The organism is Pseudomonas citronellolis (assembly GCF_900112375.1).
Taxonomy (GTDB): domain Bacteria; phylum Pseudomonadota; class Gammaproteobacteria; order Pseudomonadales; family Pseudomonadaceae; genus Pseudomonas; species Pseudomonas citronellolis.
This window is the reverse complement of record NZ_FOLS01000024.1, coordinates 1-111,451: the sequence shown is the minus strand read 5'-3', so window position 1 is coordinate 111,451 and position 111,451 is coordinate 1. Positions and strand designations below refer to the sequence as shown.

At 68.7% G+C, this 111,451-nt stretch carries 107 protein-coding genes, 1 tRNA gene and 1 pseudogene (1 of these 109 cut by a window edge); 61 read left to right on the top strand and 48 right to left on the bottom strand.

Annotated features, from left to right (window positions below):
• From BM060_RS21805 to BM060_RS21785, 5 genes are all read left to right on the top strand, one after another.
• Positions 1-891, top strand: the 3' portion of a protein-coding gene (locus BM060_RS21805) for a FecR domain-containing protein (RefSeq protein ID WP_074982901.1). The gene continues 78 nt to the left of window position 1, outside the view; only the last 891 of its 969 coding nucleotides appear in the window; its start codon lies beyond the left edge, outside the window; the stop codon is at positions 889-891.
• 101 nt (positions 892-992) lie between these two features.
• On the top strand, positions 993-3,404 hold the full coding sequence (locus tag BM060_RS21800; protein WP_074982899.1) for a TonB-dependent receptor: 2,412 nt from the start codon (positions 993-995) through the stop codon (positions 3,402-3,404).
• Between the two features lie 7 nt (positions 3,405-3,411).
• Complete coding sequence (locus BM060_RS21795; protein WP_074982897.1) at positions 3,412-4,560, top strand: PepSY-associated TM helix domain-containing protein; 1,149 nt, start codon at positions 3,412-3,414, stop codon at positions 4,558-4,560.
• Positions 4,557-4,739, top strand: coding sequence for a hypothetical protein (locus BM060_RS21790; RefSeq protein ID WP_074982895.1), 183 nt, complete (start codon positions 4,557-4,559; stop codon positions 4,737-4,739). The genes BM060_RS21795 and BM060_RS21790 overlap by 4 nt, the downstream gene beginning before the upstream one ends.
• Positions 4,736-5,461, top strand: coding sequence for a DUF6796 family protein (locus tag BM060_RS21785; protein WP_074982893.1), 726 nt, complete (start codon positions 4,736-4,738; stop codon positions 5,459-5,461). Before BM060_RS21790 ends, BM060_RS21785 begins: the two co-directional genes overlap by 4 nt.
• Here BM060_RS21785 and BM060_RS21780 read toward each other — a convergent pair.
• The 17 genes from BM060_RS21780 to BM060_RS21705 all read right to left on the bottom strand — a co-directional run bounded on the left by BM060_RS21780 (position 5,449) and on the right by BM060_RS21705 (position 22,512).
• The gene (locus BM060_RS21780; protein ID WP_058073004.1) at positions 5,449-5,814 is read right to left on the bottom strand and encodes a type II toxin-antitoxin system VapC family toxin; all 366 of its coding nucleotides are present in this window, start codon (positions 5,812-5,814) and stop codon (positions 5,449-5,451) included. The two genes, BM060_RS21785 and BM060_RS21780, sit on opposite strands and share 13 nt — an antisense overlap.
• Positions 5,808-6,023: a ribbon-helix-helix domain-containing protein gene (locus BM060_RS21775; protein WP_009613188.1), complete on the bottom strand. Its 216-nt coding sequence runs from the start codon at positions 6,021-6,023 to the stop codon at positions 5,808-5,810. The genes BM060_RS21780 and BM060_RS21775 overlap by 7 nt, the downstream gene beginning before the upstream one ends.
• A gap of 68 nt (positions 6,024-6,091) precedes the next feature.
• Positions 6,092-8,116: an OPT family oligopeptide transporter gene (locus tag BM060_RS21770; RefSeq protein ID WP_074982892.1), complete on the bottom strand. Its 2,025-nt coding sequence runs from the start codon at positions 8,114-8,116 to the stop codon at positions 6,092-6,094.
• Between the two features lie 170 nt (positions 8,117-8,286).
• The gene (locus BM060_RS33015; RefSeq protein WP_167858391.1) at positions 8,287-8,448 is read right to left on the bottom strand and encodes a hypothetical protein; all 162 of its coding nucleotides are present in this window, start codon (positions 8,446-8,448) and stop codon (positions 8,287-8,289) included.
• Between the two features lie 37 nt (positions 8,449-8,485).
• Positions 8,486-9,322 carry a taurine dioxygenase gene (gene tauD, locus BM060_RS21765; protein ID WP_074982890.1) on the bottom strand — a complete coding sequence of 279 codons (837 nt, stop codon included), beginning with the start codon at positions 9,320-9,322 and terminating at the stop codon, positions 8,486-8,488.
• 185 nt (positions 9,323-9,507) lie between these two features.
• The gene (locus tag BM060_RS21760) at positions 9,508-10,326 is read right to left on the bottom strand and encodes an ABC transporter permease subunit (protein ID WP_061562851.1); all 819 of its coding nucleotides are present in this window, start codon (positions 10,324-10,326) and stop codon (positions 9,508-9,510) included.
• A complete protein-coding gene (locus BM060_RS21755; RefSeq protein ID WP_074982888.1) occupies positions 10,316-11,122 on the bottom strand; it encodes a taurine ABC transporter ATP-binding protein in 807 nt (268 codons plus the stop codon). Before BM060_RS21755 ends, BM060_RS21760 begins: the two co-directional genes overlap by 11 nt.
• A 289-nt stretch (positions 11,123-11,411) precedes the next feature.
• Positions 11,412-12,422 carry a taurine ABC transporter substrate-binding protein gene (gene tauA, locus BM060_RS21750; RefSeq protein ID WP_074982886.1) on the bottom strand — a complete coding sequence of 337 codons (1,011 nt, stop codon included), beginning with the start codon at positions 12,420-12,422 and terminating at the stop codon, positions 11,412-11,414.
• A gap of 80 nt (positions 12,423-12,502) precedes the next feature.
• The gene (locus tag BM060_RS21745; protein ID WP_074982883.1) at positions 12,503-13,474 is read right to left on the bottom strand and encodes an aliphatic sulfonate ABC transporter substrate-binding protein; all 972 of its coding nucleotides are present in this window, start codon (positions 13,472-13,474) and stop codon (positions 12,503-12,505) included.
• 176 nt (positions 13,475-13,650) lie between these two features.
• Positions 13,651-14,553 (bottom strand): acyl-CoA dehydrogenase family protein, encoded by a 903-nt coding sequence (locus tag BM060_RS21740; RefSeq protein WP_058488304.1) that lies wholly within the window; start codon positions 14,551-14,553, stop codon positions 13,651-13,653.
• A 177-nt stretch (positions 14,554-14,730) separates the two neighbouring features.
• Positions 14,731-15,693 (bottom strand): ABC transporter substrate-binding protein, encoded by a 963-nt coding sequence (locus tag BM060_RS21735; protein ID WP_074982882.1) that lies wholly within the window; start codon positions 15,691-15,693, stop codon positions 14,731-14,733.
• Between the two features lie 11 nt (positions 15,694-15,704).
• Entirely contained in the window at positions 15,705-16,691 is a 987-nt protein-coding gene (locus BM060_RS21730; RefSeq protein ID WP_058071685.1) for an aliphatic sulfonate ABC transporter substrate-binding protein, read from the bottom strand.
• Positions 16,692-16,803: 112 nt separating this feature from the next.
• Positions 16,804-17,955, bottom strand: coding sequence for an acyl-CoA dehydrogenase family protein (locus BM060_RS21725; protein ID WP_074982880.1), 1,152 nt, complete (start codon positions 17,953-17,955; stop codon positions 16,804-16,806).
• A 4-nt stretch (positions 17,956-17,959) separates the two neighbouring features.
• A complete protein-coding gene (locus BM060_RS21720; RefSeq protein WP_074982878.1) occupies positions 17,960-19,042 on the bottom strand; it encodes an LLM class flavin-dependent oxidoreductase in 1,083 nt (360 codons plus the stop codon).
• A 17-nt stretch (positions 19,043-19,059) separates the two neighbouring features.
• Entirely contained in the window at positions 19,060-20,004 is a 945-nt protein-coding gene (locus BM060_RS21715; protein WP_074982876.1) for an ABC transporter substrate-binding protein, read from the bottom strand.
• A gap of 12 nt (positions 20,005-20,016) precedes the next feature.
• Positions 20,017-21,105, bottom strand: coding sequence for an LLM class flavin-dependent oxidoreductase (locus BM060_RS21710; protein ID WP_074982874.1), 1,089 nt, complete (start codon positions 21,103-21,105; stop codon positions 20,017-20,019).
• Between the two features lie 510 nt (positions 21,106-21,615).
• Positions 21,616-22,512, bottom strand: a complete 897-nt coding sequence (locus tag BM060_RS21705) for a LysR family transcriptional regulator (RefSeq protein ID WP_074982872.1) — start codon at positions 22,510-22,512, stop codon at positions 21,616-21,618.
• Positions 22,513-22,625: 113 nt separating this feature from the next.
• Between BM060_RS21705 and BM060_RS21700 the strand changes: the two genes are divergently transcribed.
• The 3 genes from BM060_RS21700 (at position 22,626) to BM060_RS21690 (ending at position 25,183) form a co-directional block, all read left to right on the top strand.
• A complete protein-coding gene (locus BM060_RS21700) occupies positions 22,626-23,231 on the top strand; it encodes a 3-mercaptopropionate dioxygenase (protein ID WP_043268807.1) in 606 nt (201 codons plus the stop codon).
• Positions 23,228-24,811 (top strand): rhodanese homology domain-containing protein, encoded by a 1,584-nt coding sequence (locus BM060_RS21695; protein WP_074982870.1) that lies wholly within the window; start codon positions 23,228-23,230, stop codon positions 24,809-24,811. The genes BM060_RS21700 and BM060_RS21695 overlap by 4 nt, the downstream gene beginning before the upstream one ends.
• 120 nt (positions 24,812-24,931) lie before the next feature.
• Positions 24,932-25,183, top strand: coding sequence for a hypothetical protein (locus tag BM060_RS21690; protein WP_074982868.1), 252 nt, complete (start codon positions 24,932-24,934; stop codon positions 25,181-25,183).
• 6 nt (positions 25,184-25,189) lie between these two features.
• Here the strand turns inward: BM060_RS21690 and yedA are convergent, their stop codons facing one another.
• Positions 25,190-26,077 (bottom strand): drug/metabolite exporter YedA, encoded by an 888-nt coding sequence (yedA, locus tag BM060_RS21685; protein WP_074982932.1) that lies wholly within the window; start codon positions 26,075-26,077, stop codon positions 25,190-25,192.
• A 167-nt stretch (positions 26,078-26,244) separates the two neighbouring features.
• Between yedA and BM060_RS21680 the strand changes: the two genes are divergently transcribed.
• Positions 26,245-26,691, top strand: coding sequence for an Lrp/AsnC family transcriptional regulator (locus BM060_RS21680; RefSeq protein WP_009613218.1), 447 nt, complete (start codon positions 26,245-26,247; stop codon positions 26,689-26,691).
• A 438-nt stretch (positions 26,692-27,129) separates the two neighbouring features.
• On the opposite strand, the gene BM060_RS21675 is transcribed toward BM060_RS21680, so the two are convergent.
• Complete coding sequence (locus BM060_RS21675; protein ID WP_074982866.1) at positions 27,130-28,410, bottom strand: acetyl-CoA C-acetyltransferase; 1,281 nt, start codon at positions 28,408-28,410, stop codon at positions 27,130-27,132.
• 167 nt (positions 28,411-28,577) lie between these two features.
• Here BM060_RS21675 and BM060_RS21670 point away from each other — a divergent pair, with 167 nt between their 5' ends.
• A complete protein-coding gene (locus BM060_RS21670) occupies positions 28,578-29,933 on the top strand; it encodes a 3-oxoacyl-ACP reductase (RefSeq protein WP_074982864.1) in 1,356 nt (451 codons plus the stop codon).
• A gap of 443 nt (positions 29,934-30,376) precedes the next feature.
• On the opposite strand, the gene BM060_RS21665 is transcribed toward BM060_RS21670, so the two are convergent.
• A complete protein-coding gene (locus tag BM060_RS21665) occupies positions 30,377-31,369 on the bottom strand; it encodes an AraC family transcriptional regulator (RefSeq protein ID WP_043268798.1) in 993 nt (330 codons plus the stop codon).
• Positions 31,370-31,581: 212 nt separating this feature from the next.
• Between BM060_RS21665 and BM060_RS21660 the strand changes: the two genes are divergently transcribed.
• The 9 genes from BM060_RS21660 (at position 31,582) to BM060_RS21620 (ending at position 36,457) form a co-directional block, all read left to right on the top strand.
• Entirely contained in the window at positions 31,582-32,439 is an 858-nt protein-coding gene (locus tag BM060_RS21660) for a MaoC family dehydratase (RefSeq protein WP_074982862.1), read from the top strand.
• A 48-nt stretch (positions 32,440-32,487) separates the two neighbouring features.
• The gene (locus BM060_RS21655; protein ID WP_043318744.1) at positions 32,488-32,796 is read left to right on the top strand and encodes a MazG-like family protein; all 309 of its coding nucleotides are present in this window, start codon (positions 32,488-32,490) and stop codon (positions 32,794-32,796) included.
• A complete protein-coding gene (locus tag BM060_RS21650) occupies positions 32,789-33,541 on the top strand; it encodes a methyltransferase domain-containing protein (RefSeq protein ID WP_074982859.1) in 753 nt (250 codons plus the stop codon). The genes BM060_RS21655 and BM060_RS21650 overlap by 8 nt, the downstream gene beginning before the upstream one ends.
• A 58-nt stretch (positions 33,542-33,599) precedes the next feature.
• Complete coding sequence (locus tag BM060_RS21645; protein ID WP_074982857.1) at positions 33,600-34,190, top strand: DUF4136 domain-containing protein; 591 nt, start codon at positions 33,600-33,602, stop codon at positions 34,188-34,190.
• Between the two features lie 120 nt (positions 34,191-34,310).
• Positions 34,311-34,874, top strand: a complete 564-nt coding sequence (locus BM060_RS21640) for a DUF4136 domain-containing protein (RefSeq protein ID WP_074982930.1) — start codon at positions 34,311-34,313, stop codon at positions 34,872-34,874.
• Positions 34,871-35,356, top strand: a complete 486-nt coding sequence (locus tag BM060_RS21635) for a GNAT family N-acetyltransferase (protein ID WP_074982854.1) — start codon at positions 34,871-34,873, stop codon at positions 35,354-35,356. The genes BM060_RS21640 and BM060_RS21635 overlap by 4 nt, the downstream gene beginning before the upstream one ends.
• A complete protein-coding gene (locus BM060_RS21630) occupies positions 35,343-35,717 on the top strand; it encodes a DsrE family protein (protein WP_043318751.1) in 375 nt (124 codons plus the stop codon). The genes BM060_RS21635 and BM060_RS21630 overlap by 14 nt, the downstream gene beginning before the upstream one ends.
• The gene (locus BM060_RS21625) at positions 35,714-36,178 is read left to right on the top strand and encodes a glycine cleavage system protein H (RefSeq protein ID WP_074982852.1); all 465 of its coding nucleotides are present in this window, start codon (positions 35,714-35,716) and stop codon (positions 36,176-36,178) included. The genes BM060_RS21630 and BM060_RS21625 overlap by 4 nt, the downstream gene beginning before the upstream one ends.
• 72 nt (positions 36,179-36,250) lie before the next feature.
• Positions 36,251-36,457, top strand: coding sequence for a hypothetical protein (locus BM060_RS21620; protein ID WP_009613244.1), 207 nt, complete (start codon positions 36,251-36,253; stop codon positions 36,455-36,457).
• Positions 36,458-36,464: 7 nt separating this feature from the next.
• On the opposite strand, the gene BM060_RS21615 is transcribed toward BM060_RS21620, so the two are convergent.
• Positions 36,465-38,090 carry a methyl-accepting chemotaxis protein gene (locus tag BM060_RS21615; RefSeq protein ID WP_074982850.1) on the bottom strand — a complete coding sequence of 542 codons (1,626 nt, stop codon included), beginning with the start codon at positions 38,088-38,090 and terminating at the stop codon, positions 36,465-36,467.
• 190 nt (positions 38,091-38,280) lie between these two features.
• Here BM060_RS21615 and BM060_RS21610 point away from each other — a divergent pair, with 190 nt between their 5' ends.
• Entirely contained in the window at positions 38,281-38,955 is a 675-nt protein-coding gene (locus BM060_RS21610; RefSeq protein ID WP_083426807.1) for a M15 family metallopeptidase, read from the top strand.
• Between the two features lie 544 nt (positions 38,956-39,499).
• Here BM060_RS21610 and BM060_RS33595 read toward each other — a convergent pair.
• The 3 genes and pseudogenes from BM060_RS33595 to BM060_RS21590 all read right to left on the bottom strand — a co-directional run.
• Positions 39,500-39,586 (bottom strand): annotated as a pseudogene (locus tag BM060_RS33595) (LysR family transcriptional regulator); the annotation flags it as partial.
• 8 nt (positions 39,587-39,594) lie between these two features.
• A complete protein-coding gene (locus BM060_RS21595; RefSeq protein ID WP_174672448.1) occupies positions 39,595-41,880 on the bottom strand; it encodes an ATP-binding cassette domain-containing protein in 2,286 nt (761 codons plus the stop codon).
• Entirely contained in the window at positions 41,877-42,341 is a 465-nt protein-coding gene (locus BM060_RS21590; protein ID WP_074982848.1) for a MarR family winged helix-turn-helix transcriptional regulator, read from the bottom strand. The genes BM060_RS21595 and BM060_RS21590 overlap by 4 nt, the downstream gene beginning before the upstream one ends.
• Positions 42,342-42,814: 473 nt before the next feature.
• Between BM060_RS21590 and BM060_RS21585 the strand changes: the two genes are divergently transcribed.
• Both BM060_RS21585 and BM060_RS21580 read left to right on the top strand, forming a co-directional pair.
• The gene (locus BM060_RS21585) at positions 42,815-43,411 is read left to right on the top strand and encodes a GrpB family protein (RefSeq protein WP_074982846.1); all 597 of its coding nucleotides are present in this window, start codon (positions 42,815-42,817) and stop codon (positions 43,409-43,411) included.
• A 133-nt stretch (positions 43,412-43,544) separates the two neighbouring features.
• Positions 43,545-43,874, top strand: coding sequence for an excalibur calcium-binding domain-containing protein (locus BM060_RS21580; protein ID WP_043268778.1), 330 nt, complete (start codon positions 43,545-43,547; stop codon positions 43,872-43,874).
• 125 nt (positions 43,875-43,999) lie between these two features.
• On the opposite strand, the gene BM060_RS21575 is transcribed toward BM060_RS21580, so the two are convergent.
• Positions 44,000-44,296, bottom strand: a complete 297-nt coding sequence (locus BM060_RS21575) for a helix-turn-helix domain-containing protein (protein WP_043318763.1) — start codon at positions 44,294-44,296, stop codon at positions 44,000-44,002.
• A gap of 180 nt (positions 44,297-44,476) precedes the next feature.
• Between BM060_RS21575 and BM060_RS21570 the strand changes: the two genes are divergently transcribed.
• Entirely contained in the window at positions 44,477-44,734 is a 258-nt protein-coding gene (locus BM060_RS21570) for a hypothetical protein (protein ID WP_074982844.1), read from the top strand.
• A gap of 37 nt (positions 44,735-44,771) precedes the next feature.
• Here the strand turns inward: BM060_RS21570 and BM060_RS21565 are convergent.
• The 9 genes from BM060_RS21565 to BM060_RS21520 all read right to left on the bottom strand — a co-directional run bounded on the left by BM060_RS21565 (position 44,772) and on the right by BM060_RS21520 (position 55,371).
• Positions 44,772-44,867, bottom strand: a tRNA-Sec gene (locus BM060_RS21565).
• 139 nt (positions 44,868-45,006) lie between these two features.
• On the bottom strand, positions 45,007-45,405 hold the full coding sequence (locus tag BM060_RS21560; RefSeq protein WP_135499953.1) for a type II toxin-antitoxin system YafO family toxin: 399 nt from the start codon (positions 45,403-45,405) through the stop codon (positions 45,007-45,009).
• Between the two features lie 336 nt (positions 45,406-45,741).
• On the bottom strand, positions 45,742-47,673 hold the full coding sequence (selB, locus tag BM060_RS21555) for a selenocysteine-specific translation elongation factor (protein WP_074982841.1): 1,932 nt from the start codon (positions 47,671-47,673) through the stop codon (positions 45,742-45,744).
• Positions 47,670-49,076: an L-seryl-tRNA(Sec) selenium transferase gene (gene selA, locus BM060_RS21550; protein WP_074982839.1), complete on the bottom strand. Its 1,407-nt coding sequence runs from the start codon at positions 49,074-49,076 to the stop codon at positions 47,670-47,672. Before selA ends, selB begins: the two co-directional genes overlap by 4 nt.
• A gap of 95 nt (positions 49,077-49,171) precedes the next feature.
• Positions 49,172-50,104 (bottom strand): formate dehydrogenase accessory protein FdhE, encoded by a 933-nt coding sequence (gene fdhE, locus BM060_RS21545; protein ID WP_074982837.1) that lies wholly within the window; start codon positions 50,102-50,104, stop codon positions 49,172-49,174.
• Between the two features lie 170 nt (positions 50,105-50,274).
• Positions 50,275-50,901 (bottom strand): formate dehydrogenase subunit gamma, encoded by a 627-nt coding sequence (locus tag BM060_RS21540; protein ID WP_074982835.1) that lies wholly within the window; start codon positions 50,899-50,901, stop codon positions 50,275-50,277.
• Positions 50,902-50,982: 81 nt separating this feature from the next.
• On the bottom strand, positions 50,983-51,915 hold the full coding sequence (gene fdxH, locus BM060_RS21535; RefSeq protein WP_074982833.1) for a formate dehydrogenase subunit beta: 933 nt from the start codon (positions 51,913-51,915) through the stop codon (positions 50,983-50,985).
• Positions 51,912-55,007, bottom strand: a complete 3,096-nt coding sequence (fdnG, locus tag BM060_RS21530) for a formate dehydrogenase-N subunit alpha (protein WP_143096600.1) — start codon at positions 55,005-55,007, stop codon at positions 51,912-51,914. Before fdnG ends, fdxH begins: the two co-directional genes overlap by 4 nt.
• Before the next feature lie 169 nt (positions 55,008-55,176).
• Positions 55,177-55,371 (bottom strand): hypothetical protein, encoded by a 195-nt coding sequence (locus tag BM060_RS21520; protein ID WP_074982828.1) that lies wholly within the window; start codon positions 55,369-55,371, stop codon positions 55,177-55,179.
• 198 nt (positions 55,372-55,569) lie between these two features.
• Here BM060_RS21520 and BM060_RS21515 point away from each other — a divergent pair, with 198 nt between their 5' ends.
• The 3 genes from BM060_RS21515 to BM060_RS21505 all read left to right on the top strand — a co-directional run bounded on the left by BM060_RS21515 (position 55,570) and on the right by BM060_RS21505 (position 58,512).
• Complete coding sequence (locus BM060_RS21515) at positions 55,570-57,597, top strand: NADPH-dependent 2,4-dienoyl-CoA reductase (RefSeq protein WP_074982826.1); 2,028 nt, start codon at positions 55,570-55,572, stop codon at positions 57,595-57,597.
• Between the two features lie 334 nt (positions 57,598-57,931).
• Complete coding sequence (locus tag BM060_RS21510; RefSeq protein WP_074982824.1) at positions 57,932-58,210, top strand: type II toxin-antitoxin system RelE/ParE family toxin; 279 nt, start codon at positions 57,932-57,934, stop codon at positions 58,208-58,210.
• A gap of 14 nt (positions 58,211-58,224) precedes the next feature.
• The gene (locus BM060_RS21505; RefSeq protein WP_043318788.1) at positions 58,225-58,512 is read left to right on the top strand and encodes a HigA family addiction module antitoxin; all 288 of its coding nucleotides are present in this window, start codon (positions 58,225-58,227) and stop codon (positions 58,510-58,512) included.
• 253 nt (positions 58,513-58,765) lie between these two features.
• Here BM060_RS21505 and BM060_RS21500 read toward each other — a convergent pair whose 3' ends face one another.
• A complete protein-coding gene (locus BM060_RS21500; protein ID WP_074982822.1) occupies positions 58,766-59,200 on the bottom strand; it encodes an SRPBCC family protein in 435 nt (144 codons plus the stop codon).
• A gap of 89 nt (positions 59,201-59,289) precedes the next feature.
• Between BM060_RS21500 and BM060_RS21495 the strand changes: the two genes are divergently transcribed.
• The 5 genes from BM060_RS21495 (at position 59,290) to BM060_RS21475 (ending at position 63,597) form a co-directional block, all read left to right on the top strand.
• On the top strand, positions 59,290-59,739 hold the full coding sequence (locus BM060_RS21495) for a DMT family transporter (protein ID WP_074982820.1): 450 nt from the start codon (positions 59,290-59,292) through the stop codon (positions 59,737-59,739).
• A 155-nt stretch (positions 59,740-59,894) separates the two neighbouring features.
• Positions 59,895-61,139, top strand: coding sequence for a DUF1835 domain-containing protein (locus BM060_RS21490; RefSeq protein WP_074982818.1), 1,245 nt, complete (start codon positions 59,895-59,897; stop codon positions 61,137-61,139).
• A 47-nt stretch (positions 61,140-61,186) separates the two neighbouring features.
• A complete protein-coding gene (locus BM060_RS21485; RefSeq protein ID WP_074982816.1) occupies positions 61,187-61,624 on the top strand; it encodes a YkgJ family cysteine cluster protein in 438 nt (145 codons plus the stop codon).
• A gap of 52 nt (positions 61,625-61,676) precedes the next feature.
• Entirely contained in the window at positions 61,677-63,026 is a 1,350-nt protein-coding gene (locus tag BM060_RS21480; RefSeq protein ID WP_074982814.1) for an MATE family efflux transporter, read from the top strand.
• A 112-nt stretch (positions 63,027-63,138) separates the two neighbouring features.
• Positions 63,139-63,597 (top strand): DUF2214 family protein, encoded by a 459-nt coding sequence (locus tag BM060_RS21475; RefSeq protein ID WP_074982812.1) that lies wholly within the window; start codon positions 63,139-63,141, stop codon positions 63,595-63,597.
• Here BM060_RS21475 and BM060_RS21470 read toward each other — a convergent pair.
• Positions 63,594-64,427, bottom strand: a complete 834-nt coding sequence (locus BM060_RS21470) for an arylamine N-acetyltransferase family protein (protein ID WP_074982810.1) — start codon at positions 64,425-64,427, stop codon at positions 63,594-63,596. The two genes, BM060_RS21475 and BM060_RS21470, sit on opposite strands and share 4 nt — an antisense overlap.
• Complete coding sequence (locus tag BM060_RS21465; RefSeq protein ID WP_074982808.1) at positions 64,424-64,636, bottom strand: hypothetical protein; 213 nt, start codon at positions 64,634-64,636, stop codon at positions 64,424-64,426. The genes BM060_RS21470 and BM060_RS21465 overlap by 4 nt, the downstream gene beginning before the upstream one ends.
• A 184-nt stretch (positions 64,637-64,820) precedes the next feature.
• Between BM060_RS21465 and BM060_RS21460 the strand changes: the two genes are divergently transcribed.
• On the top strand, positions 64,821-65,381 hold the full coding sequence (locus BM060_RS21460; RefSeq protein ID WP_074982806.1) for an NADPH-dependent FMN reductase: 561 nt from the start codon (positions 64,821-64,823) through the stop codon (positions 65,379-65,381).
• Positions 65,382-65,773: 392 nt separating this feature from the next.
• Here BM060_RS21460 and BM060_RS21455 read toward each other — a convergent pair whose 3' ends face one another.
• Together BM060_RS21455 and cbpA are read right to left on the bottom strand one after the other, a co-directional pair.
• On the bottom strand, positions 65,774-66,076 hold the full coding sequence (locus tag BM060_RS21455) for a chaperone modulator CbpM (RefSeq protein ID WP_074982804.1): 303 nt from the start codon (positions 66,074-66,076) through the stop codon (positions 65,774-65,776).
• Positions 66,073-67,023, bottom strand: a complete 951-nt coding sequence (gene cbpA, locus BM060_RS21450; protein ID WP_074982802.1) for a curved DNA-binding protein — start codon at positions 67,021-67,023, stop codon at positions 66,073-66,075. The genes BM060_RS21455 and cbpA overlap by 4 nt, the downstream gene beginning before the upstream one ends.
• Before the next feature lie 125 nt (positions 67,024-67,148).
• On the opposite strand from cbpA, the gene pdxR reads away from it, so the two are divergent.
• A complete protein-coding gene (gene pdxR, locus BM060_RS21445; protein ID WP_074982800.1) occupies positions 67,149-68,567 on the top strand; it encodes a MocR-like pyridoxine biosynthesis transcription factor PdxR in 1,419 nt (472 codons plus the stop codon).
• Between the two features lie 285 nt (positions 68,568-68,852).
• Here the strand turns inward: pdxR and speA are convergent, their stop codons facing one another.
• From speA to BM060_RS21425, 4 genes are all read right to left on the bottom strand, one after another.
• Entirely contained in the window at positions 68,853-70,766 is a 1,914-nt protein-coding gene (speA, locus tag BM060_RS21440) for an arginine decarboxylase (protein ID WP_074982797.1), read from the bottom strand.
• A gap of 232 nt (positions 70,767-70,998) precedes the next feature.
• On the bottom strand, positions 70,999-71,370 hold the full coding sequence (locus BM060_RS21435) for a translation initiation factor Sui1 (protein WP_043268734.1): 372 nt from the start codon (positions 71,368-71,370) through the stop codon (positions 70,999-71,001).
• Between the two features lie 390 nt (positions 71,371-71,760).
• On the bottom strand, positions 71,761-72,300 hold the full coding sequence (locus tag BM060_RS21430) for an NUDIX hydrolase (RefSeq protein WP_074982795.1): 540 nt from the start codon (positions 72,298-72,300) through the stop codon (positions 71,761-71,763).
• Positions 72,300-73,367, bottom strand: a complete 1,068-nt coding sequence (locus BM060_RS21425) for a DUF2333 family protein (protein ID WP_074982793.1) — start codon at positions 73,365-73,367, stop codon at positions 72,300-72,302. Before BM060_RS21425 ends, BM060_RS21430 begins: the two co-directional genes overlap by 1 nt.
• 249 nt (positions 73,368-73,616) lie before the next feature.
• Between BM060_RS21425 and BM060_RS21420 the strand changes: the two genes are divergently transcribed.
• A complete protein-coding gene (locus BM060_RS21420; RefSeq protein ID WP_074982790.1) occupies positions 73,617-75,230 on the top strand; it encodes a GGDEF domain-containing response regulator in 1,614 nt (537 codons plus the stop codon).
• Between the two features lie 349 nt (positions 75,231-75,579).
• Here the strand turns inward: BM060_RS21420 and speB are convergent, their stop codons facing one another.
• Together speB and BM060_RS21410 are read right to left on the bottom strand one after the other, a co-directional pair.
• On the bottom strand, positions 75,580-76,542 hold the full coding sequence (speB, locus tag BM060_RS21415; protein WP_074982788.1) for an agmatinase: 963 nt from the start codon (positions 76,540-76,542) through the stop codon (positions 75,580-75,582).
• A gap of 67 nt (positions 76,543-76,609) precedes the next feature.
• On the bottom strand, positions 76,610-77,707 hold the full coding sequence (locus BM060_RS21410) for a polyamine ABC transporter substrate-binding protein (protein ID WP_082656980.1): 1,098 nt from the start codon (positions 77,705-77,707) through the stop codon (positions 76,610-76,612).
• Between the two features lie 109 nt (positions 77,708-77,816).
• Between BM060_RS21410 and BM060_RS21405 the strand changes: the two genes are divergently transcribed.
• The 24 genes from BM060_RS21405 to BM060_RS21290 all read left to right on the top strand — a co-directional run bounded on the left by BM060_RS21405 (position 77,817) and on the right by BM060_RS21290 (position 106,755).
• Complete coding sequence (locus tag BM060_RS21405) at positions 77,817-78,725, top strand: LysR family transcriptional regulator (RefSeq protein WP_074982786.1); 909 nt, start codon at positions 77,817-77,819, stop codon at positions 78,723-78,725.
• 133 nt (positions 78,726-78,858) lie between these two features.
• Positions 78,859-80,715, top strand: coding sequence for a protein-disulfide reductase DsbD (gene dsbD, locus BM060_RS21400; protein ID WP_074982784.1), 1,857 nt, complete (start codon positions 78,859-78,861; stop codon positions 80,713-80,715).
• A 141-nt stretch (positions 80,716-80,856) separates the two neighbouring features.
• Positions 80,857-81,300, top strand: coding sequence for a type II 3-dehydroquinate dehydratase (aroQ, locus tag BM060_RS21395; protein WP_009613296.1), 444 nt, complete (start codon positions 80,857-80,859; stop codon positions 81,298-81,300).
• Between the two features lie 25 nt (positions 81,301-81,325).
• Complete coding sequence (gene accB, locus BM060_RS21390; protein ID WP_043268722.1) at positions 81,326-81,793, top strand: acetyl-CoA carboxylase biotin carboxyl carrier protein; 468 nt, start codon at positions 81,326-81,328, stop codon at positions 81,791-81,793.
• 17 nt (positions 81,794-81,810) lie between these two features.
• Positions 81,811-83,157, top strand: a complete 1,347-nt coding sequence (gene accC / locus BM060_RS21385) for an acetyl-CoA carboxylase biotin carboxylase subunit (RefSeq protein ID WP_074982782.1) — start codon at positions 81,811-81,813, stop codon at positions 83,155-83,157.
• Between the two features lie 108 nt (positions 83,158-83,265).
• Positions 83,266-84,144 carry a 50S ribosomal protein L11 methyltransferase gene (gene prmA / locus BM060_RS21380; RefSeq protein ID WP_074982781.1) on the top strand — a complete coding sequence of 293 codons (879 nt, stop codon included), beginning with the start codon at positions 83,266-83,268 and terminating at the stop codon, positions 84,142-84,144.
• Between the two features lie 75 nt (positions 84,145-84,219).
• Entirely contained in the window at positions 84,220-85,728 is a 1,509-nt protein-coding gene (locus BM060_RS21375) for a DUF3426 domain-containing protein (RefSeq protein ID WP_074982779.1), read from the top strand.
• Positions 85,729-85,955: 227 nt separating this feature from the next.
• The gene (gene dusB, locus BM060_RS21370; RefSeq protein ID WP_009613304.1) at positions 85,956-86,954 is read left to right on the top strand and encodes a tRNA dihydrouridine synthase DusB; all 999 of its coding nucleotides are present in this window, start codon (positions 85,956-85,958) and stop codon (positions 86,952-86,954) included.
• Positions 86,951-87,271, top strand: a complete 321-nt coding sequence (fis, locus tag BM060_RS21365) for a DNA-binding transcriptional regulator Fis (RefSeq protein WP_009613305.1) — start codon at positions 86,951-86,953, stop codon at positions 87,269-87,271. The genes dusB and fis overlap by 4 nt, the downstream gene beginning before the upstream one ends.
• A 97-nt stretch (positions 87,272-87,368) precedes the next feature.
• Positions 87,369-88,976 carry a bifunctional phosphoribosylaminoimidazolecarboxamide formyltransferase/IMP cyclohydrolase gene (gene purH, locus BM060_RS21360; RefSeq protein ID WP_074982777.1) on the top strand — a complete coding sequence of 536 codons (1,608 nt, stop codon included), beginning with the start codon at positions 87,369-87,371 and terminating at the stop codon, positions 88,974-88,976.
• A gap of 220 nt (positions 88,977-89,196) precedes the next feature.
• Positions 89,197-90,486, top strand: a complete 1,290-nt coding sequence (gene purD / locus BM060_RS21355; RefSeq protein ID WP_074982774.1) for a phosphoribosylamine--glycine ligase — start codon at positions 89,197-89,199, stop codon at positions 90,484-90,486.
• Between the two features lie 137 nt (positions 90,487-90,623).
• Positions 90,624-93,428, top strand: a complete 2,805-nt coding sequence (locus BM060_RS21350; protein WP_074982772.1) for a hybrid sensor histidine kinase/response regulator — start codon at positions 90,624-90,626, stop codon at positions 93,426-93,428.
• Positions 93,429-93,898: 470 nt separating this feature from the next.
• Positions 93,899-94,495, top strand: coding sequence for a MarC family protein (gene tspR, locus BM060_RS21345; RefSeq protein ID WP_074982771.1), 597 nt, complete (start codon positions 93,899-93,901; stop codon positions 94,493-94,495).
• A gap of 273 nt (positions 94,496-94,768) precedes the next feature.
• The gene (urtA, locus tag BM060_RS21340) at positions 94,769-96,037 is read left to right on the top strand and encodes an urea ABC transporter substrate-binding protein (RefSeq protein ID WP_074982769.1); all 1,269 of its coding nucleotides are present in this window, start codon (positions 94,769-94,771) and stop codon (positions 96,035-96,037) included.
• Positions 96,038-96,176: 139 nt separating this feature from the next.
• Entirely contained in the window at positions 96,177-97,766 is a 1,590-nt protein-coding gene (gene urtB, locus BM060_RS21335) for an urea ABC transporter permease subunit UrtB (RefSeq protein WP_074982766.1), read from the top strand.
• A 148-nt stretch (positions 97,767-97,914) separates the two neighbouring features.
• Positions 97,915-98,994, top strand: a complete 1,080-nt coding sequence (urtC, locus tag BM060_RS21330; RefSeq protein WP_074982764.1) for an urea ABC transporter permease subunit UrtC — start codon at positions 97,915-97,917, stop codon at positions 98,992-98,994.
• On the top strand, positions 98,991-99,836 hold the full coding sequence (gene urtD / locus BM060_RS21325; RefSeq protein WP_134163336.1) for an urea ABC transporter ATP-binding protein UrtD: 846 nt from the start codon (positions 98,991-98,993) through the stop codon (positions 99,834-99,836). The genes urtC and urtD overlap by 4 nt, the downstream gene beginning before the upstream one ends.
• Before the next feature lie 309 nt (positions 99,837-100,145).
• Positions 100,146-100,844, top strand: a complete 699-nt coding sequence (gene urtE / locus BM060_RS21320) for an urea ABC transporter ATP-binding subunit UrtE (RefSeq protein WP_074982761.1) — start codon at positions 100,146-100,148, stop codon at positions 100,842-100,844.
• A gap of 288 nt (positions 100,845-101,132) precedes the next feature.
• Complete coding sequence (locus BM060_RS21315) at positions 101,133-101,966, top strand: urease accessory protein UreD (RefSeq protein WP_074982759.1); 834 nt, start codon at positions 101,133-101,135, stop codon at positions 101,964-101,966.
• Between the two features lies 1 nt (position 101,967).
• Positions 101,968-102,270 carry an urease subunit gamma gene (locus BM060_RS21310; protein WP_043268703.1) on the top strand — a complete coding sequence of 101 codons (303 nt, stop codon included), beginning with the start codon at positions 101,968-101,970 and terminating at the stop codon, positions 102,268-102,270.
• Positions 102,271-102,313: 43 nt separating this feature from the next.
• Entirely contained in the window at positions 102,314-102,820 is a 507-nt protein-coding gene (locus BM060_RS21305; protein WP_074982757.1) for a GNAT family N-acetyltransferase, read from the top strand.
• A 150-nt stretch (positions 102,821-102,970) separates the two neighbouring features.
• On the top strand, positions 102,971-103,276 hold the full coding sequence (locus tag BM060_RS21300) for an urease subunit beta (protein ID WP_074982755.1): 306 nt from the start codon (positions 102,971-102,973) through the stop codon (positions 103,274-103,276).
• A 109-nt stretch (positions 103,277-103,385) separates the two neighbouring features.
• Complete coding sequence (gene ureC / locus BM060_RS21295; RefSeq protein WP_074982753.1) at positions 103,386-105,086, top strand: urease subunit alpha; 1,701 nt, start codon at positions 103,386-103,388, stop codon at positions 105,084-105,086.
• A gap of 421 nt (positions 105,087-105,507) precedes the next feature.
• Positions 105,508-106,755, top strand: coding sequence for a substrate-binding protein (locus BM060_RS21290; RefSeq protein ID WP_074982750.1), 1,248 nt, complete (start codon positions 105,508-105,510; stop codon positions 106,753-106,755).
• A gap of 6 nt (positions 106,756-106,761) precedes the next feature.
• On the opposite strand, the gene BM060_RS21285 is transcribed toward BM060_RS21290, so the two are convergent.
• Positions 106,762-107,025 (bottom strand): DksA/TraR family C4-type zinc finger protein, encoded by a 264-nt coding sequence (locus BM060_RS21285; RefSeq protein ID WP_043318848.1) that lies wholly within the window; start codon positions 107,023-107,025, stop codon positions 106,762-106,764.
• 156 nt (positions 107,026-107,181) lie between these two features.
• Here BM060_RS21285 and BM060_RS21280 point away from each other — a divergent pair, with 156 nt between their 5' ends.
• Positions 107,182-107,853 carry a hypothetical protein gene (locus BM060_RS21280; RefSeq protein WP_074982747.1) on the top strand — a complete coding sequence of 224 codons (672 nt, stop codon included), beginning with the start codon at positions 107,182-107,184 and terminating at the stop codon, positions 107,851-107,853.
• A gap of 99 nt (positions 107,854-107,952) precedes the next feature.
• On the top strand, positions 107,953-108,609 hold the full coding sequence (locus BM060_RS21275; RefSeq protein WP_074982745.1) for a hypothetical protein: 657 nt from the start codon (positions 107,953-107,955) through the stop codon (positions 108,607-108,609).
• Positions 108,610-108,615: 6 nt separating this feature from the next.
• On the opposite strand, the gene BM060_RS21270 is transcribed toward BM060_RS21275, so the two are convergent.
• The gene (locus BM060_RS21270; RefSeq protein WP_009613347.1) at positions 108,616-109,479 is read right to left on the bottom strand and encodes an isocitrate lyase/PEP mutase family protein; all 864 of its coding nucleotides are present in this window, start codon (positions 109,477-109,479) and stop codon (positions 108,616-108,618) included.
• 216 nt (positions 109,480-109,695) lie between these two features.
• Here BM060_RS21270 and BM060_RS21265 point away from each other — a divergent pair, with 216 nt between their 5' ends.
• A complete protein-coding gene (locus tag BM060_RS21265) occupies positions 109,696-110,961 on the top strand; it encodes an Hsp70 family protein (RefSeq protein WP_074982743.1) in 1,266 nt (421 codons plus the stop codon).
• 159 nt (positions 110,962-111,120) lie between these two features.
• Here BM060_RS21265 and BM060_RS21260 read toward each other — a convergent pair.
• Positions 111,121-111,451: integrase core domain-containing protein (locus tag BM060_RS21260; RefSeq protein WP_143096599.1), on the bottom strand; the 331-nt coding region annotated here is incomplete at its 5' end.

The window sequence follows — 111,451 nt, the reverse complement described above, 5'->3', positions numbered from 1 at the left end:
GGCCAGGCCAGCGATGCCGACCGCAACGCCTGGCAGCACTGGTACGCCGCCAGCGCCGAACACCAGCACGCCTGGGCCCGGGTGGAACAGGTGCGCCAGCAATTCGCCCGGGTGCCGGGGCAACTGGCCGGACCGACGCTGGGCGCCCGCGCGCTGTCGCGCCGGCAGATGCTCGGCGGCCTGGGCAGCCTCGCCCTGGGCCTGCCGCTGGCCTGGCTCGCCTGGCGCGACACGCCCTGGCAGGCCTGGCTGGCCGACTACCGCAGCGCGGTGGGCGAACGCCGCGAAGTCACCCTGGCCGACGGCTCCTCGCTGACGCTCAACACCGACAGCGCGGTGGACGTGCTCTTCGACCCCCGACAACGCCTGCTGCGCCTGTTGCGCGGGGAAATCTTCGTCAGCACCGCGCCGGACCCCAGCGGCAGCGCGCGGCCCTTCCGCGTGGAGACGCCCCAGGGGCGCATCCTCGCCCTGGGCACCCGCTTCAGCGTGCGCCTGCTCGACGGCCGCACCCGCGTCGCCGTGCTCGACAAGGCCGTGGAAGTCCGCCCCCAGGCCGCGCCGCAGCGCAGCCGCATCCTGCACGGCGGCGAGCAGCTCGACCTCGACGCGCTGGAACTCGGCCAACTGCGGCACAACGACGCCAACACCGCGGCCTGGCTGGCCGGCAGCCTGATCGCCGTGGACCGCCCGCTGGGCGAGCTGCTGGAGGAACTCTCGCGCTACCGCAACGGCGTGCTGCATTGCGACCCGCAGGTGGCCGGCCTGAAGGTCTCCGGCAACTTCCCCATCGGCGACACCGACCTGGCCCTGGCCGCCCTGGAATCCGGCTTCGACCTGCGCATCGTGCGCCATACGCGCTTCTGGATCAGCGTGCAGCCACGCGCCTGAACGCCGGGGGCGAAAAAAATCCGCCCGCCCTTGCACTTTTTTCCGCCCTCGCCCGGCCCCCTCTTATTCCGGGCCATCTGGCCCAACTTGGGGGAGCTTGCATGAACCGCTACACCACCCCGGCGCCGACCACCGGCAGCCGCTCGTTGCACAAACCGCTGGCCCTGGCCATCGCCCTGGCCCTGGGCGCCGGCGCGCTCGCCGCCACCACGACCCAGGCCGCGGAAGCCGCGCGCTACGACATCGCCGCCGGCCCGCTGGCCGAGGTGCTCGGGCGCTTCGCCAGCGCCGCCGGGGTGGCCCTGTCGTTCGACGCCGCGCAACTGCGCGGCCGCCAGTCCAGCGGCCTGCACGGCAGCTACGACGTCACCGGCGGCTTCAGCGCGCTGCTCGCCGGCAGCGGCCTGGAAGCCGAGCCCCAGGCCAACGGCAGCTACGTGCTGCGGCCGCTGCCCACCGACGGCGCCGTGGCGCTGTCGGCCAGCACCATCACCGCCAGCCTCGGCGCCGAGACGCTGCCGCCCGCCTATGCCGGCGGCCAGGTGGCCAGCGGCGCGCGCCTGGGCATGCTGGGCAACGCCGACCTCATGGACACGCCCTTCAGCGTCACCAGCTACACCGCGCAGACCATCGAGGCGCAGCAGGCGCGCAGCGTCGCCGACCTGCTGGTGGCCAACGACCCGTCGGTGCGGGTGGTCGGCGGCCGCGGCGACCTGGTGGACACCTACGTCATCCGCGGCTTCAACGTGAACAACGCCGACGTCGCCCTCAACGGCCTGTACGGCGTGCTGCCCTACTGGCGGGTGCCGATCGAGTTCGCCGAGCGCGTCGAAGTGCTCAAGGGCCCCACCGCCCTGCTCGGCGGCATGTCCCCCGGCGGCAGCGTCGGCGGCACCATCAACCTGGTGCCCAAGCGCGCCGAGGACCAGCCGCTGACCCGCGTCAGCCTGGACTGGACCGACCGCTCGCAGGTCGGCACGCACCTGGACATCGGCCGCCGCTTCGGCGAGGGCAACGCCTTCGGCGTGCGCTTCAACGGCGTGTACCGCAACGGCGACACCGCCATCGACCACCAGAGCCGCGAGTTCCCGCTGATGTCCCTGGCCCTGGACTTCCGCGGCGAGCGCCTGCGCCTGTCCAGCGACCTGCTGTACCAGAAGGAAAGCCTGGAAGGCGTGGTGCGCCCGGTGATCACCGGCACCGCCACCAGCATCCCCCACGCGCCGGACTCCAAGACGCGCTTCGGCCTGCGCGATTCCTACCTGGACCAGGAGGACTACTCCATGGTCAACCGCGGCGAGTACGACCTCAGCGACCACCTCACCGCCTTCGCCAGCATCGGCGGACGGCAGAGCAACTACGAGACCATCGCCGCCAACAGCATCCTCAACGGCAACCAGGGCGACATCATCAACGGCCTGGCGCGCCAGCGCGCCGACCGCCGCACCTACTCCGGCGAGGCCGGCCTGCGCGGCGACTTCGACACCGGCCCGGTGCGCCACGACTGGACCTTCAGCGCCAACCGCCTGCACGAGCGCGTGGGCATGGTCTACGTGTTCACCGGCATGCAGCCGGGCAGCCTCTACGAGACCTCGCCGCACACGCCGATCCCGGACTTCTCCAGCCTCGACGGCGGCATCCCCAAGACCAACGAAACCGACCTTTCCGGCGTGGCCCTGGCCGACAAGCTGTCGATCCTCGACGAGCGCGTGCAGTTCACCGCCGGCGTGCGCCGGCAGACGGTGCAGTCCAAGGACTACGACCCGTCCAGCGGGGCGCGCACCAACAAGTACGACGAGCACGCCTGGACGCCGATGTTCAGCCTGCTGGTCAAGCCGCTGGACGAGCTGTCGCTGTACGCCAACTACATCCAGGGCCTGAGCCAGGGCGACACCCCGCCCTCCACCGCGGCCAACGCCGGCCAGGCGCTGGCGCCGTACAAGGCCGAGCAGTACGAGGTCGGCGCCAAGTACGAACTGGGCAGCTTCACCACCACCCTGGCGCTGTTCGAGATCAAGAAGCCCAACGCCTTCCTCGACGCCGACAACGTGTTCCGCGCCGACGGCGAGCAACGCAACCGCGGCATCGAGCTGAGCCTGTTCGGCGAACTGACCGACGACCTGCGCGTGCTGGCCGGCGCCACCTACATCAAGGCCGAGCAGAGCAAGACCGCCAACCCCGCCAGCGAAGGCCAGGACGCCCCCGGCGTGCCGCGGCGCCAGGCCAACCTGGGGCTGAGCTGGGACACCCCGTTCGTCCAGGGACTGACCCTCGACGGCCGCTGGATCTACACCGGCGCGGCCTACCTGGACACCACCAACGACCTCAAGGTCCCGCACTGGAACCGCGTCGACGTCGGCGCCAGCTATGCCTTCCAGGTCGCCGGCAAGCCGCTGGTGGCGCGGGCCAACCTTGAGAACCTGCTGGCCAAGGACTACTGGACCGCGTCCAACGGCTACATGACCGTCAGCTCGCCGCGCACCCTGTCGCTGTCGCTGACCGCGGACTTCTGAGGCGCCCATGACCGCGAAAGCCCTGCGCACCTGGTACCTGGTGCACAAGTGGACCAGCCTGGTGTCCACGCTGTTCCTCCTGCTGCTGTGCCTGACCGGCCTGCCGCTGATCTTCCACGAGGAGATCGAGCACTACCTGGAACCGCACCCGGAGCTCAAGCCGCTGACCGCCGAGTCGCCGCGCATCGACTACGACGACGTGGTGGCCCGCGCCCTGGCCGCGCGCCCGGGCGAGGTGGTGCGCTTCGTGGTGTTCGACCCCGACGAGCCGCTGGGCGCGGTGATCACCGCGCCCAGCCTGGTGCCGCCGCCGGAGATCGGCCACGTGCAGCCGTTCGACGCGCGCACCGGCGAGTTCTTCGACCCGGAGCCGCCGCCCGGCGGCTTCATGTACCTGATGCTCAAGCTGCACACCGACCTGTTCATGGGCCTGCCCGGCTACCTGTTCCTCGGCTTCATGGGGCTGCTGCTGGTGGCCTCGCTGGTATCCGGGGTGGTGGTCTACACGCCCTTCATGCGCAAGCTCGACTTCGCCGCGGTGCGCACCAGACGTAGCCGCCGGGTGAAGTGGCTGGACCTGCACAACATGCTGGGCATCGTCACCCTGGCCTGGGTGCTGGTGGTGGGCGCCACCGGGGTGATCAACACCCTGGCGCTGCCGATCCTCATGCTCTGGCGCAGCGACCAGCTGGCCGACATGACCGCGCCCTACCGCGACGCGCCGCCCATGGCCGACAACGGCTCGCTGCACAAGGCGCTGCAGACCGCCCAGGCGGCGGCGCCGGACATGACCATGAGCTTCATCGGCTTCCCCGGCACCCAGTTCAGCAGCCAGCACCACTACGCGGTGTTCATGCACGGCGCCACGCCGCTGACCAAGCGCCTGCTCAAGCCGGCCCTGGTGGACGCGCAGACCGGCGAGCTGACCGACATCCGCGAGATGCCGCTGTACGTGAAGACGCTGTTCCTCTCGCAGCCGCTGCACTTCGGCGACTACGGCGGGCTGCCGCTGAAGATCGTCTGGACGCTGCTCGACCTGGTGGCCATCGTCGTCCTCGGCAGCGGCCTGTACCTGTGGTTCGCGCGGCGCAAGACCATGGAGAAACGCCTGGCCGACCTGCAGGCCGGGCACCTGGCCGCGGAGGGCGAGGCATGAAGCGCAACCTGTGGATGGTGTTCCGCTGGCCCCTGGCGCTGGCCGTGCTCAGCCTGGTAGGGCTGATTTCCGCGCTGGTCGGCGACGGCCCCTGGGACGCGCTGTCCTGGTTCGCCCTGGGCGTTCCCCTGGTGGTGATCCTGGCGGCGCTGGCCCGCGCCCGCAGGCCGTCGCCATGAACCCGATCTACAGCGACCGCGCCCTGCGCCTGTGCGGCTACGCCGGGCTGCTGGCCGCGGTGTTCTGGATGATCGGCGACGCCGGCCTGCTCGGCGCCCGGGCCAACCTCGCCGACTACCCGCCGCTGCAGGACTACCTGGCGCGGATCAGCTTCGAAGGCCTGGACTACATGCTGCCCAACAGCGAGCCGCGCCTGGCCTTCGGCGCCCTGGTGGCAGTGCTGGCCATGCCGCTGTACCTGCTCGGCGCCTGGCACTGGTTCCTGGTCGCCCGCGGCCGGGGCTGGATGGCCTGGACGCTGTTCGCCCTGCTGGTCTGCGGCAACGCCTACTCGCCGCTGGGGCACGCCGCCTTCTACCACCTGGGGATGGTCTACAAGACCCTCCTGCTGGTGCCGGCGGACGCCCATCCGGCGCTGCTGGCGCTGGGCGAGCAGTTCCACCGCCTGCTGATGATCGCCTGGGTGGCGGCGGTGGGCGGCCTGGTGGCCGGGCTGGCCGTGCTCACCCTGGCCATCGCCTGCGGGCGCACGCGCCTGCCGCGCAGCAGCGCGCTGCTGCTCAACCCGCTGAGCCTGGGGGTGCTGGGCCACTTCGCCCCCGCCGTGCTGGCGGAGCCGCTGGGCACCTGGCTGCGCGGCGCCGGCATCAACATCGGCTGGTTCGTCGCCTACGCCTTCTCCAGCCTGTGGTTCGCCCGGCGCGGGGCTCAGAGCCGGTAGGGCAGGCGCACGCCGGCGTCGTCGACGGGGAAGTCCCTGGTGTTGCGGGTGACCAGCAGGCGCCCCTGCACCTCGGCGCTGGCCTTGATGATGGCGTCCGGCAGCTTCACCCGCAGCGCCTGGCGCACCGCCACGGCGCGCTCGGCGACGGACGCGTCGAGCGGCACCAGGGCGAAGCTGTCGAGGAAGGCGCGGGTGGCCGCGGCGGTGGCGGGCGTGGCGCCGATCATCACCTCCATCCAGGTGACGATGCTGATGGCGGGGTCATCGTAGCGGCGCAACTCGTCGCGGGCCTGTTCGTGGCCGTTTAGGTAGTCGATGAGGATGTTGGTGTCGAACAGCGCCTTCACCATTCCTCGCGCACCTTCTCCTGGTAGGCCAGGCCGTCGCCGGCGCTGCCGTTCCACAGGCCGAAGGCGGCCTCGGCATCCTGCCGGCGGTGCCGGACCAGGTACTCGGCGACCGCCTCGCGGATCAGCGCGGCGCGCGATTGCTGCTGTTGCTCGCCCAGGGCATTGAGCGCTTCGAGGTGTTCGGCAGGGATGTCGACCAGGGTACGCATGGCGTCCTCCATATGTGATATCGATAACATATATCACACATCCCTGATCGACCAAGCCTGCGTTTGTATCAGCGTTTGCCCAGCACCTGGCGGTGGAACAGCACGCAGACCACCACGAACACCAGCAGCCCCAGCCACTGCGCGGTGTCCTCGAAGCCGGCGCCGACCAGCGCCAGGGGCGCGTCCTTGCCGCTGGTGCCGATCAGCGCGGCGAGCAGGATGCCCATCAGGCTCTCGCCGACGATCAGCCCCGAAGCCAGCAGCACGCCGCGGCGGCGCGGCAGGTCGGCGTACTTGTCCTCGTTCACCCCGGCGGCCTGGGCGCGCTTCTTCAGCGTGCTTTCCAGCAGCCAGGCGAGCACCGCGCCCACCACCAGGGTCATGCCGATGGTCGGCGGCAGGTAGATGCCCAGGCCCACGGCCAGCACCGGCAGGCTGGCCTTGCCGGTGCGGCGCAGGAGCACGTCGACGAGGATCAGGGCGATGCCCAGGGCCACGCCGATGAGGATCATGTTCCAGTTCAGCGCGTTATGGAAAATCCCGCTGGCGATGGCGGTCATCAACGTCGCCTGGGGCGCGGCCAGGGCCGCGCCGGGGTCCATGCCCTCGCGCGGCAGGGCACCGGTGAAGCCATAGGCGTTGTACAGCAGCTCCAGCACCGGCGGGATCACCAGCGCGCCCACCAGGCAGCCGACGATCAGCGCCACCTGCTGGCGCCAGGGCGTGGCGCCGACCAGGTAGCCGGTCTTGAGGTCCTGCAGGTTGTCGTTGGAGATGGCGGCGATGGCCAGCACCACGGCGGTGGTGAACAGCGCCAGGGCGATCGCCAGCTTGCCGCCCTCGCGGGCCAGGAAGCCGGTCTCCAGCGAGCCGACGCCGAGGATCAGCAGCGACACCAGGATCACCGCGATGATGCCGATGCCGGAGATCGGGCTGCTGGAGGAACCCACCAGGCCGGCCATGTAGCCGCAGGCGGCGGCGATCAGGAAGCCGAAGAAGAAGGCGAACACCACGCAGGTGGCCACCAGGCCCCAGAAGGCGAAGCCGGCGAGGTCCGGCGCGGCCTGGCCGAGGAAGTAGGCGAAGACCACGAACAGCGCCACCAGCAGCACGGCGGCGATGGCCAGGATCCAGGCCGCCGGCATGTCGCGCTCGGTGCGCAGGTCGCTGGTCTCGGCGCGCCCGCTGATGGCGCTGAGCGAGGCCCAGACGCCCTGCACCATGGGCTTGAACAGGGTGGCCAGGGTCCAGAGCGCGGCCACGCCGATGGTGCCGGCGCCGAGGAAGCGCACCTGGCTGCTCCACAGCTTGCTGGCCAGCTCCGGCAGGCTCTGCCCGGCAGCCAGGGTGCTGTTCACGGTGAGCAGCGGCACCGCCACGCCCCAGGCAATCACCACGCCGATGAGGATGGCGATGCCGGCGGTGATGCCCATCAGGTAGCCGGCGCCGACCAGCGCCAGGGAGAAGCCGGTGGACAGACGGAACGCCGCCTGGCCGGCGGTGAGCCAGAAACTGAAGCCCTCGGCCAGCAGCTTGAAGCCGCTGCTGAACAGGCTGAACAGCGCCGCCACCAGGCCGCCGGCGAGGATGTCGCGCAGGCCCGGCTTGCTGCCGTCGCCGGTCTGCGGGTGTTCCTCGTCATGGCTGCCGACGCGCAGGATCTCCGCCGCCGCCACGCCCTCGGGGTACGGCAGGCTGCTCTGCACCACCATCACCCGGCGCAGCGGGATGGTGTAGAGCACCCCGAGGATGCCGCCGATGGAGCAGATGGCCGCGGTCTGCCAGAACGGGAAGCCGGCCCAGTAGCCGATCATCAGCAGCCCCGGGAGGATGAAGATGATCGACGACAGGGTGCCGGCGGCCGAGGCCTGGGTCTGCACCATGTTGTTCTCCAGGATGTTCGAGCCGGAGAAGTAGCGCAGCACCGCCATGGAGATCACCGCGGCGGGGATCGAGGAGGCGAACGTCAGCCCGACCTTCAGGCCCAGGTAGACGTTGGAGGCGGTGAAGACGACGGTGATGAGGGCGCCGAGAATGAGCCCGCGCAGGGTCAGTTCGGCCAGGTTCGATTCGTCCGGAATCCGTTCGAGCATGGAAGGAAGTCTCTGAAAGGCAACCTGCCAAGCTTAGGCCAGAGCGGCGCGCGCGCCCACGACGCCGAATATCGCCCAGGCGACGCCCCCCGCTTTTCGTAGGAGCGAGCTTGCTCGCGAACAGCTTCGGCACGAGGCGGTTCACACCCACCACGCCGAATGCCACCCACTCAACGCCCCCCGCTTTTCGTAGGAGCGAGCTTGCTCGCGAACAGCTTCGGCACGAAGCGGTTCACACCCACCACGCCGAATGCCACCCACTCAACGCCCCCGCTTTTCGTAGGAGCGAGCTTGCTCGCGAACAGCTTCGGCACGAGGCGGTTCGCGAGCAAGCTCGCTCCTACAAGGGCAAGGGTTGGCGTGCGGGGATCAGAACGGTTTGTCGCCGAGGATGGTCGCGCGGTGCATCACCCGGCGCTGCGGGCGGTAGTCGTCCACCGCGTAGTGCTGGGTCACGCGGTTGTCCCAGAAGGCCACGTCGTTCTCGCGCCAGCGCCAGCGCACGGTGAACTCCGGGCGGGCGACGTGGGCGAACAGCAGGTCGAGGATGGCCCGGCTCTCGGCCGCCGAGAGCTCGTTGATGCGGGTGGTGAAGCCATCGCTGACAAACAGCGCCTTGCGCCCGGTGACCGGGTGGGTGCGGATCACCGGATGGGAGCGCGGCGGGTTCTTCTTGCGCGCTTCTTCCAGGCGCGCCAGGTCGGCGTCGGTGGCGCCGAAGCGTTCCTGGGGGAAGGACTTGCTGATGTCGTGGGTGGCGGTCAGGCCGTCGAGCAGTCGCTGCAAGGGTTTGGACAGCGCCTCGAAAGCGGCGATGCCGCTGGCCCAGAGGGTGTCGCCACCGTAGGGCGGCAACTGCTTGGCGGCCAGCACCGCGCCCAGGGCCGGGGTTTCCAGGAAGGTCACGTCGGTGTGCCAGATGGCGTTGTCGCGTACGTCGGTGACGGCAGTGTCGAGCACGATCACCTCGCGCTGCTCGGGCACGCTGGGGTAGATCGGGTGGATGTGCAGGTCGCCGAAGCGCGCGGCGAAAGCGGCCTGCTGCGAAGGAGTCAGCGGCTGGTCGCGGAAGAACAGCACCTGGTGGCTGAGCAGGGCCTGCTCGATGGCCTGCTGTTGGGCGTCGTCCAGCGGCTGGCGCAGGTCGATGCCGGAGACTACGGCGCCCAGAGCGGGGCTGAGGGGGGCCAGGGTCAGGGTGGTCATTTCTTTTCTCTCTCGTGTTCTGTGCAGGGAAGAGCACCCTCTCCCCAGCCCTCTCCCGCAAGCGGGAGAGGGGGCTTTGTTCGGTGTGTCAGTCGAGCGCCGAGCTAGCCGGCGACTCCGATCAGTCCCCTCTCCCGCTTGCGGGAGAGGGTTAGGGTGAGGGGCTCTGGCTCTAGCTCTTACCCCTACTCCCAAGAAGCAAACCGCCCCTGCAACCAACGCAAGCCCACCTCGAAGCTCAACGCGATCCCAGCAATCAGCAAAATCCCCAACACCACCACATCGGTCGCCAGGAACTGCGCCGCCGACTGCACCATGAAGCCCAGCCCGCGGTTGGCGGCGATCAGCTCGGCGGCGACCAGGGTCGACCAGCCCACGCCCAGGGCGATGCGCAGGCCGGTGAGGACTTCCGGCAGGGCGCTGGGCAGCACCACGTGGCGCACCACCTGCCAACGGTTGGCGCCCAGGCAGCGCACCGCCTGGATGCGCGACTTGTCCACGCGGCGCACGCCGGCGGCGGTGGCGATCAGCAGCGGGGCGAACAGCGCCAGGTAGATCAGCAGCACCTTGGACAGCTCGCCGATGCCGAACCAGATGACGATCAGCGGCAGGTAGGCCAGCGGCGGGATCGGCCGGTAGAACTCCACCAGCGGGTCCAGCGCGGCGCCCACCAGCGGGTTGAGGCCCATGAGGATGCCCAGCGGAATCGCCGTGAGCACCGCCGCACCCAGGGCCAGCAGCACGCGCAGCAGGCTGGTGCCGATGTGCTGCCACAGCGTGGCGTCGACGTAGCCTTCGGCTAGCACCCGCTGCAGGGCTTCGTAGAGTTGCTCGGGGGCCGGCAGGAACAGGGTGTCGACCCAGCCGAAATGGGTGGCGAACCACCAGAGCGCGGCGAGGGCGGCGATGCTCCCGGCGGCGGCCCAGCGCCGCGCGTCACGCGGGCGGGCAGGCTTGGCGCGACGGCGGGCGGGCAGCTTGGCGCTGAGGGTGTCAGTGGGCATGTTCGGCCTCCGGTTCTTCGAAGCTTTCGTCTTCAAGGAATTCATCCAGCAACGCCTGGCGCAGACGGCCGAACTCGGGGTCGGCCTTGATCGAGCGCACCGGCTCGCCGGCCGCGTAGCGCCGCGCGAAGTCCGGGCGCAGGCGCTTGACGATGCGCGCCGGCGGGCCGTCCATGACCACCAGGTCGGTGGCCAGGAACAGCGCCTCGTCGACGCTGTGGGTGATCAGGAACAGGCCCTTGCCGGTCTTGCGCCACAGGTCCAGGGTGAGCACCTGCATGCGCTCGCGGGTCAGCGCGTCGAGGGCGCCGAAAGGCTCGTCCAGCAGCAGGAAGTCCGGCTCCACCGCCAGCGCGCGGGCCAGGCCCAGGCGCTGGCGCTGGCCGCCGGAAAGCTGCGAGACGCGGTAATGCGCGTGCTCCTGCAGGCCCACCAGGGCCAGCACCTCGCGGGCGCGGGCCTCGCGCTCGGCGCGGCCCAGGCCACGGATGCGCAGGCCCAGGGCGACATTGTCTAGGGCGTCCAGCCAGGGCATCAGGGCATCGTCCTGGAACACCACGCCACGCTCGCCGCCGGGGCCTTCGAGGGTTCGCCCGTCGATCTGCACGCGGCCGCGGTCGGGCTTCTGGAAGCCGGCCAGGACGTTGAGCAGCGTGGACTTGCCGCAGCCCGAAGGGCCCAGCACCACCAGGGACTCGCCCTTGGCCACGTCCAGGGTCAGCTCATGCAGCACGCGCCGGGTCTGGCCATGCTGCTGGAAAGAAAGGCTCACGGCCTCGGCCGTCAGACGGCTCATGTTTCTGCCCTCCGTAGGGTAAGAAGGAATGCTGGGGCGCTTCGCACGTTGCGCTCTTCGCTCTCAGCTCTCTGCCCTTCGCTCTTCGCTCTTCGCTCTTCGCTCTTCGTAGGAGCGAGCTTGCTCGCGAACAGCCCGGCACCTTTCTCCACCTCGTCATCCCCGCGAACGCGGGAACCCAGAGACTCTGGATCCCCGCGTTCGCGGGGATGACGGGGAAGGTGCGGTGTGAAGCGGGTTCGCGAGCAAGCTCGCTCCTACAGGGAGATCGAGCGGGGAGATCGTGCGATCAGCGCTGCCCCACCTGCACGCTCTCCGCCTGGCGCACGTACTCCGCGCTGACGTAGGGCGAGTAATCCTTGAACACCGACGGCACGCGCTTCTGCTCTTTCAGGAAGGCCGCGGTCCCGGCGATGTCCTTGGCGGTACCGCCGCCCAACAGCGCGCTGGACAGTTGTTCCTTGGTCTCGGGGAAGGCGCTGCCGGCCAGCAGCTCCGGCACGTCCTCAGGCGCCGCGCCGGTCAGCCGGGCGATCTTCTTCGCCTGCTCGGAATCGGCGGTCCACTGGGCCTTGTGCGCGTTGTAGTCGGCGAAGGAATCGAGGGTCACGCGGGCGAACTTGGCCAATACCTCCGGGTGCTTCTCGGCGAAGTCCTTGCGCGCCACCCAGACTTCGAAGGTCGGCGCGCCCCATTTGCCCACTTCCGCGGCGTCGGTCAGCACCTTGCCGCTCTTCTTGATCTCGCCCAGGGCCGGCGACCAGACGAAGGCGCCATCGATGTCGCCACGGCGCCAGGCGGCGGCGATCTCGGTGGGGTTGAGGTTGACGATCTTCACTTTGGTGGGGTCGATCTTCCAGTGCTTGAGCGCGCCCAGCAGGCTGTAGTGCGAGGTGGAGACGAAGGGCGTGGCGATGGTCTTGCCGACCAGGTCCTCGGGCTTCTCGATCCTGCTGCCGTTGCGCACCACCAGGGCCTCGGCCGCGTTGATCTGCGCGGTGACGATGAAGGCCACGATCGGCAGGCCGCGCGAGGTGGCGGCGGCCAGCGGGCTGGAGCCGAGGTTGCCCAGTTGCACGTCGCCCGAGGCGATGGCGGCGACCACTTCCGGGCCGCTGTTGAAGCGGCGCCAGTCGAGCTTCTCGCCGATGGCTTTCTCGTAGGTGCCGTCGGCCTGCGGGACCTTGGTCGGGTCCACGCCGGTCTGGTAGCCGAGGGTGATGTCGGCCTGGGCGATGCCGGCGACGCCGGCCAGGGCGAGCGCGGCCAGCAGGCGGCGCGGGGCGAAAGTGCGTTTCATGGGGTGCTCCTGGAAATGCATTCGGGGCGGCCGGCCGGGCCGTGACGGGCCGCCCCTCGCGGAGCGGCGGAAAGTTCGCTTCAGTTGCGCGCCAGGTCCGGCTGCCAGACCTGCACGGCGCGGGCGTCCACCGGCTTGGGCAGCAGGCCCTCGGCGTAGAAGGCGTCGGCGATGCGCTGCTGCTCGTCGAGGCCGTCGGCGCGCACCGGCTGCACGTCGTAGCTGCGGCGGGCGTTGGCCTGCTCCACGGTGGCGGCGTCGAGGTTGCCCCACAGCGGGCCGAGCAGCTTGGCCGCGTCGGCCGGGTGTTGCTTCACCCAGCGCCCGGTCTTCTGCAGTTCGGCGAAGACCTGCCCGAGCACTTGCGGGTGGGCCTTGGCGTAGTCACTGGAGGCCAGGTAGTAACGCTGGTAGCTGGCCAGGCCCTGGCCGTCGGCGAGCACGCGGGCGTGCTGCTGGCGCTGGGCGCTGGCGACGTAGGGGTCCCAGGTCACCCAGGCGTCCACCTTGTGGTTTTCGAAGGCAGCGCGGCCGTCGGCGGGGGTCAGGTAGGCAGGCTGGATGTCGGAGAACTTCAGGCCGGCCTTGGCCAATGCGGCGATCAGCAGGTAGTGGCTGCCAGCGGCCTTGGTCACGGCCACGCGCTTGCCTTTCAGATCGGCCAGGGATTTCAGCGGCGAATCCTCCGGCACCAGGATCGACTGCGCGGTGGGCGACGGGGTTTCGCGGGCGAAGTAGGTCAGCTGCGCACCGGCGGCCTGGGCGAACACCGGCACGGTGTCGGCGACGTCGGCGGACAGGTCGACGTTGCCGACGTTGAGCGATTCGAGCAGCGGCAGGCCGCTGGGAAACTCATGCCAGGACACCTTGATGCCCTGCTTGCCTAGCTCGCGCTCCAGGGTGCCCTGGGCCTTGACGATGGTCAGCAGGGTGGAGGACTTCTGGAAACCGATGCGCAGGGTGCCTTCGGCGTGCGCGCCCAGGGCGCCCAGCAGGGCGGCGGAGGCGGCGAGGCCAACGGCGAAACGGCGCAGGAATGGGCTGCGGGACATGGGTACGGCTCCTCGGGTACGGGGCGGCCGCCTGCAGAGCGAGGACGGACCACGGGACTGGTGTCAGGTGTTCTGGATGAGTCCGGTGGTCCGGTGAAGTGAAGATTACAGCTATAAAAAATCAGAAATAAATAATTTTTAGTTCTTAACTAATACCGCGCGGATTCATCCCGCCATCAGTGCGCAGCCCCCAGCAGCCGGGCCCTCACGCCCTCCGCGCGGAGGCTGGCCTGGGCCGCCTGGCGGGCCACCGCCAGGGCCTGGGCGGCGAGATTGGCGAAGTGGCTGGCGCGACCGAAGGCCAGCGCCGCGCCCGCCTCGATGTCCTCATCCAGCTGCCGGGCGGCCTGCTCGCTGAGCACCAGGCCCAGGCCGAGCAGCCGCGACAGCTCCGAGGCCTCGGGCAGGTCCAGGCTGTCCGCGGCCTGCAACGCCAGGCCCAGGGCGACGTTGGCCTGCAGCAGTTGCGCCAGGCCGTCGCCGAGCACGCGCCGCGGCGTGGCCGCCAGGCCCGGCGGCAGCAGGATGTCCTCCGGGTGCAGGCGCAGGCCCTGGCAGTGGGCGCCGGCGCGCAGAGCAAGGCCGGCCCGCGCGCTGGGCAGCGCGGCCAGCAGGAAGTCGCCGCTGGGCGCGTGCCAGGCGCGCAGCAGCAGCCAGTCGGCCGCCTCGGCGGTGAAGGCATCCCATTGCGCGCCGTTGACGCGGAAGCCGCCGCGCAGGTGTTCCTCGGCCCGCAGCAGTTGGCCATCGTCCTCGCCCAGGGCGCCCCACAGCGGCTCGCGCAGCAGGCTCAGGTGCAACAGGCGCTGCAACTGTTCGCGGCTGCCGAGCAGGCGCACGCGGGTCAGTTGCAGGTGATGCACGGCGAACAGCCGGGCCAGGCCGCCGTCGCGCTCGCAGAGGTCGCGCAGAACCTGCAGGACCTCGCGCCAGGGGCTGCCGGCGCCGCCCAGCTGGGCCGGCAGCGACAGCCGCAGCAACCCGGATTCGCGCAGGGCGCGGGCCCAGGCGGCGGGGCCGGCGACGGCGGGCTGGGGGAACGGCTCGGCGGGAGCCAGCCGGGGCGGGGCGACGCTCATGGGCACCTCGGGACGACGGGATCAGTGCCTGGGCGAATGGCGCGCGGGAAGACTGAAGCGAAGGGGTTCGGCGGCGCCCCGTTGCGCCGCGCACGAGGCGCGGCCGGGGCGGCACTTAGAACCATATCCAAGCAATGCAGCAAGGTTAAATAACCTTTTTGCCTTAGCTGAGAACCGTCAGGGCTGCCGCTGGCCAACGGCCGGCCCCTGCTCCACCGCGAAGCCCGCGGCGAAGGTCGGCTGCACGTCCAGGCGCTGCGGGATCAGCCCATGGGCCTGGTAGAAGTCCGCGGTCTCCTGCTGCTGGGCGAGGGTCTGGGCGTCCAGCGCCTGCCAGCGCAGTTGCCGGCGCTCGAACTGCAGGCGCGCGGCGTCCTCGGGGAAGCCGATGATCTTCGCCAGGCTGCGCGAATACTCGTCCAGGTGCGCGTAGGCCCAGCGCTGGGCGCCGGCCAGGCGTTGCAGGTAGTCCTGCAGGGCGGCGCGTTTCGCCGGATCGGCCAGGGCGGAATCGGTGGCGGCGAGGAAGCTGTTGCCGGCCCACAGGCCACGGCCGTTGACCAGCACCCGCGCCTTGTCGGCGGTCTCCGAGAGCGCGGTGTAGGGCTCCCAGGTCGCCCAGGCGTCCACCGAGCCGTTGGCCAGGGCCATCTTCGCGTCCACCGGGCCGAGGAAGCGCAGTTCCACGTCCTTCTCGCTCAGGCCTGCCGAAGCCAACGCCTTGAGCGCCACGAAGTGGCCGATGGAGCCGCGCCCGGTGGCGATGCGCTTGCCCTTGAGGTCGGCCGCCGAATGCAGCGGCGAGTCACCGCGGACGATCACGGCGGTGCCGTAGGGGTCGGACTTGTCCGCCGCGATGGCCTTCACCTGGGCGCCGGCGGCCAGGGCGAAGAGCAGGGGCGCATCGCCGATGATGCCGGCATCCACCGCGCCGGCGTTGAGCGCTTCGGCCAGGGGCGCGGCGGCGGGGAATTCGAACCACTGGATGTCGTAGGTCAGGCCCTTGAGCGCGCCGGCGGCGTCCAGCTGGGCACGCATGTTGCCCTTCTGGTCGGCCAGGCGCAGGGTCACGCGCTCGGCGGCGAGGGCCTGGCCGGCGGCCAGGCACAGCAGCAGGAACAGGCTGAGGATCTTGCGCATGGCGGGGCTCCTCAACGCTGGCCGACGGTAAGGTCGGCGGGCAGTTGGCGGGCCACTTCGGCGGCGCCGGCGGACAGGCTGAAATCGAACGCCGGGGCGACGTCCAGCGCCTTGGGCAGCACGCCCTCGCCGTGGAAGAAGTCGGCGGCCTTCTGCAGCGTGGCGGCGATGTTCGCATCGAACACGATGGGGCTGATGCGCGCCTCGCCCACCCAGCGGCGCGTCACTTCCCGGGGCATGTTCAGGTCCTTGGCCAGCGCCGCGGCGAAGGCGTCCGGATGCTGCAGGGCCCAGACCTGGGCGCGCGCCAGGCGCGTCAACAGGTCGCTGATGGCGGCCTTCTTGCCGGCGATGGCGGCGTCGCTGGCCAGGGCGTAGGAGTAGCCGGTCATGATGCCGTCGCCGTTGTCGATCACCCGCGCCTGGTCGAGCAGCACGGCGCTGGAGGTATAGGGCTCCCAGGGCACCCAGGCGTCCACCGAGCCGCGCACCAGGGCGGCGCGGCCGTCCACCGGGCCGAGGAAGGAGAAGGTCACGTCCTCGGGCTTGAGCCCGGCGCGGCGCAGCGCGCCCAGGGCCATGAAGTGGCCCCAGCCGCCGCGGTTGACGGCGATGCGCTTGCCCTTGAGTTCGGCCACCGAGTGGATCGGCGAATCCTTGCCCACCACCAGCGCCACGGTCGCCGGGTTGAAGTGCCAGGCGCCCACGGCCTTGAGCGGCGCGCCGGCGGCATAGACGAAGAGGAACGGGATGTCGCCGGTGAAGCCGATGTCCAGGGCGCCGGCGTTCAGCGCTTCGAGCACCGGGGCGCCGGAGGGGAAGGCGGACATTTCCAGCTTGTACGGCAGGTTGTCCAGCTCGCCGGAGGCGCGCAGCGCGGCGTAGCGGTCGCCCTTCACGTCGCCCAGGCGCAGGGTGACGGGTTCGGCGGCGCTGGCGGCGCCGGCCAGCAAGGTCGCGGCCAGCAGGCCGGCGAAAACACGCAGGGTTCGTTTCATGGGGCAATCTCCAGGCGGCTTCGCACGGAAGCCAGGGGTTGTCTTGGGGCTATCCGTTCCGCCGGTGCGGTCGCCGATATTGCCGTCGTTGTTGTCGGGTGATCGCGCGGGCTCAGGGGCTCAGCGCCGCCCTCCCCGCCGCGATCCAGACGCTGTCCTTCTGCGGGGTGTGCACGCGCCCGCAGAGCACGTCGCGGTAGTGGCGCTGCAGCGGGTTGTGCCGGCTCAGGCCGTGGTTGCCGCTCAGCTCCAGGGCCTTCTCGACCACCGTCACCGCGTTGTCGGTGACGGCGACCTTGATCAGTCCCGCCTCGCTGGCGCTCAGCCGCTCGCGGCAGGCGGCGTCGAGCAGCAGGCGGTTCTGCAGCAGCAGGCCGTCGATGGCGCCCAGCGCTTCCTGCACCCGCGGCAGGCTGGCCAGGGGCGCGCCGAGGCTGGCCGGCACGCGCTCGCGCAGCCAGCCCAGCAGCCAGTCACGGGCGGCCCCGGCGATGCCATCGTAGAGCGCGCCGAGCAGCGCCGCGCTGGCCTGGGCGAAGTCGCGCAGCACGGCTTCGTCCGGCGCCGGCGGCTGGTCGTGGGGGTAGAGGCCGACGGCGTGTTCCAGCGGCACCGGCACCTCTTCGAAGATCACCTCGTGGCTGCCGGTGGCGCGCATACCCAGGTGGTCCCAGCTTTCCACGATGCGGATGCCGGGGCTGTCGCGGCGCACCAGCCAGGCGCCCACGCGCGGCGTCGGCTCGTCGCTGCGCGCCCACACCGCCAGCCAGGTCAGCCCGGGAATGCCGGTGGTATAGAGCTTGTGCCCGGACAGCCGCCAGCACTCGCCGTCACGCCGCGCCACGGTTTGCGGCAGGCCGCCGCGCGAGGGCGAGCCCAGCTCCGGCTCCACCCGCAGGCTGTTGATCAGCGCGCCCTGCTCCAGCGCCTCGCGGGCCACGCGGCGCTTGAGCGCTTCGGGCCAGCCGGGGTTGTCCGCCAGGCGCCGCAGGTGCAGGTACTGCATGCACAGCACCAGCGCGGTGGAGGGTTCGCCACGGGCCACGGCGCCGACCACCCGGCGCAGTTCGCCGAGGCCGGCGCCGGGGCCGCCGAGTGCCTGCGGCAGGGCCAGGCCGAGCAGGCCGAAGTGCTGCAACAGGGCGAGGTTGGCATGGGGGAAGTCGCCGCTGCGATCGTAGGCCTCGGCGCTCTCGGCCAGTTGCCGGGTGAGCGCCGGCAGCAGGTCGTTGAGCGCCAGCGGCGGGGTCTGCAAATTGGTCATGGGTTCAGGCCGTGGCACGCCGGCGCTCGCGCTCGGCGACCTTGGCGCGGGTCAGCGGGATCAGCTCGCGGCCGTACTCCACGGCATCGTTGAGCGGGTCGAAGCCGCGGATGAGGATGCTGCGCACGCCCAGGTCGTAGTAGGCCAGCAGCGCATCGGCGACCTGCTCCGGGGTGCCGACCAGCGCGGTGGAGTTGTGCCCGCCGCCGACCAGCTTGGCGATGCCGGTCCACAGGCGTTCGTCGACGCGGTCGCCCTGCTCCACCGCCTTGAGCAGGCGCTGGGCGCCGACGCTCTGCGGCTTGCCCTTGGGGAAGCCGGCCTCGCCCAGGCGCTGGCTGGCGGTCGCGCGGATCGCCTCGGCCCTGGCCCAGGCCTCTTCCTCGGTGCGCCCGAGAATGGGCCGGAACGACAGGCTGAACTCCACCTCGCGGTCGTTCTGCCGAGCCTGCTCGCGCACCGCGGCGATGGTCTCGGCGGCCTGGGCCAGGGGCTCGCCCCAGAGCATGAACACGTCGGCCTGCCTGCCGGCGACCTTCAGCGCCGCCTCCGAGGAGCCGCCGAAATACACCGGGATATGCGGCTTCTGCTGCGGGCGGATAGCCGAGAAGGCCTGCTCCACGCGGTAGTGCTCGCCGTGGAAGTCGAAGGGCTCGGCGCTGGTCCAGGTGCGCTTGAGCACTTCGATGAACTCGTCGCTGCGGGCGTAGCGCTGGTCGTGGTCGAGGTAGTCGCCGTCCTTGCGCTGGTCGGCGTCGCTGCCGCCGCTGATGATGTGCACCGCCAGGCGCCCGTCGAGCAGGTGCTCGAGGGTCGCCAGCTTGCGCGCGGCCAGGGTCGGGGCGACGAAGCCGGGGCGGTGCGCCAGCAGGAAGTTGATCCTGGAAGTGGCCAGGCCGGCGGTGGCGGCCACCAGGAAGCCGTCCGGCTGATCGGACCAGTAGCCGACCAGGATGCGGTCGAAGCCGGCCTCTTCGTGGGCGCGGGCGAAGGCGGCGATGTACTGCTTGTCGAGGATCGGGCCGGCCGGGGCGAGGGTCTCGGAGGCCAGGCGGTGGCCGATCATGCCGAGGAACTGGATGCTCATGGGGTTGCGTCCTGTGTTCAGTGGAAGGCGTTGGCGAAGGAGGGGTCGATCACGCTGGCGGTGTCGAAGGCCTTGGGCAGCGCGCCGGTCTGCAGCAGGAAGTCGACGGTGCCCTGGTAGTCGGCGGCGGCCTGGGCGTCCACCGGGCCGACGCTCATGCCGGCCTGGCCGATCCAGTGGCGCGACACGGCCGGGTCGAGGTTGGCCTTCTTCGCCCAGATGTCGGCGTACTGCTCCTTGTGCGCCTCGACCCAGGCCCGGGCCTTCTGCAGGCGGCCGAGGAAGTCGGCGATCTGCGCGCGCTTGGGTTCGATGGAAGCGGCGTTGGCGGCGATGCTCGACAGCCCCGGCATCAGGTCGCGGGCGGTGAGGATCGGGCGCGCGCCGGAGAACACGATCTGCTGCGAGATGTACGGTTCCCACACCGGGAAGGCGTCGATGCTGCCGCGCGGCAGGGCGGCGGCGGCGTCGATGGGCATGAGCTTGACGAAGTCGACGTAGTCGCTGGGCAGGCCGGCCTTCTCCAGCGCGCGCAGGGTCAGTTGCTGGCTCCAGGCGCCGGGCCAGTATGCGACCTTCTTGCCCTTGAGGTCGGCGATGCTCTGCACCGGCGAGTCCTTGGGCACCAGCAGGGCGATGGTGTCGGGGTTCTGCCGCGACACGCCGATCAGCTTCACCGGCGCGCCCTTGGCGGCCAGGAAGATGAACCCGGAATCGCCGAGGAAGCCCAGGTCCAGCGCCCCGGCCTGCAGCCCCTCGGCCACGGGCGCGGCGGACTGGAAGTGCTTCCAGTCGACCGTGTAGGGCGCACCTTCGAGCACCCCGGAGGCCTCCATGGAGGCGCGCACGTTGTAGTAGTTCTGGTCGCCCACGCGCAGCGTCGGCAGGTCGGCGGCCTGGGCCAGGGGCGCGCCCAGCAGCAGCGCGGCGAAGGTGGCGCGCAGGCGTCGTTTCAGGTTCATCGGTGGGGCTCCTCAGCCGGCGCGGCGCAGTTGCGGCAGGCGGGCGATGTGGTCGTGGATGGCGGGAATCAGGCCCTGGCCGTAGCGCACGGCGTCGCCGAGCGGGTCGAAGCCACGGATCAGGAAGGTGGAAACGCCCAGGCGGTAGTACTCGCCCAGGGCGGCGGCGACCTGCTCGGGAGTGCCGACCAGGGCGGTGGAATTCCAGCGCGCGCCGGTCAGCCGGGCCACGCCGGTCCACAGTCGGGTGTCGAGCACCTCCCCCTGTTGCGCGGCGGCCAGCAGGCGCTGCGAGCCGACGTTCTGCGGCTGGTGGTCGTGCAGCGGCAAGCCCAGGCGCTCGCGGTTCTCGCGCACCTGTTCGAGCACCTCGGCGGCGCGTTTCCAGGCGGCTTCCTCGGTGTCGGCGACTATCGGCCGGAACGACACCGAGAAGCGCGGCTCTCGGCCCTGGGCCCGGGCGGCGGCGCGCACCCGGCGGATGTGGCCGTCGACGGCGGCCAGCGGCTCGCCCCAGAGCATGTAGGTGTCGGCGTGCTTCGCGGCGACCTCGATGGCGGCGTCGGAGGAGCCGCTGAAGTAGATCGGGATATGCGGCTTCTGCCGCGGGCGCACGGCCGGCGAGGCGCCCTGGAAGCGGTAGAACTCGCCGGCGAAGTCCACCGGGGCCTCGGCGGTCCAGATGCGCCGCAGGGCGTCGAGGTATTCGTCGGTGCGGGCGTAGCGGCGGTCGTGGTCGAGGTAATCGCCGTCGCGGGCCAGGTCTTCGTCGTTGCCGCCGCTGACCACGTTCAGGGCCAGGCGGCCGTCGCTGAACTGGTCGAGGGTGGCGAGCTGGCGCGCAGCCAGCGGCGGTGCGATCACTCCGGGCCGGTAGGCCAGCAGGATGCCCAGGCGCCGGGTGGCGGCGGCGACGAAGGAACTGACCACGGCGCCCTCGGCGGCATTGCTGAAGTAGCCCACCAGCACGCGGTCGAAGCCGGCGTCCTCATGGGCCTGGGCGAAGCGCCGGACGAAACCGGCGTCCACCGCCTCCCCCAGCGGCTGGTCCACCTCGGAACTCGGGGTGGCGGTGATCATACCGAGAATTTCCACGCTCACTGTGTTGCCCTCGCCTGGGCCGCTGCATAAGGGCGGCGGCTTTCGTTATAAGAAAAACGTCTTGATGGACGTTGTTCTTAGAAGCTATAGGCAAGCACTTCATGATGGAAATTCATTTTTGGCATATTCTAATATGCTAATTACGCATATTCAGAGTTGGGCAAGTTGCGCGGGGGAGGTTTTTTGCTTTTGTAGGAGCGAGCTTGCTCGCGAACAGAGTTTCCCGGTCATGCCGGTATCAGGCATGAGAGCGCCCTCTCCCTAACCCTCTCCCTGAAGGGAGAGGGGACCGTTGGGCAGGGTTTGATGTTATGGCGTCAGCCGGCAACCCCCGCGGTTTCCGGCTGAAACCACTTCCTCTCTCGGCACGGACAAGCCCCCTCTCCCTTCAGGGCGGGGCGCGCAGCCGAGGGCTGGGGAGAGGGGACGGAGTCGACCTGAGACGACAGCGCTGCCGGGAGAGTCTGTTCGCGAGCAAGCTCGCTCCTACAGGGGGCGAATGAGTAAGACTCACCCCACCCGCATATCCAACCCATCAGCCACCGCATCGCCGAACAACCGCGCCGGCGCCTCCAGGTTGCCCAGCAAGCGCGGCCGCACCAGCCAGAGCTGGATCAGCGGCTGGAAATCCTCCAGCTGCAACACCCGCAGCTGCTCCCGATAACGGCTGCGCGCAAGAGCCGGCGCCGGCACCAACCCGAGGCCACGCCCCTCGGCAACCAGACCCAACTGCAGCTCGCTACCGAAGGTCTCCAGGTTCAGCTGCAAGCCCAACCCCTGGTCGGCCAGGGCGCGCTGCAGGCCGGCGCGGAAGCCGCAGCCGTCGGGGTTGAGCACCCAGCCGTGCTGGTAGCAGTCGAGCAGACGGCGGGCCTGCACGTCGTTGTCGCGGGCGGCCACCACGCACAGCTCCACGCGGCCCAGCGGCGTGGCGCCGAGGTCGTCGGGGAACACCTTGCTCGGCGGGAACAGCACCACCGCCGCGTCCAGCTCGGCGTTCTCCAGCCGCGCCAGCAGGTGGCTGCCCCAGCCGCTGCTGACCTGGGCGCGCAGCTCCGGGTACTCGCCGGCCAGGCGCCGCAGCGCTTCCAGCAGCACCACCTCGCCGATGCTCTGCGGCACGCCCAGGCGCAGCACGCCGCTGGGCGCGGTGTCGCTGGCCACCAGTTCGCGCAGCCCGTCCACCTCGCGCAGCACCCGGCGGCACTGCTCGTAGACGCGCAGGCCGGCGGCGGTGGGCTTGAGCGGCTTGGTGTTGCGGTCCAGCAGTTCCACGCCCAGGGCTTCCTCCAGGCTCTGTACCCGGCGGGTGATGGCCGACTGCGTCAGGCCCAGGCTCTCGGCGGCCTGGCTCAGGGAGGCGTTGCGGATCACCGCGACGAAGGCGTCGATGTCGTCGATCTTCATGGGGCTGGCACCAATTGCATTTCTCGCATATTAGCTTAGATTCAAAATGCATTTCAGGAATAAAAACGCGTTTGCTACCGTACAGCCAGAACCTTCCGGAGTGAATACGCCGCATGTCCGCCCCCCTGCGTTTCGACCGCCTGCGCCAGTTCATCGGCGACCTGGCCAGCCTGCTCGACGAACATCCCGACGAAGCCACCCTGCTCGCCAGCGCCCGCCCGCTGCTGGCCGAGCTGGTGCGCCATGACGACTGGCTGCCCGAGGCCTGCGCCCAGCCCGACGCGCAGCGCTACCAGCAGTACCTGCTGCACGCCGACTCGCAGCAGCGCTTCTCGGTGGTCAGCTTCGTCTGGGGTCCGGGCCAGCGCACGCCGGTGCACGACCACCGCGTCTGGGGCCTGATCGGCATGCTGCGCGGCGCCGAATACTCGCAGCCCTTCGCCTTCGCCGCCGACGGCAGCCTGCAGCCGGCCGGCGCGGCGCTGCGCCTGGAGCCGGGCGAGGTGGAGGCGGTGTCGCCGCGCATCGGCGACATCCACCAGGTCAGCAACGCCTTCGCCGACCGGCCGTCCATCAGCATCCACGTCTACGGCGCCAACATCGGCGCGGTGCGGCGTGCCGTCTATACCGCCGAGGGTGAAGAGAAGCCCTTCATCTCCGGCTATTCCAACAGCCAGTTGCCCAATATCTGGGACCTGTCGAAAGAGAACCCCGCATGAGCCAGATCGCCCGCCGTACCTTCCATGACCTCCGCGCCGCCCTCCTCGCCCGCCGCGAGCTGGCGCTGCTCGACGTGCGCGAGGAAGACCCCTTCGCCCAGGCGCACCCGCTGTTCGCCGCCAACCTGCCGCTGTCGAAGCTGGAGCTGGAGGTCTACGCCCGCGTGCCGCGCCGCGATACGCCGGTCACCGTCTACGACGACGGCGAAGGCCTGGCCGAAGTCGCCGCGCAGCGCCTGTTGGCGCTGGGCTACAGCGACGTGGCCGTGCTCGACGGCGGCCTGGCCGGCTGGCGCGCTGCCGGCGGCGAGCTGTTCAAGGACGTCAACGTGCCGAGCAAGGCCTTCGGTGAGCTGGTGGAAGCCGAGCGCCACACCCCGTCGCTGGCCGCCGAACAAGTGCAGGCCCTGCTCGATGCCAAGGCCGACGTGGTGGTGCTGGACGCCCGCCGCTTCGACGAATACCAGACCATGAGCATCCCCGGCGGCATCAGCGTGCCCGGCGCCGAGCTGGTGCTGCGCGTCGCCGAGCTGGCGCCCAGCCCGGCCACCCGCGTCATCGTCAACTGCGCCGGGCGCACCCGCAGCATCATCGGCACCCAGTCGCTGGTGAACGCCGGCATCGCCAACCCGGTGTCGGCGCTGCGCAACGGCACCATCGGCTGGACCCTCGCCGGCCAGCAACTGGAACACGGCCAGGCGCGGCGCTTCGGCGAAGTCTCCGCCGCCACCCGCGCAGCCGCCGCCCAGCGCGCCCGCGCCGTGGCCGACCGCGCGCGGGTGGCGCGCATCGACCTGGCCGGCCTGCGCCAGTGGCAGGCCGAAGGCGCGCGCACCACATACCTGTTCGACGTGCGCACCGCGGAGGAATACGAGGCCGGCCACCTGCCCGGCTCGCGCTCCACTCCCGGCGGCCAGCTGGTGCAGGAGACCGACCACGTCGCCAGCGTGCGCGGCGCGCGCCTGGTGCTGGTGGACGACGACGGCGCGCGCGCCAACATGAGCGCTTCCTGGCTGGCGCAGATGGGCTGGGAGGTGGCGGTGCTGGACGGCCTGTCCGCCGCCGACTTCAGCGAACGGGGCGCCTGGTCCGCACCGCTGCCGCAGCAACCGCAGGCCGAGACCATCGCCCCGCAGACCCTGGCCCAGTGGCTGCGCGAGCCGGGCACCCGGGTGCTCGACTTCACCGCCAGCGCCAACTACGTGAAACGCCACATTCCCGGCGCCGCCTGGGCCCTGCGCAGCCAGTTGAAAGAAGCGCTGGCGCAGCTGGGCACGGCCGAGCGCTACGTGCTCACCTGCGGCAGCAGCCTGCTGGCGCGCTTCGCCGTGCCGGAAGTGCAGGCCCTGAGCGGCAAGCCGGTGTTCCTGCTCGAAGGCGGCACCGCCGCCTGGGTCGCCGCGGGGCTGCCCACCGAGGAAGGCGAGAGCCTGCTCGCCGCGCCGCGCATCGACCGCTACCGCCGTCCCTACGAGGGCACCGACAACCCGCGCGAGGCCATGCAGGGCTACCTGGACTGGGAATTCGGCCTGGTCGAGCAGCTCGGCCGTGATGGCACCCACGGCTTTTTCGTCATCTGAAACCCCGCCATTTCGCGACGTCTGTCGGTGAGTGGCGAAAAAATGACCACCTGTCGGCTGTCCGGGAAAGTGATGGGAATTTTGACGTTCCGGGGTGTCTTAGCCTGCAGAGGTGCCACCATGAACGTCACCCACCGCTACGCCATCCACTACCGCCTGCGCGAACAGCCGCGCCGGCTGATCCACGAGTGGTCCGAGGAACCCAACGAATTCCTCGCCCTGCTCCAGGTGCTGCTGCACCTGGCGCAGGAGACCGGCGAAGACCCCACCGGGCTGACCGACGCCCCCCTGGACCCCAACCTGATCCCCAACCTGCGGCACAGCGCCGACCGCGTCGGCGTCAGCCGCGTGCGCATCGTCCCGATCAACTGAGCCGGCTCAGGCCGCCTCGCGCCGCCGCCACTGCGGCAGGCTGATCAACACCACCGCCCCGATGATCACCGCCATCGCCAGCGCCTCCGGCCAGCCGATGTGCTCGCCGGCGAACGCCACCCCGAGCAGCACGGCCACCGCCGGGTTGACGAAGGCATAGCTGGTGGCCGCCGCCGGACGCACGTTGGCCAGCAGGTAGACGTAAGCGCTGAAGGCGATGATCGAACCGAACACCACCAGGTAGCCCAGCGCCAGCCAGCCGCGCACATCCGGCATCTGCTGCAGGTGCTCGCCGGAAAGCTGGCTGCCCAGCAGCAGCGCGGCGCCGCCCACCAGCATCTCCAAGGCGCTGGCCATGGGCCCGGCCGGCAGGTCCAGACGCCGGCTCCACACTGAACCGAAGGCCCAGGCCGCGGCGGCGAAGAGAATCAGCGCGGCGCCCGCCGGGCTGCCCTGCAGGTTGGAGCCGAGGTTGAGCAGCACGATGCCGCACAGCCCAAGGCCGATGCCGCTCCACTCCAGCAGGCTGTTGCGCTGGCCGAACAGGCGCGCGAACACCAGGGTGAACAGCGGCACCGTAGCCACAGCCAGGGCGGCCACGCCCGAAGCCACGCCCCAGTGCTCGGCCACCGTCACCCCGCCGTTGCCGCAGCTGAGCAGGAGCACGCCGATGGCCCCGGCGTTCAGCCACTGCCGCCCGCTGGGCAGCGGCGCGCCGCGGTACAGAGCCCAGGCCAGCAGCAGCGTCCCGGCGATGACGAAGCGGCAGCCGGCCATGAGCATCGGCGGCCAGCTTTCCACGCCGATGCGGATCACCAGGTAGGTCGAGCCCCAGATGAAATAGAGGGCGAAGAAGGCGGCGATCAGCGTCAGCGAAACGCGGGCTTTGGGCATGGGCATGACGGACATGGCAGAGGGCTCGACAAGTGGGTCGTAGCGCCTCATTTTATTAAGTGCTTTCAGGCCTTATAAGGCACAGAAAACGCATTATCTGGCGGAACACTTTTCTTTCGATGGATTTTCAAACGCAAAGCCATCGATTCGACAGACGAGAGAAACCGATGGACAAATACGACCGCGCACTGCTCGCCGCCCTGCTGGAAAACGGCCGCCTGTCCTTCGCCGAACTGGCCCGGCGCATCAACCTCTCGCCCCCGGCGGTGGCCGACCGCGTGGCGCGCCTGGAGGCCGACGGCGTGATCACCGGCTACCACGCCAGCGTAGACCTGACCAAGCTCGGCCGCCCGATCCAGTGCCTGATCGAACTGCGCCTGAACGACCACCGCGGCGCCCTGCAACTGCAACGCCTGACGGAAATCCCCCAGGTGCTCGACTGCTACCGGGTGACCGGCGAATCCTGCGTGATGCTGCGGGTGACGGTGACCAGCACCGCCGAGCTGGAAGAGCTGATCGACCAGTTGGCCCAGCACGGGGCGAGCAAGACTTCGCTGGTGCTGTCCACGGCGCTGGATGGGCGGGTGCATCCGGCGATGTTGCAGGGGGGATGAAAGGCTGGAGGCTGGAGGCTTTTCGTATTTCGTAGGAGCGAGCTTGCTCGCGAACAGCCTCTCCCGGCAGCGCTGTCGCCTCAGGTCGACTCCGTCCCCTCTCCCCAGCCCTCTCCCTGAAGGGAGAGGGGGCTTGTCCGTGCCGAGAGAGGAAGTGGTTTCAGCCGGAAACCGCGGGGGTTGCCGGCTGACGCCATAACATCAAACCCTGCCCAACGGTCCCCTCTCCCTTCAGGGAGAGGGTTAGGGAGAGGGCGCTCTAAAGCCCACCTCCCAAGCCCGCCGGCAAGCACCATTCGCGAGCAAGCTCGCTCCTACGAAAAGCCAAAGCCCCACCCTGCGAGCAAAAAAAGAGGCGGCACCGCTCGCACGGCACCGCCTTAAGTCACGGAGTTGCTGTTACATCGTGGGCCGGCCACAGCCGCCCGATGTATTGGATTACTTTTCCACGATCGCGGTCACACCTTGCCCGCCCGCCGCGCAAATCGAGATCAGCCCGCGCCCTTTCCCGGCCGCGTCCAGCAGCTTGGCCAGGTTGGCGACGATGCGACCGCCGGTGGCGGCGAAGGGATGGCCGGCGGCCAGGGAGCTGCCCTTGACGTTGAGCTTGCTGCGGTCGATCGAGCCCAGCGGCGCGTCCAGGCCGAGGCGGGTCTTGCAGTATTCCGCGTCCTCCCAGGCCTTGAGGGTGCACAACACCTGGGCGGCGAAGGCCTCGTGGATCTCGTAGTAGTCGAAATCCTGCAGGCTCAGGCCGTTGCGCGCCAGCAGCCGCGGCACGGCGTAGACCGGGGCCATCAGCAGGCCTTCTGCGCCCTCGCCGACGAAGTTCACCGCCGCCGCCTCGCCGTCGCGCAAATACGCCAGGATCGGCAGGCCGCGTGCCTTGGCCCAGTCCTCGCTGGCCAGTAGCACCACCGATGCACCGTCGGTCAGCGGGGTGGAGTTGGCTGCCGTCAGGGTGCCGCGCGGGCCCCTCTCGAACACCGGCTTGAGGGTGCCGAGCTTCTCCAGGTTGATGTCCGGGCGCAGGTTCTGGTCGCGGGTCAGGCCGCGGAACGGCGTCATCAGGTCGCTCTGCCAGCCCTCGGCGTAGGCCGCGGCCAGCTTGATGTGGCTTTCGTAGGCGAGCTTGTCCTGCTCGTCGCGGGGAATCTGCCAGGTCTGCGCCATCAGCTCGCAGTGCTCGCCCATGGACAGCCCGGTGCGCGGCTCGCCGTTCTTCGGGATGTGCGGCAGCAGGTGGCGCGGGCGGATCTTCAGCAGGCTCTTGAGCTTGTCGCCGTTGGACTTGCCGCGGTTGGCCTCCAGCAGGATGCGCCGCAACCCCTCGTTGACGCCGATGGGCGCGTCGGAGGTGGTGTCCACGCCGCCGGCGATGCCGCAGTCGATCTGCCCCAGGGCGATCTTGTTGGCCACCAGGATCGCCGCCTCAAGGCCGGTGCCGCAGGCCTGCTGGACGTCGTAGGCCGGGGTCTGCGGGGCCAGGCGGGTGCCCAGCACGCATTCTCGGGTGAGGTTGAAGTCCCGCGAGTGCTTGAGCACCGCGCCGGCCACCACCTCGCCCAGGCGTTCGCCGTGCAGGTTGTAGCGCTCGATCAGGCCGTCGAGGGCGCAGGTCAGCATCTCCTGGTTGCTCGCCGTGGCGTAGACGGTGTTGGAGCGGGCGAAGGGAATACGGTTGCCGCCGACGATGGCGACCCGTCGGGTCTGGGTCATGCAAGGCTCCTTGCGGGCTGAGCGGGTTCTGGCGCACAGGCTAACCTTAGCCGGTCCCGTCGCATTGGCCGCCCCGCCATGGCGCAGGTCAGCGCGGTCAATTGCGCGGAACCGGTGCCTGCGTAGAGTGGTCGGCACTTCGAGTATCCGTGCAGGAGCCCCCGTCCATGACCGATCGCTACATCGCCTTCGCCAACTCCAACGTCGGCCGCCGCCTGGTCGGCGCCTTCGGCCTGCCCGCGCCGGTACGCCTGGAACGCTGGAGCGCCGGGCGCACCCGGCCGGTGGACGGCGCCCTGTTGCTGGGCGGGGCGGGCAACCTGGGCGAGGCCGTGCTGGGCTTCAGCCAGCGCCTGACCGACGCCGTCTACGCCGCCGTGGAAGGCCAGTACGGCCTGCCGCGCTGGACCGCCGAGCACGGCCCGAAGCTCAAGGCGATGGTGTTCGACGCCAGCGGCCTGAGCGGCTTCGAGCAACTGATCGAACTGCGCGACTTCTTCCAGGCCACCCTCAAGGGCCTGGACCTGTGCCCCCACGTGGTCATCCTCGGGCGCGCCCCGGAATCGCTGAAAGACCCCGTCGCCGCCAGCGTGCAGCGCAGCCTGGAGGGCTTCAGCCGCTCCCTGGGCAAGGAGATCCGCCGCGGCGGCAACGTGCAGCTGCTGTACGTCGGCAAGGGCGCGGAAGACCAGCTCGAAGGCGCCCTGCGCTTCTTCCTCTCGCCCAAGAGCGCCTACGTGTCCGGCCAGGTGATCCGCCTTTCCGCCTACGCCGGCCAGGTGCAAGACTGGAGCCGCCCACTGGTGGGCAAGCGCGCCCTGGTCACCGGCGCGGCCCGCGGGATTGGCGCGGCCATCGCCGAAACCCTGGCCCGCGACGGCGCCGAGGTGGTGTTGCTGGATGTGCCGCCGGCCAAGGACGCCCTCGACGCCCTGGCCGCGCGCCTGGGCGGCAAAGGCGTGGCCCTGGACATCTGCGCGCCGGACGCCGGCGAGAAGCTGGTGGAAGCGCTGCCCGAAGGCGTGGACATCGTGGTGCACAACGCCGGCATCACCCGCGACAAGACCGTGGCGAAGATGAGCGAGGCGTTCTGGAACTCGGTGATCGACGTCAACCTCAAGGCCCCGCAGGTGCTCACCCAGGCCCTGCTCGACGCCGGCAAGCTGCGCGACGACGGCCGCGTGGTGCTGCTGGCCTCCATCAGCGGCATCGCCGGCAACCTCGGGCAGACCAACTACGCGGTGAGCAAGGCCGGCCTGATCGGCCTGGCCCAGGCCTGGGCCCCGGCCCTGGGCAAGAAGGGCATCAGCATCAACGCGGTGGCCCCGGGCTTCATCGAGACGCAGATGACCGCGGCCATCCCCCTGACCATCCGCGAGGCCGGCCGGCGCATGAACTCCATGGGCCAGGGCGGCCTGCCCCAGGACGTGGCCGAGGCCGTGGCCTGGTTCGCCCAGCCGGGCAGCGGGGCGGTGAGCGGGCAGGTGTTGCGGGTTTGCGGGCAGAGTTTGCTTGGGGCGTGAGGGTGGCGATGATGTGCCGGCTTTGCCGGGGGGGATCGCGGATGAATCCGCTCCTGCACCTCCAGGGAAGCACGGCTTTTCGTAGGATGGTGTTGAGCGAAGCGATACCCATCACCACGGCAGCATGGGTATCGCAAACTCAACCCATCCTACGAAGAGCACCTCGGCGCAAGACAGTTGCCCCTACGATCGTGCTTCCACACGATGACGCCAAACCCACCTGTAGGAGCGCGCCCTGCGCGCGATTCGCGGGCAGGGCCCGCTCCTACAAGGTTAATGCCGAACCTTCGCCCCACGCCGGACAGGCCCGCGGGGCGCGCAGCCGAGGGCTGGGGAGAGGGCGCTCTTCAGGACAAACACCAAAGCCACCGGCAGAACAGCGTTCGCGAGCAAGCTCGCTCCTACGAAAAGCCATGCCCTCCCGTCGCGAGGTTCTTCCCCCCTCAAACCTTCCCGCGCTTGCGGAACTCCACCGGCGTCTCCCCCACCCAGCGCTTGAAGGCGCGGTAGAAGGTACTCGGCTCTGAGAACCCGGTGCGCTCGACGATCACCTCGATACGCTCGTCGGTCTTCAGCAGCAGCTCCTTGGCCAGCCGGCAGCGGTAGTCGGTGACCAGGTCGTTGAAGCGCACCCCGGCCATGGCCAGGCGCTCGCGCAGGCGCCGGGCCGGCATGTCCAGGCGTGCCGCCACCTGCTCCAGGGTGGCGCCGCCGTCCACCAGCAGCTCGCCGATCAGCTCGCGCACCTTGCGCACCAGGTCCAGGCGTTCCACCTCGGCCAGTTGCCGGCGCGCCAGCGACTCGTGCATGCGCAGCAGTTCCGGCGCGGCGTGGCGCGAGGGCTTGTCCAGCACCGCGGCGTCGAAGACCAGCGCGTAGCGCTCTGCCCCCAGGCGCACCGGGCAGCCATAGACCTGGCGATAACGTTCGGCAGGGGCGCCCTCGCCGTGCATCAGCTCCACTTCGTGGGGCCTGAAGTCGCCCTCGGTGAGCGCGTGGAACAGGCGGATCACCGCGCCGGCGAGCATTTCCGGGAAGTGCCGGTTGGTTCCGGCGCTGTGGCCGAGCAGCAGCACGGCGCGCTCGCCCTCCACTTCCAGGCGGGCGTTGAGGGTGTCGGAGAGCAAGCGCACGTAGCGCAGGGCGTGGCGCAGGCCCTCGCCGAAGGTGGCGCTGGAGAGGAACAGGTATTCCAGCAGCAGGCCGTGGAAGGCCGGCAGGTGCCCGGCCAGGTACAGGCCGACGTGCTCCTCGCCGCATTCCTCGGCGGCGGCCTTCCAGAACAGGTTCTGCGCACTATGCGGGAAGCGCCCGGCCGGCAGGGCGCCCGGCGGCAGGCCAACCCGGGCGAGCACACGGTCGGGATCGCTGCCGCTGGCGCGCAGCGCGTCGATCACCGGGCGCATCAGCGCCACATCGTCGGTCAGATCGTGCATGGTATTTATTCTGGTTATCCATGAAGCGGGCCCATCTTAGGCAGCTTTCCTACCGCCTCTCAAGTAACACGCCATGGCAGCGGTCGAATTATCCACAAGCCCCATGCCAGAGCCGCCAATTGACCGGCCTGCCGCCACGCCGCCCCGCCCCGGCCAATGCCCGGCCGGGCCCGGCGGCTAAGCTGAAGGCAATACCGCTCAGGAGATTCCGAATGCCCAAAGACTGGCTGGACCTGTCCGCCCCACCCGCCCTGCCCGGCCTGTTCCTGCGCGCCGCCGTGCGCCGCGGCCTGCGCGGCCGCAGCCTGCCCACCCGCGGCGTGCGCGCGCCGGTGATGGTCGACGCCCGGCACCTGGAGCGCTACCGCCAGGTGTGCGGCTTCAGGAACGACCACCTGCTGCCGCCGACCTACCCGCACATCCTCGCCTTCGGCCTGCAGATGGGCCTGCTCACCGACGCCCGCTTCCCCTTCCCGCTGCTGGGCCTGGTGCACCTGGAGAACCGTATCAGCGTATTGCGCCCGCTCGGCGGCCTGGGCCCGTTCCAGGCCAGCGTGCGGGTGGCCGACCTGCAGCCCCACGACAAGGGCGTGACCTTCAGCCTGATCACCCAGCTGCACGACCAGCTCGGCCTGCTCTGGGAAGGCGACAGCCGCCTGCTGTTCCGCGGCATGCGCCTGGAAGGCACGCCGCCGGAACGCGAGGAACAGCCCGAGCTGCCGCTGGAGCAGATCGACCACTGGCAATGCCCGGCGGACATCGGCCGGCGCTACGCCCGCGTGGCCGGCGACTACAACCCCATCCACCTGTCGGCGGCCAGCGCCAGGCTGTTCGGCTTCCCCCGCGCCATCGCCCATGGCCTGTGGAACAAGGCGCGCAGCCTGGCGGCCCTGGGCGAGCGCCTGCCGGCGGCCGGCTACCAGGTGGAAGTGCGCTTCCAGAAGCCGGTGCTGCTGCCCTCCAGCGTCACCCTGCTGGCCAGCGAGGTGGCCCCGGCCGGGCAGTTCGCCCTGCGCGGCGAGGACGGCCTGCCGCACATGGCCGGCGCCTGGAAACCGCTCGACGCTTGATGCGGCGCCGCTGAAGCCGGAAGCTATGGGGCTCCCAAGGAGCCCCCGATGAACCTCGACGAACTCACCGCGCGCCTGCACGCGATCCGCGACCACAACGATTGGAAGCGCTTCCACAGCCCGAAGAACCTGGCCATGGCCGCCAGCGTGGAAATGGCCGAGCTGGTGGAAATCTTCCAGTGGCTGAGCGAGGACGAGTCGCGCCAGCTGCCCGCCGACAAGCTCGCCCACGCAGGCCAGGAGGTCGGCGACATCGTTCTCTACCTGCTGCTGCTCTGCGCCGAACTGGGCCTGGACATGGACCAGGTGGTGCGCGCCAAGCTGGCCGACAGCGAAAGGCGCTTCGTGCATGGCTGACCGGCATTTCGACGAACTGGCCACGCGCTTCGCCGAGAAGATCTACGGCGGCGCCAAAGGCGCCATCCGCCTGGCCGTGCTGCAGGCCGACCTGGCCGAAGCGCTGCCCGAGCGCCCGCTGCGCGTGCTCGACATAGGCGCCGGCCTGGGCCACATGGCGCTGTGGCTGGCCGAGCGCGGCCACCAGGTGACCCTCGCCGAACCCGCCGCGCCCATGCTCGAAGGCGCCCGCCAGCGCTTCGCCGAGGCCGGCCGCGCGGCCACCTTCATCGAGGCGCCCTGGCAGGCGCTGCTCGGCCAGCTCGACGAACCCTACGACCTGGTGCTGTGCCACGCCGTGCTGGAATGGCTGGCCGAGCCCCAGGCCATCCTCCCCGTGCTGCACCTGCTGACCGCCCGCGACGGCTGGCTGTCGCTGGCCTTCTACAACCGCGACGCGCTCATCTACCGCAACCTGCTCAAGGGCCACTTCCGCAAGCTGCGCAAGCAGCGCTTCGCCGGCGAAGGCCAGAGCCTGACGCCGCAGCAGCCGCTGGACCCGCGCGAGCTGGAAGCGGCCATGGCGGACGCCTGGAACATCGAGGCACGCAGCGGTGTGCGGGTGTTCCACGACTACATGCCGCAGGAATTCCAGCACAAGGCCGAGCCCCTGGACCTAGTGGAAATGGAACTGGCCTACCGCCGCCACCCGGCCTTCGCCGGCCTGGGGCGCTACCTGCACTGGCTGTGCCGCCCGCGCGAATAGGTGCACAATCGCCCCATCACCGTCGTCGCCCGCGCCCCGGCGCGGGCGGGAGCCCCGCATGTTGCCACGCCTGATCCTGCTGCCGCTGCTCGCCGCGCTGGCCGCCTGCCAGAGCCAGAATCCCTACACCAACCAGTCGCTGCCGCCGCCCCCGGTGCCAGCCCAGGCCAGCGCCCCGGGCTTCGATCCCGGCGCCTACCCGGCCGCGCCGCCGGACTACGGCCGCTACCGCTCGTGGAACTGGACCGGCGCGCCCAGCGGCGCCACCACCTACGGCAGCTCGCTGCAGGACGCGGTCAGCGAAGGCCTCGACCAGGTCGGCCTGCGCCCGGCGCGCCCTGGCGCCACGCCGGACCTGCGCGTGAGCGCGCGGGTCAGCAGCGAGCAGCGCACCCGCCAGGTCACCGACTACTACGGCGGCGGCTACTACGGCGGCTGGAACGATCCCTGGTACGGCGCCTCCATCCCGGTGACGCGGACCTACATAGTGCAGGTCAACGTGGTGCGCATCGAACTCTACGACGCCCGCGACAACCACGCCGTCTGGGTGGCCTCGGCCGAATACCAGCCCAGCGGCAACCAGAGCGAACAGGCCCGCGGGCTGCGCGAAGCGGTGCGCAAGGCGTTGTCGGGCTACCCGCCGCACTGAGGCGCTTGTCCGGCTTTCCTGCCAGAAAACTGCGGAATAGGGCCATTTCGAGGCATTCCGCCACTTGCCTTTGCGCACGCTCTGAGCTTCGATGAAGACTCTGTCTGGAGTATGCCGATCATGATCCGCCGTCTGTTGTTGCTGGGCCTGCTGCTGGGCCTGGCCGCCTGTGAGACCGTCAACCTCAACCGCGACTACGATTCCAGCCGCGATTTCGCCGCGTACCGCAGCTGGGCCTGGGCGCAACCGGCCTTCGAATACCGCCCGGACGACCCGCGCATCAAGAGCGACCTCACCGAGCAGCGCATCCGCTCGGCGGTGGCCGACCAGCTCGACCAGCGCGGCCTGCGCCCGACTCAGGGCAGCGCCGCGCCCGACGTGACGGTGCGCGCCTACCTGATCGTCGACCAGCGCCAGGACCAGGTCACCACCTACACCGGCGGCTACTGGAACGGTTATTGGGGCGGCTACTGGGGCGGCCCGGCGATGGCCGAGTCGCGCACCGTGACCTACAAGGTCGCCACCATCCAGGTCGACCTGCTCGACGGCAAGGACGGCAAATTGGTGTGGCGCGGCAGCGGCGAGCAGATCATGCGCAGCAGCCCGCCGACCCCGGCCGAGCGCGAAGCGGCGATCCGCGAGACCGTGCAGAAGGTCCTCGCCCAGTACCCGCCACGCGGATGAGCCTGCAGCATCGCCCCGTGGAAGCCGGCGACCTCGCCGAGGTGGCCGGCTTCGTACGTGATGCCGACGAGCTTTTCTACGCCTACCCCAAGGCCCGGTGGCCGTTCAGTGTCGAACAGCTGGCCGCCGCCGTGGCCGAGCGCCGCGCCAGTACCCTGGCCCTGCTCGACGGCCGCGCCGCCGGCTTCGCCAACTTCTACCAGAGCCTGCCCGGCGAGTACTGCGCGCTGGGCAACATGATGGTCGCGCCCTGGGCCCGCGGGCACGGCGTGGCGCGCTACCTGATCGGCGTCATGGAAGACCTCGCCCGGCGTGACTACGCTGCACCGCTGATGAAAATCTCCTGCTTCAACGACAACGCCGGCGGCCTGCTGCTCTACGCCGGCCTGGGCTATCGCCCGGTAGGCATCGTCGAGCGCCAGACGCCGGACGGCCGCCGCGTGGCCCTGGTGCAGATGGAGAAAGCCCTTGGACCAGCCTGACATCCAGCGCGTGCTGATCATCGTCAGCAGCGGCCCGAGCACCCCGGCGCGCTGCGCCGCGCCCTTCTACACCGCCACCCTGCTGGCCTGCATGGACGCCGAGGTGACGCTCTTCCTCAGCGGCGAGGGCGTGCAACTGGCGCGCCAGGACGTGGTGGACAACCTCTACGCCGCCCCTGGCGGCGAACCGCTCAGCCACTTCATCCAGCAGGCCAAGGAAGCCGGCGCGCGCCTGCTGATGTGCCGCGCCCCCGGCGTGCCCATCGACGAAAGCGCGCTGATCGGCGAAATCGACGAAATCGCCAGCGGCGGCGAACTGGCGCGGATGATCCTCGAATACGACCGGGTGCTGACCCTGTGAAACTGCATGGCCTGGAATTCCCCGACGACCTGCTCTACGCCCCGGACTACAACCTGTGGCTGCGCGAAGAAGCCGACGGCGCCGTGACCCTCGGCCTGAGCGCCTATGGCTGCGCGCTCTACGGGCAGATCTTCGCCTTCACCCCCAAGCGCGACGGCTGGCACATCGAGCACGACCGCAGCTTCGGCGTGGTGGAGTTCGCCAAGGCCGCCTCTTCGGCCCGCTGCCCGCTGGCCGGCACCCTGCTGGTAAGCAACGAGGAAGTGCAGCGCCGCCCCGGGCTGATCAACCTCGACTGCTACGGCGAAGGCTGGATGGTGCGCCTGCGCCCGGACGACTGGGCCGCCGCCAAGGCCGGCTTCGTCAGCGGCCAGGCGGCGCTGGAGGCCTTCGCCGAACGCATGCGCCTGGATGCCTTCGACCCCGAGGGCAACGACGTCCAGGCCCTGCGCCGCGACTGAGCTTAAGCCAGCCATAATCTTCGCCGGCCTAGGCTGTGCGATCCGCAAGCTCCCCCACAGAAGGAGTCCACCATGCCCCGGCTTCCCGCGCTCGTCCTCGCCCTGCTCGCCCTCTCCGGCTGTGCCGGGCAGAGCAGCTACAACCTCGGCGCCATCGAGTCGCCGGTGAAGGAATCCTTCGGCCTCGACGACGTCGAACGGCAGCCCATGATGGGCGCGCAGTTCCAGCAACAGGGCGGCTTCTCGTCCCAGCAGCAGCGCCTGCTGATGGGCCAGTAAGGGCGCCCTAGTCCACCCGGAAGCCCGCCAACTGCTGCTGTTGCTCGACCGCCAGGCGCGCCAGCTCCAGGCTCGCCGCGGCGCTCTGCTCGGCGTTCTCCACCACGCTCTGGATGCTGTCGTTGAGCTGGGTGATGTTCTGGCTGATCTCATGGGCCACCGCCGTCTGCTCCTCGGTGGCGGTGGAAATCTGCGCGTTGCCGTCGGCGATGCGGTCGATGGCATTGGCGATGTGCCGCAGCGCCTCGCCGGACTCGCGCGAATGCCGCACGCTGTCCCCGGCCCGCTCGCGGGATTCCTGCATCACGCCCACCGCCTGGCGCGCGCCGCTCTGCAGCGAATCGATCATGCCGCGGATCGACTCGGTGGCCTTCTGCGTGTTGCTCGCCAGGCTGCGCACCTCGTCGGCCACCACGGCGAACCCGCGCCCGGCCTCGCCGGCCCGCGCCGCCTCGATGGCGGCGTTGAGCGCCAGCAGGTTGGTCTGCTCGGCGATGCTCTGGATCACCCCCAGCACGCTGCCGATCTCGTCGCTCTGGCTGTGCAGGCGGTCGATCACCTCGGCGCTCTCCTGCACCGCCTGCGACAGACGCTCGATGGCGCCCAGGTTGGCCTCCACCAGCTCGGTGCCCTGATGCGCCTCGCGGCGCACGTCCTCGGCCACCCGCGCCATGTCCAGGGCGTTCTCCGCCACCTGCTGCACCGCGGCGCTCATCTCGTGCACGGCGGTGGCGACCATGGCGGTCTGGTCGCCCTGGCCGTTGGCGGCATCGCTGACCTGGGCGCTGATGGCGCTCATCTCCTCCGACGCGCTGGCCAGCTGCACCGAGGCGCCGCCCAGGTGGCGGATCAGCCGCTGGAAGTGTTCGAGCATGGTGTTGAAGGCCTGGGCGGTCTGCGCCAGCTCGTCGCGGCCCACGGCCTCGGCGCGCAGGCTCAGGTCGGAATTGCGCTGCACCGTGGCGATGGTCCGGCCCAGTTGTTCCAGCGGGCGGTTGATCGAGCGGCTGACCAGCAGGCTGAACAGCAGCATGCCGACCAGCACCACCACGGCGATGGCCACGAAGCTGGCCTTCATCGCCTGGTAACGCGCGGTGGAGGCCTGGCTCAGCCTTTCGCCCTCGCGGACCTGCAGCTGGGCCAGCTCCTCCAGCGCATCCCCCAGCGGGTCGAAGGCCGCATACAGGCGCCGGATGAAGCCGGCGTCGCTCTCGCCGCGCAGGCTGCCGTCGGTCTGCGCCTGCAGCGCGTCCACCAGCTTGTCCACCGCGGCCATGCGCGCGCGGATGCCGGCCACCATCTGCTGCTCGGCATCGGTCATCTTGCTGTCCTGCACCAGGCGCCAGGAGTCCGCGATGGTCTTGCGCGCCCCGCCGATGGCGCCGCGCAAATCGTCTACGTCGATCACCCCGGAGCGGTACTTGTGCAGCGCATCCACCATGTTCACCGCATAGGCGTTGGAGATCAGGTTGAGCCGGTTCACCGGGCGCATGCGGTCGTTGAACAGCTCGTCGAAATCATCGTTGAGCCGGTCGGCGTTGTACGCCGCCAGCGCCATCACCCCGGCCAGCACCAGCAGGGGCAGGAACGCCAGCGACAGCAGGCGGGTACGTACGCGGATCTGGTTGAGCATCGCATCTCTCCTGGGCTGCTCGAACTCGTGCGCGGACCGCACAACCGCGATCCGCTCGTCTCGGCGAATGGATCGGCCCACCCGGGAGGAACTGGACCTGAGGATTGAGTAGGAAAAATCCCGCCATTTCGAGAGATGCGTCCCAGGAAAGGGCTGCTAGGGTGAAAGAAACCCCACGCCCGGAGGCCGGATGCTCCGCCACGCCCTCGCCCTGCTCCTGCTGCTGGCCAGCCTCGGCGCCAACGCCGACCAGCCGGCGCAACCCGGCTTCGTCTACCTCGACCAGGTGCTGCAGCACGCCCATTACGAAGCGCGCTACTACAGCGGCGACAACTTCGTCGGCAGCCGCATCGACGGCTACGAAAGCCCACGGGTGATCCTCACGAAGGAAGCGGCCACGGCCCTGGCCGAGGTGGAACGCGACGTCGCCCTGAGCGGCCTGCAACTGAAACTCTTCGACGGCTACCGCCCGCAACGCGCCGTGGCCCACTTCCAGCGCTGGGCCGCAGACCTGGCCGACACCCGCACCAAGGACCGCTACTACCCGCACCTGGACAAGGCGGCACTGTTCCGCGACGGCTACATCGCCAAGAAATCCGCCCACTGCCGCGGCAGCACGGTGGACCTCACACTGGTCGATGCCAGGACCGGCCAGGAACTGGACATGGGCAGCCACTTCGACTTCTTCGGCCCCATCTCCCACCACGGCACCAACCTGATCACCGTGCAACAGACGCGCAACCGCGAAACCCTGCGCAGCGCCATGCAACGCCACGGCTTCGAACCCTACGCCAACGAGTGGTGGCACTACACGTTGAAGCAAGAGCCCTACCCCAACACCGCCTTCGACTTCCCCGTGAAATAGCTAGCGCACGCTTTTCGTAGGAGCGAGGGGGACGCCTAGTTCTTGCTCACGAACCGCCCAAACTCCGCAATCACCGGATAACACGTTCGCGAGCAAGCTCGCTCCTACAGTCAACCCCTCAACCAGGACACCCCATGACCCAGCCCCCACCTTCGACGGCCAACGCTGGAGCAACGCCGAAGCCGACCGCCACCTGATCTTCCGCAACTGGCTGCGCAGCCATCCGCATACCAGCACCTCAAGGAACGGCTCGCCGAGCAGTTCGCTACCGACCGCAAGGCCTACAAGCAAGGCAAGGACGAGCTAGTGGCACGGATACTGGGCAAGGCCCTGCACCAACGACAGGCACAGGGCAGCGACTCAGGCGGGCGGGTACAGGGAGCCAGAACGTAGGATGGGTTGAGCGCAGCGATACCCATGCGGCCGACGTTCTTGTTGATGCCGCAGAGTTGCGCAGCCCTGCGTACCGCCAGACTCTGGACCAGAGTCTCGGGATAGGCTTGCCAGAGGTGAGGTTTTCGCAGTCGCGCCATCGGTGTGCCCGTCGCTCGATATGTAAACGCTCAGCAGCCCGTGAGAAGCGTAGTTCTTCGGCCGCGACCAGGAAGCAGCGCAAGTGCCGAAGCTCCATGTCTCACCTCACCGCGTCCCGGACAAATGGCGCCGAAGAAATGGCCCCGTCACGGATTCCGGATCGCTGATCATCGCTGCGGGCAAACCCTCGAAAATGATCCGCCCGCCTTGCTTGCCTGCTCCCGGCCCCATCTCGATCAACCAGTCGGCATGAGCCATGACATCCAGGTTGTGCTCAACCACGATGACGGTGGCGCCTCGCTGCGTGAGACCGTCGAGAATGGCAAGCAGCCGATCGACATCAGACATATGCAGACCGGATGTAGGCTCGTCGAAGACGTACAGGCTGCCTTCCTCCGCCAATCTGGACGCCAGTTTCAAACGCTGGCGTTCGCCGCCGGACAGGGTGCTCAAGCGCTGTCCCAGCGTCAGATAGCCCAGCCCCACTTTGGAGAGCCGCTGCAAGGGTTCGGAAATGTCCCGGCAGGACTGGAAATGCCGCAGCGCCTGCTCCACCGATAAGGCCAGAACCTGGGCGATATTGCAGCCCTGCCAGGTGATCGCGCGTGCCGCCTCGTTGAACCCCGTGGCGCCACAGGCATCGCACGGCGTTTCCACGCTGTCCATGAAAGCAAGGTCGGTCTGGACCAGCCCCAGGCCCTTGCAGGCCGGACAAGCGCCCTGGGCATTGCTGCTGAACAGGCTGGCGGGTTGGCCGCTGGGCTTCGCAAAGCCCGCGCGAATCTCGTCGAGCACGCAGACGTAGCTTGCCACCGACGAACGCCGCGTTCCTCCCAGGCCTTTCTGATCGATCAGGATGGCCTGCGGGCAATGGCGCGGCAGCAGGCGGTTGACGAGCGTGCTTTTACCGGAGCCGGCAACGCCCGTCACTACGCTCAGCACGCCCGTGGGTATGGATACGCTGACATCGCGCAGGTTGTGCAGCGAAAGGCCATGCAAGGCGATCTGCCCCGTCGGCGCGCGCGGCTCGCGTTTCAGGGGGGTGGCCCGTCGCAGGTAACGCCCCGTCAGGGTATCGGCCTGCCGCAGACCTGCGTAGTCGCCCTGGTACACCACCTGGCCGCCATCCTTCCCGGCGCCAGGCCCCATGTCCACCACATGATCGGCAATGGCGATGACGTCCGGGTCGTGCTCCACCACCAGGACGGTGTTGCCCTTGTCGCGTAGTCCACGCAGCAAGGTGTTGAGTTGGTGGACATCGCGCGGATGCAACCCCACGCTGGGCTCGTCGAAGATGTAGGCGATGTCGGCCAGGCTGCTGCCCAGGTGGCGAACCATCTTCACGCGCTGGGATTCCCCACCCGACAAACTGGCGGTCTCCCGGCCCAGGCTGAGGTAGTCCAGGCCGATGGCGCGCATCTGTTCCAGTCTTTCGACGATGGCTGCCAGCACCGTCGCAACGGATTCGGCGCCGATCGTCCGGATGCAGGCCAACAGGTCGGCAATCTCCAGGCTGGCGCAGTCCGCGATGGACTTGCCGTTGATCTTGCAGGACAGGATGGCCGGATTGAGCCGCGCGCCCCCGCAGTCCGGGCAGCGCTGGCGTGTGATGACGCGGGCAAGCCCCTCGCGCTCGGCGGGGGTCAGGCGGCTGGGCTCATGGTCCAGATAGGCGCGCCGAAAGCGCGGAACAACACCCTGAAACCGCGCCGATGACGGCCATCCGGGCAGCGGACTGCTCACGGCAAGATCGTCGGCATACAGCAGCGTCTGCCATTCGTCCGGGCTGTAGTCGGCCAGCGGCTTGTCACAATCGAACAGGCCGGAGCAGGCATAGCGTTTCCAGCGGAACGTGCCGCGGGCAAATGTGGGGAATCGGATCGCCCCCTGGTTCAGGGACTTGCTGCAGTCGAACAGAAGGTCAAGGCCCAGCTCGTCCACCCAGCCCAGCCCCTGGCAGGTCGGGCACATCCCCTGCGGGTGATTGAACGAGAACACATTCGAGTAGCCCACGAAAGGCTGGCCCAGGCGCGAGAACAGCAGCCGCAGCAACGGCTGTATGTCGGAGGCCGTCCCTACCGTCGAGCGCGCATTGCCGCCCAGCGGTTTCTGATCGACCACGATGGATGCTGGCAGATTGCGCAAGGCGTCGGCCTGCGGCTGGCCGTAGTGCGGCAGCCGGTGCCGCACGAAGGCGCTGTGGCTTTCGTTGAGCTGGCGCTGGGACTCGGCCGCGATCGTGTCGAACACCAGTGAGGACTTCCCCGAGCCGGATACGCCGGTGAACACCGTAAGGCAGTGCTTGGGAACCTTCAGGGTGACGCTGCACAGGTTATTGTTGCGCGCGCCGATGATCTCCATGTCGCGGTACGGGGTGTGTACGGGGCTCACGGGCGCGTTTCCTGTTCGGCGTCATGCGCGGTCAATGCCGCGCTGACCTTCTCGCAAAGCTCCGTAAACATGGCCTGCTCACCGGGCGTCAGCGCGGCCATGGCGCACTGTGCCGCGTCGCGCCTGCCTGTGGCGGCGCGCACGAGGAAGTCGCGCCCTCGCCGCGTCAACGCGGTGACCTGCTCGCGACGGTCCCCGTCGCCCTGCATTTGCTCCACCAACTTGAGGTCCTTGAGCACGCGCAGGGACTTGGAGATGCCGGTACGCGCCGCGCCCAACTTGTCACCCAGCAGCGAGGGTGTCATGGGGCCTTGCAGGCGCAGCAGTTCCAGAATGTCGTACTGGGCCCAACTCACCGCCTCGGGCGTGTAGCGGGTGCGTCGCGCCACGAGGATGCACTGGAGGTGCGAGAGTGCATTCTCCAGAGCACCGGGTTCTTCGTCGGGCTGAACTGTGGTCATGGAAATACAACAAGTTGCTTTAATGCAACTTGACTCAAGTGGATTCAGGTATATTTTACACATATGATTTCCATATGGAAATCATATGTGTAATCTGTGCTGCCTCCCCAACTGCCAAGAAACCACGCCATCGCGCACTGGGGCGGCAGCTTGCCGCCCCGGTCGCTACTCGATCGCCGGCTTCCGCGGTGCCTTCCATAGCCCTTCGGCCACGCGCTCCACAGGGATCGAGCCTGGTGCGCTACAACACCGGTGTCATCGGTATCGTTCTGCTGAACAATTACTCTACTGCCGAAGATTGAGGAGACCTCATCGCTGTCGCCCGTCAGGTTGCGGAGAAGGCAGGCATCACCACTGCCGACTTCAGCACAAGCGCCACCGAATCAAGGAACAAAGGAAGAAGCCCTAACAACGACGATGAACCTGCGCACCGGCCCGAACGTCGAACGACAGCCCCTCAGCCAGGACACCCCATGATCCAGCCCCCCACCTTCGACGGCCAACGCTGGAGCAACGCCGAAGCCCACCGCATCGAACTGGCAGAAGCCAACCCGGACTGGCCCCGGCGCTTCGCCGAGGAAGCCGACGCCATCGCCAGCGCCCTGGCCCTGCCCGGCCTGAAGATCGAACACTTCGGCAGCACGGCGGTGCCCGGCCTGAAGGCCAAGCCGATCATCGACATCCTCCTGCTGCCCCCGCCCGACGCCGACTGGCAAAGCCTGGTCGCCCCACTGGAAGCCCTCGGCTACCAATACTGGCGCGACAACCCGGCGCCGCAGCGGATGTTCTTCGTCAAGGGCATGCCGCCCCAGGGCCAGGGCAGAACCCACCACGTCCACGTCATGAACCTGGCCGACGCCGACCGCCACCTGATCTTCCGCAACTGGCTGCGCAACCATCCGCAGGACGCGGCGGAATACCAAAGCCTCAAGGAACGACTGGCAGAACGCTTCCCCACCGACCGCGAGGCCTACACGCAAGGCAAGGACGAGTTGGTGGCCCGGATACTGGGCAAGGCCCTGCAAGAGGGCCGCGACTCAGGTGGATCGGCACAGGGAGCCAGGACGTAGGATGGGTTGAGCGCCAGCGATACCCATGCGGTCACGGTGATGTGTATCGCTACGCTCAACGCCATCCTACGCAGTGCAATGCCTGCGGGTTCGCCACTAGAATCCGCCCATCCCCCAGGACTCGGTGAACCTCATGAAGAAATGGATTCTGCTGATCGCCCTCGCCCTGCTCGCCTGGCAGTACATGGACAACCCGTCCTGGCAGAACCATTTCTCCCGCTCAAAGCCGGCTCCGATGAGCGTCGCGGAAGATACCGACGAACCGACCACCGACCTGATGCCGCCGGCGGCAAACACCACACCCGCCAGCCCTGCTCTCGATGTCCGCTGCGATGGCCGCAAGTACTGCTCGCAAATGACCTCCTGCGCCGAGGCCAAGGCGTTTCTGCGCAGTTGCCCGGGAATGAAGATGGATGGGGACGGCGACGGGATTCCCTGCGAGGAGCAGTGGTGTAGGATGTAGCGTGATTGGGCCGGGCAACCAACGCCAGGCCAGAACGTGAGCCCATGCCGCCAATGATGGGTATCGCTGCGCTCAACGCCATCCTACGGGTGCGGCAGCCAAACGTTCGTTCCCAGCCGGCCTCCTTACGAGTCGGATGAGCCCGCGCACGCCCCAGGAGAGGAGCTTCGATCAGCCCCCTCCTCTTCATAGCCAGGGCTCGTCTGGCCAATCTCTGGCATTACCTCCCCCGTCAAAATCCACCAGCGAAACTGAGGAAATACCTTGGCGATGGCCAGGATTTCCTCTTCCTTGATCTCCCGGTTTTTCGAAGGGTTCTTCAGGTTGCTCCAGGTGTACCGGCTAATGCCTGTCATTTCCTCAAGCTTGGGGAGACGTATGTCTGTCCACGAGAGAATGGTTATGACGCGCTCTTTGATCATAAGAAATTCATCTATATATGCTATAGCCAAAATGACTCAAGCCAAATAAGATCAATTTCGACTAGAGCTAAATTGACTCGAGTTAAATCAAAACACCACCTCGCATAGTGCAGTAAAGGCTGAGCATGTGGAAGTACTCACAGCCTGGTCGCACTAGGCATCTCACGGATGAAATTCGCGATGATCAAATTCGACGCTTCTACTGCCATGGCTATGTTGGGCAAGACCATCGATGTGGACGTTCCCCTGCATGAGGCACCCTACCGGGAAAGCTACCGCGTGCGCATCGTAGGGGTAGCACTGACGCTGGAGGATGAACGCCCCTACTTCCTGGTCCGCGATCCAAAAGACCCACGACGCTTTCCGGAAGAATTGCTATGGAGCGATATCCACAGCCTGCAAGTAATCGACGACGAGACGCCAGCCAGCGAAACCTGAAAGTTATCGCAGCGAAGACAGAATAATCGGAGGGAATTGGCGGAAGGCAGTGAGAGTCGAACTCACCCAGGAACGGCTGCCGTCCCCCACCGGGTTTGAAGCCCGGCCACGCCACCGGGCGTGATTGCCTTCCATATCGATCTACAAGGCGTTTTCGCCAGCTTCCGTTGCCGACTCCGGTGGAGTGTCGAAGAAGTGTCGAAAATCCCTGGACGCATCACTGCCCAGAACAGCGATGCCGTTTCTTCCATCAAGAGCAACGGCCATTTCAATCACGGCTCATAGTCTTCCGGCGGCTCGAAGCAATGAAGCCTGCCATCCAGCCAGGGATCGACTATATCCACTTTCAATGTGCGGATGTAGCTTTGGAAGCGCGAGTCCTTATGCGCATGAGGGCCGAATACGGACAGCATCAAATAACGGTTTTCCGGGAGGTCCTGCGCATAGAGCAGCCACAGGTCATGCTCCGACTCGCTGTCTTTCACGGTGCGTTTGAAGGGATCGCCGATTTTGCTCCAGCGCAGCAGGACCACTCGGCTATCGGTCAACTGGACATGGCCGAAAGGCACCTGCCAAAGAGAGGCATCACGCCCCCAATGGGACGGATGAATATCGCAGACCTTCAGGTTGTAGAAATCGACGTACAGGTCGTGCCAGGCGGGGAGGTTCATGAAGCTGTCGGTTACGAAGACTCGCGCAATCGACACGCAACCTCACTTAGAGTCCGGAAGCTTCCCGGTCTCGACAAAGTATTGATATTGGGCGTCCCCGGCACGCGCGGCCTGTTCCACGACCGCGAGCGGATCACGCGCGCCTTTCTTGGTCCTGGGCTTGGGCTTGCCGGTAGGTTTGGCCGCGGGCCGGCCAACAAGGTGCATCACCATAAAATCCCTCCTGAAACGGGGATTGCAATGCTCACCATGGTAAGCGCTGCTGCTTTTTTGAGCAATCAGACCTGCCTTGCCGCCATTGGCCTGCAGTCTTGGTGATCACCATGATGGCGGCACTCAGGCAGTTCGCTCTGCATTGACGCCTGCCCCGAGCGCCAACGCCGAATCCTCCCGAACCCTCCGCTCATTGCCGAACCGCCGGGTAAAGCCGATGCGGTCGAAGTATTCCAGTAGCTGGATGCTGCGCTTGCGGCCTATGCCGATGCGGTCGCGGAAGGCGGCGGCGCGGATCAGGCCTTGTTCGGCGTGGAGTTGCAGGGCTTGTTGGGCCAGTTGGCGGAGGATTTCGTCGGGGTAGAACAAGTCTTTCACCACCTGGTGCAGTTGGCCGAGGCGGGCGAGTTTTCGCAGCAGCAGGCGCATGGCGGCTTCGTCGACCTGCAGTTCACGGGCCAGGTCGCGGGTCCAGGGGGGGTCGTAGGCGCCGGCTTGCAGCAGGGGGCGGATGCGTTCGCGCAGGGCTTCGTCTTCGGCGCCCAGCTGTACGCGGTGGTCCGGCAGGTGCAGCCAGGGGCCGCTGCTTTCCACGGTCTTGCTGGCCAGGGCCTGTTCCAGCAGGGCGATGAAGATCGGGCGTTCCAGTTGCGCGAAGGCGTAGCGGCGCAGGCGGTCGCGGTCGGGGCCGAGTTCGTCGGGTTGTTCGGCGTGGAAGCGGGCCAGGGCTTGCAGCAGGTGTTCGCCCAGGGCGTACCAGCGTTCGGCGGTGAACAGGCGCGGGCCGCCGCGGGTGGGGATTTCCAGCAGTTCGGCGGGCAGTTGCCAGCTTGCCCGGGGGCGGTTGAATTGGCGGGCCAGCAGTTTGGGATCCAGGCCGTTTTCGGCGTGTTGCAGCAGCACCGGCAGGGCCTGTTCCAGGCCTTCGCCGCGCAGGGCCTGGAGTTGTGCCAGACGCTCCGGGCTGCGGCGGTTGCGGGCCGGGGCGAAGGGGTCGAGCACGCGGCCGCCGCCGAGGGTGCGTTGGGCGGATTGGTCGCGCAGCACCAGGCGGTCGCCGTGCACGGTTTGCACGGGAGCGTTCAGCACGAGCTGCGCGAAGGCTCTTTCGCCCGGCGCCAGGCGTTCGTCTTCCAGCAGGGCGACGCGGCCGGTCACGTCCTGGGCGCCCAGGTGCACGTGCAGCGGCGTCCAGTGGGCCAGGGCGCGGGGCTCGCCGGGAAGCAGTTGCAGGTCGATGTCGATGCGGGTGGTGGGCGCGTGCAGTTCCGGCGCCAGCAGCCAGTCGCCGCGTTTCACCTGGTCCGGGCCCAGGCGTTCGCCGGCGATGTTGACCGCCACCCGCTGGCCGGCGTGGGCCTGTTCGGCGACGCGGTTCTGGGCGTGCAGGCCGCGCACACGCACCGGGCGGCCGGCGTTGCCCAGCTGGAGTTCGTCACCCACCTTCACGCTGCCGGAGAAGGCCGTTCCGGTGACCACCAGGCCCGCGCCGCTGACGCTGAAAGCGCGGTCCACGGCCAGGCGGAAGCCGCCCTGGCTGGAGCGCTCATGGACCTCGCGGGCGGCCTTGGCCAGGGCCTGGCGCAAAGCATCTACGCCCTCCCCCGTGACGCTGGAAACCGGGTAGATCGGCGCGCCGGCCAGCGGCCCCGCAGCCAACAAGCTTTCCACTTCGGCGCGGGCTTCGGCCAGGCGCTGCGGGCTGACGCGGTCGGCCTTGCTCAGGGCCACCAGGGCGCGGGGGATGCCGAGCAGTTCGACGATGGCCAGGTGTTCGCGGGTCTGCGGCATCACGCCGTCGTCGGCGGCCACCACCAGCAGCACCAGGTCGATGCCGCTGGCGCCGGCCAGCATGTTGTGGACGAAGCGTTCGTGGCCGGGCACGTCGATGAAGCCGGTCAGCGCGCCGTCGCCGAGGTCGGCATAGACGTAGCCCAGGTCGATGGTGATGCCGCGTTCGCGCTCGGCCGGGCGGCGGTCGCCTTCCACGCCGGTGAGCGCGCGCAGCAGGGCGGTCTTGCCGTGGTCGATGTGCCCGGCGGTGCCGACGATCAAGCCTCGCCCTCCGCCAGCAGCGGCAGTTGCGCGAGGAAGGCGGCCTCGTCGTCGAGCTGGCGCAGGTCGAGCCACAGGGTGTCGTCGTCGATGCGCCCGAGCACCGGGATCGGCAGGCCGCGCAGGCGTTCTTCCAGTTCGCGCAGGGCGCGGCCGCGCAGGCGTTTGTTGCTTTGCGGGCGAAGGGCCAGGGCGGCGCTGGGTAGGCGTGCCACCGGCTGGGCGCCGCTGCCGATCATGCCCAGGGCGGCTTCCGCGCTTACCGTCCAGCCGGCGCCCAGTTGCGCGGCGAGCAGCGGCGCCAGGCGCACGGCCTGGGCCTGGATGTCGGCTTGCGGGCGGCTGAGCAGGCGCAGGGTGGTGAGGCGTTCGGCCAGGCGGTCGGGGTCGCGGTACAGGCCGAGCACGGCTTCCAGCGCGGCGAGGGTCAGCTTGTCCACGCGCAGGGCGCGCTTGAGCGGGTTCTTCTTGATCCGCCCGATCAGCTCCTTGCTGCCGAGAATCAGCCCGGCCTGGGGGCCGCCGAGAAGTTTGTCGCCGCTGAAGGTGACGATGTCGGCGCCGTCCTTCAGGGCCTCCTGCACGGTCGGTTCCTTGGGCAGGCCCCAGCGCGTCAGGTCCACCAGGGTGCCGCTGCCCAGGTCTTCCAGCAGCGGCAAGCCGTGGGCATGGGCGATGCCGGCGAGGTCGCGGGTGGCGACGCTGGCGGTGAAGCCCTGCACGCTGTAGTTGCTGGTGTGCACGCGCATGAGCAAACCGCTGCGCGGGCCGATGGCGGCTTCGTAGTCCTTGGCGTGGGTGCGGTTGGTGGTGCCGACCTCGACCAGTTTCACCCCGGCGCGGGCCATGATGTCGGGGATGCGGAAGGCACCGCCGATCTCGATCAGTTCGCCGCGCGAGATGATGCCTTCCTTGCGCGCGCCCAGGCTGTTGAGCGCCAGCAGCACGGCGGCGGCGTTGTTGTTGACCACGGTGACCGCCTCGGCGCCGGTCAGCTCGCGGATCAGCCCGGTGATGAGGTCGTCGCGGTCGCCACGCCTGCCGCTGGCCAGGTCGAATTCGAGGTTCAGCGGGTAGCGCGCAGCCATTGTGATGGCTTCGATGGCTTCTTCCGGCAGCAGGGCGCGGCCGAGGTTGGTGTGCAGCACGGTGCCGGTGAGGTTGAACACCCGCCGCACACGGCTGGCGTGGTGCGCGGCCAGGCGTTCGCCGGCGCGGCCGGCGAGCACCGCTTCGCTCAGTTCCACGGCGGCGAGCTGGCCGTGGCGGGCCGGCTCGCGCAGTTCGTCGAGCAGGTCGCGCAGGGTGCCGAGCAGGGCTTCGCGGCCGTAGCGCTGTTGCAGCGGGGCGCAGGCCGGGCTGCGCAGCAGGCGGTCGATGGAGGGCAGGCGGGCGGAGGTCATGCGCGGTCCTGTCTGGTGCTTCGAGGGTTGGGGAGGCGATGGGTATCGTCGCGGGCTCCTCAACCCATCCTACGGGGGTCTGGATGCAGTCTAGGTCAGTCTGCGCCGCCGGGGGACAGCAGCAGGTTGGGCGCGCTGCGCAGGTAGCCTTCCTCGGCCAGGCGGATGTCCAGGGCCAGGCTGGCGAGGTCGTCGGCCTGGGGCTCGGTGGCTTCGTCGTGCTCCAGGTAGCACTGCTTGAGGTAGGCCTGGCAGTTGGGGCAGACCTCGGCGCGCAGCGGGGCATGGATGACCTCGCGGCTGTCGCTCTGCTCCGACAGGTAGAACAGGCCCTTGCTCTGTCGGCAGTGGCTGCACTTGATGCGCACGTAGTGCCACTGGCAGGAGCACAGCGAGCAGGCCAGGTAGCGCAGGCCGTTGTACTTGCCGCGATTGTGGATGACGCCGGCCACCGGCGGCGAGCCGCAGGCCGGGCACAGGGTCTGTTCCTCGCGCTCGCTGAGCAGGCCTTCGGGCAGGCGCAGCAGCCAGTGGCTGAAGGCGACCTGCAGGGTGGCGCCGAGGAAGGGCACCAGGGCCGCCGGCAGCAGGTCGAACTGGCCGTTGAGCAGGGCCAGAGCCCAGGCCTTGCGCTGGCCGGCGTCGGCCTTGCGCAGTTGCTGCAGGGCATCGGCGATGGGGCTGGCCGGGCTGGTGGCGAAGGCCTGCAGCAGCGGGTCGAGCAGCGCCAGCCAGGCGCCTTCGCGCACCAGCACTTCGAAGCCCAGCGGCGGCATGCCGTGTTCGACGCTGCGGCGCAGGGCGGCTTCGTCGGGCATGGGCAGCGGCGGTGGGTTGTCGAGCAGGTGTTGCTGGATGTCGCACAACTCGGCCAGCAGGCTCAGGTAGTCGCCCAGGGGATGGCCTTCGGCGAGCTGGCGCAGGCGCTGACCACGCAGGGCGAAGAGCTGCGGCGAGGGCAGCTTGAGGAACGGGGGGATGTTGGCGGCGGCTTCGATCTGGCCGGGTTCGAGGATTTGGCCTGGCACGCAGGACTCCTTGGTCGGTGGTTTCAGGGATGGGGCGAATCGTCTGGATCAGCCGCCTTTCCCTCTCCCTAGCCCTCTCCCTGAAGGGAGAGGGGACTGTTCGGTGTATGGGTGGATGCCGTGCCCATGGGGTTCGCGAGCAAGCTCGCTCCTACAGGAGGGCAGATCGCTCAGTGGCCCTCACCCTTATCCACGCTCTTGAGCCAGGCGGCGTGGTGCTTGCGGGCCCAGGCGCGGCTGACCCAACCATAGAGCATCGCGCCCATGGAGCCCTTGACCCAGATGCCGGCATAGATGTGCACGATGATGCTGCTGATCAGCACGAAGGCGGCGAAGGCGTGCAGCAGCGCGGACAGGCGAATGACCTCGATGCCGAACCAGGCGCTGAAGTACTGGCGCCAAATCACCAGGCCGGTCACCAGCAGCGCCAGCATGCACAGCAGCAGGACCCAGAACAGCAGCTTCTGCCCGGCGTTGTAGCGGCCCACCGCAGGGAGGTTCTCCTCGCGGTTGCCGACCACGTCGCGCCACTGCTTCAGCCACTGCACGTCGCTGCGGTCGAGCAGGTTGTGGTGGGCGAAGCGCAGCACCAGGCCGAGGAAGAACACGAACATCGCCAGCCCCAGGAAGGGGTGCAGGATGCGCGTCCAGGGCCCGCCGCCGAACAGGCTGCTGAGCCAGAACAGCGCCGGGTGGAACAGCGCCAGCCCCGACAGGCCGGCGAGGATGAAGAAGATCGCCACCAGCCAGTGGTTGCTGCGCTCGTTGGCGGTATAGCGTTGGATGTCTTTTTTCATGCTGGGCTCCTCTGAGGGCCGACGAGCGCCCTCTCCCCAACCCTCTCCCCGACGGGAGAGGGGGCTGTTCGGTGCATGGGCTCAACGCGGGTCGCGCGGGTCATAGCGGTGCACCGAAGGGTCGACCTTGTGTACCGGCGCCTCCGGGTCCGGCCCCGGCTGCTCATCCTCTTCCGTGCGGTTGGGGCCGATGCGGGTGTAGTGGAAGAACCCGGCGAGCACCACCGCGCCCATGGCCAGCAGGCCCAGCGGCTTGGTGATGCCCTTCCACAGGCTGACCATCGGGCTGATGGCCGGCTTGTCGGGCAGGCCGGCGTACAGCGAGGGCTGGTCGTTGTGGTGCAGCACGTACATCACGTGGGTGCCGCCGACGCCTTCGGGGTCATACAGCCCGGCGTGCTCGAAGCCGCGCGACTTGAGGTCCTCGATGCGTTCGGCGGCGTGCTCCTTCATGGCGTCCTTGGTGCCGAAGACGATGGCGCCGGTGGGGCAGGTCTTCACGCAGGCCGGCTCCATGCCCACGCTCACGCGGTCGGAACACAGGGTGCACTTGTAGGCCTTGTGGTCCTTCTGCGAGATGCGCGGGATGTTGAACGGGCAGCCGGTGATGCAGTAGCCGCAGCCGATGCAGTGGTCCTGGTTGAAGTCGACGATGCCGTTGGCGTATTTCACGATCGCCCCTGGGCTCGGGCAGGCCTTCAGGCAGCCCGGCTCGGCGCAGTGCATGCAGCCGTCCTTGCGGATCAGCCATTCGAGGTTGCCGTTGGGGTTCTCGTGCTCGGTGAAGCGCATCACCGTCCAGGAGTCGGCCGTCAGGTCCAGCGGGTTGTCGTACACCCCGTGGTTGTGGCCCACCTCGTCGCGCAGCTCGTTCCATTCCGAGCAGGCCACCTGGCAGGCCTTGCAGCCGATGCACTTGGACACGTCGATGAGCTTGGCCACTTCCTGCTGGTTGCGCACCGAGGGCATCGGCGTGGTGGTGGCCGAACGGGCACTGATGTCTTGCGTGCTCATGCCTCACCTCCGCTGATTTTCTCGACGTTGACCAGGAACGACTTGAACTCCGGCGTCTGCGTGTTCCCGTCGCCGACGAAGGGCGTCAGGGTGTTGGTCAGGTAGCCGTTGCGCGCCACCCCGGCGAAGCCCCAGTGCAGCGGGATGCCGACGTGGTGCACGGTCTTGCCGTCGACCTGCAGCGGGCGGATGCGCTTGGTCACCACCGCCACGGCCTTGATGTAGCCGCGGTTGGAGGAGACCTTCACGCGGTCGCCGGCAGCGATCCCCAGTTCCTTGGCCAGTACCTCGCCGATTTCCACGAACTGCTCCGGCTGGGTGATAGCGTTCAGCCGGCAATGCTTGGTCCAGAAGTGGAAGTGCTCGGTGAGGCGGTAGGTGGTGGCCGCGTAGGGGAACTCGTCGGCCTTGCCGAAGACTTCCATATCGTTCTTGAACACCCGCGCGGCCGGGTTGCTGGTGGCCTTGGGGTTGTCCTTGTGCAGCGGGTTGATGCCGATGGGCGTCTCGAACGGCTCGTAGTGCTCGGGGAAGGGCCCCTCGGCCATCTTGTCCACGGCGAAGAAGCGCGCCACCCCCTCGGGGTTCATGATGAACGGGTTCATGCCCGCTTCCGGCGGCACGTCGGGCTTGTAGTCGGGCACGTCGGTGCCGCCCCAGGCCTTGCCGTTCCACCACACCAGGCGTTTCTTCTCGGGGTCCCACGGCTTGCCGGCAAGGTCGGCCGAGGCGCGGTTGTAGAGGATGCGCCGGTTGGCCGGCCAGGCCCAGGCCCAGCCGAGGGTCTGGCCCATGGCGTAGGGGTCGGCGTTGTCGCGGCGGGCCATCTGGTTGCCCTGCTGCGTCCAGGAACCGGCGAAGATCCAGCAGCCGCTGGTGGTGCTGCCGTCGTCGCGCAGCAACGCGAAGCCGGGCAACTGCTCGCCGGCCTTGGCCAGGACCATGCCGTTCTTCGGGTCGACCAGGTCGGCCAGGGCCTTGCCGTTGTACTCCTTGGCCAGCTCTTCGGGGCTCGGCTCGTCCGGGCGCAGGTAGGGCCAGTCGAGGCCGAGGATGGCGTCGGGGAACTTGCCGCCCTCCTTCGTGTACAGCTCGCGCAGGCGGTGGTACAGCCCGGCCATGATGGCGATGTCCGGGCGCGCCTGGCCCGGCGGCTCGCCGCCCTTCCAGTGCCACTGCAGCCAGCGCCCGGAGTTGACGATGGAGCCGTCCTCCTCGGCGAAGCAGGTGGTGGGCAGGCGGATCACCGTGGTCTGGATGGCCTGGGTGTCGACGTTGTTGAAATCGCCGGCGTTGCGCCAGAACTCCGAGGTCTCGGTGGCCAGCGGGTCCATGATCACCAGCCACTTGAGCTTGGCCAGCGCGGCGCCGACCTTGCCCTTGTTGGGGAACGAGGCGATGGGGTTGAAGCCCTGGCAGAAGTACCCGTTGACCTTGCCCTGGTACATCATGTCGAACACCCGCAGCACGTCGTAGCCGGCGCCGGGCATGTCGAGCTTGGGCAGCCAGTCGAAGCACCAGTTGTTCTCCGCCGTGGCGGCCTTGCCGAACCAGGACTTCATCAGGCTGACGTGGAACTTGCTGTAGTTCTGCCAGTAGGACAGTTGCCCCGGGCGCAGCGGCTTGGCGGTGCGCTTGGCGATGTAGGCGGCGTAGTCCTGCTCGGCGTCCATGGCCAGGGTCAGGTAGCCGGGCAACGAGTTGGACAGCAGCCCCAGGTCGGTCAGGCCCTGGATGTTGGAGTGCCCGCGCAGGGCGTTCATGCCGCCGCCGGGCATGCCGATGTTGCCCAGCAGCAGCTGCACCATGGCGCCGGTGCGGATCATCTGCGCACCCACCGAGTGCTGCGTCCAGCCCAGGGCGTACATGATGGTCATGGCCTTGCCGGGGGCCGAGGTCTCGGCGATCTCGGCCCAGACCTTGAGCATCATGTCCTTGGGCGTGCCGCAGATGTTGCTGACCACGTCCGGCGTGTAGCGGCTGTAGTGCTGGCGCAGCAGGTTGAACACGCAGCGCGGGTGCTGCAGCGTGGGGTCGACCTTGGCGAAGCCGTCCTCGCCGCGCTCGTAGTTCCACGCGGACTTGTCCGGGTAGCTGCGCTTCTCGGCGTCGTAGCCGTTGAACAGGCCGTCCTCGAAGCCGAAGCCTTCCTGCACGATGAAGGCGGCGTCGGTGTAGTGCTCGACGTATTCCTTCTGGTACTTGCCGTTCTCGATCAGGTAGCTGATCAGGCCGCCGAGGAAGGCGATGTCCGTCCCCGTGCGGATGGGCGCGTAGTAGTCGGCCACCGAGGCTGAGCGGGTGAAGCGCGGGTCCACCACCAGCAGGCGCGCCTTGTTGTGCGCCTTGGCTTCGGTCACCCATTTGAAGCCGCAGGGGTGCGCCTCGGCCGCGTTGCCGCCCATGATGAGGATCAGATCGGCATTCTTGATGTCGGTCCAGTGGTTGGTCATGGCTCCACGGCCAAACGTCGGGGCAAGACTTGCCACCGTCGGGCCGTGTCAGACACGCGCTTGGTTATCGAACCCCAGGATGCCGAGGGAACGCACCACCTTGTGGGTGATGTAGCCCGCTTCGTTGGAAGACGCCGAGGCGGCCAGGAAGCCGGTGGTCAGCCAGCGGTTCACCGTCTGGCCCTGGGCGTTCTTCTCGATGAAGTTGGCGTCGCGGTCGTCCTTCATCAGGCGGGCGATGCGGTCCAGCGCCTCGTCCCACTCGATGCGCTTCCACTCGCCGGAGCCGGGCTCGCGGATCTGCGGGTACTTCAGGCGGTTGGGGCTGTGGACGAAGTCCAGCAGGCCCGCGCCTTTCGGGCAGAGGGTGCCGCGGTTGACCGGGTGGTCGCCGTCGCCCTCGATGTGGATGATGTTCTGGGTGACGTTCTTGGCCGCGTCGCCCTGGCTGTACATGAGGATGCCGCAGCCTACCGAGCAATAGGTGCAGGTGTTGCGGGTCTCGGTGGTGCGTTCGAGCTTGAAGTGGCGGATCTGTTCGGCGAAGGCCTCCGGGGGCGCCATGCCGAGGGCCGCAAGGCTTGATCCTCCAAGGCCGACGGCGGCGACCTTGAAGAATTGCCGACGGTTCATGTCCATCGTGCGTCTCCTGATCAGGCAAAGGGCGCCCAGTACCTGGCCAGGCGCCTCTGTTTAAAAGATAGCCAACCTGGCACTTTGTGCCAGGGCAAGCCATAGGGAGCAGGCGCAGACTCTGCCTGAAAAGACCGATTCGCTTTCCTGACCCGCGTCAGCACGCGGGGCCGGGTCAGCGGAAATAAAGCAGTACCTGCAAATCGGTACGCGAGGGGTAGGAACAGATCAGCTGGCCGTCGTCGCCCAGGCAGGAGGGCTGCAGGTCCTGGTTGACGGTCTCGTGCAGCCCCAGCAGGAGCAGGCCCAGCAGCGCGGCGAGCAGGTAGTGGCGATAGTGCCGCAGGTGCTTTCTTCTTGTGCTGTTCATGACAACCTCCCGCGCAAGCCTGTCAGGGAACCGGGGGCGGCGAAAGCTGCCGCCCCACCGTTCCAGTGTGTGCCCGCTGCGCCAGCTGTCAAGCCGCGGCGGCTTGGCCCAAATGCCCGCGGCAGCCGTCAGCCGGGCCGTTCACCGGCGCCGCGCAACTTCCTATGGTGCGCTCATCGCCCTGCCGACGAAGCCAGCATGCACGCCACCGACGCCAGCCCCTACCCTCACCTGCTCGCCCCGCTGCGGATCGGCCCGCTGCAGCTGCGCAACCGCGTGGTCATGGGCTCCATGCACACCGGCCTGGAGGACCGCCTGTGGGACTTCGGCAAGCTCGCCGCCTACTACCGCGAGCGCGCCCGCGGCGGCGTGGGGCTGATCATCACCGGCGGCTTCGCGCCCAACCGCGAGGGCTGGCTGCTGCCGCTGGGCAGCGACCTGACCGGCAGCCTGCAGGTGCCGGCGCACCGCCGCCTGACCCAGGCGGTGCACGCCGAGGGCGGGCGCATCCTGCTGCAGATCCTCCACGCCGGGCGCTACGGCTACCACCCGCTGGTGGTCTCGGCCTCGCCGCTCAAGTCGCCGATCAGCTGGTTCGCCCCGCGTGAGCTGTCCGAGCGCGGCATCGCCCGCACCATCGCCGCCTTCGGCCGCTGCGCGCGCCTGGCCCGCGCCGCCGGCTACGACGGGGTGGAAATCATGGGCAGCGAGGGCTACCTGCTGAACCAGTTCCTCTGCCCGCGCGGCAACCGCCGCCAGGACCGCTGGGGCGGCAGCCTGGAGAACCGCATGCGCCTGGCGCTGGAGATCGTCCGGCGCATCCGCCGCGCGGCGGGCGAGCGCTTCGTCATCGGCTTCCGCCTGTCGCTGCTCGACCTGGTGGAAGGCGGCAATACCTGGGACGAGGTGCGCCAGGTGGCCCTGGCGCTGCAGGAGGCCGGCGTGGATGTGCTCAACAGCGGCTTCGGCTGGCACGAGTCGCGGGTGCCGACCATCGTCACCTCGGTGCCGCGCGCGGCCTTCGCCGAGGTGACCGCGCGCCTGCGCCGCGAGCTGCGCATCCCGCTCATCGCCAGCAACCGCATCAACACCCCGGAGCTGGCCGAGGCGCTGCTCGCCAGCGGCCAGGCCGACCTGGTGTCCCTGGCCCGGCCGCTGCTGGCCGACCCGCAGTTCGTGCAGAAGGCCGCCGCCGGCCAGCCCGGGCGCATCAACACCTGCATCGCCTGCAACCAGGCCTGCCTCGACCACGCCTTCGCCAACCGCCGCGCCAGCTGCCTGGTCAACCCGCGCGCCGCCCACGAGACCGAGCTGCGCTACCGCAAGGCGCGCCAGCCCAAGCGCATCGCGGTGATCGGCGCCGGCCCCGCCGGGCTCTCGGCGGCCTGCGTGGCGGCCGAGCGCGGCCACCGCGTCAGCCTGTTCGAGGCCAGCGGCGCGATCGGCGGACAGTTCAACCTGGCCCGGCGCATCCCCGGCAAGGAAGAGTTCGGCGAAACCCTGCGCTACTTCGCCGTGCGCCTGGCCGAGCTGGGCGTGGACCTGCAGCTGAACCGGCATATCGCCCGCGGTGAGCTGCAAGGGCAGTTCGACGAGGTGATAGTCGCCACCGGCATCCGCCCGCGCCGGCTGCAGTTGCCGGGCATCGAGCATCCCAGGGTGCTCGGCTACCTCGACGTGCTGAACGGCGCGCCGGTGGGCCGGAAGGTGGCGCTGATCGGCGCCGGCGGCATCGGCTTCGACGTCGCCAGCTTCCTGCTCGCCGAACGCGAAGGCCCGCAGCCGCTGGGCCAGTGGCTGGGCGAATGGGGCATCGACCTGGACAACAGCACGCCAGGCGGGCTGCGCAGGCCCACGCCGATCACGCCGAAACGCCAGCTCTGGCTGCTGCAGCGCAAACCGGGCACGCCCGGCGCCGGCCTGGGCAAGACCAGCGGCTGGGTCCACCGCGCCCACCTGAGGCACCACCAGGTGCGGATGCTGGGCGGCGTGGAATACCTGCGCATCGACGACGCCGGCCTGCACATCCGCATGGACGGCCGCGAACAGTGCCTGGCGGTGGACAACGTGGTGATCTGCGCCGGCCAGGAACCGCTGCTGGAGCTGCACCCCACCCAGGCCGCGGAGAACCTGCGCCACCACATCATCGGCGGCGCCCGCCTGGCGCGCGAGCTGGATGCCAAGCGGGCGATCAGGGAGGGGGCGGAGTTGGGGGCGCGGTTGTGAGGGGTGTTCTGTTGGGGGGTTTGGTGCGGTTCCGCAAAGCGCCCTCTCCCTAACCCTCTCCCTGAAGGGAGAGGGGACCGTTCGGCAGAAACGGGCACCAAGCAGTCAGCCGGAAACACCTCTATGTTTCCCGGCTAAAACCTTATTCCCAGCCGGCACGGACAAGCCCCCTCTCCCTTCAGGGAGAGGGCTGGGGAGAGGGAGCGGAGGTCGGCGTAATGCCAATGCATCCGGGAGACCCCATTCGCGAGCAAGCTCGCTCCTACGAGAAGCGGCGCCATCCTACAAGCATCTCGGCTCAGGAAGCTGTAATCTATTAGATTACAGTCCGCCGATGATCAGGAGCTTCCGCCACAAGGGCCTGCGTGCCCTTTACCTGCACGGGGATCATCGCGGCGTCAGGGCTGACCATGTGTCCAGGCTGCTGCGCATCCTTGCTGCCCTGGATGCCGCCAAGGCCCCCAGGGAAATGGACCTGCCCGGTTATCGCCTGCATGGGCTGAAAGGCACGCTGCGGGGCTACTGGTCCGTCAGCGTCTCCGGCAACTGGCGGGTGATCTTCCGCTTCGAAGGCACCGACGCGGAACTGCTGGACTACCTCGACTACCACTGAGCGGAGGGCTCGCCATGGCCATGCACAACCCACCCCACCCGGGCGAAATCCTGCGCGAGGATGTTTTGCCGGCCCTGTGCCTGTCGGTCACCGCGCTGGCCGCGCACCTGGGTTTCAGCCGGCCGCACCTGTCCAAGGTGCTGCATGGCCGCGCGCCCATCAGCGCCGACCTGGCCTGGCGCCTGGAACAGGCCGGCCTGTCCAGCGCCCGGCACTGGCTGGCGATGCAGGCCGCCTACGACCTCTGGCAGGTCAGCCAGCAACCCCATCCACCGATCCCCCGCCTGCAGGCAGTGGCGTAAAGCAGGAAATCCCGTAGGAACAATTATCTGCCGGCTGCACCAGGTGCATTTCGTAGGATGGGTTGAGCCTGCGAAACCCATGCGTGTGGTGGTCACGGTGATGGGTATCGCTTCGCTCAACCCATCCTACAGGCTACGAAAAGCAGCGGCGCCTACAAGTGGCGTAGGGCGTATAACCGTTCGCGGTTATACGCCGCCTGACCTTGGCCCCAAACACACTCCGTGTTCAACCTCGAAGCGCCCGCCCCGAACTTCACGGCGAAAACCCCATCGACCAAGGCAGCTCCTCCGACTCCAGCAACGCCTTGATCGCCCGCAAATCCTTCTCCACCCACTGCGCATCGCGTTCGAAGGCGACGTCGTCCATCGCCGGCTGGCGCAGCAGGGTCAGCAGCAGTTCGCAGCCGTCGCCGTTGGCGATCAGGCGCAGGGGGATGTGGATGGGCGGGGCGTCTTCGGGCAGCACGTCGTGGTCCAGCACGCCGAACGGGTTGCGCGGCGAAAAGCGCACCCGCAGCGGCCCCTGGGGCGTCTGTGCCAGCCAGTGGTCGGCGTCCAGCGGTTCGATGGCGCTGCACAGGCCCGAAGCCCAGCGCGGGAAGTTGCGCGGCTCGGCGAGGAAGTCGTAGGCCACCTGCCAGGGGCGCTCGATGCGCGCGGCCAGGGTGCGGGAAGCGGAGGTGCCCATGGTTTCTCTCCTGGGAAGCGGGAGCGCTGCTCCGGTCTGGTGCATACTAGCCGGCTGTCCTTTTCGCTTCGACTGCCAAGGAGTACCCCATGCCCACGCCGCCCTGGTGGATGTTCGTCCTGCCGCTGATCGCCGGCGCCTGCCTGCCGCTGCAGGCGGGCATCAACGGCCAGTTGGCCAAGCAGGTGTCCAGCGTGCTGGCCGCCGCGCTGATCTCCTTCGTCGTCGGCACCTTCGGCCTGCTGGTGCTGACCCTCGCCAACCGCGAGTTCCCCGCCCTCCAGGCGCTGCGCTCGCTGCACTGGTGGCACTGGTGCGGCGGCTTCCTCGGCATGTTCTTCATCTTCATCGCCGCCTTCGCCGCGCCGCGGGTCGGCGCCCTGCTGTTCATGGTGCTGGTGCTGGCCGGCCAGCTGGGCATGGCCATGACCCTCGACCACTTCGGCTGGGCCGGCTTCAGGGAGAACCCCATCAGCGCCCTGAAGCTGGCCGGCATCGCCGCCATCGGCGTGGGCATCTGGCTGATCCGCAAGGGCTGAGCGCCGGCATTGCCCGGCGCGGGCGCCGCCGCTATAGTCGGGCGGCGGCGTCCACCACGCCACCGGTCCGCGGAAAGGGTTCGCCCAGGTGCTGCATCCGCCGACTTTCCATACGACTCCGGCCCGACAGCGGACCCGGCCCGAAAGGAGCTCGTATGTCCCCGACTTCCGGCCAAGACGGCCGTATCGACCTCGACCGCCAACGCCAGCACGCCAAGGCCCTGCTGCGCGACCTGCGCGCCGGCCAGGCGCAAGCCCTGCAACGCCTCCACGCCCAGGCCCCGCAAGGCCTCGGCCACCCGCCGCGGCTGGCCGACTGCCAGTGGCTGCTGGCGCGGGAACTGGGCTTCGCCAGTTGGCCGAAGCTCAAGGCCCACGTCGAGGCCATCGCCTTCGCCGCGCGCCACCCGGACTTCGCCAGCGGCGACGAAGCCGCCTGCCTGCACCTGCGCTGCGGCAACGACATCGCCCACAGCCTGGAACTCGCCGGCTTCCGCGGCGAGTTCCGCATGTTCGCCGACCCGCTGAGCATGGGCCCCGTGCCGGTGCTGCCGGAAGAAAGCTTCCGCCAGCTGCGCGCGGCCTTCGTCAGCCAGGCTTTCGACATTCCCGCGGTCGACGCCCTGCGCCGCACCCGGGACGAATACGCCCTGCTCGACCAACTCCCCGAGCGCCTGCGGGTGGTGCTCTGGTGCGAGGCCGATGCCTACGACCAGTTGTTCCTGATCCGCGTACTCGCCGGCCTGCCGCGCTTGCCCGAGCGCCTGGAGCTGATCGAGACCGACCGGGTGCCCGGCGTGCAGCGCTTCATCGGCATCGGCCAACTGGCCCCCGACCTGCTCGCCTGGCTCTGGCCGCAGCGCCGGCCGCTGGGCGAAGAGGCCCTGCTGCTGGCCCGCGAAGCCTGGGACGCCTACCGCCAGCCCTCGCCACAGGCCTGGGCCACGCTGGCCAGCAAACCGACACCGGCGTTGCCGCTGCTGGGCAATGCCCTGCGCCGCCAGTTGCAGGAGCTGCCCGGCGCGCGCGACGGCCTGTCGCTGACCGAACGCCTGAGCCTGGGCATAGTCGCCGAGCGCGGCGAGCTGCCCCTGGGCCGGGTGTTCGCCGAGCTGATGACGCACCGCGAGCCGTTGCCCTACCTGGGCGACCTGATGTTCCACGTGCTGATGCGCCCGCTGATCGACAGCCCCACCCCGCTGTTGCTGGAAGCCGAGCCGCAGCTGCCCTGGGCCCAGCGCCCGGTGCATCTCACCGCGCTGGGCCGCCAGGTGCTGGCCGGCGAGCGCCACGGCCTGGACCAGCTGGCCGCCGAGCGCTGGGTCGGCGGCGTGCGCCTGCGCCCGGGGCAGCCGCACTGGACGCTGGACGACGACCTGCAGCCGCGCTGGCGCGACTGACGCCGCCGTTTCGTCGAAAGGGCGCGCAATCCGCCGTCGAGGCCACTATGATTGCGCGCCCCGCAACGCACCGTGCCGCCGCCATGAGAAAACCCCCGCTGATCGCCAACGCCGAACTCGACCGCCTGGAAACCTGGGCGAAGTACAGCTCGGGCCTGTGCCGCGACTGCCACGCCACCTGCTGCACCATGCCGGTGGAAGTGCGCATCGGCGACCTCATCCGCCTGGGCGTGGTGGACGAGTTCGAACGCGAGGAGCCGGCGAAGAACATCGCCAAGCGCCTGAGCAAGGAAGGCCTGGTCGAGCGCTTCAACCAGAAGAGCGGCATCTTCACCCTCACCCGCAGCAGCAACGGCGACTGCCTGTACCTGGACCGCAAGACGCGCCTGTGCACGGTCTACGCCAAGCGCCCGGACACCTGCCGCAACCACCCGCAGGTGGGCCCGCGCCCGGGCTACTGCGCCTACCGCAAGAAGCAGGCGTAAGGCCGCGGGCGCTCCGGCCCCGCTATACTGCGGCGCTGCTGCGGAGCCTTGCATGAACCCACTGAGCGACGCCTGGCGCGATCGCCCGACCCACCGGCGGGTCTGGGCGCTGGCCGCGCCGATGATCCTGTCCAACGTTTCCGTGCCGCTGGTGACCCTGGTCGACAGCGCGGTCATCGGCCACCTGCCCCACGCCCACCAGCTGGGCGCCGTGGCCGTGGGCGGCAGCCTGTACACCCTGCTGGTGGGCGTGCTCGGCTTCCTGCGCATGGGCACCACCGGCTTCGCCGCCCAGGCCGCCGGGCGCGGCGATGGCGGCGCGCTGCGGCGCATCCTCGGCCAGGGCCTGCTGCTGGCGATGGGCCTGGCCTTGCTGCTGGGCCTGCTGGCGCTGCCGCTGACACCGGTGGCCATGGGCCTGATGAACGCCTCGCCGGAACTCGACGGCCTGGCCCGGCAGTTCTTCCACATCCGCCTGTTCGGCCTGCCCGCGGCCCTGGCCAGCTACGCGCTGATCGGCTGGCTGCTGGGCACGCAGAACGCCCGCGGGCCGCTGGCCATCCTGCTGACCACCAACCTGGTGAACATCGCCCTGGAGCTGCTCTTCGTGCTCGGCCTGGGCTGGGGCGTGGCCGGCGCCGCGCAGGCCTCGGTGATCGCCGAGTGGAGCGGCGCGGCGCTCGGCCTGTGGCTGGCCCGCGGCGCGCTGGGGCGCTTCCCCGGCGTGCCGGACTGGCGCCGCCTGCGCCGCTGGGTGAGCTGGGCGCCGCTGCTGATGGTCAACCGCGACATCTTCATCCGCAGCCTGGCGCTGCAGGGCGTGTTCTTCCTGGTGACCGTGCAGGGCGCGCGCCTGGGCGACGCCACGGTGGCAGCCAACGCCCTGCTGCTCAACGGCCTGATGATCACCTCCTACGCCCTCGACGGCCTGGCCCACGCGGTGGAGGCCCTGTGCGGCCATGCCATTGGCAGCGGCGACCGGCGCACGCTGCGCCGCTCGCTGCTGGTGGCCTGCGGCTGGTCGCTGCTGGCCAGCCTGGCCTTCGTGCTGTTCTTCGGCAGCGCCGGGCACCTGTTCATCGCCCTGCAGAGCGACATCCCCGAGGTGCGCGCGGTGGCCGACCAGTACCTGCCGTACCTCGCCGCGCTGCCCCTGATCGGCATGTGGAGCTACCTGCTGGACGGGCTGTTCATCGGCGCCACCCGCGCCCGCGAGATGCGCAACGCCATGCTCCTGGCCTGCGCCGTGAGCCTGCCGCTGGGCTGGCTGCTGCAGCCGCTGGGCAACCACGGGCTGTGGCTGGCGTTCCTCAGCTTCATGCTGCTGCGCGGGCTGATCCTCGCCGCCTACGCCTGGCGCCTGACGCGCCGCGACGCCTGGGTCGGCCTGCCCTCGGCGTGACTGGCAGGCGGCGCCGCCGCGCTCTAAAGTGCCAGGCGGCGCCCACGATCGCGCCGAGCACAACGAAGCCGTGGCGCGGACCACGGCCCACGCCTGACAAGGAACCGACGACATGGCTTCAGCCCTGGTTGCCTACCTGCACTTCATCTCCATCTTCGTGATGTTCGCCCTGCTGGTGCTGGAGCACCGCCTGTTCCAGCTGCCGCTGGACGCCAGGCGCGCCCGCAGCCTGGTGATCATCGACCTGGCCTACGGCGCCAGCGCCGGCGTCGTGCTGCTCACCGGCATCGCCCGCACCCTGTGGTTCGCCAAGGGCCTGGACTACTACCTGCACAACGCCGCCTTCCACGCCCTGGTCGGCCTGTTCGTACTGGTGGCGCTGCTGTCCATCTACCCGACGCTGACCTTCCTCAACTGGCGCAACGCGCTCAAGGCGGGCCAGGCCCCGCAGGTCGGCGAGGCCCAGGGCCGGCGGGTGACGCTGGTGATCCGCATCGAGCTGCTGGCGATGCTGATCCTACCGCTGCTGGCCAGCCTGATGGCCCACGGCATCGGCATGACCGGCAACTAGAGCAGCCGCGCCAGGGGCTCGCGCAGGGCCTCGGCGGTGGCCGGCGGCAGGCGCAGGTGGAAGCGCCCGCGCAGCACCTCGATCAGTTCGTCCACGTCGAGGATCCGCCGCTGCTCGGCGTTGCCCTTGGCATCGCGCCAGCCGAACTGGCCGTCGAGCAGGGTCAGGCGCGTGTCGCCCTCGCTGAGCGCTACCCGCAGGCTCTTGCGGAACACGCTGTCCGGGTGCGTCGAGGTGTACCAGTTGCGCGGCAGGTAATCGACCCAGTGCTGCGGTTGCAGGGTGAAGCGGTACAGTGCCTGCCAGCCGCTGGCGGTGTGCAGCGCCAACTCCAGCTCATCGCCGTCGTGGGGCGCGATGCGCCAGCCGCCGGGCAGCGCCTCGCCGATCACCAGCGGCAGCGGCCGCGGCGGGTTGGCGCCGCCGAAGCCGACATCCGCCAGGTAGGGCCCCTCGTCCAGCTCGATGCGCAGCAGCAGGTGGCTCTGCTGGGTGCGCTCGACCTCCGCCGGCATGCCCCAGCGCACCCGCGCCACCAGCAGGCTGACGCGGTAGCCAAGGCTGGCCAGAAGCCGGGCGAACAGGCTGTTCAGTTCGAAGCAGTAGCCGCCGCGGCCACCCTCGACGACCTTGGCGAAGACCGCCTCCGGCTCAATGGCGACGGGCCGCGCCAGCAGCACGTCGAGGTTCTCGAAAGGCAGGTGGTGCAGCGCCGCGTCGACCAGGCGTTCGAGGCTCTGCAGGGTCGCGGCCGGCGGCTGCGGCGGCAGGCCGAGGCGCGCCAGGCAGGCCTGCAGTTGCTGCGGGGTGAAGGGGGTGAGTGGCGTCATGGGGTTTCTCCTCGGGCCAGGGCGGCGGCCTCCAGACGGAAGCCCGGCTGCCAGCCGAGCCGGTGGCGCGCCAGCGCGGTGCTGACCTCGGTGTCCTGCTCCGCCAGGTTGTAGCACCCGGGCGCGCCCCACTCCAGCGCCAGCAATATGGGCAGCAGGCGCTTGCCCACGGCACCGGTGGCGCCGGCGAAGAAGATTCTCGTGCACATGTTCGACCTCGTCTGGAGAGTGGATGGGGCCACTCTAGGGGCGCCATGGCACAGTCAACAGAGCCAAGAATCGATTGAAAGACTGGGACATCGCCTCGCGACCGATCCGCGCAGCGCCCCCGCGAATGCCACATTTCTCGTCTATAACGAAGGTTCCCGACTTCCCTAGCCACAAGGAAATGCCATGAGCAAAGTCTTCGACGTCGCCGTGCTGGTCGGCAGCCTGCGCAAGGAATCCCTCAACCGCAAGGTGGCCCTGGCCCTGGCCGAGCGGGCCCCGGCGAACCTGAAGCTGGAGATCGTCGAGATCGGCCAGCTGCCGCTGTACAACGAGGACCTGGACGGCGACAACGCCCCGGCCGCCTACGCGCCCTTCCGCGAGCGCATCCGCCGCGCCGACGCGGTGCTGTTCGTCACCCCGGAATACAACCGCTCGGTGCCGGGGGCGCTGAAGAACGCCATCGACGTGGGCTCGCGCCCATACGGCAAGAGCGCCTGGGGCGGCAAGCCGGGCGGCGTGGTCAGCGTCTCGCCGGGGGCCATCGGCGGCTTCGGCGCCAACCACGCGCTGCGCCAGTCCCTGGTGTTCCTCGACGTGCCCTGCATGCAGCAACCGGAAACCTACCTGGGCGGCGCCGGCAACTTCTTCGACGCCGCCGGCAAGGCCAACGACCAGGTCGGGCCCTTCCTGCAGACCATCATCGACAGCTACGCCCGCTGGGTGGAGAAGATCGCCGGGGCCTGAGCCCCGCGCCGAGCCGAACCGTTTTTGTAGGAGCGAGCTTGCTCGCGAACCATCTCCGCTGCGGGGCTTGTTCGCGAGCAAGCTCGCTCCTACGAAGAGCATCATTCTCCTCGTAACGCGTCATCGTTCCAGGGCAACGGTGTGCCTTCCTGCCCACGAAATCGCGCGCAGGGCGCGCTCCTACATTGGAATGGTGCGGGTGGGGCAGCGTAGGAGCGGATCTCATCCGCGATCCGCGCCGGGATATCCGGCTATCGCGGACAAGGTCCGCTCCTACGGGGAGGAATGCCGTGCTTTCCGGCAACCTGTAGGAGCGGGCCCTGCCCGCGATTTCGCGCGCAGGGCGCGCTCCTACATGGGGAACGTGGGGCGGGGCGGACTCCCCCGCCCCTTCAATCTTCCTCGTAACGCGCCAGCCGCTGGCGCAGGCGGGCGTTCTCGGCGCGCAGCTGCTCCACCTCGTCGAGCAGGCGCAGGGCCAGGGCGATACCCGGCCAGTCCACCTCGAACTCGCGTTGCAGGCGCACCGCGCGGCGCACCAGGGTCAGCGACTCGACGCTGAACAGCCAGGTGTCGCCCCGCCGTTCCAGGGGCTCGACGATGCCGACCTCGACTATCTCCAGCAGCGTCTCGCGCGGCAGCCGCGCGCCCTCGCAGAGCTCTTCCAGCTCCAGGCTCAGCAGTATGTCGCTCATGGCCGTTTACCCCACTGGCTGCGTGGATCGAAGGCCGCGCGGGCGGCCAGTTCTTCCCAGTGCTTGCGTGTCTCGCCCTCGGGCGCACCCTTGGGCATCACCACCTTGAGCACCGCGTAGAGGTCGCCGGCGGGGTCCTCGCCCTTGCCGGCCAGGCCCTTGCCGCGGATGCGCAGGCGCTGGCCGCTCTGGCTGCCCGGCGGCACGCTGAGGGCGATGCGGCCGTTCAGGGTGGGCACCTCGATCTTCGCCCCCAGCGCCGCTTCCCAGGGCGCCAGCGGCACGCTGAGGACGAGGTCGCGGCCGTCGACGTCGAACAGCGGGTGCGGCGCCAGGCGGATGATCAGGTAGAGGTCGCCGGCCGGCGCGCCGCCGATGCCGGGCGCGCCCTGGCCCTTCAGGCGGATGCGCTCGCCGTCCACCACGCCCGGGGGAATGCGCACCTTCAGCGTCTTCTCCACGTCGGGCCGGCGCCGGCCCTGCTCGTCGTAGCTGGGCAGGCCGAAGCGGATCGGCTGCGGCTCGCCGGACTGGCTTTCCTCCAGGAACAACGGCACTTCCAGTTCGATGTCGCGGCCGCGCCTTTCCCGCCGGCGATGCGCCTGCGGGCCGGCGTGGGCGCCGAAGATCGACTCGAAGAAGTCGGAGAAATCCTGCTCCTGGAAATGCTCGGCGCCTTCGAAGCCGCCGGACGGCTGCCAGCCCGGCGGGGCCTCGAAGCGACCGCTCTGCTGGTACTGGCGCAACTGGTCGTATTCGGCGCGCTTCTCGGGGCTCTTGAGCACCTCGTAGGCTTCGGAGACTTCCTTGAAGTGCGCTTCGGCGTCCGCCTCCTTGCTGACGTCGGGGTGGTATTTGCGCGCCAGTTTGCGGTAGGCGGTCTTGATCGCCTTTTCGTCGGCGTCCGGCGCCACGCCCAGCGCCGCGTAGTAATCCTTGAAGTCCATCGCCTTGCTGCTCCCGGGTCTGGAACTGCAAGCCTAGCCGCTGGCGCGGCACTCGTCCGCTCGCGACGGCTGATCCGCGTCATGGCATAGTCATTTTTTCCACAACCTCCGCAGCGAACCAGGCCATGACCGAGCCCCTCGCCCTGCGCCTGGACCCCGGCCTGGCGCAGCCGATCTACCGCCAGCTCTACGAGCGCATCCGCGAGGCCATCGCCCGCGGCACCCTGCGCCCGGGCGAGCGGGTGCCGCCGGTGCGCGGCCTGGCCAGCGAGCTGGGCGTGGCCCGCGGCACCGTGGAGCTGGCCTACCAGTTGCTGACCAGCGAAGGCTACCTGCTGGCCCGCGGCCCGGCGGGCACCGTGGTTTCGCCGCAACTGGCGGGGCGCAACGCCGAGCGCCCGGCGCGCCTGGCGCCGCAACCGGAGCAGGTGCTGCCCGGGCTGATCGCCCACGGCCCGCAGGTGCTGCCGCTGCAACTCGGCCTGCCGGCGCTGGACGCCTTCCCCAAGGCGCTGTGGTCGCGCCTGGCCGCGCGCCGCCTGCGCAACACCGCCGACGTCGAGCTGGCCTACCCCGACCCTTGCGGCTACGCCCCGCTGCGCGAGGCGCTGGCCGGTTACCTCAACGTATCCCGCGGGATCGCCTGCGAGCCGGCGCAGGTGCTGATCTGCGCCGGCTACCAGGGCGCCCTGGACCTGGTCAGCCGCACCCTGCTGCAGCCGGGCGATGCCTTCTGGCACGAGGACCCCGGCTACCCGCGCGGGCGCCAGCTGATGGCCGCAGCCGGCGCCAGGTCGGTCGCGGTGCCGGTGGACGCCGACGGCCTGTGCGTGGAACAAGGCCTGCGCCGCGCGCCCGACGCCCGCTTCGCCCTGGTCACGCCCTCGCAGCAGAGCCCCACCGGCGTGGCCCTGAGCCTGCCGCGGCGCCTGGCGCTGCTGGACTGGGCGGCCCAGGCCGGGGCCTGGATAGTGGAAGATGACTACGACAGCGAATACCGCTATGCCGGCTTCCCGCTGCCGGCGCTCAAGAGCCTGGACCGCCAGGGCCGCGTGCTCTACGCCGGTACCTTCAGCAAGGTGCTGTGCCCGGCCCTGCGCCTGGGCTACCTGGTGGTGCCGCCGCCACTGCTGGAGCGCTTCGTGCGCAGCCAGCAGACCTTCGCCAACGGCTGCGCCGAGCTGCAGCAAGCGACGCTGTGCGACTTCATCACGGAAGGCCACTTCGCCCGCCACCTCAAACGCACCCGCACGCTCTACGCACAGCGCCGGCAACTGCTGCGCACGGCCCTGGAGCGGCGCCTGGGCGAGCGCATGAAATTCGCCGAGCTACCCGGCGGCCTGCACCTGATCGGCCGGATCGACGGCGACGACAAGGCCATCGCCGCCCGCGCAAGGGAAGCCGGCCTGGGCTTGCAGGCGCTGAACAATTGGTGCGTGGAGGCGCGCCAGGAACCGGCGCTGGTGATGAGCTTCACCAATGTAAAAGACGAGAGGCAGGCAGCCGAATTGGCCAGGCGCGTGGCGGGGGTAATGGGAGCGTAGGGCGTATAACCGTTCGCGGTTATACGCCGCTACACCTCACTTATCCCACGCGCCAAGGCTGAACTGGACACCCCAGGCCAGATCGCAGGCTCATCCGGGAGCGGTTCCGAGGCTGAATCCAGTGTGCGCCTATGGCCAAGGTCAATCGGCGTATAACCGCGAACGGTTATACGCCCTACGAATGGGTGATGCAGCCCTGTAGGAGCGAGCTTGCTCGCGAACAACCGCCGCAGCGGGGTCAGGTTCGCGAGCAAGCTCGCTCCTACGAAGAGCGGGTCGTGCCGGTCAGGAGGACAGGTACGCCGAGCGCGTCAGGCCCAGGCGCAGGGCGTCGAGGAACTGGGTGCGCTCGCGGGCGGTGAGCTTGGCCCCGGCCACCTTGTCGCGGTAGTGGGTCATCAGCTCCTCGGGCGACAGGTGCACGTAGCGCAGCATGTCCTCGATGGTGTCGTGGGTCTCGATGCCGGCGTGGTGGAAGCTGCCGTCGGCGTTCTGGTAGACGTTCACCGAGTCGGTGTCGCCGAACAGGTTGTGCATGTCGCCGAGGATTTCCTGGTAGGCGCCGACCAGGAACACGCCGATCAGGTAGTCCTCGCCTTCCTTCACGTCGTGCACCGGCAGGCTGGTCTCGATGCTCTGCTCGTCGACGTACTGGGTGATCTTGCCGTCGGAGTCACAGGTCAGGTCCTGCAGCACCGCGCGGCGGTCCGGTTCCTCGCCCAGGCGGTGGATCGGCAGGATCGGCAGCACCTGGCCGATGGCCCAGGTGTCGGGCAGGCTCTGGAACACCGAGAAGTTGCAGATGTATTTGTCGGCGAGCTTGTCGTTGAGCTCGTCGAGCACCTGGCGGTGCGAACGCTGGCGGGCCTTGAGCTGGTTGTGCAGGCGCCGGCAGATGGCGAAGTAGCACTGCTCGGCCAGGGCCTTCTGGGCCAGGCTGATCTTGCCCTCGGCGTACTGGCTGGCGGCGTCGCTCATGTAGTGGGTGGCGCGCCAGTAGGTCTCGGTGACCATCTCGGCGTCGGTCGGGCCGAGCAGGTCGGCCAGGTACTGGACGATCTCCGGCTGCTCGGCGAGGTCGGTGATCTTCGGCAGCTCGTCGTTGTGCCGCTCGACGTCGGTGACCTGGGTGATCAGCACCGCGTGGTGCGCAGTCAGCGCGCGGCCGCTCTCGGAGAAGATGTGCGGGTGCGGCAGGCCCTGGGCGTCGCAGAACTCCTTGAGCATGCCCACCACCACGCCGGCGTAGTCGTCGATGTCGTAGTTGATGGAACTGGCGTTGCGCGAGTGGGTGCCGTCGTAGTCCACGCCCAGGCCGCCGCCGACGTCGACGTGATCCACCGGCAAGCCGAGGGCGCGCAGTTCGCCGTAGTAGCGGATGGCTTCCTTGAAGCCGTGCTGGTAGTCGGCCAGGTTGGCGATCTGCGAGCCCATGTGGAAGTGCAGCAGGCGCACGCCCTGGTCCAGCCCGGCCTTGCGGAAGCGCTCGACCACCGACAGCAGCTGCGCGGCGGAGAGGCCGAACTTGGCCTTCTCGCCGCCGGTGTCGGCCCACTTCGAGGAGGCCAGCGAGGACAGCCGCACGCGCAGGCCGACCTGCGGCAGCACGCCGACGTGCTCGGCCTCCTCGATCACCAGCTGCACCTCGGACTCCTTCTCGATGACGATGAAGACGTTGTGCCCGAGCTTCTGCCCCATCAGCGCCAGCTTGATGAACTCGCGGTCCTTGTAGCCGTTGCAGACTATGGTCCCGCCCTTGGGCGCCAGCGCCAGCACCGCCATCAGCTCCGGCTTGGAGCCGGCTTCCAGGCCGATGGAGACCTTCTGGGTGGCGATGATGCTTTCCACCACCGCTTCCTGCTGGTTGACCTTGATCGGGTAGAGCGCGGTGTAGCGGCTGCCGTATTCCAGGCGCGCGATGTTGGCGTCGAAGGCGCCGGTCAGCTTGCGCACGCGGTCCTGCAGGATGTCCGGGAAGCGCACCAGCAGCGGCAGCGACAGGCCCGCCTCGCGCAGCTGGCCGACCAGCGCATGCAGATCGATCGGCTGGGCGTCGGCGCCCTGCGGGCGCACCTCGACGTTGCCGGCGTCGTTGATCGCGAAATAGCCGGCGCCCCAATGGCGGATACCGTAGATGCTGCGGCTGTCCGCCACCGTCCAGTTGCTGCCGTCGTCTTTGCGGGTCCGTCTTGCGGCCATGCGCGGGTGTCTCCTGAAAAGAAAGTCGAGCGCCCGGCGCGGGTAGCGCGCGGACGCAACAAGCCTAAACGTCGGGTATGACGTTGCCGTGTTGACCGCCATCTCTGGCGGTAGTTTAGGAAAGCGTGGCGAACTCGCGAGCGCGGCGCATCTCCCATCTAGGGAACGGGCTGGCCGGCATGCCGGCGCCATGCGCCGCTGCCTAACCCGTTCCCTGCAGGGGAGAGACGAATCAGCCGCCGGATTTCTTAGCCTTGAAGCCGCGCTTGGCCAACTCTTCGAGGAGCAGTTCGACGTGGTCGCCCTGGATCTCGATGACGCCGTCCTTCAACGCGCCGCCGGTGCCGCAGCGTTTTTTCAGCGCCGTGGCCAGTTCCTTGAGGGCGTCTTCGGCCAGGGGCACGCCGCTGACCGTGGTCACGGTCTTGCCGCCGCGGCCCTTGGTCTCGCGGCGCACACGGGCGATGCCGTCGCCGGCCGGGATCACGGACTGCTTGCAGATGCAGGCGCCAACGGGCTGGTTGCAGTCCGGGCAATGCCGGCCCGCATCGGTGGAGTAGACGAGCCCGCCGAGGGCGGACAGGGAGGATGCTTTCTTGACCACCGGGCGTTTTCCCCAGGATTGGCCTCTAAGGGCCAGGTCAACGAATGATCGGCTGGCGCCGACCGCGACGCCCCACTCAGGCAGGGGCTGCGCATTCCCGCCGGAGGACCCGAGCGGAAAGGTCGCGCAATTTACCAGCATTGGAGGCAAATGCTAAGGGTGGAAATGCGTCATTGATCGGCGGATTGGCGACATGCCGGTAGAGCACCCTCACCCCGGCCCTCTCCCGCAAGCGGGAGAGGGAGTCCGCGCCGGGAGCACCGAGCACCACTGCTATTGCGGCGTGGATGCACAAACCACGGCTTGCCCATGGCACAGTTTCGCCGCCCACTCAGGACAGTCCCCTCTCCCGCTTGCGGGAGAGGGTTAGGGAGAGGGGCTCTTGCTCTTTTAAAGCTGCCCCAGGAACAACCGCAAAGCCTGCAACGAATCCGGACAATACAAAGCCCCGGAACCAGCCTCCTCCAACGCCACCCCCGGCTCGACGAACCGCGCCTCCAGCACCTCCTCCGGCTGCAGCCTCAGCGCCCCATCCCAGATCGCGGAAAACACCGCACACCACAACCGATTACCCGGCTCGTCGAAGAAGAAAGTGCCATGCTCGCGCAACTCCACACCAGCCACGCCCAACTCTTCCTCCAACTCCCGGCCGGCCGACAGCGCATAGCTCTCGCTGGCCTGCACCATCCCACCGGCGGCGGCGTCCCAGTAGCCCGGGTACACCGCCTTGCTCAGGCTGCGGCGGTGCACGCAGAGCTGCCCGGCGCCGTTGAACAGCAGGATGAAGGTGCCGCGGCCGATCAGCCCGCGCTCGCGCAGCTGGGCGCGCGGCAGTTCGCCCAGCAACTGGTCACGCTCGTCGACCCAGGCGATCAGTTCCCGGTCCGAGGCCAGCCGGTGGGCGGCCTCGGCGGCGCTGACGAGGTCCATCAGCCCTGCGCCAGCAGTTGCCGCAGATCGATGATCGCGGCGTTGGCCCGGGAAATGTAGTTGGCCATCACCAGCGAATGGTTGGCCAGCACGCCGAAGCCGCTGCCGTTGAGCACCATCGGGCTCCACAGCGGCTCCTGGGTGGCTTCCAGCTCACGGATGATCTGCCGCACGCTGACGGTGGCGTTCTTCTTCGCCAGCACGTCGGCGAAGTCGACCTCGATGGCGCGCAGGATGTGCGACAGCGCCCAGGCCTGGCCGCGGGCCTCGTAGAACACGTTGTCGATCTGCAGCCAGGGGGTTTCCTGCAGCTCTTCGTCGACCTGCGGCGCCTGCCCCGGCGCCAGCGCCGAGGCGGTCTTGATGTTGGTGTTCAGCTTGACCCGCCCGACACTGGCGGACAGGCGCTGGGACATCGAGCCCAGGCGGGTGGAAACGTCGCCCAGCCAGTTGTTCAGGCTGTCGGCGCGGGCATAGAACTGCGCGCTGGGCTGCTCGGCGGAAAGCCGCGCCAGGTAGCGGTCCAGGGACTTGATGCCCTCGGCGTACTCCGACTCGGAAGACGGCAGCGCCCAGCTCTTGTTGTCGAAGTTGAAGCGCGGCTCGGCGCGGGCCAGGTCGGCGTCCTCGGTGGACTGCGACTGCGAACGGGCGAAGTCCTTGCGCAGCGCGCGGGACAGGTCGCGGGTCTGCACCAGCACGCCGTATTCCCAGCTGGGCATGTTGTCCAGCCACAGGCCCGGCGGGAAGATGTCGTTGGACAGGTAGCCGCCCGGCTTGTTCAGCAGGGTGCCGACCACTTCCTTGAGGGTTTCCACGGTGGTGTAGCCCACCACCATCTGCCGCCCGGCGCGCTCGGCGGCCTGCTGCGCATGCTGCTGCACGGGGAACAGGTCCGGCTCGCGGCTCCAGTACCAGCCGACCAGGGCGGCGATCACCAGGTAGGCGCCCAGCAGGCCACCGACCACGCGCACCAGCCAGGGCCCGCCGAAGTAGGCGCGCACATCGTCAACCCTGTCGTCGACGCGCTCGCGCACCGAGCCGCCGCGATTCTTCCAGTTCCACATGGCAAAGTCCTTGGTTCGACCTAACGGAAAAAGGTTGGACCGCAGGCCCCGCCACAGGTGCCGGGCGATGCCGCGATCCAGGCGCACTAGCATGCCGCAGTCGGCGCCCGAAGGGCAGCCTACCCTCTGCATGGCACGCCTGGCGATCCTTGACCGACATCACTGGAATTGCCAGCGGCAAATGGTAGCATGATGCCATCACCGCTCTGGCGACCCCGCCACCGCGTCAGCCCTCACAAGAAGTGCGCCATGACCGAGCACGACGATCCCACCCGCGATCGCTTGAAACACCATTTTGCCCAGCGGGTGATCCACCAGGCCCGGCACGTGCTGGAGATCTGGCAGCAGCTCAGCCGCTCGGAATGGACCGCCAGCGGCATGGCCGACCTGCGCGAGGCCGTCCTGCGCCTGCAGCGCTACGCCGAACGCTTCGAACAGGCCGAGCACGCCCAGCTGGCCGCCGCCATTGGCGCCGGGCTGGACGCCGTGGCGGGCAACCGCGGGCGCCTGTCCAGCGAGCTGATCAACGAGTTCGCCCAATTGATGCTACGCCTGTCGCGCACCGGCCTGCGCCATGGCGACCAGCTCGAACACACCCAGCTGCCGCCGCTGCGCAAGCCGGTCTACCTGGCCCTGCAGGACGCCGAGCGCGCCGAGCGGCTGGCCCAGCAGCTGGAATTCTTCGGCGTCCACGCGCAACTGTGCGAGCACGCCGCGGCCTTCCGCGCGGCCATGGCCGAACGCCACCCGGCGGCGCTGCTGATGGACGTCGACTTCGCCGGCGCGGGCCTCGGCCTGGCCCTGGCCGAGGAAGTCCAGGCGGGCCTGGCGCACAAGCTGCCGGTGCTGTTCTTCAGCCACGAGGACACCGACACCCCGACGCGCCTGGCCGCGGCCCGCGCCGGCGGCCAGGAGTTCTTCAGCGGCACCCTGGACGCCTCCGGGGTGCTGGAAAAGATCGAGATGCTCACCCGCGTCGCCCACTACGACCCCTTCCGCGTGCTCATCGTCGACGACTCGCGGGCCCAGGCGGCGCACACCGAGATGGTCCTCAACGGCGCCGGCATCGTCACCCGCGCGCTCACCGCGCCGCTGTCGGTGATGGCCGAGCTGGCCGAGTTCCAGCCCGACCTGATCATCCTCGACATGTACATGCCCGAATGCCTGGGCACCGAATTGGCCAAGGTGATCCGCCAGCACGAGCGCCACGTCAGCGTGCCGATCATCTACCTGTCGGCCGAGGACGACCTGGACAAGCAGCTCGACGCCATGAGCGAGGGCGGCGACGACTTCCTCACCAAGCCGATCAAGCCGCGCCACCTGATCGCCACGGTGCGCAACCGCGCGGCGCGGGCGCGCAGCCTCAAGGCGCGGATGGTGCGCGACAGCCTCACCGGGCTGTACAACCACACCCACACCCTGCAGCTGCTGGAAGACGCCAGCTACCGCGCGCGCCGCGAAGGCCAGCCGCTGGCCTTCGCCATGCTCGACATCGACCACTTCAAGAAGGTCAACGACAGCTACGGCCATCCCATGGGCGACCGGGTGATCAAGAGCCTGGCGCTGTTCCTCAAGCAGCGCCTGCGCAAGACCGACCACATCGGCCGCTACGGCGGCGAGGAATTCGCCGTGGTGCTGCCGGACACCGACAGCGCGGCGGCGCACAAGGTGCTGGAGGAAATCCGCCAGCGCTTCGCCGAAATCCGCTACCCGGCCAAGCCCGCCGACCTGGCCTGCACCTTCAGCTGCGGCATCGCCCAGCTGGGCGCGGACGAAGACGCCACCGTCCTGGCCCGCCGCGCCGACGAAGCGCTGTACCGCGCCAAGCATGGCGGGCGCAATCGGGTCGAGGTGTTCGCCTGATCCCGCGGATCGGCGGATAACGCCGTAGGCGTTATCCGCCCTACGTATCTGGGTTCCCGCGTTCGCGGGAATGACGGGGTGAGAGTCGTATTTTCCGGCGTCATTCCCGCGAACGCGGGACGCGGCTCCATCGCGAACAGCGCTTGCGCTGGCCCGAAGGGGAATAACCCAATAGACAGCGGCTTTTCGTAGGAGCGAGCTTGCTCGCGAACCGCATTGCACCGCGTCTGTTCGCGAGCAAGCTCGCTCCTACGAAGAGCATTTCGGCGCAGCCGGCAAGTCATTCGCGCGCCAGGTTCGACCATGAAGCCCCATAGGATGGGTTTCCCGCGCCTACAGGGTCATCCCATCAACGCTCGCCCAGCTTGTGCCGCGCCGCGTACAGGCAAACCATCTCCATCGCCAGGGTCGCGCCGGCCAGGGCGGTGATCTCGGTGCTGTCGTAGGGCGGCGCGACTTCCACCACGTCCATGCCCACCAGGTTGATGCCACGCAGCGCGCGGAGGATTTCCAGCGCCTGGTGCGAACTGAGCCCGCCGCAGACCGGCGTGCCGGTGCCCGGAGCGAAGGCCGGGTCGAGGCAGTCGATATCGAAGGTCAGGTACACCGGGTTGTCCCCCACCCGCGCGCGGATGCGTTCGGCGATGGCCTGCGGCGAGTGGCGGTGCACTTCGCGGGCGTCCAGCACCTGGAAGCCCATCACATCGTCGTTGGTGGTGCGCAGGCCGACCTGCACCGAGCGCGCCGGGTCCACCAGCCCCTCGCGGGCGGCGTGGTAGAACATGGTGCCGTGGTCGATGCGCTGGCAGTCCTCGTCCGGCCAGGTGTCGCTATGGGCGTCGAAATGGATCAGCGACAGCGGACCGTGCTGCTTCGCGTGGGCCTTGAGCAGCGGGTAGCTGATGAAGTGGTCGCCGCCCAGGGTCAGCAGCGCGCAGCCGGCATCGAGGATGCGCGCGGCGTGGGCTTCGATGGCTGCCGGGGTTTCCTGCGGCACGCCGTGGTCGAAGGAACAGTCGCCGTAGTCGATCACCGCCAGGTGGTCGAAGGGGTCGAACTCCCAGGGGAAGTGCCGGGCCCAGGCCATCTGCACCGAGGCGGCGCGGATCGCCCGCGGCCCGAAGCGGCTGCCGGGGCGGTTGGTGGTGGCGGTGTCGAAGGGCACGCCGCTCACCACCAGGTCGACGCCGCGCAGGTCGCGGCTGTAGCGGCGGCGCATGAAGCTGGTGATGCCGGCGTAGGTGGATTCGGCGGCGGTGCCATACAGGCTGTCGCGGGTGATGGCCTGGTCGTTGTCGTGGGCGAGATCCATGGAGTCCTCATCATCGGTGTTTTTTGGGTGTGTCCTGATAGCTCGGTGCCTGCGGCTCCACCCTCGCTCAGGAGCGGGTGCGGAACGCCGACCACAGCCGCGTCCGCTCACGTTGCTGCTTCAAGGTCAGCAACTGCTCGCCGAACAGCTTCTGGCGCATGGCCGGCGCCGGGTAGATGTCCGGGTCGCCGGCCACATCGGCATTGAGCAGCGGCGTGGCCTTGCGGTTGGCGTTGGCGAAGTACAGGGTGTTGGTCAGCTCGGCGATGGCGTCCGGGCGCAGCATGAAGTCGATGAAGGCGCGCGCTTCCTGCGGGTGCGGCGCGTCCACCGGGATGGCCATGGTGTCGAACCAGATCAGCGTGCCTTCCCTGGGAATCCGGTAGATCACCTCGAATGGCTTGTTCGCCTGCCTGGCCTGCGCGGCGCCCATCAGCGCGTCGCCGGTGTAGGTCAGCGCGAGGCACAGCGTGCCGTTGGCCAGGTCGTTGATGTGCTTGCCGCTGGCGATGTAGCGCACGTTGGGCTGCAGCTTCTCGAACAACTGGCGGACCTGGGCCAGGTCGGCCGCGTCGGTGCTGTAGGGCGACTTGCCCAGGTAGTTGAGCGCCACGCTGATCACCTCCTGGGGCGAGTCGATCAGCGAGATGCCGCAGTCGGCCAGGCGGCTGGCGTATTCGGGCTTGAACAGCAGGTCGAGGCTGTCCAGCGGCGCGTCGGGGATGCGCTTGAGCACTTCGTCCTTGTTGATCGCCAGGCCCACGGTGCCCCAGGTGTAGGGCACGCCGTAGCGGTTGCCCGGATCGATGGCGGCCAGCTTGGCCAGCAGCTCCGGGTCGAGGTTGGCGAAGTTCTTCAGCTGCGCATCGTCCACCGGCTGCACGGCCTTGGCCTGGATGGCGCGGGCCAGCCCGCTGCTGGCGGGGAAGACCACGTCGTAGCCGCTACGGCCGGTCATCAGCTTGCTGTCGAGCACCTCGGCGCTGTCGAAGGTGTCGTATTTGACGCGGATGCCGGTTTCCTTCTGGAAGCGCTGCAAGGCTTCGGCGCCGACGTAATCCGCCCAGTTGTACAGGTTGAGTACCCGCTCCTGCGCCTGCAGGGGCATGGCCAGGGCCGCGAGCAGGGCCGCAAGGGAAGCCCAGGGAAACACACGCATGATCATCGCCTCGGGGTTGTTGTGGTTATGGGGCGAGCATGGGGCGGGCTTTACTTTGTAAAAATACAAAGTTAATTACTTTGGCATTGCATTTGGGCAATGTTTGGAGACAGCCATGCTCAGCCAGTTGCGCGACCTCGACCTGCAGTTGCTGCGCCTGTTCGTCACCGTAGTGGAGTGCGGCGGCTTCAGCGCGGCGCAGGGCGAGCTGGGCCTGAGCCAGCCGAGCATCAGCATCCAGATGGCCAAGCTGGAAACGCGCCTGGGCTACCGCCTGTGCGAGCGCGGCAAGGGCGGCTTCCGCCTGACGCCCAAGGGCGAGCACCTGCTGCAATCGACGCGGCGGCTGTTCGTCGCCATCGAGGGCTTCCGCGACGAGGCGCGCGGCGTGGCCGACAAGCTGCTGGGCGAGGTGCGCATCGGCCTTTCGGAAAGTCTCGAAGAAAGCGTCGTCGCGCGACTGTCCGAGGCGATCCGCCGCTTCCGCCAGCGCAACGAGGCGGTCAGCCTGGAGCTGCTCACCGCCACCCCCGCCGAACTGGAGCGCCTGTTATTGCAGGACCGGCTGCACCTGGCGGTCGGCTACTTCGCCGGCACCCAGGCGGCGCTGGAGCATCACCCCCTGTTCGTCGAATCCCAGGGCCTGTATTGCGGCGCGGGCCACCCGGCGTTCGAGCACAGGAAGCCGACCCGCGACTCCCTGGCCGACGCCGACCAGGTGCTGCATCCCTACCGCTTCATCGCCGCCGACGAACCGCTGCAGACCAGCCGCAGCAGCGCGCGCTGCGAACAGGTGGACGGCAGCCTGGCGTTCATCCTCTCCGGCGCGCACATCGGCTACCTGCCCCGGCATGTCGCGCAACCCTGGATCGAGCGCGGCCAGTTGCGCGAGCTGCTGCCGGGTGAACTGGGCTTCGAGGTGGCCTTCAGCCTGACCCGCCACCGTGGCCGCCACCCCGGCGACGCCGAGCAGGCCTTCGTCAGCGACCTGCTGGGGGCGTTCGGCCAGCACGCGGCCGATTGACGCGGCAGCGACGCGGGAACCAGGACTCGCAGGCGCAGTCCCACAGCCTCGATCACTTCTTGTGACAGCTCCTCGGGCCGCATCGGAAGCTTTCCGCTATCATGCCGCCACCCAGAAAGTCCGCGAGAGTTCCATGCGCCGCCTGCTGACCCTGCTCCTGTTCCTGGTCGCCCTGCCCGCCACGGCCGGCCTGTTCGACAAGCCGGCCCCCGCCGCCCCTGGTTTCAGTACCGCGGCGCCGGCCGACGGCAAGTTCCTCCCGGTGGCCGAGGCCTTCCGCCTGAGCGTCGAGGACAGCGACAGCCAGCAGGTGCTGCTGCGCTTCGTCAACGCCGAGGGCTACTACCTCTACCGGCACCGCATGAAGTTCCAGGTCGAGCCGGCCGAGGTCAGCCTCGGCGACGTGCAGCTGCCGCCGGGCAAGGCGCACCACGACGACTACTTCGGCGACTCCCAGGTCTACTACGCCATCACCGACGTCAAGGTGCCGCTGAACAACCCGCAGAAGCTGCCCTACCGCCTCACCGTCACCTACCAGGGCTGCGCCGACAAGGGCCTGTGCTACGCCCCGGAAACCGTCCAGGTGCAGGTTTCCGCCGCGGGCGTCGCCAGCCTCGGCGCCAAGCCCGCCGCCGCCGGCAAGGCGGCCGTGGCCTCCGGCGAGCCGGCGGTGGTCGACGACCTGCTGGCGCTGCTCAAGGGCGAAGGCAGCGGCAAGATCAAGAAGCTCGACCGCGGCCTGCTGATCGCCTTCCTCGCCGGCCTGACGCTGACCTTCACCCCCTGCGTGCTGCCGATGCTGCCGATCCTCTCCGGCGTGGTGCTGCGCGGGCGCCCGGGCGGCATGCGCGGTTTCACCCTGTCGCTGGCCTACGTGCTGCCGATGGCGGTGTGCTACGCCGTGCTCGGCGCGCTCATGGGCCTGTTCGGCGCCAAGCTCAACCTGCAGGCGATGCTGCAGTCGCCCTGGGTGCTGGTGCCCTTCGCGGCCTTCTTCGTGGCCTTCGCCATCGCCATGTTCGGCATCTTCGAGCTGCGCCTGCCGGGCTTTTTGCGCGAGCGCCTGGACCGCATGGCAGCCGACACCCGCGGCGGCTCCATCGCCGGCGCGGCCACCCTGGGCGTGCTTTCCAGCCTGCTGGTCTCGCCCTGCGTCTCGGCGCCCCTGGCCGGCCTGCTGCTGTACATCGGCAGCACCGGCGACGCCCTCGGCGGCGGCCTGTTGCTGTTCGCCCTGGGCCTGGGCATGGGCACCCCGCTGGTGATCTTCGGCGCCGGCGGCGGCGCCGTGCTGCCGAAATCCGGGGCCTGGATGACCGGCGTGCGCAACTTCTTCGGCGTGCTGCTGCTGGCGGTGGCCATCTGGCTGCTGGAGCGGGTGCTCTCCGGCCCGGTGAGCCTGGCCCTGTGGGGTGCCCTGGCCGGCGGCGTGGCCATCGCCCTGGGCACCCTGGAACTGGTGAACAAGACGCCGCTGCAACGCGGCGCCCAGTTGCTCGGCCTGATGTTCCTGGTCTACGCCCTGGCGGCCTGGGCCGGCGCCCTGCGCGGCGAGTCCGACCCGCTGCACCCGCTGGGCCGCTCCGAGCCCTCCAGCCATGCCGGCCCGCCCAGCTCGACGCCCGGCCAGTGGCAGAACCTGACCACCCCGGCGCAGCTCGACGCCGCCCTGGCCCAGGCCAGCGCCGCCGGCCGGCCGGTGTTGCTGGACTGGTACGCCGACTGGTGCATCAGCTGCAAGATCATCGAACGCCAGGTGCTGCCGGACGCGGCAGTGCAAGCGCAACTGGCCGGCTACCAGCTGCTGCGCTTCGACATGACCGACAGCACCGCCGAGCAGCGCGCCCTGCTCGACCGCTACAACCTCTTCGGCCCGCCGGCGCTGCTGCTGTTCGCCGCCAACGGCCAGGAACACAGCGACCTGCGCATCGTCGGCGAGACCAACGCGGCCACCCTGGCCGCCCATCTGCAACAGGCCGGCGCGCGCTAGAGCGCGCCTCATATTTCTGCAGCAATCATCAGGCAACATGCCGACATCTACCGCAAAACCGGCATGACTGGACAGTCACGCCCGGTTTCCGGCATAGTCCCGGCCAATTTCCAATCCGCGCGATGAGAGAACAACAAGCCGATGGCCACCCTACTGGTCCTGCACGGGCCCAACCTGAACCTGCTCGGCACCCGCGAACCCGGCGTCTACGGCTCGGTCACCCTCGAGCAGATCAACCAGGACCTGGAGCGCCGCGCCCGCGAGGCCGGCCATCACCTGATGTACCTGCAGAGCAACGCCGAGTACGAACTGATCGAGCGCATCCACGCCGCGCGCGGCGAAGGCGTGGACTTCATCCTCATCAATCCGGCGGCTTTCACGCATACGAGTGTCGCACTACGTGACGCGTTGCTCGCGGTGAGCATCCCATTCATCGAAGTGCACCTGTCCAACGTGCACAAACGTGAACCTTTCCGGCATCACTCCTACTTCTCCGACGTGGCGGTAGGGGTGATCTGCGGCCTGGGCGCCACAGGCTACCGCCTGGCCCTGGAGTCCGCCCTCGAACAACTTGAACGCCCGTGACCATCACCTGGGAGTGCGAACGCCAATGGACATCCGTAAAGTCAAGAAACTGATCGAACTGCTCGAAGAATCCGGCATCGACGAGCTGGAAATCCGCGAAGGCGAAGAATCGGTACGCATCAGCCGCCACAGCAAGACCGCCGCCCAGCCGATCTACGCTGCCGCCCCGGCCTACGCGCCCGCCCCCGCTGCCGCGCCGGCCCCGGCCGCTGCCGCCGCACCAGCCGCCGAAGCCGCGCCGGCCGCCGCCAAGCTCAACGGCAACGTGGTCCGCTCGCCGATGGTCGGTACCTTCTACCGCTCGCCGTCGCCGACCGCCGCGCCCTTCGTCGAAGTCGGCCAGAGCGTGAAGAAAGGCGACATCCTGTGCATCGTCGAAGCCATGAAGATGATGAACCACATCGAGGCTGAAACCAGCGGCGTCATCGAGCAGGTCCTGGTCGAAAGCGGCCAGCCGGTCGAATACGACCAGCCGCTGTTCACCATCGTCTAAGCCGCGGGGAACCTGCGATGTTGGATAAAGTACTGATCGCCAACCGCGGCGAGATCGCCCTGCGCATCCTGCGCGCCTGCAAGGAGCTGGGCATCAAGACGGTCGCGGTGCACTCCACCGCCGACCGCGAGCTGATGCACCTGTCGCTGGCCGACGAGGCCGTGTGCATCGGCCCGGCCCCGGCCGGCCAGTCCTACCTGCACATCCCGGCGATCATCGCCGCCGCCGAAGTCACCGGCGCCAACGGCATCCACCCGGGCTACGGCTTCCTCGCCGAGAACGCCGACTTCGCCGAACAGGTGGAACGCTCCGGCTTCACCTTCATCGGCCCGAGCGCCGACGTGATCCGCCTGATGGGCGACAAGGTCTCGGCCAAGGACGCCATGAAGAAAGCCGGCGTGCCCACCGTGCCGGGTTCCGACGGCCCGCTGCCGGAAGATGAGGAAACCGCCCTGGCCATCGCCCGCGAAGTGGGCTACCCGGTGATCATCAAGGCCGCCGGCGGCGGCGGTGGCCGCGGCATGCGCGTGGTGCACAGCGAGGAAGAGCTGATCAAATCGGCCAAGCTGACCCGCACCGAGGCCGGCGCCGCCTTCGGCAACTCCATGGTCTACCTGGAGAAGTTCCTGACCAACCCGCGCCACGTGGAAGTCCAGGTGCTCTCCGACGGCCAGGGCAACGCCATCCACCTGGGCGACCGCGACTGCTCGCTGCAGCGCCGGCACCAGAAGGTACTGGAAGAAGCCCCTGCGCCGGGCATCGACGAGAAGGCCCGCGCGGAAGTCCTCGAACGCTGCGTTCGCGCCTGCGTCGAGATCGGCTACCGTGGCGCCGGCACCTTCGAGTTCCTCTACGAGAATGGCCGCTTCTACTTCATCGAGATGAACACCCGCGTGCAGGTGGAGCATCCGGTGTCGGAGATGGTCACCGGCATCGACATCGTCAAGGAAATGCTGCGCATCGCCTCCGGCCAGAAGCTGTCGGTGCGCCAGGAGGACGTGGTGATCCGCGGCCATGCCCTGGAATGCCGGATCAACGCCGAGGACCCGCGCACCTTCATGCCCAGCCCGGGCAAGGTGAAGCACTTCCACGCCCCCGGCGGCAACGGCGTGCGCGTCGACTCGCACCTGTACAGCGGCTACACCGTACCGCCGAACTACGATTCGCTGGTCGGCAAGCTGATCACCTACGGCAAGGACCGCGACGAGGCCCTGGCGCGCATGCGCAATGCCCTGGACGAGCTGATCGTCGATGGCATCAAGACCAACATCGACCTGCACAAGGACCTGGTCCGCGACAAGGAATTCTGCAAGGGCGGTGTGAATATCCATTATCTGGAAAAGAAACTCGGCATGGGTCACTGACCTCAAGCCGATAAAAGCGCTGGAGGCTGGAAGGCTGGACGAAAAAGCGGATAATCCCGCCCTTCGTCCGGCCTTCCAGCCTTCAGCCGTTTTCTCACGAGGTTTTTTATGCCCTGGGTTCAAGTCCGCCTCGCCATCACCCCGGAACAGGCGCCCACCTACGAGGACGCCCTGCTGGAAGTCGGCGCCGTCTCGGTGACCTTCATGGACGCCGAGGACCAGCCGATCTTCGAGCCGGACCTGGGCACCACCCCGCTGTGGACCCACACCCACCTGCTGGCCCTGTTCGAGGACGGCACCGACGAAGCCGCGCTGCTGGCCCACCTGCAGTTGCTGACCGGCGGCGAACTGCCCCAGCACCAGGTCGAAGTGGTCGAGGACCAGGACTGGGAACGCAGCTGGATGGACAACTTCAAGCCGATGCGCTTCGGCCGCCGCCTGTGGATCGTCCCCAGCTGGCACGAGGCGCCGGAGCCGGAGGCGGTGAACCTGCTGCTCGACCCGGGCCTGGCCTTCGGCACCGGTACCCACCCGACCACCGCGCTGTGCCTGGAATGGCTCGATGGCCAGGAACTGGCCGGCGACACCGTGCTGGACTTCGGCTGCGGCTCGGGCATCCTCGCCATCGCCGCGCTGCTGCTGGGCGCGAAGCAGGCGCTGGGCACCGACATTGACCCGCAGGCCCTGGAGGCCTCGCGCGACAACGCCACGCGCAACGGCATCGACCCGGCGCTGTTCCCGGTCTACCTGCCCGCCGATCTGCCCGCCGGGCAGGCCGACGTGGTGGTGGCGAACATTCTCGCCGGTCCCCTGGTCTCACTGGCAGGCCAGCTGACTTCCCTGGTCAAGCCCGGCGGCCGCCTGGCCCTGTCGGGCATCCTCGCCGAGCAGGCCGAGGAAGTGCGCGCCGCCTACGCCGAAGCCTTCGAGCTGGAGCCGACCGCCGAGCGCGAAGGCTGGGTACGCATCAGCGGCCGCCGCCGCTGAACCCTGGTGGCGGCCAACTGCCCGCACGCCGAGGCTTGAGTTAGACTAAGCGACCGTTTATCGCCGGACCGCCGCATGAGCGCCAGTTTCATCACACAGTGCCCGCATTGCCTCACCAGTTTCCGCGTCAACCAGACGCAGCTGGGTGCGGCCAATGGCGCTGTACGCTGCGGCGCCTGCCTCAAGGTGTTCAACGCCCCGCAACATATGCTGGGCGGCACCGCGCGCTCCGGCGGCGAGCCCATCCAGCCGCCGGCAGCGGCCCCGAAACCGGCAGCGCCCGCCGCGCCGAGCGAGCCCCCGCGCCCCGTCCCGGCGCCCGGCGTCGCCACCCTCGGCTGGCCACTGGCGCCGCATAGCGCGCGGCCGTCCGCCGACAGCACGATGGCCCCGGCCGCCACGCCCGCGCCGGCCCCCATTCCGGCACCGGCGCCCGCCCCGGCAGCGCCCCCGCCGGCGGAAGAGGCCCCCGCCGCGGCCAAGCCCGCCGACGACACCCTGTGGATCCACGACGATCTGGACCTGGACAGCCTCAACCTCGACGAGGAACTGGCCAAGCTCGACGAATTCGAGCTGTCCCAGGAATTCCGCGAACTGCAGTCCGCGCCCAAGCCGGCCGAGGCCCTGCTGGGCAATCGCCCGGTGGTGCGCGACCCGCATGACGAGCGCTGGGCCGAGGCCCTGCTGCGCGACGAGGAACGCCAGGCGAGCGAAGGCGGCCGCCTGGAACCGAGCCTGGGCCGCATCGACGCAGAGGCCGAACAACCGTCCGTCGCGTCGCCCCAACCGCAGCCGGCGCCGGTCGAAGAGCCAGCCGTGGCCGCCACGGTCGAAGAAGAGGAAGACGACGACCTGCCGAGCTTCAGCGCCCGCCGCGACGACGAGCCGCTGGAAGCGCTGGAGGCGGAAGCCGCCGAGCAGGATGAGGAATCCGAGGCCGAGCCCCCGCTGATGCCGCGCGAAACGCCCCGCCTGGGTACGCCGCCGGACGAGGACGAAGAAGACCGCGAGCCCCTTCGCCCCGACCCGGGCCTGGGCGAGACCGCCCTGCGCGACCTCAGCGACGAACCCCTGCAGCTGGACTGGCAGAAGCCCAAGAGCCGCTGGGGCCGCCGCCTGCTCTGGCTGCTGCTGATCCTCCTGGCCCTGGCCGGCCTCGGCGCCCAGTACGTCGCCTACCACTTCGACGAGCTGGCCCGCGAAGACGCCTACCGCCCCTGGTTCGCCGAACTCTGCCCGCAACTGGGCTGCACCCTGCCGTCCAAGGTCGACGTCGAGCAGATCCGCAGCAGCAACCTGGTGGTGCGCAGCCACCCGGACTTCAGCGGCGCCCTGGTGGTGGACGCGATCATCTACAACCGCGCCAGCTTCTCCCAGCCCTTCCCGCTGCTGGAGCTGCGCTTCGCCGACCTCAACGGCCAGCTGATCGCCAGCCGCAGCTTCAAGCCCAGCGAATACCTGGGCGGCGAACTGGCCGGGCGCAGCGAGATGCCGCCGCAGACGCCGATCCACGTGTCGCTGGACATCCTCGACCCGGGCCCCAAGGCGGTCAACTACAGCCTCAGCTTCCATTCGCCGGAGTGACCGGCGCGTAGCGCAGAACCCCGCGCAGCGCCAGTTCCGCTCGTCTTCCAACCCCAGGCAATAAGCCGGCGGCTGTTCAGAATTTATCCAAAATCGCCTTTATCCGGTCATCGAGAGCGGGTATCATGCCCTCCCTTTTTTGCAAGCACCGGTGGCCTCTCGCCGACCCTCCCCGAGTCCTCGACCCGCGGGAGCGTACAGCGATTACGCCCCATAACAGGGAAGCGATGTCGGTGGTTCGCATCGGCTCTTACACACTGCCCAACAGACTGATCCTGGCTCCCATGGCCGGCGTCACCGATCGCCCGTTCCGCCAGCTGTGCCGCCGCCTCGGCGCCGGCATGGTGGTCTCGGAGATGGTCACCAGCGACGTGCGCCTGTGGAACAGCCGCAAGTCGCGCCTGCGCCTGGTGCATGACGGCGAGGATCAGCCGCGTTCGGTGCAGATAGCCGGCGGCGACCCTCAGATGCTCGCCGAGGCCGCCCGCGCCAACGTCGAGCTGGGCGCGCAGATCATCGACATCAACATGGGCTGCCCGGCCAAGAAGGTCTGCAACAAGGCCGCCGGCTCCGCGCTGCTGCGCGACGAGAAGCTGGTGGCCGAGATCCTCGAGGCCGTGGTGGCCGCCGTCGAAGTGCCGGTGACGCTGAAAATCCGCACCGGCTGGGACCGCGACAACCGCAACGGCGTGAACGTCGCGCGCATCGCCGAGCAGTCGGGCATCCAGGCCCTGGCCGTGCACGGCCGCACCCGCGCCGACCTGTACACCGGCGACGCCGAATACGAAACCATCGCCGCGATCAAGCAGGCGGTGTCCATCCCGGTGTTCGCCAATGGCGACATCACCTCGCCGCAGAAGGCCCGCCAGGTGCTCCAGCACACCGGCGCCGACGCCTTGCTGATCGGCCGCGCCGCCCAGGGCCGGCCGTGGATATTCCGTGAGATCGAGCACTACCTGAGCACCGGCGAGACCTTGCCGGCGCCGTCCCTGGCCGAGGTGGAAAGCATTTTGCTGGAGCACCTGGCCGCCTTGCATGCCTTCTATGGGGAAGAGCTGGGTGTCCGCATCGCCCGCAAGCACGTGGGCTGGTACCTGGCGACGTTACCGGGGGCGGCGGAGTTCCGCGCCCAGTTCAATCGTTTGCAGAACACGGATGCACAGAGCGCCAGCGTCAGGCAGTTCTTCGCCGAGCGCCATGACAACGGAAAAGGGGTGGCCGCATGACAACGATGACCGAGACTTTAGTGAGTGGAATGACACCCGTGAGCGACAACGCGAACCTCAAACAGCACCTGAACACGCCGACGCAGGAAGGCCATACCCTGCGCGACAGCGTCGAGAAGGCACTGCGCAACTACTTCGCCCACCTCGATGGGCAGCCGGTCACGGACGTGTACAACATGGTGCTCTGCGAAGTGGAGGCACCGCTGCTGGAAACCGTGATGGACCACGTGAAGGGTAACCAGACCAAGGCGTCGGAGCTGCTCGGCCTGAACCGCGGCACCCTGCGCAAGAAGCTCAAGCAATACGACCTGCTCTAAAAGCCGCTGGAGGCTAAAGGCTGAAGGCCGGACGAAAAAGCGCCCCTCGTCCAGCCTCCTGCCTCCAGCGCTCTTATCCTCATCAGATGGAACCGTTATGACCGACCACTCCCTCCGCCTGCCCATCCGCCGCGCGCTGATCAGCGTCTCCGACAAGACCGGCGTCGTCGACTTCGCCCGCGAGCTGGTCGCCCTCGGCGTGGAGATCCTCTCCACCGGCGGCACCTACAAGCTGCTCAAGGACAACGCCATCGCCGCCGTGGAAGTGGCCGACTACACCGGCTTCCCGGAAATGATGGACGGCCGCGTCAAGACCCTGCACCCGAAGGTGCACGGCGGCATCCTCGGCCGTCGCGACATCGACGGCGCGGTGATGGCCGAGCACGGCATCAAGCCGATCGACCTGGTGGCGGTCAACCTGTACCCCTTCGAGGCCACCGTGGCCAAGGCCGACTGCGACCTGCCGACCGCCATCGAGAACATCGACATCGGCGGCCCGACCATGGTCCGCAGCGCGGCGAAGAACCACAAGGACGTCGCCATCGTGGTCAACACCGGTGACTACGCCGGCGTGGTCGCGGCCCTGAAGGCCGGCGGCCTGACCTACGCCCAGCGCTTCGACCTGGCCCTGAAGGCCTTCGAGCACACCGCCGCCTACGACGGCATGATCGCCAACTACCTGGGCACCATCGACCAGGCGCGCGACACCCTCTCCACCGAAGGCCGCGGCGCCTTCCCGCGCACCTTCAACAGCCAGTTCATCAAGGCCCAGGAGATGCGCTACGGCGAGAACCCGCACCAGAGCGCGGCCTTCTATGTCGAGGCGAAGAAGGGCGAGGCCAGCGTCTCCACCGCCGTGCAGCTGCAGGGCAAGGAACTGTCGTTCAACAACGTGGCCGACACCGACGCCGCGCTGGAGTGCGTGAAGAGCTTCGTCAAGCCGGCCTGCGTCATCGTCAAGCACGCCAACCCGTGCGGCGTGGCCGTGGTCCCGGAGAACGAAGGCGGCATCCGCAAGGCCTACGACCTGGCCTACGCCACCGACACCGAGTCGGCCTTCGGCGGCATCATCGCCTTCAACCGCGAGCTGGACGGCGACACCGCCCAGGCCATCGTCGAGCGCCAGTTCGTCGAAGTCATCATCGCCCCGAAAGTCTCCGCCGCCGCCCGCGCCGTGGTCGCCGCCAAGGCCAACGTGCGCCTGCTGGAGTGCGGCGAGTGGCCGGCCGAACGCGCCCCGGGCTGGGACTTCAAGCGCGTCAACGGCGGCCTGCTGGTACAGAGCCGCGACATCGGCATGATCACCGAGGCGGACCTGAAGATCGTCACCCAGCGCGCGCCCAGCGAGCAGGAAATCCACGACCTGATCTTCGCCTGGAAAGTGGCCAAGTTCGTCAAATCCAACGCCATCGTCTACGCCAGGCACCGCCAGACCGTCGGTGTCGGCGCCGGCCAGATGAGCCGCGTGAACTCCGCGCGCATCGCCGCCATCAAGGCCGAACACGCCGGCCTGGAAGTGAAAGGCGCGGTCATGGCCTCGGACGCCTTCTTCCCGTTCCGCGACGGCATCGACAACGCGGCCAAGGCCGGCATCACCGCGGTGATCCAGCCGGGCGGCTCGATGCGTGACAACGAAGTCATCGCGGCGGCCGACGAAGCCGGAATCGCGATGGTGTTCACCGGCATGCGCCACTTCAGGCACTGATCGTAAAAAGCCGCTGGAGGCTGGAGGCTGGACGGAAAAGCGCCAGCCTTCTGCCCAGGACGGGGCTATTGATGATTGGCAATGGTCTTCGCCGGCATGTGTCATTTTCGATCACTGATCGTAAAAGCCGCTGGAGGCTGAAGGCTGGAGCTGGACGAAAAAGCGGCACCCTCGTCCAGCCTCCAGCCTTCAGCCTCCAGCCCAACACAGGGTTATAGCAATGAACGTATTAGTGATTGGCAGCGGCGGCCGTGAACACGCCCTGGCCTGGAAGGTCGCCCAGGACCCGCGCGTGGCGAAGGTCTTCGTCGCCCCGGGCAACGCCGGCACCGCCACCGAGCCCAAGTGCGAGAACGTCGCCATCGACGTGCTGGCCCTGGAGCAACTGGCCGACTTCGCCGCGAAGAACGTGCAGCTGACCATCGTCGGCCCCGAAGCACCGCTGGTCGCCGGCGTGGTCGACCTGTTCCGTTCGCGCGGCCTGGACATCTTCGGCCCGACCAAGGGCGCGGCCCAGCTGGAAGGCTCCAAGGCCTTCACCAAGGACTTCCTGGCCCGCCACAAGATCCCCACCGCCGACTACCAGAACTTCACCGAAGTCGAGCCGGCCCTGGCCTACCTGAAGGAGAAAGGCGCGCCCATCGTGATCAAGGCCGACGGTCTGGCCGCGGGCAAGGGCGTGATCGTCGCCATGACACTGGAAGAAGCCGAGGAAGCCGTGCGCGACATGCTCGCCGGCAACGCCTTCGGCGACGCCGGTTCGCGCGTGGTGATCGAGGAGTTCCTCGACGGCGAGGAAGCCAGCTTCATCGTCATGGTCGATGGCCAGAACGTGCTGCCCATGGCTACCAGCCAGGACCACAAGCGCGTCGGCGACGGCGACAGCGGCCCGAACACCGGCGGCATGGGCGCCTACTCGCCGGCCCCGGTGGTCACCCCCGAGGTGCACCAGCGGGTGATGGACGAGGTCATCTACCCGACCGTGCGCGGCATGGCCGAGGAAGGCAACGTCTACACCGGCTTCCTCTACGCCGGCCTGATGATCGACAAGAGCGGCGCGCCCAAGGTCATCGAGTTCAACTGCCGCTTCGGCGACCCGGAGACCCAGCCGATCATGGTCCGCCTGGAGTCCTCCCTGGTCCTGCTGGTCGAGGCCGCCCTGGCCAAGGCGCTGGACAAGGTCGAGGCCACCTGGGACCCGCGCCCGACAGTGGGCGTGGTGCTGGCCGCCGGCGGCTACCCGGGCGACTACGCCAAGGGCGACGTCATCGAAGGCCTGGCCGAAGCCGCCAAGCTCGACGGCAAGGTGTTCCATGCCGGCACCGCGCTGAAGGACGGCCAGGTCGTCACCTCCGGCGGCCGCGTGCTCTGCGCCACCGCCATCGGCCCGAGCGTGTCCTCGGCGCAGCAGCAGGCCTACCGCCTGGCGGAGCAGATCCGCTGGAACGGCTGCTTCTACCGCAAGGACATCGGCTACCGTGCCATCGCCCGCGAACGCGGCGAAGGCTGAAAGGCCGGCGGGCGCTGCCTTTGCGCCCGCTTTTTCCGACCTGCGGTCGGCAGGCGGCCATGTGCGGGCCCGGGTGGATTTCGGGCCCGTCGGCACTTGGCTATAATCCGGCCACTCTCCACCGAAGGGAATTCGCCGTGCGCCGGCTCTGGAACGCCACAGGACTCTTGGTCTGCCTGCTGCTGACCGCCCTGCTCGCCGGCCCGGGCCTCGCCCAGGCGCAGGATGCCGGCGGTTGGTCGCAGTTGCACGACGGCGAAGGCCGCCTGCAGTTGCAGGACGTCCTCTCCGCACGCCTGCGCCCGCTGTTCAGCCCCCTCGACATCGAAGACCTGCACGCCCCCGCCGGCCCCGGCGCCATCTGGCTGCACTACCGCCTGCCCGCCAGCGACGCACCGCGCCAGCTGCGCCTGTTCTCGCCGAGCCTGGACAGCCTGCAGCTCTACCTGCTGCACGGCTCGCAGCTGCTGGAAGAACGCCAGGCCGGCAACCTCTACCCCGGCCAGCGCCCGCTGCTCAACAGCGACATCCTGCTGCCGCTGCGCAGCAGCCCCGAAGTCCTCGACCTCTACCTGCGCCTGAGCTCCAGCCAGAGCCTGCGCCCCACCATCAGCCTGGAAAGCACCGAATACCCCGCCGGCCAGCAGCGCCCGCTGCAGTTCGGCATCCTCCTCGGCTGCCTGGGCATGCTGCTGCTCTACAACCTGGTGCGCTTCGCCTACAACCGCGTGCTCAGCGGCCTGTGGCTGGCCGGGGTGCACGCCGGGCTGCTGCTGGCCTGCCTGACGCTGTTCGGCCTGCTCAGCCCCTGGTACGGCACGCACCAGACCTGGCAGCCGCTGACCGCCCAGCTGGCCCTGCTGCTGGTGCTGTGCTGCGCCCTGGGCTACACCGCCAGCTTCTTCCACGACCAGCCGCCGCGCCGCCCGCTGGGCCGCCTGCTGGCCCTGGGCAGCCTCGGCCTGCTCGGCCTCGGCGCGCTGCTGCACCTGGCCCTGGACATCCCCACCGGCGAGCTGCTCTATGGCCTGGTGGCGATCACCAGCCTGGGCATGTTCCTCATCGCCGCCTACTACATGCGCCACGGCTACCGCCCGGCGCGCCTGTTCGTCGTCGCCACCGGCCTGTTCGTCAGCGCCTGGCTGCTGTCCCTGCCGGCCCTGCTCGGCTACGTGCCCACGCGCAGCGACTGGCTCGGCAGTGCGCTGCTGGGGCTGACCGCGGCGGCCGGCTTCCTGCTCAGCCTGGCCCTGGCCGAGCGCCAGCGCCAACTGCAGCAGGAGAGCTTCGACGCCAGCCGCAAGCGCGCCGCCAGCAGCGCCGAGCTCAAGGCCAAGGGCGAGTTCCTGGCGAAGATCAGCCACGAAATCCGCACCCCCATGAACGGCGTGCTGGGCATGACCGAGCTGCTGCTCGGCACGCCGCTGTCGGCCAAGCAGCGCGACTACGTGCAGACCATCCACAGCGCCGGCAACGAGCTGCTGGCGCTGATCAACGAAATCCTCGACATCTCCAAGCTGGAGTCCGGGCAGATCGAGCTGGACGAGGTGCAGTTCGACCTGGGCGCGCTGATCGAGGACTGCCTGGCGATCTTCCGGGTGCGCGCCGAGCAGCAGAAGATCGAGCTGATCAGCTTCACCCAGCCGCAGGTGCCACGGGTGATCAGCGGCGACCCGACGCGCCTGCGCCAGGTGCTGCTGAGCCTGCTGGACAACGCCTTCAAGCAGACCGAGGAAGGCGAAATCCTCCTGGTGGTGGCCCTCGACGGCCCGCCGGGCAAGACGCGCCTGCGCATCGCCGTGCAGGACAGCGGCCGCCCGCTGGACCCCAACGACCGCCAGGCCCTGCTCACCGCCGAGCTGCACAGCCGCGACTTCCTCTCCGCCACCCGCCTGAGCAGCCGCCTGGGCCTGGTGATCGCGCGCCAGCTGATCCAGCTGATGTCCGGCCAATTGGGCATCGAAAGTGGCCTGGACAGCGGCGGCGACAGCGGCAACACCCTGTGGCTGAGCCTGCCGCTGGACCAGGACATGCTCGAACACCCCACCGCCGACCTCGACAGCCCGCTGCAGGGCGCGCGCCTGCTGGTGGTGGACGACAACCAGACCTGCCGCAAGGTGGTGGTGCAGCAGTGCAGCGTCTGGGGCATGAACGTCAGCGCCGTGGCTTCCGGCAAGGAGGCCCTGGCCCTGCTGCGCACCAAGGCGCACCTGCGCGAATACTTCGACGTGGTCCTGCTCGACCAGGACATGCCCGGCATGACCGGCATGCAACTGGCGACCAAGATCCAGGAAGACCCCAACCTCAACCACGACATCCTGCTGATCATGCTCACCGGCATCAGCAACGCGCCGAGCAAGATCATCGCCCGCAACGCCGGGATCAAGCGCATCCTGGCCAAGCCGGTGGCCGGCTACACGCTCAAGGCCACCCTTGCCGACGAACTGGCCCAGCGCGGCCCCAGCGGCGTGACCAACTACCTGCCGGCGGCCGCCGAACCCACGCCGCTGAGCCCGCCCAGCGACTTCCGCGTGCTGGTGGCCGAGGACAACAGCATCTCCACCAAGGTCATCCGCGGCATGCTCGGCAAGCTCGACCTGCAGCCGGACACCGCCAGCAACGGCGAGGAAGCCCTGGCCGCGATGAAGGCCACCCAGTACGACCTGGTGCTGATGGACTGCGAGATGCCGGTGCTCGACGGCTTCTCCGCCACCGAGCGCCTGCGCGCCTGGGAAGCCAGCGAACACCGCCCGCACACCCCGGTGGTGGCGCTCACCGCGCACATCCTCAGCGAACACAAGGAACGCGCCCGCCTGGTCGGCATGGACGGGCACATGGCCAAGCCGGTGGAACTGTCGCAACTGCGCGAACTGGTGGCCTACTGGGTAGCCGAGCGCGAACGCCGCCTGCGCCAGCAGAGCGACGCGGCGCTGCCGTCCTGACGCCCATCACGGCGCCGAGGTGCTTTTCGTAGGATGGGTTGAGCTTGCGAAACCCATCGGGCCACGTTGATGGGTATCGCTTCGCTCAACCGCATCCTACGGGCGTTGTGTTTGCCGGGGGATGTAGGAGCGGACTCCGTCCGCGATGGGCAAGGCCCAGGCACCGCCCTATGCACTTTCCCGCTTTTCCGCTTTTCGTAGGAGCGAGCTTGCTCGCGAACGGGGTTTCCAGGCGGCTTAGGTGTTTCGAGTTGACCTCGCCCCAGCCCTCTCCCTGAAGGGAGAGGGCTGGGGCGAGGGAAAGGAGCCGAGCCAATACACCAACGTCACCGGTGAACACCCTTCGCGAGCAAGCTCGCTCCTACAAATAACAACCCCCGCCGAAACCCGCCCCCAGGCAATGACCCCCCCCCCCCCGCCCGCTATGCTTCTGCCCCAGCAGAGCCATCTCACCCGGACGAGATTCCCCCATGCATGTGCTGTTCAGCGTGTACCTGAAGATGCTGGTGCTCTACAGCCCCTTCTTCGTGCTTTCCTGCTTCATCAGCCTCAGCCGCGGCTTCGCCCCGCGCGATCGCAAGCACATGGCCTGGCGCGTGGCCCTGGCGGCGCTGGTCGCCAGCGTGCTGCTGTACCTGTTCGGGCGCTACATCTTCACCCTCTTCGGCATCACCGCCGATGCCTTCCGCATCGGCGCCGGCAGCGTGCTGTTCATCTCCGCCCTGGGCATGGCCCAGGGGCGCTCGGCGGTGCAGAGCGACAACGTGCAGCAGGACGTCACCATCGTCCCGCTGACCATCCCCATCACCGTCGGCCCCGGCACCATAGGCGCGCTGCTGGTGATGGGCGTCGGCCAGCACTGGGAGGACAAGCTGCTGGCGCTGCTGGCGATCTTCCTCGCCTGCCTCACCCTCGGCGTCACCCTCTACCTGTCCGACCGCATCGAGCGGATGCTCGGCGAGCAGGGCCTGCAGATCGTCAGCCGGCTGATGGGCCTGTTCGTCTGCGCGCTGGCCGCGCAGATCATCATGACCGGCGTGCGCGGCTACTTCCTGCCCGCGCCCTGAGCGCGGCGTCACGCGACGGCGCGCCCCAATTGGGGGCGAATCGTCCGCGCACCACGCCGACGCACCAGAATGGCGCCCCGAAAACCCTGACCGAAACGGCAGAAAGTCCCGCGCAGGCCTTCTGGCACAGGGCTTTGCGCTGCTTGGCACGGATGCTGCGATAGACCTCCCGACCCGCAGGGGTCCCCTACCCATTTCGGGAGGCTGCACAGGCGACGGCCCAGAATCCGCCCGGCACCCTCCCAGGTACTGGAAGCCAAGGAGGCTGCCGCGATGAAACGTCGTCCCCTGTTGAAAAGCACCCTGGCGGTGAGCGCGCTGCTGCTCACCGGCCTGTTCCCCTTCAGCTCCCAGGCCGCCGAGACCATCAAGGTCGGCATCCTGCATTCGCTGTCCGGCACCATGGCCATCTCCGAGACCTCGCTCAAGGACATGGCGCTGATGACCATCGACGAAATCAACGCCAAGGGCGGGGTGAACGGCAAGAAGCTGGAGCCGGTGGTGGTCGACCCGGCGTCGAACTGGCCGCTGTTCGCCGAGAAGGCCCGCCAGTTGCTGACCCAGGACAAGGTCGCGGTGGTCTTCGGCTGCTGGACCAGCGTCTCGCGCAAATCCGTGCTGCCGGTGTTCGAGGAACTCAACGGCCTGCTGTTCTACCCGGTACAGTACGAGGGCGAGGAAATGTCGCCCAACGTCTTCTACACCGGCGCCGCGCCGAACCAGCAGGCCATCCCCGCGGTGGAATACCTGATGAGCGAGGACGGCGGCGCCGCCAAGCGCTTCTTCCTGCTCGGCACCGACTACGTCTACCCGCGCACCACCAACAAGATCCTGCGCGCCTTCCTGCACAGCAAGGGCGTGGCCGACAAGGACATCCTGGAGGTCTACACGCCGTTCGGCCACAGCGACTACCAGACCATCGTCGCCGACATCAAGAAGTTCTCCGCCGGCGGCAAGACCGCGGTGATCTCCACCGTCAACGGCGATTCCAACGTGCCCTTCTACAAGGAACTGGCCAACCAGGGCCTGGAAGCCACCGAAGTGCCGGTGGTGGCCTTCTCGGTGGGCGAGGAAGAACTGCGCGGCATCGACACCAAGCCGCTGGTGGGCAACCTGGCGGCGTGGAACTACTTCGAGTCGGTGAAGAACCCGCAGAACGAGAAGTTCGTCGCCGACTGGAAGGCCTACGCCAAGGCGAAGAACCTGCCGAACTACGCCACCGCCGTGACCAACGACCCGATGGAAGCCACCTACGTCGGCATCCACATGTGGGCCCAGGCCGTGGAGAAGGCCGGCAGCACCGACGTCGACAAGGTCCGCGAAGCCATGGGCGGGCAGACCTTCAAGGCGCCCTCGGGCTTCACCCTGACCATGGACAAGACCAACCACCACCTGCACAAGCCGGTGATGATCGGCGAAATCCAGGACGACGGGCAGTTCAACGTGGTCTGGAAAACCCCCGAGCCGATCCGCGCCCAGCCCTGGAGCCCGTTCATCCCGGGCAACGACAAGAAGCCGGACTATGCGGTGAAGAGCAACTGAGTGCCGCTGTGAACAACCCTCCCCCCACCGGGAGAGGGGAAGTCCCGGTCAGGCTCCGCTCGGCCCCCTCTCCCTTCAGGGAGAGGGTTGGGGAGAGGGGCTTCGAACCGGCCACGGCAAGTCGCTCAGGAACCACGCCATGCCCACTGCCCGCTTCACCCGCCTGCTCCACGCCTGCGCCCTGGCGCTGGCCACGCTCCTCGCCCTGCCCACCCACGCCGGCCCGGCGCAGGACTTCGCCGCCGCCGACAACGAAGCGCGCGGCAAACTGCTCGAACAATGGGCCACGACCCCGGACGCCGAGCGCCTGACGCTGCTCGAAGCGCTCCAGGCCGGCCGCTTCGCCGTCGACGCGCAGAACCACGCCTTCCTCCTCGGCGACGACAAGCAATACCACCCCGCCGAAGGCGACCTCGCCGCCGCCGGCGAACCCGACAAGCTGCGCCTGAACAACCGCCTGCGCGGCCTGCTCAACACCGCGCTGGCCAGCCACCAGCTGGTCGCCAGGGACCCGGCCGCGCGCCTGGACGCCGCGCGGCAGCTGCAGAAGAGCGCCAAGCCGGCGCAGCGCGAGCTGCTCGCCCAGCGCGCCGGCGCCGAAACCGACGACAAGGTGAAGGCCGCCCTGCAACTGGCCCTGGCCAACCTGCAACTGGCCGACGCCGACCCACAGGTGCGCCTGGCCGCCGTGCGCCTGCTCGGCGATTCCGGCGACCCGCTGGCCCTGACCCGCCTGCAGAACCTGCTCGACCCGGCCGTGGAAGCCGACGAGCAGGTGCGCACCGCCGCCGCCACCAGCCTGGCCCAGGTCAAGCGCCGGCTGCAGGTCGGCGACCTGCTCGGGCAGGCCTTCAGTGGCCTGTCGCTGGGCTCCATCCTGCTGCTCGCGGCGCTTGGCCTGGCCATCACCTACGGCCTGCTCGGGGTGATCAACATGGCCCACGGCGAGATGCTCATGCTCGGCGCCTACTCCACCTACCTGGTGCAGACGCTGCTGCAACGCTTCGCCCCCGGCCTGCTGGAGTACTACCCGCTACTGGCGCTGCCGGTGGCCTTCGGCGTCACCGCGGCGATCGGCATGGCCCTGGAACGCACGGTGATCCGCCACCTCTACGGGCGCCCGCTGGAAACCCTGCTGGCCACCTGGGGCATCAGCCTGGTGCTGATCCAGCTGGTGCGCGTGCTGTTCGGCGCGCAGAACGTCGAGGTGGCCAACCCGGCCTGGCTGTCCGGCGGCATCCAGGTGCTGCCGAACCTGGTGCTGCCGTGGAACCGCATCGTCATCATCGGCTTCGCCCTGTTCGTGCTGGCGCTCACCTGGCTGCTGCTCAACCGCACGCGGCTGGGCCTGAACGTCCGCGCGGTGACGCAGAACCGCAACATGGCGGCCTGCTGCGGCGTGCCCACCGGGCGCGTGGACATGCTCGCCTTCGGCCTCGGCTCGGGCATCGCCGGGCTCGGCGGGGTGGCCCTGTCGCAGGTCGGCAACGTCGGCCCGGACCTGGGCCAGAGCTACATCATCGACTCCTTCCTGGTGGTGGTGCTCGGCGGCGTCGGCCAGCTGGCCGGCAGCGTCTGCGCGGCCTTCGGCCTGGGCGTGGCGAACAAGATCCTCGAACCGCAGATCGGCGCGGTGCTGGGCAAGATCCTGATCCTGGCGCTGATCATCCTGTTCATCCAGAAACGCCCGCAGGGGCTGTTCGCCCTGAAAGGGAGGGTCATCGATTGATGAAAACGCCAATGCCCGAACCGACCGCTCTTCGTAGGAGCGAGGGGGGCGCCTCAGCCATTGCTCGCGAACAGCGACCGCAGCGAAGCCGTTCGCGAGCAAGCTCGCTCCTACAGGGTGCATCCGCCGACCGTGGGGAGATTTGCCCGTGAACCAACCACTCACCGTGACGGCCGCGCAGAAAGCCGGCCCGAAACTCACCGCCGGCATCGTCGTCGTGGCCCTCGTCGCGCTGCTGATCCTGCCGCTGCTGCACCTGCTGCCCGAGACCAGCGCCCTGCACCTGTCGGCCTACGGCCTGACGCTGACCGGCAAGATCCTCTGCTACGCCATAGTCGCGCTGGCCCTGGACCTGGTCTGGGGCTATGCCGGCCTGCTGTCCCTCGGCCACAGCCTGTTCTTCGCCCTGGGCGGCTACGCCATGGGCATGTACCTGATGCGCGAGGCCGCCGGCGACGGCCTGCCGGCGTTCATGACCTTCCTGTCGTGGAACGAGCTGCCCTGGTACTGGGCCGGCACCCAGCACTTCCTCTGGGCCCTGTGCCTGGTGGTGCTGGCGCCGGGGCTGCTGGCCTTCGTGTTCGGCTTCTTCGCCTTCCGCTCGCGGATCAAGGGCGTGTACTTCTCGATCATGACCCAGGCCCTGACCTTCGCCGGCATGCTGCTGTTCTTCCGCAACGAGACCGGTTTCGGCGGCAACAACGGCTTCACCAACTTCCGCAGCATCCTCGGCTTTTCGATCACCGCGCCGGGCACCCGCGCCGCGCTGTTCCTGGCCATCGTCCTGCTGCTGGCGGCCAGCCTGGCGCTGGGCTTCGCCCTGGCACGGAGCAAGTTCGGCCGGGTGCTCACCGCCCTGCGCGACGCCGAGAACCGCCTGATGTTCTGCGGCTACGACTCGCGCGGCTACAAGCTGTTCGTCTGGACCCTGAGCGCGGTGATCTGCGGCCTGGCCGGCGCCCTGTTCGTGCCGCTGGTGGGCATCATCAACCCCAGCGAGATGTCGCCCACCAACTCCATCGAAGCCGCCGTGTGGGTGGCCCTGGGCGGGCGCGGCACGCTCATCGGCCCGCTGCTCGGCGCCGGCGTGGTGAACGGCGCCAAGAGCTGGTTCACCGTGGCCTTCCCGGAGTACTGGCTGTTCTTCCTCGGCGCCCTGTTCATCGTCGTCACCCTGTACCTGCCGCGGGGCATCCTCGGGCTGATCAAGCGGGAGAAAGCGCAATGAGAGCCGTTCCCCACCTGATGCTGGAACCGGCCTTCGACCCCAGCGGCACCAGCCGCGACGCCGTCGGCCTGGGCGCCAGCGCGAGCGAAGGCCTGGACGTGCGCCACGGCACCATCCTCACCCTGGAAGACATCAACGTCAGCTTCGACGGCTTCCGCGCCCTGCGCGACCTGACGCTGTACATCGGCGTGGGCGAGCTGCGCTGCATCATCGGCCCCAACGGCGCAGGCAAGACCACGCTGATGGACGTGATCACCGGCAAGACCCGCCCCGACAGCGGCAAGGCGTACTTCGGCGAGACCTACGACCTGCAGCGCATGAGCGAGGTGGAAATCGCCCAGGCCGGCATCGGCCGCAAATTCCAGAAGCCCACGGTGTTCGAGGCGCTCTCGGTGTTCGAGAACCTGGAGCTGGCGCAGAAGGCCGACAAGTCGGTGTGGGCCAGCCTGCGGGCGAAGCTTTCCGGCGAGCAGAAGGACCGCATCGAGGAAGTGCTGGCCACCATCCGCCTGCGCGACTCGCGCAACCGCCCGGCTGGCCTGCTCTCCCACGGCCAGAAGCAGTTCCTGGAGATCGGCATGCTGCTGGTGCAGGAGCCGCAACTGCTGCTGCTCGACGAGCCGGTGGCGGGCATGACCGACGCCGAGACCGAGTTCACCGCCGAACTCTTCAAGTCCCTCGCCGGCCAGCACTCGCTGATGGTGGTGGAGCACGACATGGGCTTCGTCGGCAGCATCGCCGACCACGTCAGCGTGCTGCACCAGGGCCACGTGCTGGCCGAGGGCTCGCTGGAAGAAGTGCAGGCGAACGAGCAGGTGATCGAGGTTTATTTAGGACGATAAAAGAGTCGATAAGAGCCGATAAAAAGCGCTGGAGGCTGGACGAAAGAGCCGGTGCTTCCTCGTTCAGCCTCCAACCTTAAGCCTCCAGCGGCTTTCTCGGCTCTTATCGGTGATAAGAGCCGAGAAAAGCGCTGGAGGCTGGACGAGGGAGTCGCTTTTTCGTTCAGCCTTCAGCCTCGAGCCTCCAGCGGCTTTTAAAACCGATAAGAGCTATAAAAAGCGCTGGAGGCTGGACGAGGGAGTCGCTTTTTCGTTCAGCCTTCAGCCTTCAGCCTCGAGCCTTCAGCGGCTTTTCAAAGGATTCAAAGCATGCTCAATGTTGAAAATCTGCATCAGTTCTACGGCGGCAGCCACATCCTCCGCGGCCTGTCGTTCGACGCGAAGATCGGCGAAGTCACCTGCCTGCTCGGGCGCAACGGCGTGGGCAAGACCACCCTGCTGCGCTGCCTGATGGGCCTGGTGCCGGCGCGCGAGGGCAGCGTCAGCTGGGAGGGCAAGGCCATCACCGGCTTCAAGCCGCACCAACGGGTGCGCGCCGGCATCGCCTACGTGCCCCAGGGCCGCGAGATCTTCCCGCGGCTGAGCGTGGAGGAGAACCTGCTGATGGGCCTGTCCCGCTTCAGCGCCAGGGAAGCGAAGCAGGTGCCGGAGTTCATCTACGAACTCTTCCCGGTGCTGCGCGAGATGAAGCAACGCCGCGGCGGCGACCTCTCCGGCGGCCAGCAGCAACAGCTGGCCATCGGCCGCGCCCTGGCCAGCCGCCCGCGCCTGCTGATCCTCGACGAGCCCACCGAAGGCATCCAGCCCTCGGTGATCAAGGAGATCGGCGCGGTGATCCGCAAGCTCGCCGAACGCGGCGACATGGCCATCCTGCTGGTGGAACAGTTCTACGACTTCGCCGCCGAACTGGCCGACCAGTACCTGGTGATGGCCCGCGGCGAGATCGTCCAGCAGGGCCGCGGCGCGGACATGGAAAGCGAAGGGGTACGCGGGTTGGTCGCCATCTGAACGGATGCTGCGCTGTCTTCTGGGTTCCCGCGTTCGCGGGAATGACGGGATTGAAATCGTATTCCCCCATCGTCATTCCCGCGAACGCGGGAACCCAGTGACGTCACCACCCAGTCGCGAACCATAATGGTGCACGACACACCCCAATGCACCGCAATCGCCCCATACCTGACCACTCGGACAACCCGCCCAGCCGCATAACCCAGGCACTTCAGGGCCCACGCACTATCCTGGCGCAGAAGGCACGCCAATTGCTCTACCCAGGGCAACCCCAGCAGAACACGCCCCATGAACGCACCCGCCGCCCTCTTCCACCCCGCCTGGCACGCCGAGCTGGAGCTGGCCTACGCCCGCGTCGGCGACGGCACGCGGCCGGTCACGCGGCGCCACCTGGGGCCGCTACGGGTGCAGAAGCACCTGTACGCCGAGGGCCCGCAGGTCTGCCAGCACATCGTGGTGCACCCGCCCGGCGGCATCGCCGGCGGCGACACCCTCGCCCTCGACATCCATGCCGGCCCCGGCGCCTGGGCCCAGCTCACCAGCCCCGGCGCGGCCAAGTGGTACCGCGCCGCCACGCCGGCCAGCCAGCGCTTGCGCATCCGCGTCGAGGCCGGCGCCACCCTGGAATGGCTGCCGCAGGAAACCATCGTCTTCTCCGGCGCCCGGGCCGAGCTGCAGACCGACATCGACCTGCAGGGCGACGCCCGCCTGTTCTACTGGGACGTGGTCGCCCTCGGCCGCCCCGCCGCCGGCGAGCGCTTCGACCAGGGCCGTTTCGCCGCCACTCTGGACATCCGCCGCGACGGCCGTCGCCTGTGGCACGAACGCCAGCGCATCGACGGCGGCGAGCGCCTGCTGGACTCGCCCATCGGCCTGGCCGGGCAACCGGTCATGGCCACGCTGATCGCCAGCGGGCAGATCGACGCCGAGTTGCTGGAAGCCTGCCGCGCGCTACCCTGCCGGGGCCGCGGCAACCTCACCCAGCTACCCGGTCTGGTGGTCGCCCGCTGCCTGGCCGCCGAGGCGCTGCACGCCCGCGCCTGGCTCATCGAACTCTGGCGCGCGCTGCGGCCCGCGCTGCTCGGCCGCGAGGCCGTTCCCCCCAGAATCTGGAGCACCTGAGATGGATTTGACGCCCCGCGAGAAAGACAAGCTGCTGATCTTCACCGCCGGCCTGGTGGCCGAACGGCGCCTGGCCCGCGGCCTCAAGCTGAACCACCCGGAAGCCATCGCGCTGATCTCCGCCGCCCTGCTCGAAGGCGCCCGCGACGGCCGCACGGTGGCCGAGCTGATGCACTATGGCACCACCCTGCTCAGCCGCGAGCAGGTGATGGAAGGCGTGCCGGAGATGATCCCGGAGATCCAGGTGGAAGCCACCTTCCCCGACGGCACCAAGCTGGTCACCGTGCACCAGCCCATCGCCTGATGAGCGGCCGCTTTCGAACGAACCTGCCTGAAGGAACACCGCAATGCTGATCCGCGACGCCAACCCAACCGACCTCGGCGCCCTGCACGACATCTACAACGACGCCGTGCTCAACACCACCGCGATCTGGAACGAAGTCGCCATCGACCTCGACAACCGCCGCGCCTGGCTGGAACTGCGCGCCCAGCAGGGCTTCCCGGTGCTGGTCGCGGAAGACGCCAGCGAAGTGGTGGGCTACGCCAGCTACGGCCCCTGGCGCGCCTTCGACGGCTTCCGCGAAACCGTCGAGCACTCGGTGTACGTGCGCGCCGACCAGCGCGGCAAGGGCGTCGGCCCGCAACTGATGCAGGCGCTGATCGACCGCGCCCGCGCCCAGGGCCTGCACGTGATGGTGGCGGCCATCGAGAGCGGCAACGCCGCCTCCATCCGCCTGCACGAACGCCTGGGCTTCGCCACCACCGGGCAGATGCCGCAGGTGGGCCAGAAGTTCGGCCGCTGGCTCGACCTGACCTTCATGCAACTGATCCTCGATGCGCGGGATACGCCCTGACAAAAGACGAGAAAAGCCGCTGGAGGCTGAAGGCTGGACGAGGGCCATCGCTTTTTCGTTCAGCCTCCAGCCTCCAGCGAATCGAGGGAAGCTGCGCATGAAAAACAGTCGTCAACCCCACACCGACAGGTTCGGCCCCAGGAGCACCCCATGATCCCTGGCGAATACGACGTCCAGCCCGGCGAGATCGAACTCAACGCCGGCCGCCGCACCCTGGCCCTGACCGTGGCCAACGGCAGCGACCGGCCGATCCAGGTCGGCTCGCACTACCACTTCTACGAGACCAACGACGCCCTGCAGTTCGACCGTGAGGCCGCCCGCGGCATGCGCCTGAACATCCCCGCCGGCACCGCGGTGCGCTTCGAGCCGGGGCAGAGCCGCGAGGTGGAGTTGGTGGAGCTGGCTGGCGAGCGTCGCGTCTATGGCTTCGCCGGGCGGGTGATGGGCAATCTGTAAAGCCGATAAGAGCCGATAAGAGCGCTAGAGGCTGGACGAGGGAGTCGCTTTTTCGTTCAGCCTTAAGCCTTAAGCCTCCAGCGGCTTTTAAACCGAGAGGAAGGGAACCATGAAAATCAGCCGCCAAGCGTATGCCGACATGTTCGGCCCCACCGTCGGCGACCGCGTGCGCCTGGCCGACACCGAGCTGTGGATCGAGGTGGAGCAGGACTTCACCGTCTACGGCGAGGAAGTGAAGTTCGGCGGCGGCAAGGTCATCCGCGACGGCATGGGCCAGGGCCAGCTGCCGGCGGCCGAGGTGGTCGACACCGTCATCACCAATGCGCTGATCCTCGACCACTGGGGCATCGTCAAGGCCGACGTGGGCCTGAAGGACGGCCGCATCTCCGCCATCGGCAAGGCCGGCAACCCGGACATCCAGCCCGGCGTGACCATCGCCCTGGGCGCCAGCACCGAAGTCATCGCCGGCGAAGGCATGATCCTCACCGCCGGCGGCATCGACACGCACATCCACTTCATCTGCCCGCAGCAGATCGAAGAGGCGCTGATGAGCGGCATCACCACCATGATCGGCGGCGGCACCGGGCCCGCCACCGGCACCAACGCCACCACCTGCACCTCCGGGCCCTGGCACCTGGCGCGCATGCTCCAGGCCGCCGACGCCTTCCCGATGAACATCGGCTTCACCGGCAAGGGCAACGCCAGCCTGCCGCTGCCTCTGGAGGAACAGGTGCGCGCCGGCGCCATCGGCCTGAAGCTGCACGAGGACTGGGGCACCACCCCGGCGGCCATCGACAACTGCCTGGACGTGGCCGACCGCCTCGACGTGCAGGTGGCCATCCACACCGACACCCTCAACGAATCCGGCTTCGTCGAAACCACCCTCGCCGCCTTCAAGGGCCGCACCATCCACACCTACCACACCGAGGGCGCCGGCGGCGGCCACGCGCCGGACATCATCCGCGCCTGCGGCTTCGCCAACGTGCTGCCCAGCTCCACCAACCCGACGCGGCCGTTCACCCGCAACACCATCGACGAACACCTGGACATGCTCATGGTCTGCCACCACCTGGACCCGAGCATCGCCGAGGACGTGGCCTTCGCCGAATCGCGCATCCGCCGCGAGACCATCGCCGCCGAAGACATCCTCCACGACCTCGGCGCCTTCAGCATGATCAGCTCCGACAGCCAGGCCATGGGCCGCGTCGGCGAAGTGATCACGCGCACCTGGCAGACCGCCGACAAGATGAAGAAACAGCGCGGCGCCCTGCCCGGCGACGGCGCGCGCAACGACAACTTCCGCGCCAAGCGCTATATCGCCAAATACACCATCAACCCGGCGATCACCCATGGCGTCAGCCACGAAGTGGGCAGCATCGAAGTGGGCAAGCTGGCCGACCTGGTGCTCTGGCGCCCGGCCTTCTTCGGCGTGAAGCCGAGCCTGATCCTCAAGGGCGGCGCCATCGCCGCCAGCCTGATGGGCGACGCCAACGCCTCCATCCCCACCCCGCAGCCGGTGCACTACCGGCCGATGTTCGCCAGCTTCGGCGGCAGCCGCCACGCCACCAGCCTGACCTTCCTCAGCCAGGCCGCCTGGGAAGCCGGCCTGCATACGCGCCTGGGCCTGCACAAGGCCATCGGCGTGGTGCAGGGCTGCCGCACGGTGCAGAAGACCGACCTGATCCACAACGCCTACCTGCCGCACATCGAAGTGGACCCGCAGAACTACCAGGTACGCGCCGACGGCCAACTGCTGTGGTGCGAACCGGCCGAAGTGCTGCCCATGGCGCAGCGTTATTTCCTGTTCTGAGCACCCGCCCAGGAACACCCTCGTAGGATGGTGTTGAGCGAAGCGATACCCATCGCCACGGCCGCATGGGTTTCGCAGGCTCAACCCATCCTACGAAGGCGCCTCGGCGCAGCCTGCAAGACAGTCACACCTACGCCACAGGCGAGCACGGCCTTTCGTAGGAGCGAGCTTGCTCGCGAATGAGCCCCGCAGCGGAGTCTGTTCGCGAGCAAGCTCGCTCCTACGAAGAGCAGCTCGGTACACCACGCCATTCCCCTGCGCGCGATTCGCGGGCAGGGCCCGCTCCTACAAGCAGCTGAAATCCTCCAGGGAAATTCAGAAGACCTCCCCCACCGGCACCGTTTCGCATTTCCCCGCCGAGTCCACCCCCTACGCTGGCAGGGCCTCTGTGCCCGTCCCTCCAGAACAACAAGGACTCCCGATGAAACGACTGACCGCCACCCTGGCCCTGGCGCTGGGCCTGTGCGCCTGCGCCCAGGCCGCCAACCCCATCACCCTGGGCCTCAACTACCCCCGCACCGGCAGCTACCAGAACGAAGGCCGCGACCAGATGCGCGGCGCCCTGCTGGCCATCGACGAGATCAACGCCAACGGCGGCGTGCTCGGCCGCTCGCTGCGGCTGTCCAGCCACGACAGCGCCTCGCGCTCGAAGAAGGCCGTGGCCAACGTCGACAAGCTGGCCGACGAGGGCGCCGCCATGCTCTTCGGCGGCGCCTCCAGCGCCGTGGCCATCGCCGCCGGCAAGCGCGCCGCCGAGCGCGGGCTGCTGTACTTCGGCGCCGTCACCTACTCCAACGACACCACCGGCAAGGACGGCCACCGCTACATGTTCCGCGAGGGCATCAGCGCCTGGATGAGCGCCCGGGTGCTGGGCCAGTACCTGGCGCAGAAGCACCCGGGCAGCCGCTACTTCTACGTCACCTCCGACTACACCTGGGGCCACACCACCGAAGCCTCGCTACGCCAGGCCACCGGCACCCAGGACGGCGCCCAGCACCCCGGGCGGCGCATTCCCTTCCCCGCCGTCGGCCTGGCGCACTACCGCGACAGCCTCGCCCAGGCGGCCGCCAGCGACGTCCAGGTGCTGGTCCTGGTGCTGTTCGGCCGCGACCTGGTGCGGGCCATGCAGGTGGCCCACGACCTCGGCCTGACCAGGCGCATGCAGATAGTCGCGCCCAACCTCACCCTGAACGTGATCGAGCAGGCCGGGCCGAGCGTGATGGAGGGCGTGGTCGGCACCGAGCCCTGGACCTGGCGCGTGCCGGAACTGGAGAACAGCGCCCGCGGCAAGGCCTTCGTCAACGACTACGTGAAGCGCTACCAGAAGTACCCGTCCAGCTCCGCCGCCTCGGCCTACGGCATCGTCTACCAGTGGGCGGACGCCGTGCGGCGCGCCAACAGCCTGGACAGCGAGGCGCTGATCAGGGCGCTGGAAGGCCACCGCTACGCCCTGCTCAAGGGCGAGCAGTACTGGCGCGCGTTCGACCACCAGAACGTGCAGCGCATTTATGCGGTGAAGGTGAAGCCGCGCAGCGAAGTGCTGAAGGACCCGCTGAAGCAGGACTACTTCGAGATCATCCACCAGCTCGACGGCGACCAGGCCGCACCCAGCCTCGACGAGTGGAAGGCGGAAAGGCGCGCCGCCGGCAAGCCCCCGCAGTTGCAGTGAGGCGCCTCAGCGCAGCTGGCTGTCCTTGCTGCCGCGCCGGTTGTAGCCGGCGAAGGCCGCCTGCTCGTCGTGGGCGGCCTGGCAGTTCACGCACAGACGCACGCCGGGCACGGCCTTGCGCCGCGCCTCGGGAATGGGCGCATCGCACTCCTCGCAATGCGTCAGGCTCTCGCCGCGGGGCAACTGGCTGCGCGCCCGGGCGACTGCGTCCTCGATGGTGCTGTCGATCTGTTCCTGCACCGCGCCGTCGTTCGCCCAACCACTGGCCATGGCAACCTCCGATCAAACTTTGTACAGATTGCAGATATTGGCGCCCCGGCGGCCGATTGCAAGGGCGAAAACGCGGCGGGGTGCGCTGAAAAGCCCCTTCCCCGGGCGCCGCGCAACGAGAACAATAGCGCGCTTTCCCGCCATGGATGTTCCCCGATGCGAATCCTCCCGTCTCCTCTGCGCCACTGCCTGCCGCTGGCCCTCTGCGCCCTGCTCGGCAGCCAGGCCCAGGCCGCCGAGGCCCCCGGCGTCGAAGCCGACCTGGTCGACGCCAACCGCTACCTGCTGCTGTACAGCGCCACCGCCGACGAGCGCTTCCTCGACCGCCTGGACGCCACCGGCAAGCACCTGCAAGCGGCCCTTGCGCAACGCCAGGATGCCACCACGCTGCGCACACTCTGGGCCAGCTACGAGCAGGGCCGCCAGCAGATGCTGGCCGAGCACGCCGCCCGCAAGCTCGACCAGAACGGCGAGATGGCCCGCAGCCTGAAGCTGGCCGAGCCCCTGGACGCCTACCTGCAAGCCCACCCCCTGGCCACCCCGGGCCTGGCCGACGACCTGCGCAGCCGCGCCCTGCTCACCGCCCGCCTGGCCAACCTGCAGAAGGTCGACGGCCCGCGCGCCGAGGCCGAGGCGGCGAACGTCAAGGCCCTGGACGAGCGCATCCAGCAGCGCATCGATGCCCTGGCGAAGAGCGACCCGGCCCTGCACGACGAACTGGACAAGCGCTGGCGCTACCTGCAGGTCAGCCAGCGCAACGGCCAGCAGTTGCTCTATCCCTTCAACGCGCAGATCGAGGCCATGCTCGGCAAGCTGGCCGGCGCCTGACGGGGACCCGGAGGCGGTCTACCGCAGCTTCGGAATCGTCCGATATCCGGCGCCGGGAGGGCCGCCAAGAATGGCGGCTCCATCGCCAGGAGCCGCCCCATGCACCGCCTCGTCCTTTCCCTGCTGCTGAGCCTGCTGGCCAGCCTGCCGACCGCGGCCCTGGCCGATGACTTCGACGCCACCCTGCAGGCCGCGCAGCGCTACCTGCTGCTCTACAGCGCCACGGGGGACGAACGCTTCCTCAAGCGCCTGGAACGGCTCGACGAGGCCTTCCAGGGCCAGGTCGCCGAACAGCACAACGGCGAGACGCTGCAGGACATCTGGTCGCTCTACGGCGAAACGGTGGCGCAGGTGGAAAGCGGCTACGAACAGAGCGGCCCGGCGCTACGCCAGGCGCTGGCCCAGGCCCTGGAAGTCTCGGCGCTACTGCAGGAATTCCGCCTCCAGCCCGGCGCCACGCCGGGGGATGCGACCCTGGCGGCCAACCTGCAGCGCCTGGCCCTGCTGCAGGCCAAGCGGGCCAACCACCGCCTGCTGGGGGAAGACACCGACACCCTGCGCGAGGCCATCGCCGACCTGCAGCAGACCATCGAGACGCAGTTCGCCGCCCTGCCGGCCAGCGTCGAAGGCGAAGCGATGCGCGCCCGCTGGCGCTACCTGCGGCTGACCGAGCGCCCGGCCGGTACCCTGCTCTACCCGTTCAACGCCCAGGTCGAGTACCTGCTGGAGAAGCTCGGCGAGAACGGGGAAGCCTGAAAGGCCCTACTCCTTCACTTCCATGTATTCCCTGGCGAAGATCTGGTACTCCTCCGGCAGGGTGTACTTCTTCGCCAGCTCCGAGGCTGTCAGGTCGGAGGCATCCACGCCGCGCTGCTCGCGCAGGCAGTCGTAGGTCGCCTTGATGGCGGCGAAGTAGGCGGCATGGCCGTCCACCACGATGCGCACACCGAGCTTGGCCAGGCGCTTGTCGTCGTGCAGCTTCGGGTTGCCGTAGGACACCAGCATCAGCGGCACGCTCAGGTGCCGGGCGATGGCCTCCAGGTGCTCGAAGTCGCGGATGCCGACCATGCAGATGCCGTCGGCGCCAGCGGCCTGGTAGGCCAGGGTGCGGCGGATCACGTCGTCCACCTCGATCACCTCGGCGTTGGTCCGCGCGATGATCGCCATCTCCTGGTCCACCCGCGCCTCCAGCGCCGCGCGGATCTTGCCCACGCCCTCCTCCACCGGGATCAGGTCGGTGGACTTGCGGCCAAACTGCGCCGGCAACAGGGTGTCCTCGATGGTCAGCGCGGCCACGCCGGCACGCTCCAGCTCGACGATGGTGCGCATCACATTCAGCGCGTTGCCGTAGCCGTGGTCGGCATCGGCGATCACCGGCAGGCGCGCGACGCGGCCGATGCGGGTGGCCTGCTCGACGAACTCGCTGAGGGTGATGAGGGCGAAGTCGGGCGCCGCGAGCACTTGTAGCGAAGCTACAGAACCACCCAGGATACCGACCTCGAAGCCGAGGTCGCCGGCGATGCGCGCCGACATCGGGTCGAACACCGATGCCGTGTGGTAGCAGGAGGAAGAGTTCAGCAACGCCCGGAAACTCTGGCGTAGCTCGTGGTGGGAGGCTCTGTGCATGGCGGGATCCAACTGCGACCTGGAAGTGGGAAAGGGTTCTGCGGAATCGGCAAACTCATGTAGCAAAACTACAGGATGGCAAATGTAGCAAAACTACAAGGCCTTCCCAAGCACTCTATCGCCTCCACCGTCCAGCGGCACATGAGCCGATAGTCGAGCAGGCCCAGGCGCACTCGCGTAAACTGCGCGGCCGTTTTTTCGCCGGACCTTTCCGCCATGCTGCACTCCACTGACGCCCGCGCCCTGGGCATCGACTTCGGCACCTCCAACTCCACCGTCGGCTGGTGGCGCCCCGGAATGGAACCGCTGATCGCACTGGAAGACGGCAAGATCACCCTGCCCTCGGTGGTCTTCTTCAACACCGAGGAGCGTCGCCCGGTCTACGGCCGCCAGGCCCTGGGCGAATACCTGGAAGGCTACGAAGGGCGCCTGATGCGCTCGCTGAAAAGCCTGCTCGGCTCGCCGCTGCTCAAGAGCGAGACCACGGTGCTGGGCAGCGCCCTGCCGTTCAAGGACCTGCTCGGGCTGTTCATCGGCGAGCTGAAGAAGCGCGCCGAGGTAGTCGCCGGCCGCGAGTTCGAGGCCGTGGTGCTGGGCCGCCCGGTGTTCTTCGTCGACGACGATCCCGAGGCCGACCGCGAAGCCCAGGACACCCTGGTGGCGGTAGCGCGGAAGCTCGGCTTCAAGGACATCTCCTTCCAGTACGAGCCCCTGGCCGCGGCCTTCGACTACGAGCGCGGCATCCAGCGCGAGGAGCTGGTGCTGATCGTCGACATCGGCGGCGGCACCTCGGACTTCTCCCTGGTGCGCCTGGCCCCGGAACGCCGCGAGCAGGCCGAGCGCCAGGCCGACATCCTGGCCACCGGCGGCGTGCACATCGGCGGCACCGACTTCGACAAGCAGCTCAGCCTGCAGGGCGTGATGCCGCTGTTCGGCTACGGCAGCCGGATGAAGTCCGACGCGCTGATGCCCACCAGCTACCACCTGAACCTGGCCACCTGGCACACCATCAACGCGGTGTACGCGCAGAAGTCGCAGCTGGCGCTGAAGAACATGCGCTACGACATCGTCGACGGCACCGGCATCGACCGCCTGTTCCGCCTCATCGAACAGCGCGCCGGCCACTGGCTGGCGATGCAGGTGGAAGCCAGCAAGATCGAGCTGAGCGACAGCCAGCGCCGCGACATCGACCTGGCCCGCATCGAACCGGGCCTGGTGGCCGAGCTGACCCGCGAACTGTTCGAGGGTGCGATAGAGCCGCAACTGGAGCGCGTGCGCGCCGGCATCGGCAAGCTGCTGGGCGACGCCGACATCGACGCGGCCAAGGTCGACAGCGTGTTCTTCACCGGCGGCTCCAGCGGCGTCCCGGCCCTGCGCCAGAGCGTGGCCGCCATGCTGCCCAACGCCCGCCACGTCGACGGCGACCACTTCGGCGGGATCGGAAGTGGCTTGGCTATCGAGGCTAAAAAGCGCTACGGCTGAGAGGCTAGCTCTTCGTAGGAGCGAGCTTGCTCGCGAACCGTGCCTACCGGGGACTTTGGGGGGTGGGCTGTAGAGCGCCCTCTCCCTAACCCTCTCCCTGAAGGGAGAGGGGACCGTTCGGAGTGCGCTGATGTTTCGGCATTAGCCGGCTTGTGGTGGTCAAATAATTTCGGACACTTCGATAGGTTGTCTGGGTGGCCTGCGCTCGTAGCGGGTGGGTGGCAGATAGCCTAGGCTGGAGTGCAGGCGCACGTTGTTGTAGAAGCCGACGATGTAGTCGGCAATGTCGGTCATAGCCTCAGCATGGTTGGCGTAGTCACGTTGCCAGACCCGCTCCATTTTCAGGTTCAGGAAGAAGCGTTCCATGACCGCGTTGTCCCAGCAATTTCCCTTGCGGCTCATGCTCAAGACCAGGCCATGCCGCTTGAGCAGCGCGCGATAAACCTCGCTGGCGTACTGGCTACCACGATCCGAGTGCACGACCAGGCCT

What these genes read in the sequence shown, in the direction of transcription:
- BM060_RS21800 (WP_074982899.1), top strand. Translation starts at nt 993, where the DNA reads ATGAACCGCTACACCACCCCGGCGCCGACCACCGGCAGCCGCTCGTTG.
- BM060_RS21795 (WP_074982897.1), top strand. Translation starts at nt 3,412, where the DNA reads ATGACCGCGAAAGCCCTGCGCACCTGGTACCTGGTGCACAAGTGGACC.
- BM060_RS21790 (WP_074982895.1), top strand. Translation starts at nt 4,557, where the DNA reads ATGAAGCGCAACCTGTGGATGGTGTTCCGCTGGCCCCTGGCGCTGGCC.
- BM060_RS21785 (WP_074982893.1), top strand. Translation starts at nt 4,736, where the DNA reads ATGAACCCGATCTACAGCGACCGCGCCCTGCGCCTGTGCGGCTACGCC.
- BM060_RS21780 (WP_058073004.1), bottom strand. Translation starts at nt 5,814, where the DNA reads ATGGTGAAGGCGCTGTTCGACACCAACATCCTCATCGACTACCTAAAC.
- BM060_RS21775 (WP_009613188.1), bottom strand. Translation starts at nt 6,023, where the DNA reads ATGCGTACCCTGGTCGACATCCCTGCCGAACACCTCGAAGCGCTCAAT.
- BM060_RS21770 (WP_074982892.1), bottom strand. Translation starts at nt 8,116, where the DNA reads ATGCTCGAACGGATTCCGGACGAATCGAACCTGGCCGAACTGACCCTG.
- tauD (WP_074982890.1), bottom strand. Translation starts at nt 9,322, where the DNA reads ATGACCACCCTGACCCTGGCCCCCCTCAGCCCCGCTCTGGGCGCCGTA.
- BM060_RS21760 (WP_061562851.1), bottom strand. Translation starts at nt 10,326, where the DNA reads ATGCCCACTGACACCCTCAGCGCCAAGCTGCCCGCCCGCCGTCGCGCC.
- BM060_RS21755 (WP_074982888.1), bottom strand. Translation starts at nt 11,122, where the DNA reads ATGAGCCGTCTGACGGCCGAGGCCGTGAGCCTTTCTTTCCAGCAGCAT.
- tauA (WP_074982886.1), bottom strand. Translation starts at nt 12,422, where the DNA reads ATGAAACGCACTTTCGCCCCGCGCCGCCTGCTGGCCGCGCTCGCCCTG.
- BM060_RS21745 (WP_074982883.1), bottom strand. Translation starts at nt 13,474, where the DNA reads ATGTCCCGCAGCCCATTCCTGCGCCGTTTCGCCGTTGGCCTCGCCGCC.
- BM060_RS21740 (WP_058488304.1), bottom strand. Translation starts at nt 14,553, where the DNA reads ATGAGCGTCGCCCCGCCCCGGCTGGCTCCCGCCGAGCCGTTCCCCCAG.
- BM060_RS21735 (WP_074982882.1), bottom strand. Translation starts at nt 15,693, where the DNA reads ATGCGCAAGATCCTCAGCCTGTTCCTGCTGCTGTGCCTGGCCGCCGGC.
- BM060_RS21730 (WP_058071685.1), bottom strand. Translation starts at nt 16,691, where the DNA reads ATGAAACGAACCCTGCGTGTTTTCGCCGGCCTGCTGGCCGCGACCTTG.
- BM060_RS21725 (WP_074982880.1), bottom strand. Translation starts at nt 17,955, where the DNA reads ATGACCAATTTGCAGACCCCGCCGCTGGCGCTCAACGACCTGCTGCCG.
- BM060_RS21720 (WP_074982878.1), bottom strand. Translation starts at nt 19,042, where the DNA reads ATGAGCATCCAGTTCCTCGGCATGATCGGCCACCGCCTGGCCTCCGAG.
- BM060_RS21715 (WP_074982876.1), bottom strand. Translation starts at nt 20,004, where the DNA reads ATGAACCTGAAACGACGCCTGCGCGCCACCTTCGCCGCGCTGCTGCTG.
- BM060_RS21705 (WP_074982872.1), bottom strand. Translation starts at nt 22,512, where the DNA reads ATGAAGATCGACGACATCGACGCCTTCGTCGCGGTGATCCGCAACGCC.
- BM060_RS21700 (WP_043268807.1), top strand. Translation starts at nt 22,626, where the DNA reads ATGTCCGCCCCCCTGCGTTTCGACCGCCTGCGCCAGTTCATCGGCGAC.
- BM060_RS21695 (WP_074982870.1), top strand. Translation starts at nt 23,228, where the DNA reads ATGAGCCAGATCGCCCGCCGTACCTTCCATGACCTCCGCGCCGCCCTC.
- BM060_RS21690 (WP_074982868.1), top strand. Translation starts at nt 24,932, where the DNA reads ATGAACGTCACCCACCGCTACGCCATCCACTACCGCCTGCGCGAACAG.
- yedA (WP_074982932.1), bottom strand. Translation starts at nt 26,077, where the DNA reads ATGCCCAAAGCCCGCGTTTCGCTGACGCTGATCGCCGCCTTCTTCGCC.
- BM060_RS21680 (WP_009613218.1), top strand. Translation starts at nt 26,245, where the DNA reads ATGGACAAATACGACCGCGCACTGCTCGCCGCCCTGCTGGAAAACGGC.
- BM060_RS21675 (WP_074982866.1), bottom strand. Translation starts at nt 28,410, where the DNA reads ATGACCCAGACCCGACGGGTCGCCATCGTCGGCGGCAACCGTATTCCC.
- BM060_RS21670 (WP_074982864.1), top strand. Translation starts at nt 28,578, where the DNA reads ATGACCGATCGCTACATCGCCTTCGCCAACTCCAACGTCGGCCGCCGC.
- BM060_RS21665 (WP_043268798.1), bottom strand. Translation starts at nt 31,369, where the DNA reads ATGCACGATCTGACCGACGATGTGGCGCTGATGCGCCCGGTGATCGAC.
- BM060_RS21660 (WP_074982862.1), top strand. Translation starts at nt 31,582, where the DNA reads ATGCCCAAAGACTGGCTGGACCTGTCCGCCCCACCCGCCCTGCCCGGC.
- BM060_RS21655 (WP_043318744.1), top strand. Translation starts at nt 32,488, where the DNA reads ATGAACCTCGACGAACTCACCGCGCGCCTGCACGCGATCCGCGACCAC.
- BM060_RS21650 (WP_074982859.1), top strand. Translation starts at nt 32,789, where the DNA reads ATGGCTGACCGGCATTTCGACGAACTGGCCACGCGCTTCGCCGAGAAG.
- BM060_RS21645 (WP_074982857.1), top strand. Translation starts at nt 33,600, where the DNA reads ATGTTGCCACGCCTGATCCTGCTGCCGCTGCTCGCCGCGCTGGCCGCC.
- BM060_RS21640 (WP_074982930.1), top strand. Translation starts at nt 34,311, where the DNA reads ATGATCCGCCGTCTGTTGTTGCTGGGCCTGCTGCTGGGCCTGGCCGCC.
- BM060_RS21635 (WP_074982854.1), top strand. Translation starts at nt 34,871, where the DNA reads ATGAGCCTGCAGCATCGCCCCGTGGAAGCCGGCGACCTCGCCGAGGTG.
- BM060_RS21620 (WP_009613244.1), top strand. Translation starts at nt 36,251, where the DNA reads ATGCCCCGGCTTCCCGCGCTCGTCCTCGCCCTGCTCGCCCTCTCCGGC.
- BM060_RS21615 (WP_074982850.1), bottom strand. Translation starts at nt 38,090, where the DNA reads ATGCTCAACCAGATCCGCGTACGTACCCGCCTGCTGTCGCTGGCGTTC.
- BM060_RS21610 (WP_083426807.1), top strand. Translation starts at nt 38,281, where the DNA reads ATGCTCCGCCACGCCCTCGCCCTGCTCCTGCTGCTGGCCAGCCTCGGC.
- BM060_RS21590 (WP_074982848.1), bottom strand. Translation starts at nt 42,341, where the DNA reads ATGACCACAGTTCAGCCCGACGAAGAACCCGGTGCTCTGGAGAATGCA.
- BM060_RS21585 (WP_074982846.1), top strand. Translation starts at nt 42,815, where the DNA reads ATGATCCAGCCCCCCACCTTCGACGGCCAACGCTGGAGCAACGCCGAA.
- BM060_RS21580 (WP_043268778.1), top strand. Translation starts at nt 43,545, where the DNA reads ATGAAGAAATGGATTCTGCTGATCGCCCTCGCCCTGCTCGCCTGGCAG.
- BM060_RS21575 (WP_043318763.1), bottom strand. Translation starts at nt 44,296, where the DNA reads ATGATCAAAGAGCGCGTCATAACCATTCTCTCGTGGACAGACATACGT.
- BM060_RS21570 (WP_074982844.1), top strand. Translation starts at nt 44,477, where the DNA reads ATGATCAAATTCGACGCTTCTACTGCCATGGCTATGTTGGGCAAGACC.
- BM060_RS21560 (WP_135499953.1), bottom strand. Translation starts at nt 45,405, where the DNA reads ATGAACCTCCCCGCCTGGCACGACCTGTACGTCGATTTCTACAACCTG.
- selA (WP_074982839.1), bottom strand. Translation starts at nt 49,076, where the DNA reads ATGACCTCCGCCCGCCTGCCCTCCATCGACCGCCTGCTGCGCAGCCCG.
- BM060_RS21540 (WP_074982835.1), bottom strand. Translation starts at nt 50,901, where the DNA reads ATGAAAAAAGACATCCAACGCTATACCGCCAACGAGCGCAGCAACCAC.
- fdxH (WP_074982833.1), bottom strand. Translation starts at nt 51,915, where the DNA reads ATGAGCACGCAAGACATCAGTGCCCGTTCGGCCACCACCACGCCGATG.
- BM060_RS21520 (WP_074982828.1), bottom strand. Translation starts at nt 55,371, where the DNA reads ATGAACAGCACAAGAAGAAAGCACCTGCGGCACTATCGCCACTACCTG.
- BM060_RS21515 (WP_074982826.1), top strand. Translation starts at nt 55,570, where the DNA reads ATGCACGCCACCGACGCCAGCCCCTACCCTCACCTGCTCGCCCCGCTG.
- BM060_RS21510 (WP_074982824.1), top strand. Translation starts at nt 57,932, where the DNA reads ATGATCAGGAGCTTCCGCCACAAGGGCCTGCGTGCCCTTTACCTGCAC.
- BM060_RS21505 (WP_043318788.1), top strand. Translation starts at nt 58,225, where the DNA reads ATGGCCATGCACAACCCACCCCACCCGGGCGAAATCCTGCGCGAGGAT.
- BM060_RS21500 (WP_074982822.1), bottom strand. Translation starts at nt 59,200, where the DNA reads ATGGGCACCTCCGCTTCCCGCACCCTGGCCGCGCGCATCGAGCGCCCC.
- BM060_RS21495 (WP_074982820.1), top strand. Translation starts at nt 59,290, where the DNA reads ATGCCCACGCCGCCCTGGTGGATGTTCGTCCTGCCGCTGATCGCCGGC.
- BM060_RS21490 (WP_074982818.1), top strand. Translation starts at nt 59,895, where the DNA reads ATGTCCCCGACTTCCGGCCAAGACGGCCGTATCGACCTCGACCGCCAA.
- BM060_RS21485 (WP_074982816.1), top strand. Translation starts at nt 61,187, where the DNA reads ATGATTGCGCGCCCCGCAACGCACCGTGCCGCCGCCATGAGAAAACCC.
- BM060_RS21480 (WP_074982814.1), top strand. Translation starts at nt 61,677, where the DNA reads ATGAACCCACTGAGCGACGCCTGGCGCGATCGCCCGACCCACCGGCGG.
- BM060_RS21475 (WP_074982812.1), top strand. Translation starts at nt 63,139, where the DNA reads ATGGCTTCAGCCCTGGTTGCCTACCTGCACTTCATCTCCATCTTCGTG.
- BM060_RS21470 (WP_074982810.1), bottom strand. Translation starts at nt 64,427, where the DNA reads ATGACGCCACTCACCCCCTTCACCCCGCAGCAACTGCAGGCCTGCCTG.
- BM060_RS21465 (WP_074982808.1), bottom strand. Translation starts at nt 64,636, where the DNA reads ATGTGCACGAGAATCTTCTTCGCCGGCGCCACCGGTGCCGTGGGCAAG.
- BM060_RS21460 (WP_074982806.1), top strand. Translation starts at nt 64,821, where the DNA reads ATGAGCAAAGTCTTCGACGTCGCCGTGCTGGTCGGCAGCCTGCGCAAG.
- BM060_RS21455 (WP_074982804.1), bottom strand. Translation starts at nt 66,076, where the DNA reads ATGAGCGACATACTGCTGAGCCTGGAGCTGGAAGAGCTCTGCGAGGGC.
- cbpA (WP_074982802.1), bottom strand. Translation starts at nt 67,023, where the DNA reads ATGGACTTCAAGGATTACTACGCGGCGCTGGGCGTGGCGCCGGACGCC.
- pdxR (WP_074982800.1), top strand. Translation starts at nt 67,149, where the DNA reads ATGACCGAGCCCCTCGCCCTGCGCCTGGACCCCGGCCTGGCGCAGCCG.
- speA (WP_074982797.1), bottom strand. Translation starts at nt 70,766, where the DNA reads ATGGCCGCAAGACGGACCCGCAAAGACGACGGCAGCAACTGGACGGTG.
- BM060_RS21430 (WP_074982795.1), bottom strand. Translation starts at nt 72,300, where the DNA reads ATGGACCTCGTCAGCGCCGCCGAGGCCGCCCACCGGCTGGCCTCGGAC.
- BM060_RS21425 (WP_074982793.1), bottom strand. Translation starts at nt 73,367, where the DNA reads ATGTGGAACTGGAAGAATCGCGGCGGCTCGGTGCGCGAGCGCGTCGAC.
- BM060_RS21420 (WP_074982790.1), top strand. Translation starts at nt 73,617, where the DNA reads ATGACCGAGCACGACGATCCCACCCGCGATCGCTTGAAACACCATTTT.
- speB (WP_074982788.1), bottom strand. Translation starts at nt 76,542, where the DNA reads ATGGATCTCGCCCACGACAACGACCAGGCCATCACCCGCGACAGCCTG.
- BM060_RS21410 (WP_082656980.1), bottom strand. Translation starts at nt 77,707, where the DNA reads ATGATCATGCGTGTGTTTCCCTGGGCTTCCCTTGCGGCCCTGCTCGCG.
- BM060_RS21405 (WP_074982786.1), top strand. Translation starts at nt 77,817, where the DNA reads ATGCTCAGCCAGTTGCGCGACCTCGACCTGCAGTTGCTGCGCCTGTTC.
- dsbD (WP_074982784.1), top strand. Translation starts at nt 78,859, where the DNA reads ATGCGCCGCCTGCTGACCCTGCTCCTGTTCCTGGTCGCCCTGCCCGCC.
- aroQ (WP_009613296.1), top strand. Translation starts at nt 80,857, where the DNA reads ATGGCCACCCTACTGGTCCTGCACGGGCCCAACCTGAACCTGCTCGGC.
- accB (WP_043268722.1), top strand. Translation starts at nt 81,326, where the DNA reads ATGGACATCCGTAAAGTCAAGAAACTGATCGAACTGCTCGAAGAATCC.
- accC (WP_074982782.1), top strand. Translation starts at nt 81,811, where the DNA reads ATGTTGGATAAAGTACTGATCGCCAACCGCGGCGAGATCGCCCTGCGC.
- prmA (WP_074982781.1), top strand. Translation starts at nt 83,266, where the DNA reads ATGCCCTGGGTTCAAGTCCGCCTCGCCATCACCCCGGAACAGGCGCCC.
- BM060_RS21375 (WP_074982779.1), top strand. Translation starts at nt 84,220, where the DNA reads ATGAGCGCCAGTTTCATCACACAGTGCCCGCATTGCCTCACCAGTTTC.
- dusB (WP_009613304.1), top strand. Translation starts at nt 85,956, where the DNA reads ATGTCGGTGGTTCGCATCGGCTCTTACACACTGCCCAACAGACTGATC.
- fis (WP_009613305.1), top strand. Translation starts at nt 86,951, where the DNA reads ATGACAACGATGACCGAGACTTTAGTGAGTGGAATGACACCCGTGAGC.
- purH (WP_074982777.1), top strand. Translation starts at nt 87,369, where the DNA reads ATGACCGACCACTCCCTCCGCCTGCCCATCCGCCGCGCGCTGATCAGC.
- purD (WP_074982774.1), top strand. Translation starts at nt 89,197, where the DNA reads ATGAACGTATTAGTGATTGGCAGCGGCGGCCGTGAACACGCCCTGGCC.
- tspR (WP_074982771.1), top strand. Translation starts at nt 93,899, where the DNA reads ATGCATGTGCTGTTCAGCGTGTACCTGAAGATGCTGGTGCTCTACAGC.
- urtA (WP_074982769.1), top strand. Translation starts at nt 94,769, where the DNA reads ATGAAACGTCGTCCCCTGTTGAAAAGCACCCTGGCGGTGAGCGCGCTG.
- urtB (WP_074982766.1), top strand. Translation starts at nt 96,177, where the DNA reads ATGCCCACTGCCCGCTTCACCCGCCTGCTCCACGCCTGCGCCCTGGCG.
- urtD (WP_134163336.1), top strand. Translation starts at nt 98,991, where the DNA reads ATGAGAGCCGTTCCCCACCTGATGCTGGAACCGGCCTTCGACCCCAGC.
- urtE (WP_074982761.1), top strand. Translation starts at nt 100,146, where the DNA reads ATGCTCAATGTTGAAAATCTGCATCAGTTCTACGGCGGCAGCCACATC.
- BM060_RS21315 (WP_074982759.1), top strand. Translation starts at nt 101,133, where the DNA reads ATGAACGCACCCGCCGCCCTCTTCCACCCCGCCTGGCACGCCGAGCTG.
- BM060_RS21310 (WP_043268703.1), top strand. Translation starts at nt 101,968, where the DNA reads ATGGATTTGACGCCCCGCGAGAAAGACAAGCTGCTGATCTTCACCGCC.
- BM060_RS21305 (WP_074982757.1), top strand. Translation starts at nt 102,314, where the DNA reads ATGCTGATCCGCGACGCCAACCCAACCGACCTCGGCGCCCTGCACGAC.
- BM060_RS21300 (WP_074982755.1), top strand. Translation starts at nt 102,971, where the DNA reads ATGATCCCTGGCGAATACGACGTCCAGCCCGGCGAGATCGAACTCAAC.
- ureC (WP_074982753.1), top strand. Translation starts at nt 103,386, where the DNA reads ATGAAAATCAGCCGCCAAGCGTATGCCGACATGTTCGGCCCCACCGTC.
- BM060_RS21290 (WP_074982750.1), top strand. Translation starts at nt 105,508, where the DNA reads ATGAAACGACTGACCGCCACCCTGGCCCTGGCGCTGGGCCTGTGCGCC.
- BM060_RS21285 (WP_043318848.1), bottom strand. Translation starts at nt 107,025, where the DNA reads ATGGCCAGTGGTTGGGCGAACGACGGCGCGGTGCAGGAACAGATCGAC.
- BM060_RS21280 (WP_074982747.1), top strand. Translation starts at nt 107,182, where the DNA reads ATGCGAATCCTCCCGTCTCCTCTGCGCCACTGCCTGCCGCTGGCCCTC.
- BM060_RS21275 (WP_074982745.1), top strand. Translation starts at nt 107,953, where the DNA reads ATGCACCGCCTCGTCCTTTCCCTGCTGCTGAGCCTGCTGGCCAGCCTG.
- BM060_RS21270 (WP_009613347.1), bottom strand. Translation starts at nt 109,479, where the DNA reads ATGCACAGAGCCTCCCACCACGAGCTACGCCAGAGTTTCCGGGCGTTG.
- BM060_RS21265 (WP_074982743.1), top strand. Translation starts at nt 109,696, where the DNA reads ATGCTGCACTCCACTGACGCCCGCGCCCTGGGCATCGACTTCGGCACC.